The 102,424-nt window shown below is 65.9% G+C and carries 102 protein-coding genes and 3 pseudogenes; 59 read left to right on the top strand and 46 right to left on the bottom strand.

Features of this window, described 5'->3' with window-relative positions:
• Positions 1–215: 215 nt before the first annotated feature.
• Positions 216–362 (bottom strand): annotated as a pseudogene (locus tag FFT10_RS23780) (IS5/IS1182 family transposase); the annotation flags it as partial.
• Between the two features lie 1,112 nt (positions 363–1,474).
• On the opposite strand from FFT10_RS23780, the gene FFT10_RS23775 reads away from it, so the two are divergent.
• The 3 genes from FFT10_RS23775 (at position 1,475) to FFT10_RS28870 (ending at position 8,262) form a co-directional block, all read left to right on the top strand.
• The gene (locus tag FFT10_RS23775; protein ID WP_137735368.1) at positions 1,475–6,598 is read left to right on the top strand and encodes a site-specific integrase; all 5,124 of its coding nucleotides are present in this window, start codon (positions 1,475–1,477) and stop codon (positions 6,596–6,598) included.
• Positions 6,599–7,011: 413 nt separating this feature from the next.
• Positions 7,012–7,722 (top strand): hypothetical protein, encoded by a 711-nt coding sequence (locus FFT10_RS23770; RefSeq protein ID WP_137735367.1) that lies wholly within the window; start codon positions 7,012–7,014, stop codon positions 7,720–7,722.
• A 33-nt stretch (positions 7,723–7,755) separates the two neighbouring features.
• Positions 7,756–8,262, top strand: coding sequence for a helix-turn-helix domain-containing protein (locus FFT10_RS28870; protein ID WP_373282587.1), 507 nt, complete (start codon positions 7,756–7,758; stop codon positions 8,260–8,262).
• A 69-nt stretch (positions 8,263–8,331) separates the two neighbouring features.
• On the opposite strand, the gene FFT10_RS23760 is transcribed toward FFT10_RS28870, so the two are convergent.
• Positions 8,332–8,739, bottom strand: a complete 408-nt coding sequence (locus tag FFT10_RS23760; RefSeq protein ID WP_162520905.1) for a hypothetical protein — start codon at positions 8,737–8,739, stop codon at positions 8,332–8,334.
• Between the two features lie 331 nt (positions 8,740–9,070).
• On the opposite strand from FFT10_RS23760, the gene FFT10_RS23755 reads away from it, so the two are divergent.
• Complete coding sequence (locus tag FFT10_RS23755) at positions 9,071–10,081, top strand: tyrosine-type recombinase/integrase (protein ID WP_162520904.1); 1,011 nt, start codon at positions 9,071–9,073, stop codon at positions 10,079–10,081.
• Positions 10,082–10,102: 21 nt separating this feature from the next.
• Here FFT10_RS23755 and qatD read toward each other — a convergent pair whose 3' ends face one another.
• From qatD to FFT10_RS23695, 13 genes are all read right to left on the bottom strand, one after another.
• Positions 10,103–10,867 carry a Qat anti-phage system TatD family nuclease QatD gene (gene qatD, locus FFT10_RS23750; RefSeq protein WP_137735363.1) on the bottom strand — a complete coding sequence of 255 codons (765 nt, stop codon included), beginning with the start codon at positions 10,865–10,867 and terminating at the stop codon, positions 10,103–10,105.
• A complete protein-coding gene (qatC, locus tag FFT10_RS23745; RefSeq protein ID WP_137735362.1) occupies positions 10,864–12,237 on the bottom strand; it encodes a Qat anti-phage system QueC-like protein QatC in 1,374 nt (457 codons plus the stop codon). The genes qatD and qatC overlap by 4 nt, the downstream gene beginning before the upstream one ends.
• Positions 12,234–12,980: a Qat anti-phage system associated protein QatB gene (gene qatB, locus FFT10_RS23740; protein ID WP_137735361.1), complete on the bottom strand. Its 747-nt coding sequence runs from the start codon at positions 12,978–12,980 to the stop codon at positions 12,234–12,236. Before qatB ends, qatC begins: the two co-directional genes overlap by 4 nt.
• 142 nt (positions 12,981–13,122) lie before the next feature.
• Entirely contained in the window at positions 13,123–15,069 is a 1,947-nt protein-coding gene (gene qatA / locus FFT10_RS23735; protein ID WP_137735360.1) for a Qat anti-phage system ATPase QatA, read from the bottom strand.
• A 113-nt stretch (positions 15,070–15,182) separates the two neighbouring features.
• Positions 15,183–18,266: a type I restriction endonuclease subunit R gene (locus tag FFT10_RS23730; protein WP_137735359.1), complete on the bottom strand. Its 3,084-nt coding sequence runs from the start codon at positions 18,264–18,266 to the stop codon at positions 15,183–15,185.
• Complete coding sequence (locus FFT10_RS23725; protein WP_137735358.1) at positions 18,263–18,691, bottom strand: hypothetical protein; 429 nt, start codon at positions 18,689–18,691, stop codon at positions 18,263–18,265. Before FFT10_RS23725 ends, FFT10_RS23730 begins: the two co-directional genes overlap by 4 nt.
• Positions 18,681–19,217 carry a nucleotidyltransferase domain-containing protein gene (locus FFT10_RS23720; RefSeq protein WP_228027275.1) on the bottom strand — a complete coding sequence of 179 codons (537 nt, stop codon included), beginning with the start codon at positions 19,215–19,217 and terminating at the stop codon, positions 18,681–18,683. The genes FFT10_RS23725 and FFT10_RS23720 overlap by 11 nt, the downstream gene beginning before the upstream one ends.
• Before the next feature lie 97 nt (positions 19,218–19,314).
• On the bottom strand, positions 19,315–19,443 hold the full coding sequence (locus FFT10_RS28665) for a hypothetical protein (protein WP_265575366.1): 129 nt from the start codon (positions 19,441–19,443) through the stop codon (positions 19,315–19,317).
• Positions 19,440–20,861, bottom strand: coding sequence for a restriction endonuclease subunit S domain-containing protein (locus FFT10_RS23715; protein ID WP_137735356.1), 1,422 nt, complete (start codon positions 20,859–20,861; stop codon positions 19,440–19,442). Before FFT10_RS23715 ends, FFT10_RS28665 begins: the two co-directional genes overlap by 4 nt.
• A complete protein-coding gene (locus tag FFT10_RS23710; RefSeq protein WP_137735355.1) occupies positions 20,858–21,163 on the bottom strand; it encodes a hypothetical protein in 306 nt (101 codons plus the stop codon). The genes FFT10_RS23715 and FFT10_RS23710 overlap by 4 nt, the downstream gene beginning before the upstream one ends.
• Positions 21,163–22,326 (bottom strand): PDDEXK nuclease domain-containing protein, encoded by a 1,164-nt coding sequence (locus FFT10_RS23705; RefSeq protein WP_137735354.1) that lies wholly within the window; start codon positions 22,324–22,326, stop codon positions 21,163–21,165. Before FFT10_RS23705 ends, FFT10_RS23710 begins: the two co-directional genes overlap by 1 nt.
• Positions 22,323–24,629, bottom strand: a complete 2,307-nt coding sequence (locus FFT10_RS23700) for a type I restriction-modification system subunit M (protein WP_137735353.1) — start codon at positions 24,627–24,629, stop codon at positions 22,323–22,325. The genes FFT10_RS23705 and FFT10_RS23700 overlap by 4 nt, the downstream gene beginning before the upstream one ends.
• 416 nt (positions 24,630–25,045) lie before the next feature.
• Entirely contained in the window at positions 25,046–26,380 is a 1,335-nt protein-coding gene (locus FFT10_RS23695; RefSeq protein WP_162520903.1) for a replication initiation protein, read from the bottom strand.
• A gap of 565 nt (positions 26,381–26,945) precedes the next feature.
• Between FFT10_RS23695 and FFT10_RS23690 the strand changes: the two genes are divergently transcribed.
• Together FFT10_RS23690 and FFT10_RS23685 are read left to right on the top strand one after the other, a co-directional pair.
• Positions 26,946–28,148 (top strand): ParA family protein, encoded by a 1,203-nt coding sequence (locus FFT10_RS23690; protein WP_228027274.1) that lies wholly within the window; start codon positions 26,946–26,948, stop codon positions 28,146–28,148.
• Positions 28,145–29,128, top strand: a complete 984-nt coding sequence (locus FFT10_RS23685) for a ParB/RepB/Spo0J family partition protein (protein ID WP_137735351.1) — start codon at positions 28,145–28,147, stop codon at positions 29,126–29,128. Before FFT10_RS23690 ends, FFT10_RS23685 begins: the two co-directional genes overlap by 4 nt.
• A 1,000-nt stretch (positions 29,129–30,128) precedes the next feature.
• Here FFT10_RS23685 and FFT10_RS23680 read toward each other — a convergent pair.
• The gene (locus FFT10_RS23680; protein ID WP_162520902.1) at positions 30,129–31,940 is read right to left on the bottom strand and encodes a site-specific integrase; all 1,812 of its coding nucleotides are present in this window, start codon (positions 31,938–31,940) and stop codon (positions 30,129–30,131) included.
• 106 nt (positions 31,941–32,046) lie between these two features.
• Positions 32,047–32,385 carry a DUF7673 family protein gene (locus FFT10_RS23675; RefSeq protein WP_137735349.1) on the bottom strand — a complete coding sequence of 113 codons (339 nt, stop codon included), beginning with the start codon at positions 32,383–32,385 and terminating at the stop codon, positions 32,047–32,049.
• 411 nt (positions 32,386–32,796) lie between these two features.
• On the opposite strand from FFT10_RS23675, the gene FFT10_RS23670 reads away from it, so the two are divergent.
• The 4 genes from FFT10_RS23670 (at position 32,797) to FFT10_RS23655 (ending at position 34,911) form a co-directional block, all read left to right on the top strand.
• Positions 32,797–33,267, top strand: a complete 471-nt coding sequence (locus tag FFT10_RS23670) for a helix-turn-helix domain-containing protein (RefSeq protein ID WP_137735348.1) — start codon at positions 32,797–32,799, stop codon at positions 33,265–33,267.
• Between the two features lies 1 nt (position 33,268).
• A complete protein-coding gene (locus tag FFT10_RS23665) occupies positions 33,269–33,850 on the top strand; it encodes a PIN domain-containing protein (RefSeq protein WP_137735347.1) in 582 nt (193 codons plus the stop codon).
• A 174-nt stretch (positions 33,851–34,024) separates the two neighbouring features.
• Positions 34,025–34,264, top strand: coding sequence for a hypothetical protein (locus FFT10_RS23660; protein WP_137735346.1), 240 nt, complete (start codon positions 34,025–34,027; stop codon positions 34,262–34,264).
• The gene (locus FFT10_RS23655; RefSeq protein ID WP_137735345.1) at positions 34,261–34,911 is read left to right on the top strand and encodes a hypothetical protein; all 651 of its coding nucleotides are present in this window, start codon (positions 34,261–34,263) and stop codon (positions 34,909–34,911) included. Before FFT10_RS23660 ends, FFT10_RS23655 begins: the two co-directional genes overlap by 4 nt.
• 61 nt (positions 34,912–34,972) lie before the next feature.
• Here FFT10_RS23655 and FFT10_RS23650 read toward each other — a convergent pair whose 3' ends face one another.
• The 4 genes from FFT10_RS23650 to FFT10_RS23635 form a co-directional block, all read right to left on the bottom strand.
• Positions 34,973–35,581, bottom strand: coding sequence for a hypothetical protein (locus tag FFT10_RS23650; RefSeq protein WP_137735344.1), 609 nt, complete (start codon positions 35,579–35,581; stop codon positions 34,973–34,975).
• A gap of 45 nt (positions 35,582–35,626) precedes the next feature.
• Complete coding sequence (locus FFT10_RS23645; protein WP_137735343.1) at positions 35,627–35,848, bottom strand: MbcA/ParS/Xre antitoxin family protein; 222 nt, start codon at positions 35,846–35,848, stop codon at positions 35,627–35,629.
• A 98-nt stretch (positions 35,849–35,946) separates the two neighbouring features.
• Entirely contained in the window at positions 35,947–36,192 is a 246-nt protein-coding gene (locus FFT10_RS23640; protein ID WP_137735342.1) for a hypothetical protein, read from the bottom strand.
• Between the two features lie 471 nt (positions 36,193–36,663).
• Positions 36,664–37,287, bottom strand: coding sequence for a hypothetical protein (locus FFT10_RS23635; RefSeq protein WP_137735341.1), 624 nt, complete (start codon positions 37,285–37,287; stop codon positions 36,664–36,666).
• Positions 37,288–37,411: 124 nt separating this feature from the next.
• Here FFT10_RS23635 and FFT10_RS23630 point away from each other — a divergent pair, with 124 nt between their 5' ends.
• A complete protein-coding gene (locus FFT10_RS23630) occupies positions 37,412–37,708 on the top strand; it encodes a helix-turn-helix transcriptional regulator (protein WP_174246144.1) in 297 nt (98 codons plus the stop codon).
• Between the two features lie 48 nt (positions 37,709–37,756).
• On the opposite strand, the gene FFT10_RS23625 is transcribed toward FFT10_RS23630, so the two are convergent.
• Both FFT10_RS23625 and FFT10_RS23620 read right to left on the bottom strand, forming a co-directional pair.
• Positions 37,757–38,194 carry a hypothetical protein gene (locus FFT10_RS23625; protein ID WP_137735339.1) on the bottom strand — a complete coding sequence of 146 codons (438 nt, stop codon included), beginning with the start codon at positions 38,192–38,194 and terminating at the stop codon, positions 37,757–37,759.
• Positions 38,178–38,549: a hypothetical protein gene (locus FFT10_RS23620; RefSeq protein ID WP_137735338.1), complete on the bottom strand. Its 372-nt coding sequence runs from the start codon at positions 38,547–38,549 to the stop codon at positions 38,178–38,180. The genes FFT10_RS23625 and FFT10_RS23620 overlap by 17 nt, the downstream gene beginning before the upstream one ends.
• 395 nt (positions 38,550–38,944) lie before the next feature.
• Between FFT10_RS23620 and FFT10_RS23615 the strand changes: the two genes are divergently transcribed.
• The 3 genes from FFT10_RS23615 to FFT10_RS23605 all read left to right on the top strand — a co-directional run bounded on the left by FFT10_RS23615 (position 38,945) and on the right by FFT10_RS23605 (position 41,064).
• A complete protein-coding gene (locus tag FFT10_RS23615; RefSeq protein WP_137735337.1) occupies positions 38,945–39,427 on the top strand; it encodes a BPSL0761 family protein in 483 nt (160 codons plus the stop codon).
• 144 nt (positions 39,428–39,571) lie between these two features.
• The gene (locus FFT10_RS23610; protein ID WP_137735336.1) at positions 39,572–40,510 is read left to right on the top strand and encodes an IS481 family transposase; all 939 of its coding nucleotides are present in this window, start codon (positions 39,572–39,574) and stop codon (positions 40,508–40,510) included.
• Between the two features lie 275 nt (positions 40,511–40,785).
• Positions 40,786–41,064 carry a hypothetical protein gene (locus FFT10_RS23605; protein ID WP_137735335.1) on the top strand — a complete coding sequence of 93 codons (279 nt, stop codon included), beginning with the start codon at positions 40,786–40,788 and terminating at the stop codon, positions 41,062–41,064.
• A gap of 252 nt (positions 41,065–41,316) precedes the next feature.
• On the opposite strand, the gene FFT10_RS28420 is transcribed toward FFT10_RS23605, so the two are convergent.
• The 3 genes from FFT10_RS28420 to FFT10_RS23590 are packed head-to-tail and all read right to left on the bottom strand — an operon-like array spanning position 41,317 to position 42,194.
• Complete coding sequence (locus tag FFT10_RS28420) at positions 41,317–41,553, bottom strand: GDCCVxC domain-containing (seleno)protein (protein ID WP_137735334.1); 237 nt, start codon at positions 41,551–41,553, stop codon at positions 41,317–41,319.
• On the bottom strand, positions 41,550–41,834 hold the full coding sequence (gene merP / locus FFT10_RS23595) for a mercury resistance system periplasmic binding protein MerP (RefSeq protein WP_137735333.1): 285 nt from the start codon (positions 41,832–41,834) through the stop codon (positions 41,550–41,552). The genes FFT10_RS28420 and merP overlap by 4 nt, the downstream gene beginning before the upstream one ends.
• A 9-nt stretch (positions 41,835–41,843) precedes the next feature.
• Positions 41,844–42,194: a mercuric transporter MerT family protein gene (locus tag FFT10_RS23590; RefSeq protein ID WP_137735332.1), complete on the bottom strand. Its 351-nt coding sequence runs from the start codon at positions 42,192–42,194 to the stop codon at positions 41,844–41,846.
• Positions 42,195–42,261: 67 nt separating this feature from the next.
• On the opposite strand from FFT10_RS23590, the gene FFT10_RS23585 reads away from it, so the two are divergent.
• Entirely contained in the window at positions 42,262–42,672 is a 411-nt protein-coding gene (locus tag FFT10_RS23585; protein ID WP_228027278.1) for a MerR family transcriptional regulator, read from the top strand.
• 136 nt (positions 42,673–42,808) lie between these two features.
• On the opposite strand, the gene cadR is transcribed toward FFT10_RS23585, so the two are convergent.
• Entirely contained in the window at positions 42,809–43,279 is a 471-nt protein-coding gene (gene cadR, locus FFT10_RS23580) for a Cd(II)/Pb(II)-responsive transcriptional regulator (RefSeq protein WP_137735330.1), read from the bottom strand.
• A gap of 15 nt (positions 43,280–43,294) precedes the next feature.
• Positions 43,295–43,633 carry a YnfA family protein gene (locus FFT10_RS23575; protein WP_137735329.1) on the bottom strand — a complete coding sequence of 113 codons (339 nt, stop codon included), beginning with the start codon at positions 43,631–43,633 and terminating at the stop codon, positions 43,295–43,297.
• Between the two features lie 115 nt (positions 43,634–43,748).
• Between FFT10_RS23575 and FFT10_RS23570 the strand changes: the two genes are divergently transcribed.
• From FFT10_RS23570 to FFT10_RS23530, 9 genes are all read left to right on the top strand, one after another.
• Positions 43,749–44,381, top strand: a complete 633-nt coding sequence (locus tag FFT10_RS23570; RefSeq protein ID WP_137735328.1) for a cation efflux transmembrane domain-containing protein — start codon at positions 43,749–43,751, stop codon at positions 44,379–44,381.
• Positions 44,382–44,394: 13 nt separating this feature from the next.
• A complete protein-coding gene (locus FFT10_RS23565; protein ID WP_137735327.1) occupies positions 44,395–45,108 on the top strand; it encodes a transglutaminase-like domain-containing protein in 714 nt (237 codons plus the stop codon).
• Positions 45,109–45,172: 64 nt separating this feature from the next.
• Positions 45,173–45,571 (top strand): hypothetical protein, encoded by a 399-nt coding sequence (locus FFT10_RS23560; protein ID WP_137735326.1) that lies wholly within the window; start codon positions 45,173–45,175, stop codon positions 45,569–45,571.
• Positions 45,572–45,714: 143 nt separating this feature from the next.
• Complete coding sequence (locus FFT10_RS23555; protein WP_137735379.1) at positions 45,715–47,019, top strand: TolC family protein; 1,305 nt, start codon at positions 45,715–45,717, stop codon at positions 47,017–47,019.
• 29 nt (positions 47,020–47,048) lie between these two features.
• Positions 47,049–47,639 (top strand): hypothetical protein, encoded by a 591-nt coding sequence (locus FFT10_RS23550; protein ID WP_373282586.1) that lies wholly within the window; start codon positions 47,049–47,051, stop codon positions 47,637–47,639.
• Positions 47,636–48,748, top strand: a complete 1,113-nt coding sequence (locus FFT10_RS23545) for an efflux RND transporter periplasmic adaptor subunit (protein ID WP_137735325.1) — start codon at positions 47,636–47,638, stop codon at positions 48,746–48,748. The genes FFT10_RS23550 and FFT10_RS23545 overlap by 4 nt, the downstream gene beginning before the upstream one ends.
• A gap of 1 nt (position 48,749) precedes the next feature.
• A complete protein-coding gene (locus FFT10_RS23540) occupies positions 48,750–51,869 on the top strand; it encodes an efflux RND transporter permease subunit (RefSeq protein WP_137735324.1) in 3,120 nt (1,039 codons plus the stop codon).
• A gap of 52 nt (positions 51,870–51,921) precedes the next feature.
• Positions 51,922–52,311, top strand: coding sequence for a hypothetical protein (locus FFT10_RS23535; protein WP_137735323.1), 390 nt, complete (start codon positions 51,922–51,924; stop codon positions 52,309–52,311).
• A gap of 5 nt (positions 52,312–52,316) precedes the next feature.
• On the top strand, positions 52,317–52,853 hold the full coding sequence (locus tag FFT10_RS23530; protein WP_137735322.1) for a hypothetical protein: 537 nt from the start codon (positions 52,317–52,319) through the stop codon (positions 52,851–52,853).
• 23 nt (positions 52,854–52,876) lie between these two features.
• On the opposite strand, the gene FFT10_RS23525 is transcribed toward FFT10_RS23530, so the two are convergent.
• The 3 genes from FFT10_RS23525 to FFT10_RS23515 are packed head-to-tail and all read right to left on the bottom strand — an operon-like array spanning position 52,877 to position 56,423.
• Complete coding sequence (locus FFT10_RS23525) at positions 52,877–54,046, bottom strand: MFS transporter (RefSeq protein WP_137735321.1); 1,170 nt, start codon at positions 54,044–54,046, stop codon at positions 52,877–52,879.
• Positions 54,046–56,052 carry an arsenic resistance N-acetyltransferase ArsN2 gene (arsN2, locus tag FFT10_RS23520; RefSeq protein WP_137735320.1) on the bottom strand — a complete coding sequence of 669 codons (2,007 nt, stop codon included), beginning with the start codon at positions 56,050–56,052 and terminating at the stop codon, positions 54,046–54,048. Before arsN2 ends, FFT10_RS23525 begins: the two co-directional genes overlap by 1 nt.
• 29 nt (positions 56,053–56,081) lie before the next feature.
• Complete coding sequence (locus FFT10_RS23515) at positions 56,082–56,423, bottom strand: ArsR/SmtB family transcription factor (RefSeq protein ID WP_137735319.1); 342 nt, start codon at positions 56,421–56,423, stop codon at positions 56,082–56,084.
• Positions 56,424–56,513: 90 nt separating this feature from the next.
• On the opposite strand from FFT10_RS23515, the gene FFT10_RS23510 reads away from it, so the two are divergent.
• From FFT10_RS23510 to FFT10_RS23405, 22 genes are all read left to right on the top strand, one after another.
• The gene (locus FFT10_RS23510; protein ID WP_137735318.1) at positions 56,514–57,116 is read left to right on the top strand and encodes a sigma-70 family RNA polymerase sigma factor; all 603 of its coding nucleotides are present in this window, start codon (positions 56,514–56,516) and stop codon (positions 57,114–57,116) included.
• Complete coding sequence (locus FFT10_RS23505; protein WP_137735317.1) at positions 57,113–57,730, top strand: Crp/Fnr family transcriptional regulator; 618 nt, start codon at positions 57,113–57,115, stop codon at positions 57,728–57,730. The genes FFT10_RS23510 and FFT10_RS23505 overlap by 4 nt, the downstream gene beginning before the upstream one ends.
• A 159-nt stretch (positions 57,731–57,889) precedes the next feature.
• Positions 57,890–58,666: a sulfur oxidation c-type cytochrome SoxA gene (gene soxA / locus FFT10_RS23500; protein WP_137735316.1), complete on the top strand. Its 777-nt coding sequence runs from the start codon at positions 57,890–57,892 to the stop codon at positions 58,664–58,666.
• A gap of 149 nt (positions 58,667–58,815) precedes the next feature.
• Entirely contained in the window at positions 58,816–59,340 is a 525-nt protein-coding gene (soxX, locus tag FFT10_RS23495) for a sulfur oxidation c-type cytochrome SoxX (protein ID WP_162520901.1), read from the top strand.
• A gap of 11 nt (positions 59,341–59,351) precedes the next feature.
• Positions 59,352–59,810: a thiosulfate oxidation carrier protein SoxY gene (gene soxY / locus FFT10_RS23490; RefSeq protein ID WP_137735314.1), complete on the top strand. Its 459-nt coding sequence runs from the start codon at positions 59,352–59,354 to the stop codon at positions 59,808–59,810.
• Between the two features lies 1 nt (position 59,811).
• Entirely contained in the window at positions 59,812–60,123 is a 312-nt protein-coding gene (soxZ, locus tag FFT10_RS23485; RefSeq protein ID WP_174246143.1) for a thiosulfate oxidation carrier complex protein SoxZ, read from the top strand.
• A 44-nt stretch (positions 60,124–60,167) separates the two neighbouring features.
• A complete protein-coding gene (locus FFT10_RS23480) occupies positions 60,168–60,692 on the top strand; it encodes a TlpA family protein disulfide reductase (protein ID WP_228027273.1) in 525 nt (174 codons plus the stop codon).
• 53 nt (positions 60,693–60,745) lie between these two features.
• Positions 60,746–61,798 carry a permease gene (locus tag FFT10_RS23475; protein WP_137735313.1) on the top strand — a complete coding sequence of 351 codons (1,053 nt, stop codon included), beginning with the start codon at positions 60,746–60,748 and terminating at the stop codon, positions 61,796–61,798.
• 59 nt (positions 61,799–61,857) lie between these two features.
• Entirely contained in the window at positions 61,858–62,088 is a 231-nt protein-coding gene (locus tag FFT10_RS23470) for a YgaP family membrane protein (RefSeq protein ID WP_137735312.1), read from the top strand.
• Complete coding sequence (locus FFT10_RS23465; RefSeq protein WP_137735311.1) at positions 62,076–63,017, top strand: MBL fold metallo-hydrolase; 942 nt, start codon at positions 62,076–62,078, stop codon at positions 63,015–63,017. The genes FFT10_RS23470 and FFT10_RS23465 overlap by 13 nt, the downstream gene beginning before the upstream one ends.
• Before the next feature lie 34 nt (positions 63,018–63,051).
• Positions 63,052–63,285 carry a thioredoxin family protein gene (locus FFT10_RS23460; RefSeq protein WP_137735310.1) on the top strand — a complete coding sequence of 78 codons (234 nt, stop codon included), beginning with the start codon at positions 63,052–63,054 and terminating at the stop codon, positions 63,283–63,285.
• A 22-nt stretch (positions 63,286–63,307) separates the two neighbouring features.
• Positions 63,308–63,826 carry a rhodanese-like domain-containing protein gene (locus FFT10_RS23455; protein WP_137735309.1) on the top strand — a complete coding sequence of 173 codons (519 nt, stop codon included), beginning with the start codon at positions 63,308–63,310 and terminating at the stop codon, positions 63,824–63,826.
• A gap of 15 nt (positions 63,827–63,841) precedes the next feature.
• Positions 63,842–64,273 (top strand): thioredoxin family protein, encoded by a 432-nt coding sequence (locus FFT10_RS23450; RefSeq protein ID WP_137735308.1) that lies wholly within the window; start codon positions 63,842–63,844, stop codon positions 64,271–64,273.
• Positions 64,270–64,953, top strand: a complete 684-nt coding sequence (locus FFT10_RS23445) for a cytochrome c biogenesis CcdA family protein (RefSeq protein ID WP_137735307.1) — start codon at positions 64,270–64,272, stop codon at positions 64,951–64,953. Before FFT10_RS23450 ends, FFT10_RS23445 begins: the two co-directional genes overlap by 4 nt.
• Positions 64,954–64,992: 39 nt before the next feature.
• Entirely contained in the window at positions 64,993–65,424 is a 432-nt protein-coding gene (locus FFT10_RS23440; RefSeq protein ID WP_137735306.1) for an OsmC family protein, read from the top strand.
• On the top strand, positions 65,421–66,377 hold the full coding sequence (locus tag FFT10_RS23435) for a cation diffusion facilitator family transporter (protein ID WP_137735305.1): 957 nt from the start codon (positions 65,421–65,423) through the stop codon (positions 66,375–66,377). Before FFT10_RS23440 ends, FFT10_RS23435 begins: the two co-directional genes overlap by 4 nt.
• 74 nt (positions 66,378–66,451) lie before the next feature.
• Complete coding sequence (nifJ, locus tag FFT10_RS23430) at positions 66,452–70,024, top strand: pyruvate:ferredoxin (flavodoxin) oxidoreductase (RefSeq protein WP_174246142.1); 3,573 nt, start codon at positions 66,452–66,454, stop codon at positions 70,022–70,024.
• 16 nt (positions 70,025–70,040) lie between these two features.
• The gene (locus FFT10_RS23425) at positions 70,041–71,084 is read left to right on the top strand and encodes a dihydroorotate dehydrogenase-like protein (RefSeq protein WP_137735303.1); all 1,044 of its coding nucleotides are present in this window, start codon (positions 70,041–70,043) and stop codon (positions 71,082–71,084) included.
• Positions 71,081–71,743 carry a 4Fe-4S dicluster domain-containing protein gene (locus FFT10_RS23420; protein ID WP_137735302.1) on the top strand — a complete coding sequence of 221 codons (663 nt, stop codon included), beginning with the start codon at positions 71,081–71,083 and terminating at the stop codon, positions 71,741–71,743. The genes FFT10_RS23425 and FFT10_RS23420 overlap by 4 nt, the downstream gene beginning before the upstream one ends.
• A 15-nt stretch (positions 71,744–71,758) precedes the next feature.
• Positions 71,759–72,610, top strand: a complete 852-nt coding sequence (locus tag FFT10_RS23415) for a class II glutamine amidotransferase (protein WP_137735301.1) — start codon at positions 71,759–71,761, stop codon at positions 72,608–72,610.
• A complete protein-coding gene (locus FFT10_RS23410; protein ID WP_137735300.1) occupies positions 72,591–72,872 on the top strand; it encodes a hypothetical protein in 282 nt (93 codons plus the stop codon). The genes FFT10_RS23415 and FFT10_RS23410 overlap by 20 nt, the downstream gene beginning before the upstream one ends.
• Before the next feature lie 90 nt (positions 72,873–72,962).
• Complete coding sequence (locus FFT10_RS23405; RefSeq protein ID WP_137735299.1) at positions 72,963–74,147, top strand: thiolase family protein; 1,185 nt, start codon at positions 72,963–72,965, stop codon at positions 74,145–74,147.
• Positions 74,148–74,203: 56 nt separating this feature from the next.
• Here FFT10_RS23405 and FFT10_RS23400 read toward each other — a convergent pair whose 3' ends face one another.
• Complete coding sequence (locus FFT10_RS23400) at positions 74,204–74,905, bottom strand: nitroreductase family protein (protein WP_137735298.1); 702 nt, start codon at positions 74,903–74,905, stop codon at positions 74,204–74,206.
• A gap of 88 nt (positions 74,906–74,993) precedes the next feature.
• A pseudogene (locus FFT10_RS23395) lies at positions 74,994–76,481 on the bottom strand (arsenate reductase (azurin) large subunit); the annotation flags it as partial.
• A gap of 148 nt (positions 76,482–76,629) precedes the next feature.
• Here FFT10_RS23395 and FFT10_RS23390 point away from each other — a divergent pair.
• From FFT10_RS23390 to cueR (FFT10_RS23380), 3 genes are all read left to right on the top strand, one after another.
• Positions 76,630–79,569: a Tn3 family transposase gene (locus FFT10_RS23390; RefSeq protein WP_137735297.1), complete on the top strand. Its 2,940-nt coding sequence runs from the start codon at positions 76,630–76,632 to the stop codon at positions 79,567–79,569.
• Between the two features lie 382 nt (positions 79,570–79,951).
• Positions 79,952–82,468, top strand: coding sequence for a heavy metal translocating P-type ATPase (locus FFT10_RS23385; protein ID WP_373282585.1), 2,517 nt, complete (start codon positions 79,952–79,954; stop codon positions 82,466–82,468).
• Entirely contained in the window at positions 82,465–82,944 is a 480-nt protein-coding gene (cueR, locus tag FFT10_RS23380) for a Cu(I)-responsive transcriptional regulator (RefSeq protein WP_137735296.1), read from the top strand. Before FFT10_RS23385 ends, cueR (FFT10_RS23380) begins: the two co-directional genes overlap by 4 nt.
• Before the next feature lie 28 nt (positions 82,945–82,972).
• Here cueR (FFT10_RS23380) and FFT10_RS23375 read toward each other — a convergent pair whose 3' ends face one another.
• The 10 genes from FFT10_RS23375 to FFT10_RS23330 all read right to left on the bottom strand — a co-directional run bounded on the left by FFT10_RS23375 (position 82,973) and on the right by FFT10_RS23330 (position 91,004).
• On the bottom strand, positions 82,973–83,359 hold the full coding sequence (locus FFT10_RS23375) for a hypothetical protein (protein ID WP_137735295.1): 387 nt from the start codon (positions 83,357–83,359) through the stop codon (positions 82,973–82,975).
• Between the two features lie 85 nt (positions 83,360–83,444).
• Positions 83,445–83,807, bottom strand: coding sequence for a copper-binding protein (locus FFT10_RS23370; RefSeq protein ID WP_162854870.1), 363 nt, complete (start codon positions 83,805–83,807; stop codon positions 83,445–83,447).
• Positions 83,804–84,295, bottom strand: coding sequence for a DUF411 domain-containing protein (locus tag FFT10_RS23365; protein ID WP_137735294.1), 492 nt, complete (start codon positions 84,293–84,295; stop codon positions 83,804–83,806). Before FFT10_RS23365 ends, FFT10_RS23370 begins: the two co-directional genes overlap by 4 nt.
• Positions 84,292–84,837, bottom strand: a complete 546-nt coding sequence (locus tag FFT10_RS23360) for a cupredoxin domain-containing protein (protein ID WP_228027272.1) — start codon at positions 84,835–84,837, stop codon at positions 84,292–84,294. The genes FFT10_RS23365 and FFT10_RS23360 overlap by 4 nt, the downstream gene beginning before the upstream one ends.
• 71 nt (positions 84,838–84,908) lie before the next feature.
• Positions 84,909–86,333 (bottom strand): multicopper oxidase family protein, encoded by a 1,425-nt coding sequence (locus tag FFT10_RS23355; protein WP_137735293.1) that lies wholly within the window; start codon positions 86,331–86,333, stop codon positions 84,909–84,911.
• Between the two features lie 17 nt (positions 86,334–86,350).
• Positions 86,351–87,727, bottom strand: a complete 1,377-nt coding sequence (locus tag FFT10_RS23350) for a TolC family protein (RefSeq protein ID WP_228027271.1) — start codon at positions 87,725–87,727, stop codon at positions 86,351–86,353.
• Positions 87,728–87,783: 56 nt separating this feature from the next.
• Positions 87,784–88,218: a hypothetical protein gene (locus tag FFT10_RS23345; protein WP_137735292.1), complete on the bottom strand. Its 435-nt coding sequence runs from the start codon at positions 88,216–88,218 to the stop codon at positions 87,784–87,786.
• Between the two features lie 108 nt (positions 88,219–88,326).
• Positions 88,327–88,773, bottom strand: coding sequence for a hypothetical protein (locus tag FFT10_RS23340; RefSeq protein WP_137735291.1), 447 nt, complete (start codon positions 88,771–88,773; stop codon positions 88,327–88,329).
• A gap of 135 nt (positions 88,774–88,908) precedes the next feature.
• Positions 88,909–90,321, bottom strand: coding sequence for a heavy metal sensor histidine kinase (locus tag FFT10_RS23335; RefSeq protein ID WP_137735290.1), 1,413 nt, complete (start codon positions 90,319–90,321; stop codon positions 88,909–88,911).
• The gene (locus FFT10_RS23330) at positions 90,318–91,004 is read right to left on the bottom strand and encodes a heavy metal response regulator transcription factor (RefSeq protein WP_137735289.1); all 687 of its coding nucleotides are present in this window, start codon (positions 91,002–91,004) and stop codon (positions 90,318–90,320) included. The genes FFT10_RS23335 and FFT10_RS23330 overlap by 4 nt, the downstream gene beginning before the upstream one ends.
• 156 nt (positions 91,005–91,160) lie before the next feature.
• Between FFT10_RS23330 and FFT10_RS23325 the strand changes: the two genes are divergently transcribed.
• The gene (locus FFT10_RS23325; protein ID WP_228027270.1) at positions 91,161–91,496 is read left to right on the top strand and encodes a DUF4148 domain-containing protein; all 336 of its coding nucleotides are present in this window, start codon (positions 91,161–91,163) and stop codon (positions 91,494–91,496) included.
• 154 nt (positions 91,497–91,650) lie between these two features.
• Here the strand turns inward: FFT10_RS23325 and FFT10_RS27845 are convergent, their stop codons facing one another.
• Positions 91,651–91,968, bottom strand: coding sequence for a LysR family transcriptional regulator (locus FFT10_RS27845; protein ID WP_162520900.1), 318 nt, complete (start codon positions 91,966–91,968; stop codon positions 91,651–91,653).
• 770 nt (positions 91,969–92,738) lie between these two features.
• On the opposite strand from FFT10_RS27845, the gene cueR (FFT10_RS23315) reads away from it, so the two are divergent.
• From cueR (FFT10_RS23315) to FFT10_RS23295, 6 genes are all read left to right on the top strand, one after another.
• A complete protein-coding gene (gene cueR, locus FFT10_RS23315) occupies positions 92,739–93,299 on the top strand; it encodes a Cu(I)-responsive transcriptional regulator (protein ID WP_306446646.1) in 561 nt (186 codons plus the stop codon).
• 156 nt (positions 93,300–93,455) lie between these two features.
• Positions 93,456–93,713, top strand: a complete 258-nt coding sequence (locus FFT10_RS23310) for a heavy-metal-associated domain-containing protein (protein WP_137735287.1) — start codon at positions 93,456–93,458, stop codon at positions 93,711–93,713.
• A gap of 88 nt (positions 93,714–93,801) precedes the next feature.
• Complete coding sequence (locus FFT10_RS23305; RefSeq protein WP_137735286.1) at positions 93,802–94,203, top strand: hypothetical protein; 402 nt, start codon at positions 93,802–93,804, stop codon at positions 94,201–94,203.
• A gap of 16 nt (positions 94,204–94,219) precedes the next feature.
• Complete coding sequence (locus FFT10_RS23300; protein ID WP_137735285.1) at positions 94,220–94,456, top strand: DUF2933 domain-containing protein; 237 nt, start codon at positions 94,220–94,222, stop codon at positions 94,454–94,456.
• 52 nt (positions 94,457–94,508) lie between these two features.
• Complete coding sequence (locus tag FFT10_RS27715) at positions 94,509–94,667, top strand: hypothetical protein (RefSeq protein WP_154694100.1); 159 nt, start codon at positions 94,509–94,511, stop codon at positions 94,665–94,667.
• A 141-nt stretch (positions 94,668–94,808) separates the two neighbouring features.
• Entirely contained in the window at positions 94,809–97,124 is a 2,316-nt protein-coding gene (locus tag FFT10_RS23295; RefSeq protein WP_373282584.1) for a copper-transporting P-type ATPase, read from the top strand.
• Positions 97,125–97,432: 308 nt separating this feature from the next.
• On the opposite strand, the gene FFT10_RS23290 is transcribed toward FFT10_RS23295, so the two are convergent.
• Positions 97,433–98,032: an RES family NAD+ phosphorylase gene (locus tag FFT10_RS23290; RefSeq protein ID WP_162520899.1), complete on the bottom strand. Its 600-nt coding sequence runs from the start codon at positions 98,030–98,032 to the stop codon at positions 97,433–97,435.
• Positions 98,013–98,627 (bottom strand): hypothetical protein, encoded by a 615-nt coding sequence (locus FFT10_RS23285; protein WP_137735283.1) that lies wholly within the window; start codon positions 98,625–98,627, stop codon positions 98,013–98,015. The genes FFT10_RS23290 and FFT10_RS23285 overlap by 20 nt, the downstream gene beginning before the upstream one ends.
• A 210-nt stretch (positions 98,628–98,837) precedes the next feature.
• Here FFT10_RS23285 and FFT10_RS23280 point away from each other — a divergent pair, with 210 nt between their 5' ends.
• The 3 genes and pseudogenes from FFT10_RS23280 (at position 98,838) to FFT10_RS23270 (ending at position 102,411) form a co-directional block, all read left to right on the top strand.
• A complete protein-coding gene (locus tag FFT10_RS23280; RefSeq protein ID WP_137735282.1) occupies positions 98,838–100,523 on the top strand; it encodes a site-specific integrase in 1,686 nt (561 codons plus the stop codon).
• A 129-nt stretch (positions 100,524–100,652) separates the two neighbouring features.
• Positions 100,653–101,201: pseudogene (locus FFT10_RS23275) on the top strand (ATP-binding protein); the annotation flags it as partial.
• Positions 101,202–101,361: 160 nt separating this feature from the next.
• On the top strand, positions 101,362–102,411 hold the full coding sequence (locus FFT10_RS23270) for a porin (protein ID WP_137735280.1): 1,050 nt from the start codon (positions 101,362–101,364) through the stop codon (positions 102,409–102,411).
• Positions 102,412–102,424 lie beyond the last annotated feature (13 nt).

Raw genomic sequence — 102,424 nt, 5'->3', positions numbered from 1 at the left:
GCCTACATCGTGGTGGACAACAACCGAATCACCGGCTCGTACCCGGTGCCGTCGTTCATGGGAGGCCGCGGAGCGCAGACGGGCCTCGGTGTTGGCCTTCGCCATCGCTTCTGATCTGCAGGCGATCAGAGGGCTCCGGCGCTGCGTGCGGGCAAGTGGTCGAGCGCGACCAACAGCACCCCCCGCTGGTCCGAATTCGGTCGGCGGCAACAGACCCGGCCGCTGCGCGGGTAGGACGGCGCGATCGCCGCGTCCAACCGACCCCAGGGGACGATGCGCTCCATCTCGGCGAGGAACTGCTCACGCCCGGTGCTCTTCTTCTTCAAGGCGTACTCGGCGCTGGCGAAGCTGCGTTGGCTCATGCCCTGATACGGCCGCCTCAGCGTCCACCGCGCATCGCGGTCAGCCCGGATGAATCAGCGTTTCCATAGGTGCGCACTACGCATTGTCGAACCACACGGCGCTGTACGTCGACCTCGGCCGCCGGCGGTTCACGAGCGACGACCGGACCTCGACGGACGTTGGCATCGCGCACCGCTTCTGATGCTGGCGCAACCCAGGTCAGCGGTGAGGTGGCCCGCCTTTGCCCGGATCGCCAGCACTTGTTGGCCAGGGCTGCATTCGCGAATGGTCACCAGCCGGCTCAATTCTCAGCGCCAAATGACGTCCTGATAAGAACACTTTTTAGGACATCGGCAGGCGCCTGCCCGACCAACACGACCTCGGCGGTGGTGCATAAAACCAACAGCGGGGTTGACGCGCACTACGCCGAGCGAGTCATTTCCCAAGACCACGCTGCTAATATGGCGCCGTGAGTCACGCAGTCGACTCACGCGCACCGTTCCAAGCGATGCGCGTGTCCGGCTGATCGTGGGCCGTGATCCAAACGACATCGAGCGCGAGGATCACGTAGGGATCGAACGGTTTCAGCCGTTCCTCTCAATGCCGCAAATGGGTGTCTACCGCGTCAGGGTGGCAGGCGACTGGCGTCTCACGGCGCGCCAGAAGCTGTCGGGAAGTGTCTGCTTCTGCAGGTGCTCCTGAACTGTTTGCAAACCGGCCGAGGGCGCGTCCCTCGAACCGGCCAACCCAAGGAGGCAATCCGGCCGCAAGGCCCCCCGCCTCCGGTCCAGGGCGCGCTGACACCGCGTCTGAGAGACCAACCATCTGCCAGGTGGGCTTCGGCCCGCAAGGCAGGTGTCGTACGGGCTTTGATGGCGATGTTGGGTCGCCGCCTAGCCCGATTCGAAGCTGAAGCCTCCATGGGGCTACAGCGGTTTTGGTTCGGCCGGAGCGATCATGACCTTGCCTGCTGGCGCCAATGCGGCGCCCGGCTGCGACATCAGCAGCCTTTCCGCTTCCCCGCGCAGTTCACGCAGTGGGCACACCGCAGTTGCTGGTGTCCCTCGAAGATGCGTCCCTCGGTCGCGCCGAGAAGCGCTGCAGATGGTCGCTGCCATGCCGGGGGGTTTGCATGGCCAAGCGTGAGCACTTGTCGATGCGCAAGCCGGCCCCAGCCTGGCTCAATGACATCGTGCCCAACGCCGCTCATCGTCACTGGGGGCATCAACTGGCGGTAGCGCTCGACCTGGAAGTCGACGGACAAGGCGCCAGCACCGGGTTCGAGCTCACGGCGTTTGCGATGGGCCGGCATGGCGCGGCAATAGGAATCAAAGAGCTCATCGACGCTGCACTGGTGCCCGCCGCCATGGCGGCGGCAGCTCGCGCATCCATCACATACCCGCTGCTAGGCAAGCCGGGTGATCTGCCCCCCGACTCGACAACCCTCGTACTCGAGCGACTGGACAGTCGGCTGCGCCGCTGCGATGCCACGTTTCCTGGAGCAACCGCCGTCTTCAGCATCCTGCTGCGCAACGCCATCCGCGGCAAACACCACATCGGCCGTGCGACCGTGCAGCGAATGGCTTCCATGGCCGGGGCTTGCCTGGCAGATGGCAAGCCCGCTGATCGCGAGCGCTGGCGAGCTCTGGCCCGACTGCAGCCCCTGGACCTGAGGTCACTGGAGGAATTCATCAAACTCCACGGCGAGGGCGAGCCGGTGACCTTGGCGCGCACCCTGCACAAGGCACTGGCCAACAAGAAGCCATCTCCCCTGCCGTTGGAGACTGCAAACCAGCCGGGCTCAGGCAAGGACAACACACCTCCCCTGCCCTTCGCACCGGGCACGGCCCCAGGGCAGCCCACAAAGAAGACTGTCGTCCTCACGGGGCCCAGCTGGGCAGCACTGCACAGCGCCGCGTCCTATGCCGGCATGGCCGAGACCTTCAACCTCGAGCTGGATCACGCGCGCATCGACGTCAGCGAACAGGCCTTGATCGGTGCCGCTTGTCGCAAGGTCTTAAGAGGCGCCGACGACGCCGCGCTGATCGACTCCGCGCTGCTGCAGTCGGTCGCCGAAGTACTCAACTGCGACCATGACAACAGCCTCGAGCTGGCGCTCACGCCTGAGCTTGGCGAAGACACCTGGTATTGCGCGGACCTGCACTGCATCTTGCAAGACCGCCGTGCCCGTCGCGGCCTGTCCACCGATCCCAGCCGTCGCGAATGGGAGGCGGTGTATGTGTACCCGGAGGCGGTTGATCGCATCGAGCTGCTGCTCAAACGCAAGCCCGACGCCAAGCGCTTTTGGCACCTGATGCCTCATCGCAAGCAAGAAGAACTCGTGCAGGCCACGGCGGCCTGGGTCAAGTCACTCACCGATACGGCGCACCCTGCCACACCGGGACGGGCCGTGCACTCGGCATGCCTGGCCTACCGCAAGGCAGGCGCCACGGACACCGAGATTGCAGCCATCGCCAGAGCGCCCGCTGCGGCCTCAAGCTCCAGCGGCAACTACTACGCGCCGAATCCACAACGACACCATCAACTGGCCTGCGCTGCCTTCGAACTGCTGGGTCGCGAGCGGCCGCCATTGGTTGGGCCCAGCCCGCTGCTTGCTCCCCTCGACGTGCCCGACGACGAAGACCTTCGAATCGAGTGGCAGCAATTGCGCGACTGGGTTCGAACCCGGTTTGAGGCGCTCGACACGGCTGGCATTGCCGAGGTGGCCACCTTGGTCACTGAGGCCATGGCGGCCTGCCGCAAGGCCTACGAATTGCTCTCTGCGGCCCGCGACCAGGTGCGCCAGCACCCTCGCGTGGTCGACGTGAAGTCATCGGACGACTGGCACTTCGACAGCGACAAGGACACCGTCATCAACAGTGATCGGTTGCAGGCCATCACGTCTGAACTGGTGGAACTCATCCGCGTCGCGCTGCTGCTGCGCCAAAAGGCTCGCGACCGGCTGCGGACACTCGGCGTCACCGGCGACGCCATGCCCGCCGCCCTCGCGAAGATGACGCCTGACACACCGCTGTTTTGCCAGCTGAGAGCCCTTCCGACCAAGAGCGGCCTACGGCTTGTGGTCGGCGTGCTCAAGGAAGCGCACATGAAGGCGCTCTCACAGCGCTGGCACGGACCCCTCAACATGGGCCGCCGTTACTGGGTCGGGCAGGCCGCCGAGCACGGAAAGTGGCTCGACGAACAGGCGCTGACCGGACACGGCCGCGGCCTCAAACACCTGGGATCTCACTGCCTGAGCATGTCCGTCAAGCGACTGTTGGACAGCGCCAAACACCTGGTCACGGCCACGCTGCAGCGACTGGCGCTCCCTGCCTTTGGTGAGGGCATCGTGGGAACGCCGGAGCCCATCATCGTGCCTGTTGACCTGCGCAGCGTCGACCGGCGTCGTAACCGTGAGACGCGCCCCACCGACACGCCGCAACATTACGCGGAGTGGCGCACGCCGGGATTCATCGCCGCGGTCAAATCCCTTCGCCCCTATGTCGGGAAGAACAGCGGGTTGTCAGGTGCCGCGCGTGCGCTGCTGGGCCTCATCGTCGTGCAGGGCATTCACCACTCCGCTGACGTGCGAGAGGCCTGGCGCAGTCTGCGGGAGCAATGGCGCAAGAAAGGCTCGGTCTGGATCGACTGGATTCGGCACAGCGGTCAGCCGATCGAGATGCAGCTGCTCGCGCCCGTGCGCCTAGCCGCCGATGAGGTGAAAGATGCCAACGACTGGCCCTCGCTCGCCGAGGTCGAGACAGAGCTCTGCGCCTGGCTCGTCGCGCGGAATGCCGAGCATCCGCTGCGCCCTGTGAACTGGCCGAATAAGCCGAACGCGACGATCACGGCCCTTTGCTGGTTGATGGCACATTGGGTGCGGGTCCATGCCCCTGCTTTCCTGTCGCTGGCCTACGACCCTGACCTGATGACGGCCACACTGGACCGCCGTTCGCTCGACCTGCTTCAGCACCGCGAGGCCCCGGGCAAGGCGCTGAAGCTCAGGAGCTTTGGGTCTCGCCTGTCCAAGGCCCGTCCCGAGGCCATCGGCAAGGAGTCCTTGCTGTGGATTCAAACCGAGGTTGGCCTGGTGGCCAAGTCCGAGCGCCGGCTCGGCGAACGCCAAAAGCGCGCAAAGAAGGTTCAGCAAGCGTTGGCCGATACCGTGTCGGCCGCAGATCACGACACTCCGCCGGAGAGCGCCAACGAGACGGCCGAACAGCAAGCGCAGCGCTGGGCGTACCAAGCAGAGGAAATTGAGCGAGGCTTGCTCAAGACTGCCCCCCGATCGCTGATGTCGGCCAAAGCCCAGATGGTCCTGGTCTACCTCGACCTGGAGGCCATCCTGACGCGCGCGCGGCACAAGGACGCGAACGCGCCCGGCACCTGGTATGACTATGTGTCAGCGGCCAGAACCCAGCTGGAGGACAAGTGGCCTGTCAGCGCAGACCCGACGCAGATCCAGGGCAGGCGCTGGTGCAAGATCTCCCGCAAGATCCTGGCTCGCCTGCCCGCCGATACGGACATCACCCACCAGGCGCGCTGCAAGGCCTGGCGGCGCATGCTCACGGTGTTGTCCTCACATCCAGCCTATGCCGCGGCCGCCGCCGCACTGGATCAGTCGGGAACCCCTGCAGGGCCCGCAAAGTACATCGCTTCGGCCGCATCGGCACTCTGGCCGCGGCGCTTAGTGCCGGCGATTCAGGCCGGCGTCGATGAGTTGTTCGGCAACGAACCCCTGGCAGGGCCCCAGGCTCACGTGCTGCTGTCGCTGCTGCTGGATGCCGGACCTCGACGTTCACAGGCGTGCGGCATTCAGCTGGCTGACCTAGCGAAGGACGGAAGGTGGTTTGAACGGTTTCCGAGCGGGCACAACCGCAAGAAGACGGATCTGTCGATCGGCCGCTCGTTGCTGAAGCCCGCCACGGCGGCGGACATGCTGGCATTGCGCGCGCTGATGCAGAGCCTGCGCCCGACGCCAGATTACTTCTTCGTGCCCGATGCCCTCGACGACAGCCTGACCTATGCGCAAACGCTGCTCGACGCGATCCAGGACATTGCCCGCAACAAGATCGGCTCCGAATGGGTGGTCATCCACAGCGCTCGCGGCAGCGCGGCCATGGAACTGTTCGCGCCCGGCTGGGAAGGGCACATCGAGGCACTCGCGCAAGCACCGTTCCAGTTGGCCGATGCGTTGGCGATCGTGACTGCGCTGGAAGGCGATGGCCCCGATCACATGGCCAAGGTGCTCTGCTCCTTGGGTCACGCGTCCCACAAGACGTTTACGAGACGGTATGGCACCTGCTGGCCGCTGTGGTACGCGGCCAGCATGCGAGCGCTCCTGTCTGACATCGAGCTGGACCCACAGCTAATTCGCAAGATGCCACACCTTGCGGATGACACGCAGCGCAGCCACGCGCTTGGGCGTCGGCGGTGGGCCCGGTGCAACAGCCCTGAGGGCATACCCTCCGACGATTGGGACTGGCCACTCAGTCACCACTTTTCGAAGCGAACGCCAGGCCGCAAGCCCAAGCCTGCGCAGGCAGCGCCAAAACGCAGCTTGAATGCGCCCGGGGGCAACGGCGCGCAGCCAGCGTTGCGGCCCGCTGAACTGTCTTCGTTCAACTCGCTGCTCAACTACCTGGTCCATCGGCATCTGGGCCTGGGTAGGGTGGCGGCGGCGAAGGGCGCTGAGATCGGCCTTGATGTGGCAGCCTGGCTGGATGTGTGTGAAGGAGCCCCACCAGCGAAGCCGGCGGGCGAGGTCATCGATCAGCCGGGGGCCGAGAGCAGCAAAGATCGAATCGCCGAAGAGAAGGAGCCGAAGAATTCTTTGACCTTCGCCATGAACCAGCTCAACAGCTCCGATGGCCAAGCCCTGATCGCTGCACTCGCGACAGCGTCCCCCTGGTGGTGGTGGCCGCTAGCAGCACTGCTGGAAGACAGTGCCAAGGCACCGCCCGTGACAAAGGCGCTTGTTGTCCGACTGAGAGACCTGTTGCCCTCCAGCCTGGCCGTCGACGTGACGCTCTCGGCGGAGTACTTCGACGCCGCCCTGGCGGAAAGCATCAAAGACCTTGACCGCGTGCATATCAACGACTCCTCCAAGGTCCAGCGCTGGCGACCTCGAGTACGCGTGGCGCCTGAAGAGCTGAATGCAGCGGGCGATGTCGATGGCCAGGCTGCCGCAATGTTGACCCGGCTGGCGACTCTGACGCTCGCCATCTGTCCCTATCTGACCGAGTACCTGAAATGAACGAAGAACGTCTCCATCATGCCTTCCTCGAAGGGCGACTTGATCCTGTACAGCCAGCAAGTCCGGCGCATACGCTGCGATGGTCTGAGCTACCGCACTCGCCTGACGGGCGCTTCTTGATCGCTCATCTGCAACAGGCACTTCTTGCCCAACAGCAAAAGCATGAACTCAATGCGGCAACCGCCAGTTCCAATGTCCTGACAGGCAGGCTCGCTGCAGACAAAGGTCTTGAACTCACGAGTCTGGCAGTCGTCCCACGCGAAGTGAGTACGGGGCCGAATTCTCCGTCTACACCCCCACCTGCCGTCCCGAAATCAAATGCTCAACCCGAGTCGGCGGTCCCCCCTGTTCAGCCGTCCAGCGCACAGGCCCTTGCTCGATCCGACCCCGCCTCAAGCACCACAAGTGTGGCCATGCCCACCGAGCAACTGAAGTTTGCTTCAGACGTTTCACCCCTTCAGGCGCAGTTGGCCAAAGACAAGGACACGCAAAGCATCCGCAGGATTCTTCAGGCCCGGAAGCGGGGTGTCGTCCGCACGCACGAGGATCTGGACCTTCGGCTGGTCGGCGTCAATGACGAGATCCGGGTCCGTCGGATGGTCACCGAAATCGAGCCTCACACACCGCCCACAACGACGCGGAAGGGCGAAGTGCGCTGGGACGACGTCGTGGGCATCAGCAGCTACCTGCCGTTTGAGAGCCCCGTGATGGTCGTGGGCGAGTTGCGCGAAATGGCGACTACCTCAAACTCCCTGGCAGGCTCGACGATCAAGCTGCGCGTGCGCCGGGCGATGCTTCCCGCCAACCTGAAGGTCCGCAAGTATTTCAAGGCCAAGGGAGGACAGCCGCTGGAACTACACGTCGAAAGCCACGAGGTTGGCCTGCGCTTGGCCCAGTTCCTGGGCCGAGGCTCAGTGCGGGTGAAGGTCATCGTCAGCCGCGAGGTACAGGAGCATGGCCGCTGGAATCTGGTCGTCGTGGAGGTGTACCCCGAGGCACTGCGGGAGGCGGAGCGCCAAGCCCATGTGGACTGGGTCGTGCGCGAACTTGCCCGGGTGGCGCCGGCCGAGTCCGAGTGGTTTGATGCGGAGCCGGCAGCGCAGGACGCACCCAGGGAGGACTAGTTTTGAGGGGTTCGGGCTGCCAAGACAATTGAGTTGGAAGCGCGGACGGAGCGGGGGCTTCGAGACCTGTCGCGGCGCAAGCGTATTGACGTACGGCTACAGCAGCGTGCGCGCATCGTGTTGCTGTCAGCCAAGGGTATGCAGAACCAGGACATCGCCGCGGACGTCGGCCTGGACAGGCGGCAATTGGCGCTGTGGCGCTCCCGCTTCCTGGAGGGTGGCATCGAAGCGTTGAGCAAGGACGCGCCGCGCTCCGCGCGCCCGGGCAGCGTGATGGCGGAGATAGCGGCGCGCATCGTGCAGGCCACCCCTACTGGCCCGTCGTGGCTGAACATGGTTGAGCGCTTCTTCCACGACATCACCGACAAGCGCATCCGCCGCGGCAGCTCCACCAGCGTACTCGCACTCGAATTGGCCATCGACATGTACGTCACGCAGCACAACATCGAGCCCAAGCTATTCATCTGGACCGCCAGCGCTTCGGACATCCTGGCCAAGGTCGCGCTGGCAATGGCTGCGTTGGCAGCAGCCTCAGGATGAGTACCGAAAACGCCGCGCACCACACTTGCATCAGCGGTGCCCGCGTGCCAATTTTGCCGGGGTTCACCATCACCCGCCTGCCTCCTCGATGCGCACGCAGAATGCCGGCGTGTCTCCACCAGCCGCCATGCGGCTCAGGCTGAGCAGCACGACAGCGTTGCGGCTCATCAGCCAGCACGCCATCCGCCTTCGCAGTTCCGCGCCCGGTGTCGGATAGGGCCCGGGTCCACTGAAGACCATCCGACCATTGCTGGCCGGGTGGTAGTTCAGACCATGGCTCATTGCGAGGAACACCAGCGCCTTGCGCAGTTCCGCAATCGTGCTCTGTGGCGCTCCCTCGGCCACGAAGGCCTTGAGTTCCAGCGGCCCCAGAAAACGGTGCAATGGAAAGGCCTCCACTTCAACTGTCATTTGCTTCCTTTCACGATCGCCTTGCGACCTGTCGACTTCGTCAGATTGCGCCGCCAGTCCGTTCAACTAAGCCAGCCGCCGACCATTGCATCCATCCGTCTCCACGGCCGTATGGACCAATTGCAAGCTGCCCTCTCGCGGAGAGACGAAGACCTCCTGCTTGCTGTCAACGCGTCGTGTCAACAGGTGCGCAGGTAGGACCGTCAGCGCTGCTGAAAAAAAGCCCGAACTAACAGCAAACGCGATTGAGTCCGGGGAACGAAATCGCCTCCAAAAGATTCGCACTTGCCGTTAGTTCAGCCAGCCTGAGGTTCGCAGAGATGCCGTGCGCATGGCGCTGGCAAACGGCTTGGGATATCGATACAGTGAGTCGCGGAACGCTGGACGCAATTGCACGATGCCTACTCACACCCGCGATCTATTTGACGACGCCACACTGGCCAGCCCGCAGGCCTATCTCGATGCCTTCGAATCGTGGGTGGTCGCCCGTGAGCATTTCGGGGCGATCCGCGAACGCTCGTCAGTGGCCGTCTACCGCAGCATGTGGGGCGCACTCACCGCCTGGTGTGTCAGCAGAGGGCTTCACCTGGACGACCTGAAGCCCGGAGATTTCGAGGCCTATTTGCATTCCCGCGGTGGCGTGGATGAGCTGACGGCCCGCCACGCCTGGCGGCTGCTCATGCTGGCCGATGCTGTGCAGCACCATCGTGCCGCGGCGACAGGTGCGGTGCGAAACGCGGCTGCACATGAATTGCTGATGGCCACGCCCGACTGGCGGTACGCCAATGCCGCCGACAAGACGCCTTTGCCTGACCATCTTCATGCTGCCGAGGCTCGGCACCTGGTGCAGTGGCTTCTGGACCCGGCCAGTGCAACAGTCGCCGCCGGCGCGCCGGCGCACACTTGGCAAGCCCTGCGCAACCGGGCAGCGGTGGCCTTGCAACTTGGCGCCGGCTTGACGCCCGGCGACATTCGGGCGGCGACGGTGGACGGCGTGGTGTGCGAGGGCGCGCGCGTTGCGGGGCTGCCCTGGAAGATTCGACTGCCCAGGCGCGGCAGCACTCCGGCGCGCGAAGCCCCCGTCGCCCCTTGGGCAGGCCGATTACTCCGCACCTGGCTGGACACGCGCTGCGCGTTGCAGATCGGAGGAACCGCGCTCTTTCCAGCAGCGCGCGGCGGGCGCCCTTGGGGCAAGGTCGCGCAATACGCCGCCGCGAAGGCCGTGCTGGCGGCTGCGGGCGTGGCGGACACGGAGGGCGGCAGCTTCAAGCTGCGTCATACGTTCGCGCTACGCCAGCTGCGGCGCGGCACCGAGCCAGAACAAGTGGCTGAATGGCTGGGCTTGAGCGATGCTGCTGCGCTTGCTCGATATCGTAAGGTCTTGGTCGCGCCTGTCGATGTCGTTTGAAATCGTTGGGTGATTGCGTAGTCACTGACTCACCAGAGTCAATAGGTTCGCCAGGATCTGGGCTTCCATGTCGTGTGGACTCACACCTCTCACCGTCGCCAACTCGACGACGGTCTCAGCCACGGCCAGCGGCCTCACGGGAACGCCTTCCGACAAGACGAATGGGCCGTCGGTCTCGGTGAGTAACCGATCCGCGGGTAGCTGCTCCACCAGAGCGCGATGCTTTGGTGACTTAAGCATCTCGGAATTAACCGAAAAGTAGTAACCGCGATCAACGGCACGTCGAGCCTCAGAAGCAGAGCCGGTGAACCAGTGAAGCACGACATGCCCACGATCTGTTGGCAATGCTCTCTCCAGGTGCTGCAAGACCTTCGAAACCGCACGGACGCTGTGCACTGTCAGGATCTTGTTGCCCTGCTCCGCGCACATTCTCAGGATCCGCTCGAACACGTGCTCCTGAGCGTCAAAGCTCCGATAGAACCGAGGGCTGGCGTCGAGCCCTACTTCGCCCACGTACCTGGCATCTGGGAGCAGGCTCTCGAACAAGCCAATCTCTGCCGCTCGCTCGGCGACAAGCTGCGGATGAAGTCCCAACGCGACCCGCACGAGTACCGCATCGGTGGCTAACTCCCTGTTGCGCTTCCAGGCTTTAGGCGTCGTCGTCACAGCCAGAGTTGCAACGCGCTCGCGATCACACTCGGCGATGAGTTCTGCATGATCCGAGTAAAGGTCGAGGTGGCAGTGAAAATCAACCCATCTCGCCCTCTTGGACGGGGGTTCACTCATAAGGGTTCTGCCCGGACTCCGTCGAGAAGACGGGCCACCTCCTCAAGACCAGCCACGTACACGTCGGTGTAGGCCTGAAGTTCACCCATATGATCGCTCAGCGGCCCGGGCCGGTGGATGTCGAAGCGCGCGCTCTGCGGCTTGTGCCGCAGCCTGGAGATCGCCAGTTGGAACGACCGAATATGGCTACCCTCGGCCTTATCCGTGTCAATCACTTGAGCGCGGAGGTCGGGCAATTGATAGGGGGTCGCATCTTCGATTCCGCCCGCAAGCAGCGACGCTCGCCGAATGAGACATGGGACGCAGTAGCCGCAGTGCTTGGGTTGGCGCTGCGATTCGTCCTTCGCAAAGCGAGTCTTGCCGGGCGAGGAGCAGGACATCGTCTCCTTGGCATAGGATGCCAAGAACTCGTAGTCGACGCATGCGCGCGCCATCTGGCCTTTGGTTTGGAACGCATATCGATTCAGAAGACGCGCGCGAATACCAAGTGCCGTCAGCAGCTCATTCATGCGCGCCATGTAGAACGGGTGTGTCGTCCGGGTGCTCAGCGACCCGAGGCGCAGCGGATCCAACGGCACGTTGAGCGATATCCATCCATTCTCGGGCACGTGGATGGTGACGTCACCGCCCATAGCATCGGCGGCCAGCGCGGCAAGTGCGAAAAACATGAAGGAACGCCCACGTAGCGTGTCCTCTACAGGGGAATCATCGACGGTATCCGTTGGGAAACCGACGCGTGCCCGAATGTGATTGAACTCAGATGCTGCAAACCTCGCCTTCATTCTCTCGGCACACATTTTTTGGTGCTGGCTCGTGATGCCATCCCAGTAGTGGCTGATCAACAGCGGCGTCGCGCCGGCAGCGAAAAGGTCGATCGCTCCGATGAAGCTATCGAGGCCCCCTGAGAAGAGGCAAACGCAGTCGGGGTGCGCCGTCCGGAGATTCTCGGTGATCGGCGCCAGACGATCCCTGGATGGCGGACGAGCACGGAACTGCAAGGCCCACTTGTCACCGGTGAGAAAGTTCAACGCGGTCTGAAGCAGCGAGGAGACCTGCACCCACACCGCCGGCTCGGCGACAGGGACAGAGATCTCGATCTCGCGCGTCCACCCGTCTTGGGCCTCTGTCTCGCGGGAGATCCGCGTGTCCGCAGCAACCACTGTTGCAGCAACAAGGGCAAGGTCGATCGCGCACTCGCCCGGAACGAGGCCGAGCACGTCGAGTTGATCTAGCGCTTGGCCAAGGCCGAACTCGAGGCGGTCATAGTTGTCGATGAAGTTGATCTCGGTGACATGCGCGCCGACATGTCCGGGAACAACAGTTTCAGTGTCTGATACCCCGAGCCTAGCCACTATGGTGTGCGGACTCATTGCGCATCCTCTCCGGCATCCGCGATCAGCGAGAAGGCAGCCTCGTAGATCTCGTTCGATCTCTGCTCGACATCTCGATTGCTCAGTGCCTCAAGCCCGGTGAGGAGGCCGGTCAGATGGACTCGACAGCATCCTTCGATGAAGTCATGAAGTTGTTCGTGGGCACGCTCAACTGTCGGAATATCGGCAGAAAGCGTGATTCCGCGCGCTCCGATGTCGGCGATCACCCTGCCCTCGATCGACAACGCAATGAAATCAAGAAAGAACTCTCGCAGCTGTTCCGTCGAGAGCTGCGCGAACGCTGTCGGCGCCACTTGGTCCAGATTGCCGATAGCCTCAAGCATCGCCTGCCGAGAGATTGCCTCGTCGATGGCCCCGCCGGGTGGGCATAGAAACTCCAGCATCGCGAGGAACACCTCCGAGGCCGGCTGATTGGCCATGCCCTCGAGGTCAAGTTGCCGTAGCGTGTCGACCGGCCCGATTGCCTGGAAGTCCCTGACGACCCCCAAAAGCTTTGCGCCCGATGCACGAGACGACCCCATGCGTTGTGCTGCACGACGTGCGCCGCCAGCACCGCCGCTGGCTCCTCCGCTTCGGCCACTGCCACCGCCGACATAGGCCGCCATCGCCGCGCCGAGCGTGCTTGAACTGCCTGTCTTCGAGAAGCGCGTGAAGGCGGTGCGGGCGGCCGTGAATCCGCCCGCAGCGGCTGCCGAAGTGCCATCGTGCTGTGGCTGCGCCACGTCATCGCCTGCGCCGTCCCCATCACCGCCCGCTTGGGCTTGTCCGTCCGTATCCCCGTCTCCCTCGCCGCCAGTCGCGAGCCAACTGGGCACGAGCCCATTCGGGGGGCCGCCGTATCCTTTGGATGTACCCATGGCCCCATCACGCTTTCTTTGCGAGCAAACCCATGGCCTTGACGCCATGCTTCAGGGTCGAGTTGCCCTCCTGTTCACCCCAGGATGCAAGAATTGCTTTGGCCTCCGTGACAAGCGCGGGGGCCTTTACGGTCGCGACCATGCCCACTGGCCAGACGCCGACTTTGGAGATGTCCAGCGCCTTTGCAAAGTCCAACAATCGTCTTTCCATCTCAGCACTGCGCTCGGCTAGGACCAGCAGCCCTTGGATCCCCTTGGGTTCGGTCTTTAGGTCGTCCACCTGTAGCACCTGGTCGCTGACAGCGCCGAAGACCTCATCCAGTTCCTGTGCGGAGAGCTTGGCCACTTCGGCAACCGCGCCTCTCGCGACCAGTTTTCCACCCATGAGCCGTTCCACGACGCTCTCGAGGTGCGCCGAACCTGCAAATCCCCCGACAGCTCCGCGCTTGTCGCGCGTGACAAACACGTACGGCCGCAGGTCAACATCGGTGAGCGTCGGATCCATCGATGCCCAGCCCCGGATCCATTCGTTCTTGGACCAATCAGCCACTTCCTGCGTCAGCACCTCGACCTCTTCGTTCTTCGCCCCGACTTTCTTGGCACCGGTGCCGAGCTTTGCGTCGGCGGCACCGCTGTGATTGAGCGTTCGCTCGAGCTGTGCAAGGGCTGCAGGCTTGCCGGTTTCAACCGTCGCGAGCTGGGCGAGCTGCTTGTAGAAGTCCGGATAGAAGCGCTCCGCCAGCATGATCTTGCCGAGCACGGGGAGTTTGATTTCCGCGCCGAACCCGCGTTCGTTGGCGATGGCCTGCCGCAACATCATTGTGTTGAGGAACCGCTTGATCTGGCGAGGGTTCCCGTGCGTCCCCTCCGTCAATATCTTTGTCAGGACGGCGCCGATCGCATGCGCCTGGCGAACTTCCTCCGGAAGTGGTGAACCGACAGCTTCCTGCAGCTGTCGCATGTCCAGGCCACGGCTCTGCCAAGGGCGCTTCATGTCCTCACGCGCGGCGGTCAACAGCTTCTGGAAGCGCTCGTCGCCGGCCGGCAGTCCCAGCTCTACCAGCAGCAGTGTGATGTAGGCCCGGGTCTCTGCAAGGCCCAATGCTGGTACGCGGAATGGCACCTGGATAAGCTTTTCCAGGTAGTTCCTCGCGTAACTCAATGGTCCGGAGCTCGGCGGCAGATCGGGGAAGTGCTCCCTGACCGCGTACTCGATCATGACTTCGTCGGCACCGATGACGAAAGCAGTACGTTCGACCATCAGGAACAGCCGGATGGCCTCGAGCGTGGCGATCGCCGTCTTGGGAAGACACCGGTCGAGGTCGTCGATAATCACGACGAGGCGATCAAGGTCTGCGGCCTCGAGCAGTTCGTTGAATTCCTTCCTAAAGGCGTGGATGTGCTCGGGGAGACGCTCGGCATCCTTCGGAGCCTCTTTCAGAACCTCTTGCGCTTCGGCGGCCACCTTCTTCAGATCGTCGGCCGTCACATGATCCTGGGGCTTCTTAACGAAGTCCGTGACTGCGCCGACAACGTCGCGCAGTTGCTCGACCGTGGGAATCCCGGTTGCAGCCGCGAACACCATGCCACCGGCCTTTCGAGCCAGCTTTAACCAGTCGACTCTCCGCAGAACCTTTTTCGCTGCTTCGGCGACCTTTGTCGACATGGGGCGAGAGCGCCGGAGTTCATCGACGATCGTTTCGAGGACGACGGTCTTGGCGTCCTCGAAGCCCTCGAAAGTCCAACCGTTGAACCAGAGGCAGAGAACTCGATCCTTGCCTTGGAACGCGGCCTCTGTCATCTTGAGGACGCTGGACTTGCCGGCGCCCCAGTCGCCATGTACGCCGATGGTGACCGGGGCGCGCGGTGTTTCGTTGATGAAGCGGACCACGGTCCGCGCAATGGCCTCGTAGTGCAGTAGGTCGATGGCTGTTTCTTGGTCGTTCAGGAACATGAGTACTTTCGATTGCCTGCTGCCACTCGGACGGTGTTTCGATTTCTGAACTCCGAACCAGGAGCAGCCGTTAACTCGGTGAAAGGCGATGACACATCTGAAGCCTTTGCCCGTCAAGCCGGCGGCGAAGCACCCGGCATCGCGGGCCCCTGACGCGTCAACTCAAAAACCATATCCCCCACGAACCGCCGGAACGATTCGTTCTCGACGAACTGCTTGTAGACCTGCGTATCGTCCTTCAGCAGGATCTGCATCACCTTGCCCAGCGCCTGGTCGTGCGCCATGCGGGCCGTGTGCGGGGTGTTGTCCCTTGCGTTCTGGAACGCCTTGTCCGCGGCCACCTTGGGCGCGATGTCATCGCGGATGCGTTTGGCCACGCGGTCGGTGTCGGCGAACAGGGTGCCGAAGTTGTCGTTGAAGGTCTTCAGGATGTTGCTGAGCCGGTCCAGTTCGGGCTCGGGTTTGCGCCCGCCGCCTTCGGTGGGTGGTGGCGCAATCTCGGCGTTGGAGTCCGCCAGTGCGATCTTCATCTTCGCCTTCTTCTCGACTCGGTAGCTGTCCATGTCGATGGCATCCAGGATGCCCTGCGCCAGGTCCTCTTCCTTGGGTGCCGGCAGCTTGGGCAGCAGCAGGTTCAGCAAGATCGACAGCCGCTCCCAATCCGGTGCGGTGCCAGGCATCACCGAGGCCAGGAAGTCGTAGGTGCGGCAGAACACCTTGGCCTTGCCCTTGAAGTCGACCTGCTGGTCTTCGTCAAGCGTGCCGGTGTAGCGGGCCACGCAGGCGTCCAGGATGGGGTCGAGCTGATCGCGCTCGGCGCCGGCCAGGAACAGCGCCACGAACTGCTGCATCTGCTCGGGCGCGTAGACCTGCGCGGCGTCCAGCGCGCCCTTCAGGTCATGCAACTTGTTCGGGTCGGTCTCTTCGGCGAGCAGCGTTGTGCGGTAGTAGTCCTGGAACGCGTAGGTGATGGTCTCGTTGTTGTTCTGGAAGTCGAGCACGAAACAGTCGTGCTTCTGCGGGTGGGCGCGGTTCAGGCGCGACAGCGTCTGCACGGCCTTGATGCCCGACAGCGCCTTGTCTACGTACATGGTGTGCAGCAGCGGCTCGTCGTAGCCGGTCTGGAACTTGTCGGCGCAGATCAGAAAGCGGTACGGGTCATCCTGGATCTTGTCGGCGATGTCCTTGCTCGGGAAGCCGTTGAGCGAGGCCTCGCTGACCTTGGCGCCGCCGTATTCGTGCTCGCCCGAAAACGCCACGATGGCCTGGTACGGGCTCTTGCGCTCCACCAGGTAGGCCTTCATCGCGTGGAAGTACTGGATGGCGCGTTCAATGCCACTGGTCACCACCATCGCCCGCGCCTGCCCGCCGATCTTGCCGGCGGCCAGCACCTGTTCATGGAAGTGGTCCACCATGATCTCGGCCTTCAGGCGGATCGCGTGGTCGTTGCTTTCCACGTAGCGACGCAGCTTCTTCTTCGCCTTCTTGGTGTCGAACTCCGGGTCGTCCTCGATCTTCTTGACCAGCTTGTAGTAGCTGTCCACCGGCACATAGTTTTCCAGCACGTCCAGGATGAAGCGCTCCTGCACGGCCTGCTTCATGCTGTAGTTGTGGAAGGGCCGGTGCTTGACCTTGCCTTCGGCATCGGGCGGCAGCGGCTCGCCGAACATCTCCAGCGTCTTGTTCTTGGGTGTGGCGGTGAAGGCGAAGTAGCTGGCGTTGGTCAGCATCTTGCGTGCGGCCATGCGCGCTTCCAGCGCCGCGTTCACCACGTCTTCGGCGTCGCGCTCCTCGGCATCGTCGGCCGCGCCGGCATCAGCGCCCTCCCCCAAAGCCTTGCCCATCGCGGCCGAGGTCTTGCCACCCTGCCCCGAATGCGCCTCGTCGATGACGATGGCAAAGCGCTTGTCACCGACGGCGCCGATCTCGTCCAGCACCCACGGGAACTTCTGCACCGTGGTGACGATGATCTTCTTGCCCTGCTCGATGAAGCGCCGCAGGTCGCCCGAGTGTTCGGCGTGGCCCACCGTCGCGCCAACCTGCATGAACTGCCTGATAGTTTTCTGGATCTGGTCGTCCAGGATGCGCCGGTCAGTGATGACGATGACCGAATCGAAGACCGGTTGGCCGCCCTGCCCTTCGCCCTTCGCTGCATCGTGCTTGACGCCGATGAGCTGGTGCGCCAGCCAGGCGATGGAATTGGACTTGCCGCTGCCGGCCGAGTGCTGGATCAGGTAACGCCGGCCCACGCCGTGCACGCGCACATCGGCCAGCGCCTTGCGCACCACGTCCAGCTGGTGGTAGCGCGGGAAGGCCTGGGTGCGCTTCTTCTTGCCGGTCTTCGGGTGCTTGATTTCGACGACCTGGGCGTAGTTCTCCAGGATGTCGGTCAGGCCCACCGGCGTGAGCATCTCTTTCCAGAGGTAGGCGGTCTTCAAGCCTTGTGGGTTGGGCGGGTTGCCGGCGCCGTCCTCGTAACCTTGGTTGAAAGGCAGGAACCACGAGGCCTTGCCGGCCAACGCCGTGCACATGCGCACCTCGGCATCGTCCACGGCGAAGTGCACCACGCAGCGGCCGAACTCGAACAACCGCTCGCGCGGGTTGCGGTCGCGCCGGTACTGTTCCACCGCGTCTTCCACGGTCTGCTTGGTCAGGCTGTTCTTCAGCTCAAAGGTGGCGATGGGCAGGCCGTTGATGAACAGGCCCAGGTCCAGCGCGCGGCGGGTCTCGTCGATGCTGTAGGCCAGCTGGCGCGTGATGGTGAAACGGTTTTTCGCATGCAGCGCCGCAGCCTTGGCGTTGCCTTCTGACGGCTTGCCGTAGAACAGATCGAAGTGGCCAGCCGGGTGGTGGTCGATGCCCTTGCGCAGCACGTCGATGGCGCCCCGCTTTCCCAGTTCGGCCGACAGCCGGGTCAGGAACTTCAGGCGGTTGATGTCCTTGGCGTCATGGGCATCGGCCATGCCCAGCTTCTTGAAGGCCTCGGGCTGCGTGGCGCGCAGGAAGGCGAAGAGCTGGGCCACGTCCAGCGCGTGGGCGCGGTCGTAGTCCTTGGGGCTGCCGGCGAGGTAGCCGGTGCCGCCGTAGCGTGCGGGCGGCTCGGTCACCGCGCCGGGCGTGACGGCCAGGCCGTCGGTGCCGGTCATGTGCCGGACGATCAGCGATTCGAGGCCCTTCTCGCTGACGTCGGTGCTCATGCTTTGGCGTCTGGTTTCGGCAGCTTGTGGATGGCCGCCAACAGCAGCCCGGTGGCGGCCAGCAGATCCACCAGCAATTGGTCGTCGTGCTCCAGGTGCCCTTCATATTCGGCCAGGTTGCGCTGCTCGTGCGCCCTGGCCAAGACCCGCCACTGCGCCGCCGGCAGCCCCAGCGTGTGCGGCAGCGCCTGGAAAACAAGATACCGGTTGTCCGACCGGTAGCCCAGCCGCCGCAGGGCGTAGAGCGCGAGCGCGTGGGCGGCGTTGTAGGCCAGATCGAAGCGACTGTCGAACGCGAGGTCGGCGCGCTGCGCATCCGTCAGCCGGCGCTCACCAGACGCCAGCAGGCCCGCCAACTCCCGCGCATTGGGCGGCTCGGCCTTGATCTTGCCGATGCGCTGCAGATTCGCCAGCTCAGTCGACATCGTCGCCGCCGATCAGCATCAGTCGGGGCTGGCTTGCGATGCGGGCGGCAAAACTGTCCGCCTCGCCACGCTTGCGCTGCCATTCGGCCACCGACATCAGGTTGGGATGGATGGTGCGCCCCAGTGCGGCCTCGGCTGTTTGCAGGGCTTCGTACAGCGTCGGGTAGTCCAAGGCCTCGGCGACGACCATCAGGTCGATGTCGCTGACGGCATGCTCTTCGCCACGCGCCACCGAGCCGTAGACGAAGGCCAGGCTGATCTTGTCAACCAGCGGCGCCAGCGCTTGTTGCAGCGGGAATGCCAGGCCGACGCTCTTGCGGATCAGACCGGCCAGCTCGGCAAACACGGGCGACGCCGGATTGGCCTGGTAGTGTTTCTGGTTGCCCACGTGGGCCACCGTCACCAGCCCGGTCTGCGCCAGTTTGGTGAGCAAGCGGTGAACCGCCCCGGTGCCGGACTTGGCCAAGCGGATCAGCTCACCGCTCTGAAACCGCCGCTCCGGCTGGCCGAACAGCCAGCCCAGCACGCGCTGCTGCACAGGCGTGAACAGCGCGTCGGCCAGCGAAGCCGGCGTCAACGGTGTCGGGGTGGTGCCGCCTGTCGTTCCCATTTAGGGAATGATCCTACCCAAATCGGGAAGGCAAGACAAGCTTGGTTGTGGCGCTGAGATGCGCGACCGTCAGGCCGTCGGTGCCTGTCATGTTCCGGACGATCAGCGATTCGAGGCCCTTGTCGCTGATGTCGGTGGTCATGCTTCGGCTTCCTCATCAGCAAGTTCGCTGTCCTCCCTCTCGTCACCAGGATCTTCGGCGAAATCGGCAGACACTTCGTCGGGCATTCGCGCCGCAGCATCGCGAACATCGAGTTGACCGGTGACTACTTCAGCGATCAATCGAGTGCCGTATTCGCGGAGGAATTCGATCTCTCGTTCCAGGCGCGCAATGGCCGCTGTCAGTGGTTGGGTGTCGGCCGCTATTCGCTGGACAATTTGAAGCTGTTCTGGCAGCGGAGGAACAGCCAGCCAGAGATTCTTGAGAACGCCCTGGCCAATGTTCTGCATTGAGCTGCTCGCACCATTGGTGCTGCTCTCGATCTGCGCGCGGCACGGCCTGGACCGTAGCAGCAGAACGAGGTACTTTGAATCGAAGCAAGCTGCCAGGGCGCGAAAGCGAAACAGCTTGTCGCAAAGCAAGAGCTTCTTGCGCGGGCTCTCTGCCAACGCAGCTAAGCCCAACAGTTCGGTAGTGTTCGCGCGGCTTACAAGAATGTCGCCGTCCGCCACTTCCAAGCTGGGATCTGGTTGAAGTGTCGCCGGCAGCCTCTTGTTTTGTGCCCCTCGGAACATGTCCTTGTTGACGCAGCCGACCTTCAGGACACCCCATTCGTTATCGCCTGCAGGTTGTGCGTCGCACTGTGGCGACCAGCCCTGCTCGATGCGCGAAATGCAGTGCTTGAGCCGTGCAGTAGTCCAATGACTTGGTATGTTACCCAGCCAGGGTATGCCTGAAGGCTTGAATCTGCCAGTGGGATCAATGCCGCACGTGACAGCACGCTGGACGACTGCGCGCTTCTGCTCTATCAGCAGCGCAATGACTTTGCGTTTCGCTCGGATCGTTCTTTCCAACCTGCCATTCGCCCAATCCAGAAACCGCACGATTGCAGCTTGTTCTGCCGGCGGCGGACACGGTGACCGCATTTGCTTGAACTGATCCCAATAAAGCCGATTGCGGTCCTTCACGATGCCGCGCGACGCCGCATCGATTTCGGCCATGTAGTCGCCGGTCCGAAACAGCGCCGCGAAGTATTGCGGTTCGACATCTGGGTAGGGCCGCGCCACGACGTAGGCCGGGCTCACCAGGCCATCGACCGGACAGATGCCGAGTGCGCCTTGCCACATGCGCATCGTGTTGTAGGCCAGGTAGCCCTTCACTGCGCGCTTGTACTTGCCAAAGTCCGACATGACCTGCTTGCGCTTGGCCCCGCCGAAACTGCGCACCTGAACGCCCGTCTTGAGCGATACCTCCAGGATCGGCAGTTCGGCATAGCCGGTCTGGCTGCGCTGGCCGAAGAGGCTGCCGTTTCGCACGACGCGCCAATGTGCCGGCACCTGACCCAGCCAAGGTAGCCCCGAGTCTTTGTACTGCGCGTAGGGTTTGAGGTCGGCGATCACGCCATGTCCCCCTGCTCGTCGCTGTCCCACCGCTCCCGGTAGGCATTGATATAGAAGGCCGTAGCCGCTGGGTCAACCTGCCAGTAGTGGCGGCACAGCTGCCGGTACAGCAGCACCACGGGCTCATACCCACAGAAGTCCAGCAGGCCACCCAACGTGTGCTCGATGTGTTGGGGGTCGCGGCTGTTGCTGCGCACGATGTCGTCCACCACCGGCCGGTATTGCAGCGCCGCCCGTTGCTCAAGCTCACCCATGCTGTCCACCAGGTCGAGGATGGCCTGGGGCGGGCTACCATCGGGCATCACGCGCGGCCCTCCGCATCAGGCAGGCGCCGGGCCGCCTGTTCCCGCGCATGCTCCATCGCCTGGTGCAAACGCTCGCGCAGCATCGGCAGCGGTGGCAAGGCGGTGAGGTACTCGCTGACGCGGATGGACTTGGCGTCGAGTTGCAGCAGTTCCACCTGCTCGGCGTCGGCCGCCGCACACAGGATCAGGCCAATCGGCGCTTCTTCGCCCGGCGCACGTTCATGCTTGTCCAGCCAGCGCAGGTACAGCTCCATCTGGCCGACGTGGGCCGGCTGAAAAGACTCCAGCTTCAACTCAACGGCGATCAACCGGCGCAGGTGGCGGTGGAAGAACAGCAGGTCGAGGTGGAAGTCATCTTTGCCCACGCTCATGCGCTTCTGGCGGGCGACGAAGGCGAAGCCGGTGCCCAGTTCCAGCAGCACGCCTTCGATCTCGCGCAGCATGGCGCTTTCCAGATCGCGCTCGCTGTAGGCGCCCTTCAGGCCCAGCAGGTCCAGCAAGTAGGGGTCGCGGAACACGGTGTCGGGGCTCATCTGCCCGTCGCGCAGCTTGCCGATCTCAGCCGAGATCACGGCCTTCGGCCGCTTCGACAGCGCGGTGCGCTGGTACAGCATGCCGCCGATCTTCTGGCGCAGGGTGCGGACGTCCCAGCGCTCGATGCGGCACATCTCGGCATAGAAGTCGCGGGCCAACGGGTCCTTGATGGGCAGCAGTTCGACGAAGTGGCTCCAGCTCAAAGTTTGCGACAGCGTCGCAAGAATCTGCTCGTCTGTCATCCACTCGGCGAAGCGCGCCATCCGGGTCAGTGCGGTGTAGTTGAAGCCCGTGCCGAACTCGGAGGTCAATTCTTGCGACACCGTCGCAAGAATCTGCTTGCCGTAGGCGGCGCGCCCGGCCTGCAGGCTGTCCCGCAACAGGCGGTGGCCGATCTGCCAGCACAGCAGCGTGTAGGTGGCGTTGGCCGCGGTGGCCAGCCGCTGGCGCGCCGACTGCACCAGACCGCGCAAGTCCGACAGCAGCGCCGAGGTGTCGGCCTCGGTCTTCGGCCTGGCGGCGGCCTTGGTGACCAGGGCCGTGCCCGCCGAGGCCTTCGCCGCCGCCGAAGCCGGTGTCGCAGCCTTGGCCACGCCGCGGCTGGCGGGCACCGTCGCCTTCTTCATGCCTCGGCCTTCGCCACCAGCAAACCATCCAGCAGGCCTTCGGCCTCTTTCTCGATGGCCAGGATGTCGGCGCTGATCTCGGCCAGCGTGCGCAGCGGCTGCGGCTTGTAGAAGTGGCGCGTGAAGCTGATCTCGTAACCGATCTTGGTGGCGTCGTTGTTGACCCAGGCGTCGGGCGTGTAGGGCAGCACCTCGCGGCGGATGAAGGCCTCGATGCCGCCCTCTTCCAGCAACGGCACCTGCTCGGTGTCGCGCAGGTCGGCGTCGGGTTCGTATTCGACGACGCAAGGCTTGCCAGCGACCTCCGCGTCGTACAGACCGAGCATTGGGTCGGCCGTCAGCTTGCCGGGTTTGTGCACCTTGGCGATGACAGGGGGCGCGGTCTCGACACGCCAGCTCACGGCCTTGAGGATCAGCTTCAGCTCGGCGGCGGGCAGCTTGGTGCCGGCCTTCTTCAGCACGGCATCGACGCGGTCGCGAAAGAGGTTGTGGTCTTCGAACAGTCTGTCGCCCATTGATGCGCGCAGGGCGGTGGCCACTTCGACCAGGCGGCCGTCGCGCTTCCAGGTCGTGGGGTCGAGCAGCTTCTTGCGCTTCTTCTCCGGCAGGCCTTTCTTCGGCGCGCCGATTTCGTCATCGTCAGCGTCTTCGTCGTCACCGCCCCAGTCGGCCAGGCGCTGGTCCAGGGCGGTGGCGCTGGCACCGAAGTTGTTGAAGAGTTCGTCGCCGAATTCTTCATACAGCACGGCGCGCAGGTCTTCATCACCCGAGGCGAAGCGCAGCGTCTCGATGGCCTTCAGCGACAACTGGCTGTGCAGGCGCAGCGGCCGCTCGACCGTGACCTTCCAGTAGCCGAAGGCGGCATTGGGGAAGATCTTGGATTCGGGCGTCTCCTTGAAGTCGAGGAAGGTGTGCCCGATACGCTCGATGTCGTCGGGCCCGAGCTCGCAGTTCTTCTTGCCCAGGTTCTTGCGCAGCGGCTTGAACCACTGGCTGGCGTCGATGAGCTGCACCCTGCCCTGCCGGTGCGCGGGCTTGCGGTTGCTCAGCACCCACACGTAGGTGGCGATGCCGGTGTTGTAGAACAGGTTCAGCGGCAGCGCGACCAGGGCTTCGACCCAGTCGTTCTCGATCAGCCAGCGGCGGATGTTGCTTTCGCCCTGGCCGGCGTCGCCGGTGAACAGCGACGAACCGTTGTGCACCTCGGCGATGCGGCTGCCCAGCGCCGAGCTGTGGTTCATCTTCGACGCCATGTTGACGAGGAAGAGCATCTGGCCGTCACTGGAGCGGGTGACCAGCGACAGCTCTTCGCCTTCGTGCACGACCTTGAATCGCGGGTCACGCATGCCGTCCTTGCCGCCCATCGCCTCAAGGTCCTTCTTCCAACTCTTGCCGTAGGGCGGGTTGGCGACCATGAAGTCGAATTCCTGGCCCGGGAAGGCATCGTGCGCCAGCGTTGACCACTCGGCACCGCCGACGATGTGGTCGGCGTTCTCACCCTCCCCTTTGATCAACATGTCGGCCTTGCAGATCGCGTAGGTCTCGGGGTTGATCTCCTGGCCATACAGGCCGCACTTGATGTCCAGGCCGCGCCTGTTGCCGATGGCGGTGAGCGCTTCCTCGGCCACGGTCAGCATGCCGCCGGTGCCGCAGGCGTCGTCGTACAACAGGTAGGTGCCGGACTTGAGCTGGTTTTCGACGGGTAGGAACACCAGGTTGGCCATCAGCCGCACGGCGTCGCGCGGAGTCCAGTGTTCGCCGGCCTCTTCGTTGTTGTCTTCGTTGAACTTGCGCACCAGCTCTTCGAACACGGTGCCCATCGCGTGGTTGTCGATGCCGGCTGGCGAGAGGTCGATGTCGGGGTCGAGGAACTTGTTGATCAGCGTGCCCAGCGCATCCGCTTTGGACAGCGTTGGCAACTGGTTGCGGAACTTGAAGTTCTCCAGGATGTCCTGGACGTTGGGCGAGAAGCCATCGAGGTAGTCGACGAAGTCGGCCAGCAACTGCTGGGTGTTACCTCGCGATTTCAGATCACGCAGCGTGAAGCGCGAGGTGTTGTAGAAGGCCTGGCCTGCGGCGTTTGCCAGCGCGGCGCGCTGCTCAGTGATGTGCGCGTCGTCGAGCATCTGCTTGGTGTCGAGCACGGCCTGCTTGGTGGGCTCGAGGACGGCGTCCATGCGCCGCAGCACGCACATCGGCAGGATGACATCGGGGTACTTGCCGCGCCTGAAGAGGTCGCGCAGGACATCGTCGGCGATGCCCCAGATGAAGGAGACGATGCGGTTATGGGTTGCCTGGTCCACGGTGTTTGCTTTTCTCGAAATCGTTGGCCGGGAATCATCGAACTCGCAGGCCCAAGCCCTGCGAGACATTGTTGCTTACCCAGGCATTCGAGCCATCAACGCACACCGTTGTCTTGACTTGGCGGCGGCCTGTTGCGACCCCGCACTTTCTGCTTCGGGCGCGGATCCAGAAGCGTCCGGAGTGCGCGCGCCATTGGACTGATGGGTTCACGCGTATCGGGTGCGCTTGTTGGCGGTGGTGGGTTGTCGTTTTTCATGCTGAGCTGTGTTGAAAATCACAGCACCAGCATAGGGCGGATAGCCTTTCGAATTGATCCTGCAATAGCCCCTCAAACCCACGCTTTGCGGACACATTATTTCAAGCCTTTCTCATTCCGGCGGTGTACAGAAACTGCGTGCAGGCGCATCCGTGAATGCTATTTCTGCCGCGCCTCAGCCACCGAGAACATGACGAGGTCGATTTCGCTCGGGTCCTTCCAGCCGGCGCCATGTCGCGCGGTGGCGTAGACGTCGAGCACAACACGACTGATCAGCGGTGACTCCCAATCGTGTTCGGCCACCCGCCGACGCACCCCTGGAGTGGACAGGGCCGATTGCAGAATGGTTGGCGCCGCCTGGTCGATCCAACGGACCTTCTCGCCCTCGGGCAGCGCCGTGAACTCGGCACGGATCTGTTTCTGTCGATTTGCGCGCCAGGCATCGATGAGCGCCTGCTGCTCAACCCTGGGATCCACCTTTTGCAAAGGCCGCAACTCTTCCGCCGACAGCGGCTCAGGAACGCCGCCATCGGGAAAGCGATTGGTCAATACGGCCTTCAGATAGGCTCCGCGATTCAGGATCTTGGTCTCTGAGGTGTCATTGATTTGGGCTTCCATGGCGTCCAAGCCTTCCGTCACCTTCAACGCACCGTACTTGAGCGTCAACGCATCCAGATCACTTTCGCGCACGCCCATCTTTGCCGCCCGCAAGACCAAGGTGACATCGGCCGCATCGGGGACGCGTTCGATCTCCTTAGTCTTCCGGAAAACCCGGAACTGCAGGGTCCGCTGCTCGAGCTTGTTCCCATGCTCGATCGGCTCGATGAAGATCTCGGTGACTTCGTTGATCTGGGCAATCGCCGGCATCAGCAACTCGTTCTTGAACTTGCGGAACTCGCGCGGCTTGCTGCCCCCACCTTCGCGCAGGACGCGCGTCCAGAAATCGGGGTCGTGTTTGCTGGTCAAGCCACCCGGGCTGTCCTTGTAGCGAGCGCAAATTTCGTACAGGGCCACCCCGGTGTAGGTCGACAACCTGGCAATTGACTTCAGTTCGATCTGAGCCCAACGTTCGGGGCTGAGGAGCTGTTCTTTGATGGATGGCGGGTAGTACCAGGTGACCCAGGCCTCACCGCCTCTGATGTACAGACGAGCCTCTGCCAACAATGGAAACGTGCGGGCCTCATCTTTCACTGCAGGCGATGCCGCAGGCTCGAAACCTTCCAGGTGCAGTGTCCCTGAGTCGCTGGCTGCCAGCGGCCGCCACACGACAGTGGTCTGAACCATCTGTTCGATGTAGCGCTGTACGCGCTCAGACGCCTTGGTGCTGGATCCGTAGCCCCGCAGGATGTCGCTGACAGGACTGCTGTAGCCCCCATCTGGTGTCGCCGGGTGGCGCTGCGCAATCCACAGCATGACGTCATAGGCCTTGCGCCCGGTCGTTGTGAACGCAATCGTCAGCGGCTCAATGGCCAGCGCGAACACGGACTTGCTCAACGTCCAGTCTGATCTGGACACCTTAGGATGGGCGGCAGTCGGGACCACCTTTCTAACCGTTGACATCCTTCAAGTGTACGTCCAACAAGCTTGGACATGCTGAGCACCACCGATTTGCTACCTTGCGGCTCATGCCATGACCCGCCCTCAGACAGGACGAATCCGCGGACGCTGGGGCAAGCCACACTTGCCGGACGCCTTCGGCCGAAGCGTGAAAGGAGGCGTTGTGGATAACTTTAGCCACACATGCCGGACAACAACCACGCTTGACGGACGCGAATGCCACCTTTGACGGACGGCGGCGCCACACTTGACGGACGAGAAAGCCACATTTCCCGGACCAAAAGGCGTCTAAGTCGTTGATTTAATTGATGAAAGTTCGCCGCAAAGGTTCTAAAGCTCTCAAGGACATTGAAGATCAGGGCTTGAGTTATCCACAGCATGGGAAGACAGGGGCCCGTCCGGCAAGTGTGGCATTGCGATAACTTGACGCTGCCGTTTGTAGCTTCGGGTGCAAGACGGACTCATAACCTACAATGAGCCCTGAACCAGTGTTGGAGATCATGTGACGAACATCCTTGTTGAGGGTCGCGAGCAGGTTGAACTTGCAGATATCGGCCTGCAGGCCGAACGCGCGAAAAAGATACTTGCGAAGGTCCGCAAGGCCATGCTAGCGCCGAACGTGCAGAAGGAGGCACCTCACTTTTCCCCTGCACAGCTCGGCTCGCTGGTCAATCTGGACACGCGCCAGATCGACTACCGGGCCAAGAAGGGAGGCACGCTGCCGGCCGGCGGCTTGAACGCCGCAGGCACTCGCCGTGAGTTCAGCTTGCCCGACGTCCGCAAATGGTCACGCGAGTTGCGCGCCGGCCGCATGCGGCCCGCAGGCGCTGAGGCCATCACGATCGCTGTTGCAAATTTCAAAGGCGGTGTCACCAAGACGACGACCGCTGTGACGCTGGCGCAAGGGCTGAGCATCCGCGGCCACAAGGTACTTGTCATTGACTGCGATCCTCAAGGCAGTCTGACGACGCTTTTCGGCATACTGCCGGACGCGGAGGTTGAAGCTGAGCACACGATCCTGCCCTTGTGCCTCGGCGAGCAGGACAGCGTCGAATACGCCATCCGCCCAACCTACTGGGACGGCATCGACTTGATACCGGCAACCTCAGTGCTGTTCAGTGCTGAATTTGCATTGCCTGGTCGCCAGCGCGACGAGGGACAAGGGTTCCAGTTCTGGAACGTCTTGCACTACGGTATCGAGCAGGCCAGGCAGACGTATGACGTCATCGTCATCGATACCCCCCCTGCCCTTTCCTACGTCACGATCAACGCCATGATGGCGGCGGACGGGATCATCACGCCGTTGCCGCCGAACGCGCTGGACTTCGCTTCTAGCGTTCAGTTCTGGGACCTGTTCTTCGACCTGACCAAGGAGTTGGTTGCCCGAGGCAAGTCGAAGCGCTACGAGTTTGTCGATGTGCTTCTGTCAAAAGTCGACGCCGGCGATATTGCAACCAATGTGGTGCGCGAGTGGATCAGCGCGGCCTACGGTTCGAAAGTCTTGCCCATCGAAATCCCGAAGACTTCCACCGCTGCATCAGCAAGCGCGGAGTTTGGATCGGTCTACGACATGAAGCCAGGTTCTGCTGGAAGCCGGACGATCAAACGAGCTGTTGAAGCGTATGACCAGTTCGTTGAGATCGTCGAAGCACAGATGGTTGGTGCTTGGCTGCGGCAGGCGCAACAGTTGCGGGAGTCGACATGAGCAAGCTGACGGACAAGGCGAAGGGCATCTCTTTTGACGATGTGGACGAACCCACGCCTGAAGTGCCGGCTGATCGTCCTCGAACCGCAATTGGTGCGATCTCGGCGTCGATCGCGATGGGCCGTGGCGTTGAGGCTGAGAACCGCGAGCTTCGCGCCAAGCTTGAGCACTTCGAGGATGCGACCGTCGTAGAGTTGCTTGACCCCAAGCGCATCAAGCCGAGCCGCTTTGCGAATCGGCATGAGCTTTCATTTGCTGGTGCGGATTTCGAGGGGCTGAAAGCTGAGATCGCAGGGACTGGCCGGAACGTTCAGCCCATCAAGGTGAGGCGCATAGGACAGGGCGCTGATGGCAAGGACGAGTTCGAGATCGCATTCGGGCACAGGCGTCACCGCGCTTGCTTGGAGCTTGGCATTCCGGTGGCGGCGATCATCGACGAGCTGTCGGACGCTCAGCTGTTTTCCGAGATGGAGCGAGAAAACCGCGAGCGCCAAGATCTGTCGCCGTGGGAGCAGGGTGTCATGTACAAGCGCGCTATCGACGAAGGGCTGTTTCCTTCGCTGCGCAAGCTTGCATCTTCGATCGGCGCTCAGGTTGGCAATGTCAGCACGGCGGTTCAGCTGGCCTCTTTGCCAGCTGAAGTGGTCAACGCTTTTCCAAGCCCTCTGAGCCTGCAGTTTCGATGGGGGAGCGTTCTGAAGGCCGCCGTCGATAAGAACCCAGATGCCGTCGCGGTTCTGGCGGCCGAGCTGGCCGCCATGACTCCGAAGCTTCCTGCGAAGGAGGTGCTGGCTCGCCTGACAGGCGGCCCTGCGGCTTCTTCCCGGAGCGCGCCGACTGCATTTAAGGCGAATGGCAAAGTGGTTGGCAATTGGGACCAGGACCCCAAGGGCAATGTTGTGGTTCGGATCAAGGCGGGTGCGCTTCCAGCGGCAAAGGAGCGGCGGCTGCGGGAGTTTCTTGAGAAGTTGCTCGAGTGATTCGGTTCGTTCGCCCAAGCAGTGCGTAGGGAAGGGGCCGTAAGGCCCCTTGGTTTTTGTGAGTGTTCTACGGTAGAACGCCCCGACGCAGGGTTGGCGAGCAGTCCTTTCAGCTCCGCCGTTGCGGGATGTTCTACGGTAGAACGGCCTGATTTGTACGGTTGCCGCCGTCGTTCTGACCAGGTGCCCTAGAAGGGTTCGCCGATGTGGACCAGCCCATTTGGCTGGCCTAGGTGCCAACCGCTTTGAAAATCCCCTGAGGGTAGGCCCCCACGCATTTGGCCCGGACACGTCCCAGTAATCAGACTGCGGACAGCCAGCGTCAGCCCGTTTTCCCAGGACAGGATGGCGTTGGGCTGCGTGAGCCAATTCCTCGTCTCTGCCGGGAGCCTCCGGGTGCAATTGACTCACGCTCGCCCAAGAGCCTCTCGCATCACTCCGTGGCGCAGCGCCCACCTGATCAGTGCACGAGCCGCTGTAGTAGCGAGACCACTCAGCCCGAACTTGGCTTGCAGCGTGCCTCCCGGCGATAGCCGCAAAAGTGAAGACACGAAGTCGCGCGCACCCCCGAGACGTTCTGCTGTGCGCTACCCGCCATGCCTCAACGATCCGGGACACAGCGTCCAGAGCCACCCCAAGGTCCGGTCGCCATTGACCCCTAGGAGTCTGGGCGGCAGAAGGATTCGAAAATGAGCATCCGAATTTCGACCTCTCAGAATCGCGCAGGAGCGATTTTCTCGACGGCGCCAAGGGGTCAGGGACCCCTGAAATCACGACTTTCTGTGACCTTGGTCTTCTGCCGCCCAGACTCCTAGCACGGTGCCACGGTGCCAACCGCCTTGAAAAAGCCCTGAAGGCCTTCCCCCGCCCGTTCACCCGTCGATGGCGCTCAACAAGTCGATTTCTTGGGGGTGCTCAGCGAGCCTTACCTGTAGTGCATGGCGTTTCGTAGCGTGAGCAGACTCCTGACCTTTGCCGCCGGCCGCCGGAAGGTATTGCCTCACGCCTTGAGTCTCGGCGATCCAAACGCCGCCTGCACCGCCTTGTGCCGCCTACCCTTCTCTGCTCGCACATAGATCGATGTCGTAGCCAGGCTCTCGTGTCCGAGGTTGGCCTGTAGCACGTCCTGCGGCACGCCGCGCGCCGCCGAGTGCGAACCGTAGGTGTGTCGCAGCCAATGCGTCGATGCCTCCCGAATCCTCTCCGCCGCGCGCCGATCCACCGCCGCGATATCGGCTGCACAGCGCTCAAACGCACTCACGAGCACCTCGTACAGCCGCGCTGCCGACAAAGGCGCATTCAGGCTCAGCTTGGCAATGATCGGCGTGTCCGGCGGATTCGCCAGAAGCTCCGAATCCAGCCCCCTGTCCGCAAAATGCTCCTGCAGAGCTTCCACCGCAGGATCCGGCAACGGTACCTCTCGCCACTTGTTGCGCTTGCCCAGCACCATGATCGACCAGGCCCACTCGCCGTCGTCGAGTTGCTCATGCCGCAGCCACTCGACCTTGCTGGAGACCAGCTCCGACAAACGCATCCCGCTCATGTAAGCGTAGCTAAGGATGAATCGCAATCGCCGCAGTGCAGGGGAGGGCGGCTGCTCGGACAACCACCCCTGGACCAGGTCCCACTGCTTCTGCGACAACGCCCGCAGCCGCGGCATGGAAGGGGCGTCTGGCCTTTTCGGCACGTCGTCCCAAGGATTCGAGTCCAGGTAGTGCCGGCGCACCAGCCACTCGCACAGCGAGCGCACGATGGTCATGGTGGCAGCCTGAGAGGCGGGCGCCAGAGCCCCTTCAAATGGTCGCCAGGACTCCGACCAGCGCTGCGCGTTGCGCGGCCCGGTCCATTCGGGCCCGGGCGCGGCGAGGAAATCCCGGTAGGCCACGCAGTCGTCCCCGTCCAGCGACGACAGCGCCTTGCGCCGCTCCATCACCGACCAGAGCAAGAAGCGCTCGGCCTCCTTGCGGTACGCGCGCCAGGTGTGGGTGCCCTGAACGCGCAGCCGCAACCAAGCCTGAATCGCCTCGTAGTCGTTGCCGGCTGCGACCTTGCAACGCTCCAGCGGCGCGCGGTTGATCCCTTTGGAGCCGTCGCGCTCTGACGGCGGCGCAAACCGTTCCAGCGGCACGATGCCGATGCGGCGTACCGGGGTGAGCGCGGCCGTGTCGATCTGGCTCATCGGCACGAGCGCAGGGGAGGGCAGGGCGCCCAGCGCGGACTCGTGTTCCCGCACCCAACGCACGATGCGGGCTGCGCCCTCGGGGCCGACTTTGGGGATGCCGCGGTGCCAGTGGAAGCCCTTTGTCCTGATCCAGAAGGTCAGCTCGCTCAGGCGCTGGATGCCCACCCCGGCCAACCGCGCCGCCACCCGCTCGTCCAGCCACGCCGAAATCGGATCCTCTGGCCGAGGCTCGCGCGCGCCGACGCTCTCGAGCCACTGCACCGCCAGGACGAGCCGTTCGCGCAGGCGCTGCTTGCGGCGCGCCGGGCTGCGGCTGTCGCGCGCGCCAAACTCGGCTTGGTAGAGCTCGATGAGCTCCGCCTCAGTGTAGAAGTCCGGGGGTTGCCGGTTCCTGAACTCTTCCAGCGTCGGCTTCTTCGAACCTTGCTCGAGGATGGCTTCGGGGTCGCGACGGAGGAGGGCGGCCACCTCCGGGCGGCCGTGCGCGCGCGCCAGGCTTCGCAGCTCGTCCAGCAGCCGTTGCAGCTCGCCGCGCGCGCGCCGGGCGTCGGCCGCGCCGTCGACGAACATGTAGCGGTTCCACGAGGCCGCCATGTCCAGGCCCTCGGCCCAGCAGCGCACGAAGGCCATCTGGGGATGGCCCAGGCGGCGTGGGGCAGCCGATCGGGTCGGCAACCGAGTGCGCAGGGCAGGGGATTTCATGGGCGTGGGCCAGGGCCTACGAGTGGTCGGGCCATTAAATGTCCCAGCGCGTCAGGACGGCCCTGATACGTTGATCTCCGTCTGTCACCAGGGTGTGCAAGTCGACCTGCGCCCACCGCAGTGCATCCAGGCGAGTGAGCATGTCGTCGCCGATTGCAACGTCCACCAGGCGCAGGTTATAGAGGTCGTACGGGAAGTCCTGGCCCTTGTAAGTTGAGGCGATGAAGCGCGCCACGGTGTGGTGTTGTCCACTGTCGCCGGCCTCGGCCAGGCTCAGCAAACGAAGGAACGCCTTGCCGCCCTTGGCGGTCGATTCGCTCTTGCGTCGGCGCATACCTTCCAGTTCGCCACCGTGGTCCGGGATCAGGCTCATAAAAACTCCCTATGAATCAGCCACTTGGCCGATTGTGCCTTTTGCGGGTTGGTTTGGAAGGCCAAAATAACATGCCTTGATAATTGGGATTATCAAGGTAGTAACTGCCTTCTGGGGCCGGGGAGGGCGCTTGGTCGGACAGCCGGCGAAGGCGCAGTCGCTGGCAGCAGAGCGCTGACGGCCACTGACGAGGAGTTGGCTCGCGAGGGCATCTAAAGCTCCTGTGCAACGCGGTGCTTGCCTCGCGAGCCGCGACGCATGAACCACGGCACTGGGGAGCGAGCCGTGAGCGAACAGCTAAAGCATTTACCGCATTTATTGCGTTTACGGCGTACCATGCCGATACACCTACAGCGATGAACGGCCGCCGCGATCTTCGCGAGCGGCTGACGGATCATCCCGGAGAGCCCCATGCGCACCCTCGACAAAGCCCGCCAAGTCATTCCGCCCGCGCTGTCAGCCAATGACATCGAGATGGCCCGCGTGGCCCAGCGCTGCATCATGGAAGCGCTGGATCACTCGCGCGCTGCGGCGATCACGCTGACCACGGACAGCGGCGAACATCGCACCGTCGACGTCCCGCCGGCGGCGCTGAAGTTGATTGGGCAGTTGCTCGGAGCCATGAGCGAGGGGCGACCGATCGCCTTGGTGCCCTCCAGCCAAGAGTTCAGCACGGTCGAGGCCGCCCACTTCCTCAATGTGTCGCGACCCTTCGTGGTGAAGGAAATCGATGCAGGCCGGCTTCCGCACCGCCTGGTCGGCAGCCACCGGCGCGTGGCTTTCGAGGACCTGATCGCCTACGCCCGCAAGATGCGCGAGCAGCAGGAGTCCGCGCTCGAACGCCTGGCAGAGAACGCGCGCGAACTGGGGCTGGACTACTGAAATGGCGGGGCACGCGCGCTACACGGCGCTCCTCGATGCCTGTGTCCTGTATCCGATGGCCATGGCGGATGCGCTGATGAGCTTGGCCACGGCCGGGCTCTTCGCCGCCAAATGGACCACCCGCATCGAAGCCGAATGGATTCGCTCGCTGGAGGAGAACCGCCCCGACCTCCAGGGTCGGCTGGACTACCGCCGGGAACAGATGCGCGAGGCCGTCCCGGACTGGGAAGTCGACGAGCAGGCCTGGACGATCTGCGCACGAGGCCTTGAGTTGCCCGATCCCGACGACGTCCACGTCCTGGCATCGGCACTGGCCGGTCACGCAGACTGCATCGTCACTGCGAATCTGAAAGACTTCCCTGCAGAGGTCGTCGCGCAACTGGGCATCGAAGTGATTCACCCCGACCAGTTCATCGTGGCGCAGTGGGATTTGGACCAGCTGGTTGCGGTCGCCGCCTTCAAGCGAATGCGGGCGCGGTGGAAGCACCCACAAGCCAGTGCCGAGGACTTCGCTGCCGCGATGGAGCGCGGGGGGCTTCCGGCTACGGCACAGCGACTGCGCGAGGCCGCAGAACTCATCTAGACCGACCGGCACAGGAAGCGTGGCTCGCGCGCGCATCATGACGCCCACCGATTGCCGCGGCCAACTGTCCGGTCCATACCCGCACGGCGCCTGCTGTGACCACTTCCCGAACGCCGCCCACCCTTGCGAGGCACGCTCTGGCGTCTGCAGCCCCAGAAAGATAAACTGCACGGCATGGTCGCAACCAAGACTCTGAGCAAGAGGCCGAGCAAGCCCGCTTCTAAGAAAGCAGCCGCCAAGTTCGCTGCTGCGAAACCAGCCGTGCGCGCCGCTGCGCGCAAAGCCGTCGTGCTCGGCCAGCTCAAAGCCTCCAACGGCAAGGTCTACCAGGTGCTGGCCCCGGCCACTGGGCCCCGCCATCTGTCCACCGAGGACGTGCAGCGCGCCGTTGAATTGATGGTGTCCGCCCGGTGAGGCGGCCCCAGCGCTACGACGTCTCGGTCTTCCTGAACTGCCCTTTCGACGACGGCTACCGGCCGTTGTTGCACGCAGCCATTTTTGCGATCCAGGACTGCGGGTTCCTGGCGCGTACGGCGCTGGAAGACGTCGGCTCCGGCGAGACGCGCCTGGACAAGATCGCGCGCATCATCGGCGAGTCGCGGTTCTCGATCCACGACATCAGCCGCGTTGAAGTGGACGCCACGAATCCGCTCCCTCGGTTCAACATGCCCTTCGAGTGCGGGCTGAGTTTTGGAGCGGCCAGTTTTGGGCACCCGGCACGCGCGCGCGGTCGCGACCTGCTGATCCTGGCCGCAGAGCCGTTCCAGGACAAGCGCACGCTCAGCGACCTGGCGGGGCAGGATGCGAAGTACCACCATGCGCGGCCGGCTGACCTGATCAAGGCGGTCCGTTCGTTCCTGGCCGCGAAGGCCAAGATCGTGCTGCCCGCGGACACGAGCATCCGCGGCCACTCCGACATCTTCGATCGGTTTGAGCGCTTCAAGCTCGAGGTGGAGGCGCTGGCGACCAGCCGGCGCATCCGGCTCGACGAGATCAACAGCTTCGACTACTTGCCGGATTGGCTGGCGTTGGCGGTCGCCTGGCAGGCGGCCACGCGCTGAGATGCTGCTTGGGGCTGTGGGTTTGCATCAGGTACCGCGGCGCATTCTGCAAAAGCTGCCGTCAGTAGCCCAGGCCCAGATCCTGGGACAATTGGGCGAGTTGCTGAAGGGCCTGTCCGGACCGATCTCTTTCGGCGGGCTGAGCCGCGATGTCAGCGCCGCCGTTTGTTGATGACGGCCAGGTATCAGGAATCTTTTCAAGAATGTGGAACCGCAGGGACTCAGGAGCCAGCTTCATTCTGAGCAGGCTTCGCAGGCGTTCGATGGGCTCGCCACCAACATCCGACTCGGGCGGCCCGGCATCACTCGATTCTTGGTGGTCGCGGACGTAATGGCAATCGACGACGAGAAGTCGGCTCTGGTTGGTCACCTTGGCAAGACACAAAGGATTGACGCAGAGTTCGCCGAAGAAGTCCCGCAGCTGCATCTCGATGTCGGCGTGCTCGCGCAGTAATGCGCAGAGCTCCTCGTGACGCTGGCGTGCTCGAGTTTCGTAGGGGGCTCCGAGGTCTTTTCGGGACACGCAGATCAGCGACTTTGAAATTCGTGCCCCACGCAAGATGTCGCGAGCCTCGGCCGTCGACAGGTCCCGCTGGCGGAAGACCCCTGTGGGCAGGTTGCCCAGTTCGACGTCCCAGAACGACAGATAGGTGGTCCGCTGTATGTGCATGCTGGTCCGAATGTTCCGACGCTGAAGGCTGGAGGCGCGTCCGCGTCAGAGCGGCCCGCCTCCGGCATGGGCGTCGATCTCGTTGAGGATTTGGCGCACGCCCTCCTCGCTGTGAATCAACTCTGACGGGGTACGGCCGCCCAGCGCGAAGTTGCGGACATCCATGAAACTCGAGGCCGCGGCCGGTCCGAGCTCAAATCGTGCTGTTCGCAATATCAGTTGGCGGCGGTCCTCGTGGCTGGCCGGAATGAAGGGGGTCGGTTCCACAGAAGGACTATGCGCCAGTTTCTCAAGGCCTGCTTTTTGCCAGCGCGTACTCGGCGCAGCTTTGTCGAAGGACTGCGCTGGGATCGTTATTGCGCAAACTAGCGATCACGCGTGTCGATGTTGCGCGCATGAAAACGGCTCTGTTCACGGCCTTCCCGCCGCGCCAGCTTGCGCGTGAGTTTCGCAGCGAGCTTTGCAAGTGCCTCCTGCGGGATGGACGTATCCACGATAGCCTGCACGCCCGATGGCGTCGTGAAGCACACGACCTGTCGGCCACGGTCGTCTCGAATCAACTCACCTTGAAACTTGGGCAACTGTGGTGACCTTTGGTCTTCAGCCTTCATGTAGCGATCCCCCAGAGGTTCAGCTTTGCTCGCCAGCAATTGGCAGTTCAATCACCAAGCCCGGGCGCCGCGATCGCGGCGTTCCCTCGACATCTTCGACCGTTGTGACATGGCTGACCAGCCCCCTAAACCAGCTCTTTGGCCAGCCTCAGAGCTATCGCTGCAGGCCCGGCATCGGACCTCCAGCCCGGGCCAAGGGCCTCCAGAGGGCTTCGCCCATCGAGTTGCGCCCGGGGACGGGTGAACCAGCGTCTGATGCCGCCGTTGCTGTAGGCGCCCTGCAGATACGACACAACTTGGCTTATCCACGCGAGGCGATCAGCGGTCTGACCCTCCTCAGCCGCCTGTGAGATCGAAGCCACCGGCAGTCCAACCAATTGGCCAAGTAGTTCCTCGCCCAGGATTTCGAGCAGCGCTCTTGGCGCCAGCACAGCGGGTGGCCGCCTCGCTCCATCCATCACATCGTTCCGCTCACGGGTAGGCCTCCGTCATGGTGACCGTAGCGCCCGTGGCCTTCACGCTGTCCACAACATCCGCAATCGTGCGCGGAATGAACTGACTGGTGTCACCGACGACGGTGCGCGCCAAGGTCGCCCCCAACGTCGCCGCATTGAATGCGCCCGAGGCTTTGGTGAATGTCGTATAGATGTTCAGTGCCAGCCCACCCTGGTACGGCATCACGCAGGCAAAGAAGGTCGTACCCTCGCCGTACCGGGACATGGATCCGTCGTAAGCGCTCGCCGTCAGGATCGCGCCTTCGCACGTGGGCACCTGAACGGATTGCCCCGAAGCTGCCGCCAGCGCACCGAGTCCGCTGCCCTTGAAGGGCGAGACCAACTGGAAGCGGGGCGCCTTCTCCGGCAGTGGCGATGGCGGAATGCCGTTGAGGATCTGCACCTTGGTCATGTTCTTCTGCAGTGCGACCTTGACGGCCTGGGCGATCGGGCCCGGCCCGACCTCGGGTCCGGGCTTGATGTCGAAGATGGCATAGCCACTGGAGACCTCGCGCGTCGGCGTGGTCGACGCACAGCCAGCCAGGCCGAGTACGGCGATGCAGGCGATGGCACGGGTTGCGATGCGGAGGGCGCTTGTCATGGGTTCTTCTCAGGCGTTGGGGTCGGGATCGAGATCCGGGTTCGACCGCCATGGTGGGGCGGGCGGTCTGCAATGTACGAATTAGTGTGTGTATGAATAAGTGTACTGTCGCCAAAGTACTTGAGTGGCCACATCCCCTCAGCACGCCTTTGGCAATCGCATCCGTGAACTTCGTGCCGCCGCCGGCATGACGCAGGAGGACCTGGCCGAACGGTGTGGCCTGTTCCGCACCTACATGAGCCGGATCGAGACCGGTAAGGCCAACCCGACGCTGACCATGATTCACGCGCTGGCGGGCAGCCTGGGCGTGCCGATACCGGCGCTGTTCGGCGAGGCGGCTGCCGCGCCTGCAAGGCGCGCCCGCTCTGCGACGCCCGCCAGTGCCAAGGCCCGACCGTCGCGGGGACGGGTGTCCCGTTGAGCGCGTCGCTACCCCGAGGTTTACTGGATCGCACCCGCATGCCCGGCCTCAACGGGTTGGTGAACGCACGGCCACCGGCCGAATGAAACCGCCCAAGATCTGCAGGTACAGCTCAGCGCTGACCCGGCGCGCGCGGTACAGCAGCGACAGGGCCGCGATTGCCGTGTCGGCGGCACGGACCAGGACGTAGCCGTCGGCAAAGCTGGCGGGTTCGGCCGAATGTCGCATCAGCGGGCTGACTGAGGCCGTGCACACGGCCGCATCGTCAATGAGCCAGTCGAGCAACTCAACCTGATCGGTGGCGCTGAGGCTGTGGTCTGGCGACCAGATCACCGCGCGCAGTGGCGCGCCGTCACACTGCAGATCTCGTGCGTCCAAATAGTCCTCCATGCGGCGCATGAACGCAGCCTGCGCTGCCGGTGACATGCCGGTTCGCGGCTCGATCCAGACCGTGAAACCCAGCCTCGGCTCAAGCGTCTTGGCCATGGAGCCGCCCTGTGTGTTCGAACGGGGCGTGGTCACCGTTGGAGCGGCGGTCGATGTGAACGAACACCACTTCAGGTTGAGCCGTCAGCCAGCCGATGACCAAGCCTCGATCGAAGGAAGTGATCGCCGCGCCCACAGGGAAGATAGCGATGCGCTCGACTGCGATCGCCGCCGTCAGCCCGCAGCCGGACAGGAAGGTGCGCAGCCGCCGATGCCAGTGCGCGACACCGACGGCGTCGAAACGCGTGCTGAAGCCCACCCGTAACCACAGGATGTCAGCGCACACGTCCGTCGGCACCTGCCGCTGGCCGTGGTGCTGACCTCTGTGGCTAAAAGTCGAGTTGAATCCGTCCATGAAATCTCCGATCCTTGAAAGTGCAGCAGGCCATCGCCAGGATCGCGCGCCTTGCCCGCTCCGGTCCCGCCTGCAGCTGCAAAGGGAACGGCTTGCAAGCCAGGTGGCGCCCGCTCTCGGCCGGCCCCGATGTCAGGGCTTGTGTCGATTCGGCCTGAAGGGGCGTGCCAGCTAAGCGTTGTTGACCGCATTCAGGCCCTTGGCGCGGGCTTTTTCGTCAGCGGCGTCAAGATCGAACGGGCACACGTGGGGCCGGTGAGCCCTGGGCGAAGAATGGCTGCCGGCGAAGGCCGTTCAGACGTCGAAGACGATGAGCTTGAGGCCTTCTTCGGGAAACTGGGGCTGCCCGGCAGCGCTACGGTCGGCATACTGATCGGGAAGCCCCCGGAGTTGCCATGACGATGCCATCTGAACGCCGCCGTGCCCTGCGCTGGGCAAGAGCGACATTGGGAGACATTCAGAGCGACCCTGGCGCGCCCGCTGAGTTGAAGTCGGACGTTGCGGCCGTGCTGGCTGCGTTCCCCGATGATCGCGCAGTGGCCACCTGCTTTCTGGAGCAGGACGACGACAATCTTGCGAGACAGCTGGTAGCGATTGAGGCCGCGCAGGAAGTCCTCTGGCATGCAAGCCGTTGCCCCGAACTCAGCGAGCAGACCCGAATCGCCAGTGAGGCTACCGATCGGCACTTCCCCCAGCGCTGGGAGCTGAGCAACGCGAGCTGGACACGGTCGCCGCGTGATTGGGTTGAGCTTTACCTCCTGAGGGATATGGACGCCGAGACCATGCGGCAGGAATTGCTGAAACTTGGCATCACGAACATCGACGCGGCTTGTGCGCGGCTGTCGCGCGCACGGCCGCCGAGGCTGGAGGTGCTCTAACTACGTCAGCGGCAGTTCGATGCTGAAGGTTCGGACAAATTCGCTGTCGAGGACTAGGTGTGATGTCTCAATAGGTTGTTCACCCGGCCGGGTCTGGGAGACTGGAGTTGCAACGCTTCAGGACTCACAGAAGGGATCGACCGAGTGAACACCCATAAGAATGCCAGATTGACCTGGCAGGGCCGGCGCCTGCTGGTCGAACGGGTTGCCCAGATGGGGCTGGCGGCGGCGGCCAACGCCGCTGGGGTGAGCCTGCGCACAGCACGCAAGTGGCTCGCGAGGTACGAGGCCGCAGGCGAGGATGGCCTGGTCGATCGCAGTTCTCGCCCGCTGCGCACTCGCAACAGCATCGACGCCGAACTGGCAGAGCGCATCGAGGGCCTACGGCGCAGCCGCATGCCGGTGCGCCGGATCGCCGCGGTCGTCGGCCGCAGCGTGGCCACCATCAGCCGCTTCGTCGCCAGCTTGGGGCTGTCCAGCCTGAGTGCGCTGGAGCCGGCCAAGCCGGTCGTGCGCTACGAGCACGAAGCGCCCGGCGAGCTGCTTCACATCGACACCAAGAAGCTCGGGCGCATCGTGCGGCCCAGCCATCGCGTGACTGGCGATCGCCGCGATTCGGTCGAGGGCGCGGGATGGGAGTTCGCGCATGTGGCCATCGATGACCACTCGCGTGCGGGCTTCGTTCAGATGCACCCCGACGAGCGCAAGACCTCGGCGGTGGAGTTCCTCAAGGCCAGTGTGGCGCACTACGCCGCGCTGGGCGTGACGATCAAGCGGCTGATCACCGACAACGGCAGTGCGTACCGCTCTAAGCTGTTCGCCAAGACCTGCCAGGCCCTGGGCATCAAGCACTCGTTCACCAAGCCTTATTGCCCCCAGACCAACGGGAAGGCAGAGCGCTTCATCCAGACCTGCCTGCGCGAATGGGCCTACGGACGGGTATGGGCCAACAGCGCCGAGCGAACGGCATGGCTGCCAGCCTTCCTGGCCTACTACAACGCCCGGCGGCCACACTCAGCCCTCGGCTACCGCCCTCCAGCCTACCGCCTGTTCGGGAACAACCTGTTGAAACTCAACAACTAGGCCGCCGGACTCATGAACGCTCAGGACCTGACGTCGAAGCCTGGATTCGACCTCGTCCGGCGTTGAACCGGTTGCTGCGAAGTGCCTGAAGCCGATCACCCAGCCCACAAAGCCGCCGGAATCTGGGTCGGTCTCGATGGTGCAGTGGACAGTAGTCATGGCAGATTTGTACCACTGGCTTCGACAGGCGAGGATCTGCGTCGGCAACGCGGTCCTCCCTCGGATCGATTTGCACGGCGCACGCCGCGAATGGTGGTCAGCGAAAGAGCCGAAACATGAAACTGTGGACTGTGTGGCAAGACTATGGCGCTACCGGTGAGGGCAGGACACTTTTGGCGCGCGTCGCCTACGCGGAAAACGAGCAGGATGCTCGCGCGGGCTTTGCACGGGAATTCGATGAGCACTTCGTCAGTGGAGCCGAGGCACGAGAAGGCGTGCAGCAGAACGAGGTGACGCAGGCGCTGTTCGCCCCGGCGGCTCTCAAGCGAGCCAAGCAGATGGAAGGTCGCGCGACTCTCGTGCTTGCGGCCCGCTTTTACTTCAATTTCGCCTGACCACAGGGCCGCGCGGTAGCGCGGTGCACATGCCGGCGCGTAAATCGACGCCGACGAGATTGCTCAGCCGAGGCAACGCACGTCGTCGACCGAAGCACTTGCTCGACCAGCAACGCGCTTGGCAAGGCGCTGGGCGGGCAGCGACGGCAGCTGTGAAAGACCTGCTTCGGGACGCTGCCAGGTCGATCAAGATCGTCAAAATGGCCCCTCGGGCTGTCAAGCGGCCCGGAATGAGCGTCGATATTAGTTATGTCAACTCGGCTCTGTCGTCGGACAGCCGCAGCACGACGAACCATCTGCCTGGATGGGCGGGCACTTGTTCGTGCCGTACGAGCAGAACACGCAGCAGTCGCCCGGCTTGGGGCGTAATACCGTCTTGCAGTTCTCGCACTCGTAGAACCATTGGCAGGCGTCTGTCGGCATCGTTTCCTCCTTCGCATGCCCGCAGTGCGGGCAGGCAAGGACCGATTGAAGAACGATTTCGGTCACTTCACCGAACCCACCGACGAAGGGAAGCCCGCGTCAGCGGTCGCCCGGGTCAGTGCCTCGGGCGAGGTCTTCGCCGGGTCGAACGCGACGACCGCGCGCTTGGTCTTGAAGTCGACCTTGGCGGTCTCCACGCCAGGCACCTTCTCGAGCGCCTTCCGAACGGTGATCGGGCACACCGCGCAGTCCATCTTGGTCACGTCCAGCGTAGCCGTGCGGGAGCCGGCGGCCATGACGCCCGCGGAGGCAACAAGGCCAGCAATCAGGACAGGAATGAACTTCATGGGATGACCTCAGTAGAAGAGCGGCGCATACAGCGGAAACGCCATCAAGGCCACTGCCGCAGCGGCGACCACCCAGAAGATGACACGCTGCCGTCGGCGCACTGCGGGGATGACACACGCCTCGCCTGGCTTACAGGCCTCAGGACTGCGGTACAGCTTGAAAAACGCGTAACCGAAGAACGCCAGCGCAGCCGCGATGAAGTAAGGCTGGTAAACCTCCAGGGCCACCAGACGCGAACCCCACGCGCCACCGACGCCGAGCACCACCAGCAGCAAAGGGCCGGCGCAACAGGCCGAAGCGCCAATTGCAGCGGCGGCGCCGCCCAGCAGTGAGCCGGAAGTCGTCAAGGGCCGTGACATACCTGTTCCTGTAGGGATCGATTGCAGCTAGTCTAGGTACGTACCTGAGTACGGAGTCAAGCCCATGATGGAACAAATGACGATCGGCCAACTTGCCGCAGCGGCCGGGGTCAACGTTGAGACGGTTCGCTACTACCAGCGCCGCGACCTGCTGGCCGTCCCTGACCGCCCGGCCGGCGGCATCGGCAGGTATGCACCATCGGCGCTGACGCGACTGCGTTTCATTAAGCGGGCGCAGTCGCTGGGCTTCACCCTCGATGACGTGCACGCACTCTTGTCGCTCGACGATGGGCGAGGATGTTCGGCAGCACGACAGATTGGCGAGCACAAACTCGCGGACGTGCGGCAACGGCTGCAGGCCCTGCGGGTTCTGGAGGCTGCCTTGCAAGACCTGGTCAGCAGCTGCTCGACGACGAAACGCAAGGTGAACTGCCCATTGATCGAGGCTCTGATGCAGTTCGAGGAGCAAGTGCCCTGAGCGGCCTTGAGCGCCACCGCAGCCGGGCGTCCGCGACGCGTGCTGGCCGCAAGTGCTCTGCACGGCGAGCCCGCCGCACATGTGGAGCGAAAATGTGTTGTCGTGCTTGGCAGCCCAGCAGACCTGCTCGTCACTGCTAACGTCGACTGCCGCGAGTGTGCGAGCCACCCACGTGGTGACCAGGCACCTTGGCCGCTGCGGCAGCCGGCACTGACGAGGCCTGCACCAGCTCGTTCAGGATCCCGCAGCGTGCAGCCTCGCTGCTGCCCGCGCACTGCTCGCGCAGCGCCTTCAGTTGCTTCTCCAGCTGGCGCAACTCACGGATGCGGGTGGCAACATGGCCGATGTGTTCGTCGAGCAGCGCGTTGACCTCGCCGCACTCCGCCTGCGGCTGGTCCTTGAAGCGCAGCAGCACGCGAATCTCGTCCAGCGTCATGTCCAGTGACCGGCAATGGCGCACGAACGCCAGACGCTCGACGTGCTCGGGCCCGTAGATGCGGTAGTTGCCTTCGCTGCGCGGCGCCTGCGGCAGCAGGCCCTCGCGCTCGTAGTAGCGGATGGTCTCGACCTGGGTCTGCGCCGCCAGGGCCAGTTCGCCGATCTTCATGGTCGTGCCTCCTCTTCAGCTGGCAGCCCTGGGCTGCAGCGCAATGATCGCCATGCCGGCGAGGCAGATGGCGCCACCGACGAGATCCCATCGCGTCGGCATGACACCGTCGACGCGCCACAACCAGAGCAACGCAACAACGACATAGACACCACCGTAGGCCGCATAGGTGCGGCCCGCAGCGCTCGGATGCAAGGTCAACAGCCACGCGAATGCCGCCAGCGAAGCCGCCGCGGGCAACAGCCACCAGACCGGGCGGCCCTGGGTCAGCACCAGCCAGGGCAGGTAGCAGCCGACGATCTCGGCGATCGCGGTGATGAAGAACAGTCCTGTGAAGCGAAGGAAATCGAACATGGTTCAGGGCTCTCGACGTGCGCGGAGTGACACGCCAACGAATCGCAGCATAGCCGCTTGACTCTGGAGCCGCTACAGGGTTTCAAATACCTGCATCGACACGCGAAAGCCTCTTATGAGCGACTCCTGCTGCAGCCACGGCTGCACCGCCCCACCCGCCAGCCAGAGCCCGCGCTACCGCCGCGTGCTGTGGGTGGCGCTGATCATCAACGCGGTGATGTTCGGCATCGAACTCGCCGGTGGCCTGCGCGCCGGGTCGGTGTCGCTGCTGGCAGATGCGGTCGACTTCTTCGGCGACGCGGCCAATTACGGCATCTCGCTTCTCGTGCTCGGCATGGCCCTGACCTGGCGCGCACGGGCCGCTCTCTTCAAGGGCCTGACCATGGGCGCGTTCGGCGTGTTCGTGCTCGGCCGGGCCGCCTGGTCGGCCGCCGCGGGCACTGTGCCCGAGCCGGTGACGATGGGCGCGATCGGCGCCCTGGCGCTGCTGGCCAACGTGTCGGTGGCCGCGATGCTCTACGCCTGGCGCGAGGGCGACGCCAACATGCGCTCGGTGTGGCTGTGCAGCCGCAACGATGCGATCGGCAACGTGGCAGTGATGGCCGCTGCGCTGGGCGTTTTCGGCACCGGCAGCGGCTGGCCCGACCTGGCCGTCGCCGCGGTCATGGGCGTGCTCGCGCTGACCGCCGCGCGCTCCGTCATCCAGCAGGCCCGGGCTGAACTGCGCCCTGTGCCGGCGCAAGCTTGAAGGGAACGACGCCATGTCCGACGCCATGCACCCCTTGTTGGCAGCGACGCCGCTGCTAGATGTTCACCACCCGGACATCGAGTCCCTGGTCGCCCGTCGCGGCTGGCGAACCCTCAGCCCCTACGACCGCATCGGCGCTGTCTACGACTTCGTCCGCAACGAGATCGCCTTTGGCTACAACGAGGGCGACGAACTGCCGGCATCCACGGTGCTGGCCGACGGCATCGGCCAGTGCAACACCAAGAGCACGCTGCTGATGGCCTTGCTGCGCGCGGTGGGCATCCCCAGCCGCTTCCATGGCTTCACGATCGACAAGCCGCTGCAGAAGGGCGCGATCACCGGCCTGGCCTACGCACTGGCCCCCCAGCGCATCATCCACAGCTGGGTCGAAGTCAGTCTGGAAAGCCGCTGGATCGCACTCGAAGGCTTCATCCTCGATGCGCCCTACCTGGCCAGCCTGCAGCGCCGCTTCCCCCAGGCGCGCCGCTTCTGCGGCTACGGCGCCGCCACTCGCGACCTGTCGGCTCCCGGCGTCGAATGGCGTGGCCAGGACACCTACATCCAGAAGGAAGGCATCGCCGACGACTTCGGCCTCTTCGACAGCCCGGACGCCTTCTACGCGCGCCACGGTTCCAACCTGTCTGGCCTCAAGCGTTGGCTGTACGAACGCGTGATCCGCCACCGGATGAACCGCAACGTTGCACGCATTCGTGCCGCGAAGTGGTGAAACCCCACAGTCCGGTCGCCATGGTCGCGCCGAGGCCAACCCTGTAGCCGCTAGACTCTTGCCCGTGCGTCGAATCCTCGCCATCGTCCTGCTCGCCCTCTTGCCGCTCCAGTTCAGCTGGGCGGCCGTGGCGTCGTATTGCGGGCACGAGACCCAGGCCGGGGCCGAGCATTTCGGTCACCACGACCACCAGCACCATGCTGACGCCAGCAACGGGGCCGGGTTGGACGCCGATCCAACCACCACCTCGGATGTGAACCCGGATGCCGGTGATGGCAAAGCGCCCGGCGCCATGGACCTGGACTGCGGCCATTGCCACGGCACCTGCAGCATGATGCTGAATCTGCCGTCGGCGCTGCCTGGTGCACTCTCGACGGGGCATCGCAGCGCCTCCCTCGACGAAGCCAGTGGTGCGCACGCACCGACCCGACCCGAACGCCCTCAGTGGCTGCCCCTCGCCTGATCGGCGAGGCGGGTCTCTTCCTTCTCTGAAGCCCGTTCGCGCCTGAGTGCGCGCCGCAGCATGCGGCGCCTTCGGGCACGACGCGACCTCTTGGTCGCCGCTTGCCGATCTCCCGTGAGTTGTTTTCAACACTGGAGCATCGGATGACACCTAGAACTCGAACAACGGTCTGGCTGCTGCGCGCCAGCGCAGCAGCCACCATGGCCGCCTGCAGCTTGGCCGCGCAGGCACAGACAGCGACCGCGACCACTGCACCCCCTGTCACGGTCGGCGCAGCCGGCGCCACCAGCCCGCTGAGCCTGCGGCAAGCATTTGACGCCGCCTGGGCCCGCCAGCCCGAGGCCATGGCACTGCAGGCGCGCCGCGACGCCGCGCGTGCCCAACAAAGTGCCGCCAAGGCGTGGACGCCCGAGCCGGCGGCCCTGGAAGTCTCGAACAAGACCGACCGCCTGGGCAGCAACAACGGCGCGCGCGAAGTCGAGGTCGGCATCGCCGTGCCGCTGTGGTTGCCTGGAGAGCGCGGCAGCAGCGCGGCGCTGGCCGACGCCGAAGGTGCCGCCATCGAGAGCCGGGCAACCGCGGCCCAACTGCGCGTGGCAGCCACCGTTCGCGACGCCTGGTGGCAATGGCAGCGTGCGCGTATCGAGGTCGGAACCGCCCGCGATCAGCTGGACAACACCCGCCTCATCGCCGCCGACGTGGCTCGGCGTGCGAAGGCTGGCGATCTGGCACGCGCCGACCAGCACCAGGCTGATGGCGCCGTGGCCAGCGCGGAAGCCAGCGTGGCGCAGGCAGAGGCCGGCCTTGCGGCGGCCCGACAGCATTTGCGCGCACTTGCGGGCACCGCACCTGCCTTGTCCGAGGCAGGCGACACCCTGACTGAGCCGGATCCCGGCGCCGCAGCAGCTGACCTCGAAGCCCACGCCGCGCTGCAGGAACTCAAGGACCGGGCAGCTGTGGCCGAGCGAACCGTCGCACTGACTGCGAGCCAGTCGCGCGCCAACCCCGAGCTGATGCTGGCGACGACGCGTGACCGCGGTGCCCGCGGCGAGGCCTCCCAGCAAACCATCACGCTGGGCATCCGCATCCCTTTCGGCGCTGGCCCACGCTCTGATGCCCGACGCGCCAACGCGCGCGCCGAGGCCGCCGAGATCCAGGCGCAACTGGCCCTGGAACGCGAACGTCTCATCGCAGAACGGGAAGCGGCGCGCGTGCGGGTCGAGGCCTCGCGCACCCAGTTGGCCGCCGCCGAAAGGCGCGCGCAGCTGGCCCGCGAGTCGCGCGGCTTCTTCGACAAGTCGTTCCGACTCGGCGAAACCGATCTGCCGACACGCCTGCGCATCGAGGCCGAAGCCGCCGAGGCCGACCGACAGGCGGCCCGTACCCGCATCGAGCTCTCAGCAGCGATCTCTGCCTGGCGCCAGGCCCTCGGCCTGCTCCCCCAGTGACGCCGCAGCGAAGCCCCGGCAACACGTCCATGACGCTGCCCACCCAATTCTTCAGGAACCCCTCCATGAACTTCCCGTATCTCCCGGCCGCACTGCTCGCGGCGGCCCTCCTAGTCGCATCCCCTGCCTGGGCCGGCGAAGGCCATGACCACGGTGACGCTGCACCCGCGGCCGTCGGACAGGCGCTCCCGCGCTTCTCGGCTGTGTCCGAGATCTTTGAACTCGTCGGTGTGCTCAACGGCAAGCAGATCACGCTGTACCTCGACCGCTTTGCCGACAACAGCCCGGTGCGCGGCGCGCAGATCGAGCTCGAGATCGGCGGCGCGAAGTTCAAGGCCGAGAAGCAAGGCGAAGACGAGTACGAGGTCGTGCTGCCTACCGAGCCCAAGCCCGGCGTTCTGCCTGTCGCCGCAACCGTCATCGCCGGCAAAGAAACCGACTTGCTGGCCGGTGAACTCGACATCCACGAGGAGGCGCACACCGAGGAGGCTGTCGCATCCCACGCCTGGACGAAGTACGCAGGCTGGGGCGCCGGTGGCGTGGCGGTCTTGGCCCTGCTTCTTTGGGGTGGGCGTCGCGTCGTGGGTGCTCGCAACGTTCGCGCCGGAGGTGCAGCATGAAGCGCACCTTGATCACCACCAGCCTCGCGCTGTGGTTCGCCTTGGCAGTGCTGTCCCCCGTCCATGCCGGTGAGGGTCATGACCATGGCGGCGCGCCCGCAGCGCCCAGCGCCAACGGCCCGCAGCGCCAGCCGGACGGCAGCGTGTTCCTGCCCAAGCCCGCGCAGCGCCAGCTGGGCGTGCGCACCCTCGTCACCGAAGCTGCGGAACTGCCACGCACCGTGGAACTGGGCGCCAAGGTGCTGATGGACCCGAACGCCGGTGGCAAGGTGCAGCCGCTGAACGCCGGCCGCATCGAGCCGGGGCCGCGTGGCCTGCCCAACCCTGGGCAGGCGGTGCGCAAGGGTGAAGTGTTGGCCTACGTCGTGCCGTCGGCGGCGCCGATCGAACGCTCCAACCAGGCCGCGCAGCTCGCCGAGCTGCGCGCCGCCAAGGCGCTGGCCGACAAGCGCATCGCGCGTCTGCAGGAGCTGGCCGACACGGTGCCGCGCAAGGAGATCGAGGCGGCCGAGAGCGAAGCCGCCAGCCTGACGGCGCGCATCGCCGCCGTCGGGGGCGGCCTGTCCACCCGCGAGGCGCTGGTGGCACCGGTGTCCGGTGTGATCGCCTCCGCCAACGTGGTGGCCGGCCAAGTGGTCGATGCGCGCGAACTGATCTTCGAGATCGTCGACCCCTCACGCCTGCGCATCGAGGCACTCGCCTTCGATGCCGCCATCGCTTCGAACATCGGCGCGGCGACGATGGCTGTCGGCGACAAGCGGGTGCCGTTGACCTTCATCGGGGCGTCGCGCAGCCTGCGCGAACAGGCGCTGCCGCTCGCCTTTCGGGCTCAGGGTGATGCTCTGACCCTGCTGGCTGTCGGCCAGCCGGTGCGCGTGTTCGTGCAGACCAGGGACAAGGTCAAGGGCGTCTCCGTGCCGGTGGCCTCGCTGATGAAGAACCCGGCCAACCAGACGGTCGTCTGGGTCAAGGCAGCGCCGGAACGCTTCGAGCCGCGAACGGTCACGGTGGAGCCGCTGGACGGTGTGCACGTCGCGATCACCTCGGGCTTGCAGGCCGGCGATCGTGTGGCCACGCAAGGCGCCACCTTGATCAACCAGGTGCGCTGACATGTTCAAGTGGCTACTCGATAACAGCCTGACGAACCGGCTGCTGGTGATCATCGCCAGCGTCGTGCTGATGGCCTACGGCGCGTTCACGCTCTCCACCACCCCGGTGGACGTGTTCCCGGACCTCAACAAGCCCACCGTCACCATCATGACCGAGGCCGGCGGCATGGCCGCCGAGGAGGTGGAGCAGCTCATCACCTTCCCGCTGGAGACGACCATGAACGGTCTGCCTGGCGTGGAGTCGGTGCGCTCGACTTCGTCGGCAGGCCTGTCCTTCCTCTACGTCACCTTCGACTGGAGCACCGACATCTTCCGGGCACGGCAACTGGTTTCGGAACGACTGTCTTCGATGGAGGAAGGCATCGCCGAAGGCGTGGTGCCGCGCATGGGCCCGATCAGCTCAATCATGGGCGAGATCATGCAGATCGCCATCCCGGTCGATCCGAGCAAGATCAGCGCGATGGCCGTGCGCGAGTACGCGGACTGGGTGCTGCGCCCACGGCTGCTGTCGGTGCCGGGCGTGGCGCAGGTGATCCCGATCGGCGGCGAGGTCCGCCAGTTCCAGGTTCAGCCGAACACCACCCGCATGGCGGAGCTGGGCATCACGCACGACCAGCTCGAAGGCGCGCTGAAGGGCTACTCGTCCAACACCTCCGGAGGCTTTTTGGAGCTGAACGGGCGCGAGTACCTGATTCGCAACCTCGGTCGGACCTCCCGGCTCGATGACCTGAAGAACCTGGCGCTGACCTCCAAGGACGGACAACCGATCCTGATGCGCCAGATCGCCGAGGTGACTTTCGCCGCGGCGCTCAAGCGCGGCGACGCAGGATACGAAGGCAAGCCGGCGGTGATCCTGGGCATCCAGAAGCAGCCGACCGCCGACACCATCGCGCTCACCAAGTCCATCGAGGACGCGCTGGTCGGGCTGAAGGCGTCACTGCCGGCCGGCATGGAGGCACCGCGCGTGACCTTCCGCCAGGCCAGCTTCATCGAGGCCTCGATCACCACGCTGCAGGGCAAGCTGATCGGCGCTTCGATCTTCGTGGCGGTGATCCTGTTCTTCTTCCTCGGAACGCTGCGACCCACCATCATCGCGCTGACGGCCATCCCGGCGTCGATCTTCATCACCGCGCTGGTCTTCAAGTATTTCGGGCTGTCGATCAACACGATGACGCTCGGTGGGCTGGCCATCGCCATCGGTGGCCTGGTCGACGACGCGGTGGTCGGAGTCGAGAACGTGCTGCGGCGGCTGAAGGCCGACCGAGCCAACCATCCCCACAGTCGCCTGCACCCGATCGAGGTGGTCGCGCACGCCACGATGGAGGTGCGGTCAGCCATCCTGTACGCGACGGTCATCATCGTGCTCGTCTTCATCCCGCTGTTCGCGCTGCCGGGGCTGGAGGGCAAGCTGTTCGTGCCACTGGGCATCGCCTTCATTGTCTCGACGCTGGCCTCGTTGATCGTCTCTGTGACGGTGACGCCGGTGCTCAGCTTCTACCTGCTGCCGCGGATGAAGAATCTGGATCACGGCGACACCAAGGTGCTGGCCTGGCTGAAGGCGCGCTACCGCAGCAGCCTGCAGGGCGTGCTGGATCGGCCGAAGGCCGCCATGGCGGCGGCGGGTACCGCAGTGCTGGTGGCCGCGGTGGCGGTGCCGTTCTTCCCGACGACCTTTCTGCCGCCCTTTAACGAGGGCACGCTGCTGATCGGCCTGCGCCTGAATCCGGGCGTCACCTTGACGGAATCGTCAGCGCTGGCCCGTCAGGCCGAGGTGCTGGTCAAGCAGGTGCCCGAGGTCACGCACGTCGGGCGCCGCAGTGGCCGGGCCGAGCTGGACGAGCATGCGGAAGGCGTGCACGTCAGCGAACTCGACGTGGGCCTGAAGCCGACGGCCGAACTCACTCGGAGCATGGACGAGATCAAGGCCGACATCCGCTCGCGCCTGGTGAACCTGCCGGCCGCGCTGGAGATCGGCCAGCCCATCTCGCACCGTATCGACCACATGCTGTCGGGCGTGCGCTCGCAGATCGCCATCAAGATCTTCGGCGAGGACCTGGACGCCCTGCGCGGCCAAGCCGATGCGCTGCGCGCGAAGCTGGCTGCGATCCAAGGCATTGCCGACCTGCAGATCGAGAAGCAGGTGCTGGCACCACAGATCAAGGTGCGCATCGACTACGCCGCGGCGGCGCAGTACGGCGTGCCGGCACCCCAGGTGCTGAACGCGCTGCAGGCCCTGGTCGAGGGCGAGAAGGTCACGCAGATCGTCGAGGGCAGCCGCCGATTCGCACTGGTGGTCAAGCTGCCGGAATCGGCGCGGTCTGTGGAAGGCCTGGGTCAGATCCTGATCGAGACGCCGAACGGGCGCATCCCGCTGTCGAAGATCGCCACCATCGAGGACGGCGACGGCCCGAACCAGATCAGTCGCGACGACGGCAAGCGGCGCATCGTGCTGTCGGCCAACGCCTCCGGGCGCGCTCTGTCGGAGATCGTGGCCGACATCCGCAAGGTGGTGGCCGAGACGAAGCTGCCCGAGGGCTACTTCATCACCCTGGGTGGCCAGTTCCAGGCGCAGGAGGAGGCTTCGCGGCTCGTCGGCCTGCTGTCCATCGTGTCGCTCACGCTGATGTTCGTGGTGCTCTACAGCCGCTACAAGTCGGCCACGCTGTCGGCGCTGATCATGGTGAACATCCCGCTCGCCCTGGTGGGCGCGGTGATCGGCCTGTGGCTGTCGGGCCAGCCGCTGTCGGTAGCGGCCCTGGTCGGCTTCATCACACTGGCGGGCATCTCGGTGCGCAACGGCATCCTGAAGGTCAGCCACTACATCAACCTGATGCGCTTCGAGGGCGAGTCCTTCGACCAGAAGATGATCCTGCGCGGCTCGCTTGAGCGGCTGAGCCCGGTGCTGATGACGGCGCTCGTCACGGCCTTCGCGCTCGCCCCGCTGCTGTTCGAGGCAGAGCAGCCCGGGACCGAAGTGCTGCACCCGGTGGCCGTGGTGATTTTCTCAGGCCTCATCAGTTCGACCATGCTCGACACCTTCCTCACGCCCGCGATGTTCTGGCTCTTCGGTCGCAAGCCGGCCGAGGCGCTGATGCACGACAAGGACGCTGAAGCCCTTTGATGGCGCTTTGACCACTTCCCCTGTTCACACCCACCAACCCGAAAGGACTCTCATGAAGACGCAAGCCCTCCTCGCCTCCATCACCCTGGCCCTGGCCGGTTCTGCCTTTGCCGCCGGCGACAAACACGACCATGCGCATGAGCACAAGCCGATGCACGGCGGCGTCGTCGTCGAAGTCAAGGACATCGACTACGAACTGGTCGCCAAGCCCACGATGATCCAGTTGCACCTGCGCGACCACGGCAAGCCCGCGGACGTGTCCAAGGCCAGCGCCAAGCTGACGCTGCTCACGGGCACCGAGAAGCAGGAAGTCGAACTGAAGCCGGCGGGCGACAAGCTCGAAGCCTCGGGCGCTTTCAAGGTCGGACCCGGCACCAAGGTCGTGGCCCTGGTGACCATCGCTGGCAAGTCAGCTGGCTCCGTGCGCTTCACAGTTAAGTGAAAGCCATGACTGCCAGCCGATTGACCTGCGCCTCGGTGGTCCTGGTGGCCGGGCTGCTTGCGGGGTGCGCCACGCCGCCGGCGCCCGATCCCACCGCCGAGATCCCGTACTGCCACAAGACCAACAAGGGCCGGGTGATCGCCTGCACCACGGCCGCGGTACCGAGCCTGAACGCCGACGCACAGGCCAAGCAGTTTGCGCCCGACCCGAATGCGCTGACTGTTTATGTCGTGCGGCGCAACTGGGGCGACGGCCGCAACTTCGTCAAGGTCCAGGCGGACAGCGGAGCCGCCGTCGAGACCCTGCCGAACACGATGGTGCGCTACAGGCTCAAGCCCGGCTCGCACACGATCAACTTCGATTTCGAGGGGCAGCGTCCAGCGACGACGGTCGCGGGCAAGGCAGGCGAAGTGCGTTTCGTCCGGCTCGACGGCATGGTCTGGGCCTGGAAAAGCACGTTCACCTGGGCAACCGAGTCCGAGGACGCGATCCGCGAGCGAGCACTGAAGGCCAGGCTCATTGCCGACTTGGCGCTGCGCTGATCGCATGAGGACATTTGCCCTGTTCAGCTCCCCCGCAAAGCCAGCAGAGCCAGTAAGGCTGCGAGCCCGAGGCCGCCAGACACGGCCAGGGCGCCAGTTCCCCAAACGTCCAGCGCCATGCCGAACAGCCAGGGCGCCAGTGCCTGCGCGACGCGTGCCGGCACCATGAGCAAGCCCTGCCGGAGGCCGTATCCCTGCGGCCCGAAGATCACCAGCGGCAGCGTGCCCTTGGCAATGGTCAGGATGCCGTTGCCCGCCCCGTGCAGCACGCCGAAGAGCGGCGCAGCCACGGGCCCTGCGATCAGCAGCAGTGCGACACCCAGCGGGTGCGCTGCAGCCGCCAAGCGGGCGGACAGCAAAGGATGAACCCGGCGCAGCAAGCCGAACTCGAGAAGACGCGCGGCCACCTGCGACGGCCCGATCAGGCTGCCGACGAGGATGGCTGTCGCCACCGTCGCACCGGCGGCCAGCATCAGCTGCGGCAGGTGGGCCGCCATCGAGGTCGAGATGAACCACGTCGCCGCGAAGACGAACGACAGCACCACCGTCGGCATCTGGGACTCGGGCGCTGACGATGGCGAGAGATGCGTACCGACCTCCATCGGTGCGTCAGTGGCCGTTGGCGCAGCCTTTCTGGCGATCGGCAGCAACGCATTCAGCGGCAGCCCCAGCACGAGGTGCAGTGCGGCCCAGGTGAAGCACGCAGCGCGCCAGCCGTACTCGGCCTCAAGCACCGCAGACAGCGGCCAGCCGACCGTGCTGGCGAACCCGGCGATCAGGGTGATGGCCGTGATGCTGCTGCGTGCGTCCTTCCCGTACAGGCGCACGAGCGATGCGAACGCCGCCTCGTAGAGCCCACTGCCCATACCGATGCCCAGCACCACCCAGGCGGCGAAGAGGCCGACGACGTCCCGAGCCAGCCCCAGGCCGGCGAGGCCGAGTGCGAAGACGATGCTCGTCAGCATCAGCACGGGCCGCCCACCATGGCGGTCGATGGCCGCGCCCGCTCGCGGCCCCACGAACGCCGACACGATCAGCGCGCCGCTGAAGGCCGCAAACACTGTCGGCGTCGAGACGCCCAGCTCGCGCGCCATCGGCGCGGCCAGGATGGCCGGCAGGTAGTAGGTTGAGGCCCAAGCGAGAGTCTGGGCCGTGCCCAGCGCCGCAACCGTGCCGCTGCGGCGCTTCAGCATCAGCAGCAGGCCGCCTTGGCGCGAGCCGGCTCGCGTGCGGGCGGCAGGGTTGTGCCGCAGCCACAGCCTTCCGCACCCTCGGCCTTCTTCAGTTCATCGAGGGCGCAGCAGGCCGATGCGTTGGCCCGAGGGGCTCCGCCGCAGCAACCCACCGCCTGCACGGCGGCAGGCGTCGAGGCCGGGACAGCGGTGCCACAGGACGCCGGACCACAAGCGGCGGTTGGCTCGGCGGCAGAGGCCGCAGCACCAGCGGTCGCAGGGCCACAGCACGCCGCGCCGGCCAGGCCCTCCGTCGCGCTGCCGCCGACACTGCAGACGCCCGTTTCCGGCAGATCGAGCTCGACCCGGTCGGCAGCTTCCAGGTCGCCCGCCAATGCGGCCACCACCGAGCGCACCTGCTCGAAGCCCGTGGCCATCAGGAAGGTCGGCGCGCGGCCATAGCTCTTGACCCCGACGGTGTACAGCCCCGGCTCCGGATGGGCGAGTTCGCGGTGCCCATGCGGCCGCACCGTGCCGCAGCTGTGCAGGTTCGGATCGATCAGCGGACCGAGGGCCTCGTTGGACTCCAGCCAAGGGTCCAGCTTCACGCGCAGCTCGCTCGTGATCGAGAGGTCGGGGCGCTGGCCGGTAGCGCAGATGATCTGGTCGATGCCGTCGAGCCGCTGCTCATGTCCGTCGGCGTCGACACCCACAATGCCCAGCGCATCGCCCTGTCGTTCGATGCGCGTGATGCGCAGTCCGGCGTGGAAGGTCAGGCCGCCCGAGTCGCGCAAGTTGCGCAGCGAACTGCCGAGCGCCCCGCGGGCCGGCAGCGCATCGGCGTCTCCACCGCCGAAGACACGCGTGAGCACCGGTGACCGGACCGACCACAGCAGCCGCGTGCCCGGCGCTTGCCAGGCCAGCTCGGCAAGAGCCAGCAGCGCGTTGGCCGCCGAGTGGCCGGCGCCGACCACGAGAGTGCGCTGGCCGGCATAGCGGCTTCGGTGCGTACCGAGCACGTCGGGGATGCCGTAGAAGATGCGGTCCGCCACCTCAGGTTCACCGATCGCCGGCAAGCCGCTGGCGCCAACCGGGTTGGGCGTGTTCCAGGTGCCGGTGGAGTCGATCACCGCGCGCGCTTTGAGCTCGAAGGTCCGGCCCTCGCGGACGGCACGGATCACGAACGGCGCGTTCTCCCGGCCGGCACTCTTCACCTTGTCGAAGCCCTCCCGGGTGACGGCGATCACCTTCGTCGACAGTTGGAGCACCGATGCCACCTGCGGCAGACGCGCAAAGGGTTCCAGCACGCGCTGCACGACTTCGCCCGCCAGCGGCAGTTCGTCGGCTGAAGGCGACTGCCAGCCGGTCGGCTGCAGCAGTCTGGCCATCGCCGGGTCGATGTCGTAGCGCCAGGGTGAGAACAGCCGCACGTGGCCGTAGTCGAGCAGGTTGGCGCCGACCGTGGATGCGGCTTCGAGGATGACGAACGGGATGCCACGCTCGATCAGCTGCGCGGCCGCTGCAAGGCCGACCGGGCCGGCGCCGTGCACGGCGACCGGCAAGGCTTCGAGCCCGGACGGGCTATCGCTCTGAAGCGTCAGCACCATGAAGTCGGCGCTGGCGGGGCAGGCGCCCTGGAACTCGGCCGACGCCTTAAGCGCGGCAGGTACTGTCGCGCGGTCGGCGACCTTGAAGCCGAAGCCTTCGAACCAGCGCCGGGCGGTGGTCGTCAACAACGCGAGCGTCTTGAAGTTGCGACGCCGCGCTTCATCGAGCAGCAGCGACACCATCTGCTGGCCGATGCCCTGTCGGTGCAGGCCGGGCGCCACCGCGACCGAGCGCAGCAGGGCCACTTCGCCACGCGGCTCGACACCCGCACAGCCGACGACCTCCAGCCCAGACTGGGCGAGCACGAAGGTGGACAGGTGTTCCCGAGCGCCGTCCACCGGCAGACGGTTGGCGATCAGCAGGCTTTCAACGGCGGGCCAGTCGGCGGGATGGGCCTGGCGCAAACGGATGGCGGACATACGAGTCTCCTGGATGAGGGGTGCGGGCTTCAGCAGCCGCAGGCATCGGACGCGGCGACCGCTGCGTCGGCAGCCGCTGCCTTGGGCAGGCCCTGGCAGCAGTTGAGGGTGAGGTAGGTGAGCAGACCGTTCATCTGCTCGAAGGCGGCGCGGTAGATGACGAAGCGGCCCGCCTGCGCCTGGTTGACGAGGCCGGCCGTGGCCAACTCCTTCAGGTGGAAGGCCAGGTTGGTCGGCCCCACGCCGACCGCTTCGGCCAGCGCCTTCTGGGCAAGACCGTCGTGGCCGGCCACCACCAGGGCCCGGAAAGCCTCCAGGCGCACCGGGTGGGCCAGCGCTGCGAGCGCCTGAACGACACTGTGTTTATCCATGAATTCAACAATACTTGAATTTATGGAAGACTGCAAGCGGCTGGGTTTCTGGCCCCGCCTCACGGGCTATGCTTGTCCGGAAACGCCACGATGAGCTCCTTACCCACACCCCCCCGCTTCGACGGCAGTTTTGCCTGCGTGGCTGCCGCGTGGCAGGCGCACGAGAGCGAGTTGCGTGGCTTCCTGAAGCACCATTTGCCCGATGGGCATGCGGCCGAGGACTTGCTACAGGACGTGTTCGTGAAGGCGATGCGCCAGGGCCAAGGCTTCTGCAGCTTGGACAACCCGCGCGCCTGGCTGTTTCAGGTTGCGCGCAACGCCGTGATCGACCGCGCCCGGGTGGCCAAGCACCACGTCCCCTTGGACGACGCCGAAGCCGAACTGCAGGCGCCGACGGCAGAAACGCTCGAACCGGTCGACGCACTGGCAGGCTGTGTGGATCGTGTCCTCGGTGAGCTGGCGCCCGAGGACACCGCCATCCTGCAGGCGTGCGACATCCGGGGCCAGACGCAGCGTGAATTCGCCGAACAGCACGGCCTCAGCCTGCCCGCAGCCAAGTCGCGCCTGCTGCGCGCACGGCAGCGCATGCGCGACCGGCTCACCACCGCCTGCCGAGTCAACTTTGATCCCGACGACGGGCGGGTATGCGGCCATGACGGCCGGGCAGACGGCATGACACCATCGTGCCCATGAGCGATGCACTGCCCTCCTTCCTGCCGCCCGCGTTGATTCAGGAATCCACGCGGGTCGGGCTGACCCGCAACGAGCGCCTGTTCCACGTGGGCGAGAAGGTGGAGCACATTCACTTCGTGCTGGAAGGCGAACTGCTGGCAGTGCGCTATCTCAGCGATGGCTCCGAGGCCGTGATGCAACGGGCGCGCGACGGCGAATTCTTCGCCCAGTCGGCCATGCTGGTGCCCCACTACAGCTGCGATGCCCGTGCTGCGTCGCCCACCGAGGTGGTCCGCATCCCCGTGTGCGAACTGCGCGACGCACTGTCTTCCGACGGCAGCTTCGCGATGGCCTTCGCGGGGCAACTCGCTGCCGACCTGCGCCGGCAGTGCACGCGAGTTGAACGCCTGCGCATCAAGCGGGCACGGGATCGGGTTCGCCATTACCTGGTGTGCGAGGGCCCGCTGCGCAGCGGTGGCGTCAAGCTGCAGGACTGGGCACGCGAGCTGGGACTCGAACCCGAGACCCTGTACCGCACTCTTGCCGAGCTCGAAGCCAGCGGCGAGATCCGCCGTGAAGACGGCGGCGTGATCCCCGTTCAGGCGGCCACGCCTCGGGAGAGCTGTTCGGGTTGACCCCGCCCTCTGACCTGATTTCGATCATGTTCTGCGGGACACCTCGCTCTCAAGAATCGGGCACCCATCAAGGGTCTTAAGGCGAGGAGACAGCGGATGACAACAAGCGCAAGACAGCGCTGGCGGGAACTTGGCGCCTGCGCAGCGGCCACCCTGGCCATGGCCACCCATCCGGCGGTGGCCCAGGACACCGACCCGTCGGTGCAGGCCTACCGGCAGGCGCTGGCCGACAAGGACGGCAACCCTGGCCTGCTCATGATCGACCGAGGTGAGCGCCTGTTCAGGACCGCCGCCGGTCCCAAGGCGACCACGCTGGAGAAGTGCGACTTCGGCCTCGGGCCCGGTGTGCTCAAGGGCGCCTATGCGCAACTGCCGCGCTGGTTTGCCGACACCCAGCGCGTGCAGGATCTCGAGTCGCGGCTGGTGACCTGCATGGTCACGCTGCAGGGCCGCGACGCGAAGCAGGTCAAGACGCTGCCTTTCGCCAACGAGACCAAGAACCAGTCGAACACCGATTTCGAGGTCATCACCGCCTACGTGGCGGCGCAATCTGACGGCATGAAGCTCAGCCCGCCGACGAAGCATCCGAAGGAGCTCGAGTCGGTGAAGGTCGGCGAGGCGCTGTATTGGCGCCAGCATGGTCCGATGGACTTCTCATGCGCCACCTGCCATGCCGAGGACGGCAAGCGCATCCGGCTGCAGTCGCTGTTCAACGGCCTGAACAAGAAGCACACCGACAACGTGATGAGTTCCTGGCCCACCTATCGCGTGTCGCACAACGCCGTCCGCACCATGCAGCACCGCATGTGGGACTGCCACTGGCAGATGCGGCTGCCCGACATCGACCTGGGCTCGCCGGCCGCGGTGGCGCTGATCTCCTACCTGACCAAGCAGGCCGAGGGCAGCACCCTCGATCTGCCGGGCATGCGTCGCTGAACCGGGAGGGCCGAAACATGATGAACCGTTCCCCTACCCGAACCCCCATTGCGCTAACCGCCGGAGCCCTCTGCGCCGTCGCCATTCTGGCCGGCTGTGCAACGCCAGCCGACCCCGCAGCAGAGACCACCCGCCTGGTCGACCAGTACGTGGCGGAGAGTTTCCTGCCCGGACCAGGCCAGGACCTGAGTCGCCTGCAGCAGGACGACACCCAGAAGGACTGCACCACCACGCGCGGCAAACCTGGAGACGCCCTGGCCGAAGCCATCCGTGCCCGTGAAGCCAGGAACATGGCCTACCCCGAGGGTGGGCGCCTGTTGGGCGACTGGAAGGCTGGCCAGAAGATATTCAACGATGGTTTCGGCTACCGCATCGGCAGCTTCATTCCCAGCAACCCCAACGCCGTGCGCGGCGGCAATTGCTACGCCTGCCACCAGGGCGAGAAGAAGGAAGTGGCCTTCGGCAACCTGGGCACCTCGCTGCAGAGCTACGGCAAGGTCCGCGGGCAAAGCGAGCCCATCGTCAAGTACACCTACGAGAAGATCTACAACGCCAAGGTCTACAACGCCTGCTCCAACATGCCGCGCCTGGGCCACAAGGGCATCCTGTCGCCGAAACAGGTGGCCGACCTGACGGCCTACCTGCTCGACCCGGCTTCGCCGATCAACCAGTGAGGGCGCCCATCATGATCACCCGTCGCGAGACCCTGGGCCATGGTGCGCGCGTGGCCGCGCTGATGGCCGGCGCAGGCCTGCTGCCCGCTGCGGCGCTGGCCGCCTGGAGCAAGGACGCCTTCGACGCCAAGACGCTGGCCGAGGCGGTCAAGGCCCTGGGCGGGAGCGCGCCCACGCCGAGTGCCGATGTGACCATCACCGGACCCGATATCGCCGAGAACGGCGCCGTCGTACCGGTCGGCGCATCCACCTCGCTGGCCGGCGTCAAGCGGCTGGCGCTGCTGGTGGAGAAGAACCCGAACGCGCTGGCAGCGGTCTTCGACGTCACCGACGCCGTGGACGCCAACATCGCCACCCGGGTGAAGATGGGCCAGTCCTCGAACGTGATCGCGCTGGCGATGATGGCGGACGGCCGGGTGCTGTACGCCCAGAAGGAAATCAAGGTCACCCTCGGCGGGTGTGGAGGCTGACATGGCAGACCCGATGCGTATTCGTGCCCAGGCCGCCGGCGACAAGGCTACTGTCCGTGTGTTGATGAGCCACGAGATGGAGACCGGCCAACGCAAGGACTCTGCCGGAAAGGCCATCCCAGCCTGGTTCATCCAGGAAGTCAGCGCCACCCACAACGGCAAGCCTGTCCTGACCGCTCAATGGGGACCGTCGGTCGCCAAGAACCCCTTCCTGCAGTTCAGCGTGAAAGGTGCAAAGGCGGGCGACAAGATCAGCGTCAGTTGGACCGACAACCGTGGCGACAAGCGCAGCGACGAGGCCACTGTCAGCTGACGCCTTCCTCGACTGAGTCGCCCATCGATCGCCCAGGCCTTGCGATGCCCTCGCGCCGACCGCTGCTCCAGTTCGCCTTGATGGCAGCGGGTGGGGTCGCGGCCGGCGCCCAGGCACAAACCCCACCGGCCAGCGAACGGAATGCCGGCCCGCCGCCACCCGTCGGGTCGCGTCTGCCCCTGCCGGACCTGACGTTGCTGGACGGCAGCGGCTTGCGCACGGCCGACCTGGCCGGTCAGGTCGTGGTGCTGTACTGGTGGGCCAGCTGGTGCCCATTCTGTGCGGTGCAGTCGCCGCTGATCGACCAACTGCAACGCACCCACCGTCCCCGCGGCCTGCGGGTCATCGGCCTGTCGATCGACAAGAAACCGGAGGAAGCCGCAGCCCACCTGGCGCGCAAGGGCTACGGCTTCGCATCTGCCTGGGTCTCGCCCGACATCGCCCGCGTGCTGCCCAAACCCAAAGGCCTGCCGGTGACGGTGGTGCTGGGGCGCGACGGTCGGGTCGTGATGAGCGAAGCCGGTCAGCTGTTCCCGGAAGACATCGAGGGCATCGCGCGCTTCTTGTAACAGCCGCGAATCCTTTTGCGGGGCTCTTCGTCTTCAATGCAAGAGGCCCCAACATGACCAGTCTGTCCCTGTCCCAACGCACGCTGCAGATGCCGCGGCAGCACCCGCGCACTTTCCTGCTCTTGGCTGCGGCCGCCTGGTGGGCGCTGTACCAGTCACTGATCCCTGCGTCGGAAGCCCTGGTGGCAGCCTTGCCCGTGGATCGAGACAGCCACCTGGGTGGTGCGCTGCAGTTCTTCTTCTACGACACGCCCAAGGTGCTGCTGCTGCTCACCGCCGTGGTGTTCGTGATGGGGATGATCAACTCCTACTTCACGCCGGAGCGCACCCGCGCGCTGCTGGCCGGTCGCAGCGAAGGCGCGGCGAACGTCATGGCCGCCAGTCTGGGCATCGTGACACCGTTCTGCTCGTGCTCGGCCGTCCCGCTGTTCATCGGCTTCGTGCAGGCCGGCGTGCCGTTGGGCGTGACCTTCTCGTTCCTCATCTCGGCGCCGATGGTCAACGAGGTGGCCCTGGCACTGCTGTTCGGCCTGTTCGGCTGGAAGATCGCAGCGCTTTACCTCGGCCTCGGTCTCTCGGTGGCCATCGTGGCCGGCTGGGTCATCGGCCGCCTGAAGATGGAAGCCCACCTAGAGGACTGGGTGCGCGACATGCCCAAGGTGCAGGCCGTCGCCGGCAGTGACGGCATGACATTGGTAGAGCGCATCGAAGGCGGGTTCGCCAGCGTGCGCGAGATCGTGGGCAAGGTGTGGCCCTACATCCTTGCGGGCATCGCCATCGGTGCCGGCATCCACGGCTGGGTGCCGCAGGACTTCATGGCCTCGTTCATGGGCAAAGACGCCTGGTGGTCGGTGCCGCTGGCGGTGCTGATCGGCGTGCCGATGTACACCAACGCCGCCGGGATCATCCCCATCGTGCAGGCGCTGCTGGCCAAGGGCGCTGCGCTGGGCACCGTACTGGCTTTCATGATGAGCGTCATTGCGCTCTCGCTGCCCGAGATGATCATCCTGCGCAAGGTGCTCAAGGTGCGCTTGATCGCCACTTTTGCTGCGGTCGTCGCCACCGGCATCCTGATTGTGGGCTTCGTCTTCAACGCAGTGCTGTAAAGGCAACCGCTGCCGCCCCCGCAACTCCACCTCCATCCTCGAACTCCAGGAGACATCGAATGACCGTCAACCGTGCCGTCAGCGTTTTCGCCGGCTTCATGATCATGCTCAGTCTTGTGCTGGCCCACTTCAGCGGCCAGATCGACCTGACCAAGATCAGCTGGCTGTGGTTCACTGCCTTCGTCGGCGCCAACCTCTTCCAGATGGGTTTTACGGGGTTCTGCCCCGCGGCGAAGATCTTCAAGGCGCTGGGGCTGAAGGACAGCGGGGCCAGTGCATGCGCGGGTTGAGCCTTCGCCACGCCGCCGCATTGCTGCTCGGGAGCACACTGGCCTGGGCCGCCGCCGACGCGCAAGCCGTCGAGGTGGGTTTCCAGCGCATGGCCGACGGCGTCTATGCACACGTCGGCGACACCGGCGCCCGCACCGCCGAGAACGAAGGGCTGAACGCCAACATCGGCCTGGTGGTGACGCCGGCCGGCGCAGTCCTGATCGACAGCGGCGCCACCTTCCAGAGCGCGCGCCAGATCGCCGAGGCAGTGCGCAAGGTCACGGACCAGCCGATCAAGTGGGTGGTCAACACCGGTGGACAGGATCACCGCTGGCTGGGCAACGGCTACTTCCAGGCGCAAGGGGCCGAGCTGATCGCGCATGCTGCGGGCGAAGCCGACATGAAGAACCGCGGCAACGACCACCTGCAGGGATTGAAGGCCGTGCTGGGCGCCAAGGCCGACGGCACGGTGCCCACCCTGCCCTCGCGCTGGCTCAAGGCAAAAGACGAGCGGATCGAACTCGGCGGTATCACCTTCGAGTTCAAGCACCGCGGCGGCGCCCATACGCCGGGCGACACGATGGTGTGGCTGCCGCAGAAGAATGTGCTCTTCACCGGCGACGTGGTCTACGTCGATCGCATGCTGGGCGTCATTCCCGTCAGCAACACCAAGACCTGGCTGGCCACGTTCGCGGTCATCGAACAGCTCAAGCCCGCCGTGCTGGTGCCAGGTCACGGCCGCGTGACGAACCTCGCCACCGCGCAGGCCGACACCCAGTCTTACCTGCAGGCCCTGCGCGCGCACATGAAGAAGGCCGTGGACGACGGCACGGACGTCAGCGCGGCAGTGAAGTCCTTCGATGGCGCCCCTTTCATGCGCTTGCTGAACGCGGCCGAGTTGATGCCCGGCAACGCCAGCCGCACCTACCTCGAACTCGAACGCGAGTAGCAGCGTTCCCAACCCATTCCCTCAGGAGATCTCCATGGACATCAAGGTACTCGGCACCGGCTGTGCCAACTGCAAGAACACCATCGCACTGATCGAGCAGGTGGCCAAGGACAAGGGCGTGGCGGTGACGCTGGCCAAGGTCGAGGAACTGCGCGAGATCATGGGCTACGGCGTGATGAGCACCCCGGGCGTGGTGATCGACGGCAAGGTGGTGCACGCCGGTGGCGTGCCCAGCCGCGGCAAGGTCGAACAGTGGCTGGCCGCCTGAACAAACCTGAGGAGCACACCCCATGAATGCACGTGTCGATCTGCCTGCGGCCCGCGAGGTCTGCCCCACCACCACCCGCCGCCTGCTCGCCGAAGGGGCGCTGCTGGTCGACGTGCGCGAACGCGCCGAGGTGGCCCGCATGGCCTTCGATGTGCCGGCGCTTGTGCAGATGCCGCTGTCCGAGTTCGAGCGGCGCTTCGACGAACTGCCGCGCGACCGGCCGCTGGTGCTGGCCTGCGAGTCGGGCCCGCGCAGCCTGAAGTCGACCTACTTCCTGATGTACCAGGGCTTCACAGATGTCGCCAACATGGACGGCGGCCTGGCGAAGTGGGCTCGCAAGGGATTCCCGGTGACCGGCAATGCGGCGCCTGCCGGGGCCGCAGCGGCTGCCTGCTGCGGTCCATCGGCCACGAAAGCCACGTCATCGGGATGCTGCGACGGCACATCGACGCCTTCGGCCTCCGCCGGATGCTGCGAAGCTGCGCCGGCATCAAGCAACTGCTGCAGCCCGGCATCGCCCAAGGGCGGGTCCTGCTGCTGAGACTGCAATCGGACCATGAATCGGCGCCACCTTCTCACCCTGACCGGTACCGCGGGTGTCGCGGCTTCCGGCCTGGGACTGGCGCTGTACCTGCGTGGGATGCCGCCTGAAGCGGACACAGCCGCCACCGCTCCGCTCGCGGATCCCGTCGAGCAGGCTCTGCGCCAGGGTCGCCCGGCGATGATCCAGTTCGGCGCCAACGCCTGTGCCGCCTGCCGCGAGATGAAGCCCGTGCTCGCGGCCCTGCAGCGCGAGCACGGCACCCGCTTCACGGTGATGAACGTGGACCTGATCTCGCAGAAGCACCGAGGCTACCTGCAGCGCTTCCGCATCCAGCTCATGCCCACGCAGGTGTTCTTCGACGCCGCGGGCAACGAGATCCATCGCAACCTGGGCACGATGTCCAGCGCTGCCATCGTGGCTCGTCTGGAAGGGCGGCCGTCGTGAACGGGACCGAAGCGCTGCTGGCTGCCCTGGTCGGCGGTGTACTCACCTCGGCATCGCCCTGCGTCCTGGTGGCCGTGCCGGTGGCGGTCGGCTTTGTGGGCGGCCAGTCGGTCACGCCGCGGCGTGCGTGGGTGCTGGCGTTGGCCTTCGTGGCCGGCATGAACGCGGCGCTGCTGGTGCTGGGCCTGATGGCGGCGCGGCTCGGCATGCTGCTGGGCACCCTGCCTGGCCCTTGGTCGGTCGGCGTGGGCGTGTTCGTGGTTGCCGCTGCCGTCTGGCTCTGGCGCTCAGAGGCTGCTGCCTGCGGCCTGCAACTGCCATCGGCATTGCAGCAGCGGCTGGCGCGGTCTGGTCTGTGGGGCGCGCTGCTGCTGGGCGCGCTGATCGGCACCGTGATGAGCCCCTGCGCCACCCCGGCCCTGGCCGCCGCACTCGCACTGGCCGGCTCGGGCAGCGTGCTCGGGGAATCGATGTGGTGGGGCGCGGGCATGCTGCTCGCCTACGGCATCGGCCACAGCGTGCTGCTGCTGGCGGCCGGCGCCATGCCGGGTGCAGCCACGGCACTGATGCAGCGCTTTGCGTCGGCCCAGCGCTGGCTGCCGGGGCGGCGCAGCTTTGCGGTGCTGCTGGGTGCAGCCGGGGTCTGGTGGATCGCCCAAGGCCTCGGATTCGTGGTTTGATGGGCCGACGGGTCCCAAAGAGATTTGATGCGAGCGTCCATGCCTGAGTCCGCAAATCCGAAGATGCAGTTCGACGTCGTGTCTGTTCGTCAGAGCACACACGCCAGCGAATCGCGCTGCAAGGACGCCGTGATCACGTTGGACACCGACATGGCGGGCAACCGCGAGGCCTTCAACCCGGCCGAACTGCTGCTGGCGGCCCTGTCGGCCTGCATGATCAAAGGCATCGAGCGCGTGACGCCGATCCTGAAGTTCTCGCTGCGTGGCGTGGAAGTGCATGTGCATGGCGTGCGCCAAGACGTGCCGCCCCGCATGGAGTCCATCACCTACGAGATCGTCGTCGACACCGACGAGACAGACCGGCGGCTGGACCTGCTGCACGACAACGTGCGCAAGTACGGCACGGTGTTCAACACGGTCGCGCCGGGCACCGAACTCTCCGGCGTGCTGCGCCGAAAGGTTTCTCTGTGAGTGCGGGGCACGATCACAGCCACGCGCCGGCCAACTTCGACCGCGCCTTCGGCATCGGCATCGCGCTGAACATCGCCTTTGTCGCCATCGAGGCCTTCTACGGTTGGAAGATCAACTCGCTGGCGCTGCTGGCCGACGCCGGCCACAACCTCAGCGACGTGATCGGCCTGGTGCTGGCCTGGGGTGGCGCACTGGCCGGGCGCCTGCGCCCCGACGCCCGCCACACCTACGGCTGGAAGCGCGCCAGCATCCTCGCGGCCTTCATCAACGCCCTGCTGCTGCTCGTGGCCATGGGCTCGCTGGCCTGGGAAGCGGTGCACCGTCTGCAGACACCACAGGCCGTCGAGGGCGTCACCATCATGGTGGTGGCCGGCATCGGCATCCTGGTCAACACCGCCACGGCGCTGCTGTTCATGCGTGGGCGCGAGTCCGATCTCAACATCCGCGGTGCCTTCCTGCACATGGCCGCCGATGCGCTGGTCTCGGCGGGGGTGGTGGTGGCCGGAGGCCTGGCGCTGTGGTTCGGCTGGACCTGGCTGGACCCGGTGGTCAGCCTGCTGATCGCCGCCGTCATCGTGGTGGGGACCTGGAACCTGTTCAAGCAGTCGCTGCACCTGCTGTTCGACGGCGTGCCCGAAGGCGTGGACCTGCATGCGGTGCAGGCACTGCTGGAATCGCTGCCCGGCGTTCAGCGGGTGCACGACCTGCACGTTTGGGCGATGGGCACGTCCGAGATCGCGATGACGGCGCACCTGGTGATGCCGCAGGGCCACGCCGACGATGCGTTCCTGAAGCACGCCACCGACGAGTTGCATGAGCACTTCGAGATCGAGCACGTGACGATCCAGGTAGTCCGGGTGCCATTCACCCCGGCCTGTGCCACGCTGGCGCCCGCCGGTACGTTGACAACGCCGCCAACGGCAGCCGTCCCCGTGCACCCGCACGCGCATTGACGAACACCGCCAGCGCGGATCGAGACGACCCCATGGACTCAGATCGATCCCCAAAGTCAGCCGTGATCCGCACGATGGACGCGAACGAGGCCGTCGCCCACGTGGCCTACCGCGCGAGTGAGGTGATCGCGATCTACCCCATCACGCCGGCTTCGGCGATGGGCGAGTACGCCGACGCCTGGGCAGCCGACGGCCGCGCCAACCTGTTTGGTGCCGTGCCGCAGGTGGTGGAAATGCAGTCCGAAGGCGGTGCGGCCGGCGCGGTGCACGGCGCCCTGCAGGCCGGAGCGCTGGTGACGACCTTCACGGCATCGCAGGGCCTGCTGCTGATGCTGCCGGACCTGTTCAAGATCGCCGGGGAGCTTACGTCGTTCTGCATGCACGTGGCCGCTCGCAGTGTGGCCACCCATGCGCTGTCCATCTTCGGCGACCACTCCGACGTGATGGCGGCGCGCGGCACGGGCTTTGCGTTACTCGCGTCCAGCTCGGCGCAGGAGGCCCAGGACCTGGCCGCCGTCGGCCATGCGGTGACACTCGCGGCACGCGTGCCGGTGCTGCACTTCTTCGACGGCTTCCGCACCTCGCACGAGATCACCAAGGTCGCCACGCTGGACGACGACACCTTGCGGGCCCTGCTGCCGGCGACCGCCATGCAGGCGCACCGCGGCCGGTCCCTGGACCCGGAGCGCCCGGTGATCCGCGGCACCTCGCAGAACCCGGACACCTTCTTCCAGAGCCGCGAGGCCATCGAGCCCTTCTACGCGGCCTTCCCCGGCCTGCTGGACGACACGCTGGCCCGGTTCGCGGAACTGACCGGCCGCCGCTACCGGCTGTTCGACTACGCCGGCCACCCGCAGGCCGAGCGGATCATCGTGATGATGGGCTCGGGCGCGGAGTGCGCGCACGAGACGGCCGACTTCCTCGCGGCACGGGATGAGCGCGTCGGCGTGCTCAAGGTGCGCCTGTTCCGGCCGTTCTCGGTCGAACACCTGCTGCGGGCGCTGCCCACCAGCGTCCAGTCCATCGCGGTGCTCGATCGCACCAAAGAGCCCGGCTCCAGCGGAGAGCCGCTGCTGCAGGAGGCGTCCTGCGGGCTGCTGGCCGCCGTGGCCGAAGGCCGCCTGGCGCAGATGCCGCACGTCATCGGTGGGCGCTACGGCCTGGCCGGCAAGGAGTTCACGCCGGCGATGGTGAAGGCGGTCTTCGACGCCCTCGGCCAGACGAAGCCGCCGATCCGCTTCACGGTCGGCATCCGCGACGATGTGTCGCACAGCTCGCTGCCTTTCGACGCCGCCTTCGACCGTGAACTCGAAGCCCCCGACGAGACGCGGGCGGTGTTCTTCGGGCTCGGCTCCGACGGCACCGTCTCGGCCAACAAGGCCACGATCAAGATCATCGGCGAGCAGACCGGGCTCTATGCCCAGGGCCACTTCGAGTTCGACTCGCGCAAGGCGGGCTCGACCACGGTGTCGCACCTGCGCTTCGGGCCACGCCCGATCCGGTCGACCTACCGCATCAGCCAGGCGCAGTTCGTGGCCGTGCACGCGCCTGAGTTCCTGGATCGTCGCGATGTACTTGCCTGCGCTGCCCCGGGTGCGACGGTGCTGCTGAACACCGCAGTGCCGCCCGACCAGGTCTGGGCGAGCCTGCCTCTGGAAGCCCAGCAGCAGCTGATAGCCCGCCGCTGCCGGCTGTTCGCGATCGACGGCTATGCACAGTCCGAACGCGCCGGCCTGGGCCGCCGCATCAACACGGTCATGCAGCTGTGTTTCTTCTCGCTATCCCAGGTGATGCCGATGGAGGAGGCGATGCAGCACCTGCGGCAGTCGCTGGAAGACACCTGGGGCCGACGCGGCCCCGAAGTCGTCCGGCGCAACATGGCAGCGCTCGAAGGCACGCTGGCCGCCCTGGTCGAGGTACCGGTGCCGGCCCAGGCTTCGTCTTTGCGCACCCGCATCCCCGCCGTGCCGGCCGATGCGCCCGACTTCGCTCAGCGCGTGACGCGGCTGCTGATTGAAGGCCGGGGTGACGAACTGCCGGTCAGCGCCTTTCCGCCCGACGGCACCTGGCCCACCGGCACCAGCCGGCTGGAGAAGCGAGCCATCGCGCTCGACATCCCGATCTGGCAGCCCGACCTGTGCGTGCAGTGCAACCGCTGCGCGATGATCTGCCCGCATGCGGCGATCCGCACCAAGGTCTACGCGCCGACGGCGCTGGCCGAGGCGCCGCCCGGGTTCAAGTCGATTCCCGAGGGCTTCGAGCCGCAGCTGGAAGGCATGGCCTACACGGTGCAGGTCGCGCCCGAGGACTGCACCGGCTGCGGCCTGTGCATCGAGGTCTGCCCGGCCAAGGACCACCACGATCCGCGGCGCCGGGCCCTGGTCTCCGAGCCGCTGGAAAGCCATCGCGAACGACAACGCGAGGCCTTTGCCTTCTTCGAACACATCGCGTCCGCCCCGCTCGCGGGGCTGGCCCTGGACCACCGCACCGTCACCTTCCGCCAGCCGCTGTTCGAGTTCTCGGGCGCCTGTGCCGGCTGCGGCGAGACGCCCTACCTGCGCCTGCTGACCGAACTCTTCGGAGGGCGCCTGCTGATCGCCAACGCCACCGGCTGCTCGTCGATCTACGGCGGCAACCTGCCGACCACGCCATACACGACCAATGCGCAGGGGCGCGGCCCGGCCTGGTCGAACTCTCTGTTCGAAGACAACGCCGAGTTCGGTCTGGGCATGCGGCTCGCGCTGGATGCAGCCGCAGCGCGCGCGAAGGCGCTGCTGCAGGCCTGGAACGGCCGCCTTCCGGCCGAACTGATCGCCGGCCTGCTGTCCTCGGCAGGCCTCGCGACCGATGTCGAGGGCAATGGTGAGGTCTGGGCGGCAGCGCAGCGTGCCCGCGTCGCCGAACTGGAACAGCGCCTGGCGTCAGATGGCTCGCCCGAGGCCCTGGCGCTGCGCGATGCGGCCACCGCGCTGCTGCCGCGCAGCGTCTGGATCGTCGGCGGCGACGGCTGGGCTTACGACATCGGCTATGGCGGCCTGGACCACGTGCTCGCCTCGCACCGCAAGGTCAACGTGCTGGTGCTCGACACCGAGGTCTACTCCAACACCGGCGGCCAGCAGTCCAAGGCCACGCCGCTGGGTGCCTCGGCGAAGTTCGCCACCGCGGGCAAGTCCATCCGCAAGAAAGACCTGGGGCTGCTGGCCATGGGCTACGGCCATGTTTACGTGGCCCAGGTGGGCATGCAGTCGCATGCCGAGCAGACCGTGAAGGCGATGCTGGAAGCCGAGCGGCACCCCGGCCCTTCGCTGGTGATCGCGCACAGCCCCTGCATCGCCCACGGCTACGACCTGGTGAACTCGCCGCTTCAGCAGCGCAAGGCCATCGCCAGCGGCACCTGGCCGCTCTACCGCTTCGACCCACGGCGGGTGGATGCAGGCGAGTCGCCACTGCAGCTCGACTCGGGGCCGCCGACGATCGACGTGGCCGACTACATGGCCGGCGAGTCGCGCTTCAGGATGGTCGAGTTGCGCTCGCCCGAGCGCTTTCGGGCGTTGCAGGACGCGGCGCGCGACGCCGTGCGACAGCGCCAGGCGCTGTACGAGCAACTGGCCCGCATCCACCTGCCGCCGGAGCAGCACCATGGCTGATCACAGGCCCGACCCCATGTCGAACCTCATCTCCGACAACCGGCCCGACCTGCGCACCGAGTGGCTCGGCCTGACGCTGAAGAGCCCGCTGGTGGTTGCTGCCAGCCCGATCTCGCGCGACCCCGACATGGCCGCGGCATTCGAGGCGGCTGGCGCAGGCGCCATCGTCATGCATTCGCTGTTCGAGGAGCAACTGGTCGAGGAGCAGATGGCCGTGTACCGGCTGATCGACAGCCACACCGACATGAACGCGGAGGCCACCAGCTTCGCGCCGGCCGCTCCAGGCTTGTCGTTCGACGGTGACGACTACCTGCGCGAGCTGACCCAGCTGCGCCAGCGCCTGGACATCCCGGTCGTCGCATCCCTGAACGGCACGACACCCGGCGGCTGGGTGCTCTACGCGCAGCGCATCGCCGATGCCGGTGCCAGTGCGCTGGAGCTGAACCTGTACGACGTGGCGACGCTGGCCATCGAGTCGGGCGCCGAGGTGGAAGCGCGGCAGATCGAGCTGGTGGCATCGGTGGTAGCCAGCGTGTCGATTCCGGTCAACGTGAAGCTCACGCCCTTCTACGCATCGGTGCCCGCTTTCGTGCACCGGCTGGAACAGGTCGGCGTGCGCGGCGTGACAGTGTTCAACCGCTTCTACGAACCGACGATCGACCTCGACAGGCTGGAAGTGCGCCGCAGCCTCACGAGTTCGACAGAGGCCGAGCTGCCGCTGCGGCTGCATGCCCTGGCCGTGTTGTCGACCACCAGCGAACTTTCGCTGGCTTGCTCGGGTGGGGTGCACGGTGGCGAGGACGCGGCGCGCGCCGTGCTTTGCGGTGCCCACGTGGTCCAGTTGGCCTCTTCGCTGATGGCGAAGGGACCGGAGCACCTCCACCGCGTGCACACCGATCTGCGGGCCTGGCTGGCGCGCAAGGGGTACGCCACCAGCGCCGAAGCGCGCAGCCTGCTGAACCTCGACCGGGTGCCGGACCCCAGTGCCTGGACCCGCATGAACTACATCCGCACGCTCGAAGGCTGGCGTGACGGCCCTCCTGGAAGGAAACCCCGATGACCACTGCTGCCACCCCCGCCACGCCTGCCAAGCCCGAGAAGAAGACCTGGCACGGCATCCCGCGCGACGACATTCCCTGGATGCCCACGGTCGATGCGGACGCCTGCATCGGCTGCCAGCTCTGCTACGTCACCTGCGGCCGCGGCGTCTACGAGATGCACGAGCAGGTTGCCGTCGCTGTGGCACCCATGGAGTGCGCGGTGGGCTGCGCCACCTGCGGAAACGTCTGCCCGACCAGCGCCATCAGCTTCCCCAGCCTGGACTCGGTGTGGAAGATGGAGCGCGAGCGGCAGATCTTCCGCACCGTCAAGAAGGAAGCGCTGCGCAAGCACGAGCGCGAGGACGCGCTCAAGGCCCGCGCCACGGCCCAGGAAGCGGTGGCCCACCTGCCGACGCGGGCGAAGGTGGAGCTGGCCGGCGAGTTCGGCGACAAGCGCTTCCTGGTCCGGCTGGAGGAACTGATCGAAGGCAAGCCCTTCGACGTGGTGAACCTGCGGCTGGAAGTGCCCACGGTGAAGGGCGCGCGCCAGAAGGCGCCTTCGTTCATGAGCTTCGAGGTCACCTCCGAGGAGCAGGCCTCCATTGCGTCGTTCCTCGACGAAGTGAAGAAGCTGGTGCACGACGCGGGGCTGGTGCTGGTGTCGGCCACGCCGCTGTGACCTCGGAGGCGCTCGGTGTGTGAGCTGCTGGCGCTGTCGAGTTCCCGGCCGGCGCGGCTGACCTTCTCGCTGCACACCCTGGCCGCACGCGGTGGCCTGCTGGGTCGATCGCACGATGGCTGGGGTGTGGCTTTCTACGAGGGACGCGATGTCGCCCTGTTCCGCGAACCACGCCCAGCCGCCGACAGCGCCTTGGTGAACTTCCTCCAAACCCAGGGACCGGCGACCGGGCTGGCGATCTCGCACATCCGCCACGCCACACGCGGCGAGGTGTCCTTGGCCAACACCCAGCCCTTCGTCCGTCTGCTGGGCGGCCGCTCCCACGTCTTCGCCCACAACGGCGACCTCCCCGGTATCGATTGCGCGGTCCCGGTCGACCGCGCAGCCAGCCGGGCGGTCGGCCAGACCGACTCCGAGTTGGCCTTCTGTGCACTGCTGGCACGCCTGAGCACGCTGTGGCTCGAAGGTCGCGCGCCGCCCTTGGAGCGCCGGCTTTCGGTGCTGGCCGCGTTCGCCGCCGAACTTCGTGCGCTCGGCCCTGCCAACTTCCTGTATGCCGACGGCGATGCGCTGTTCGCCCATGGCGACCGGCGCCTGCAACACAACGGCCGCTCCGAGCCGCCAGGGCTCTGGATCCGGCAGCGGAACTGTCCGCCCGACGCCGCAGCGTCCGACCAGGACGCGGGCGTGGTGGTGCACACCGACGGCACCTCGGTCGTCTGGGTGGCCAGCGTGCCGCTGACGGACGACCCGTGGCAGCCGCTGGCCAGCGGCGAACTGGTGGCGATCCGGGACGGCCGGATCCTCACGGGAGATTCGACGACCTCCGCGCCCGCCGGAGCGGCCCGTGCCGACCATGCCGTCTGAATTCTTCAGGACCTCGACGACCTGGGTGGTGGACTTCCGCTACGAGGGCCGCCCGCGTCGCTGGTTCAAGGTCTTCGGTCCCGGGGTTGACGTGCGCGCGCTGATGTCCACGGAACTGCGCGAGCTCTATGGCGACAGGGCCCATCTGGTCGAGGTGCGCCGTGCGACCGACGAGCAGGAGGCGCAGTACCTGCGTGGCGAGGCCCCGGTCAACGCGATCTGTCCGACCGGACGGCGCCCATCAGACGACGGCGCGCCATGACAGGGAGTTGCTTGATGGCCATCAAGCAACAGGCCCGTCCTTAGGCATCTGATAGTGAGTTACGCGCTCAAACGCACAGGAGAAGACACCATGACCAGTCGACACATCGTTCTTTGCCACCCCGTCCGCACCGCCATCGGCACCTACGGCGGCAGCCTCAAGGACGTCGCGGCCTCCGACCTGGGCGCTGCAGCGATCCGCGAGACGCTGAAGCGTTCGGGCCTTGCCGCCGACAAGATCGAAACGCTGGTGATGGGCAACGTCATCCAGGCCGGCGGCAAGATGAACCCGGCCCGGCAGGCCGGCATCGGCGCCGGGCTGCCCGTCGACGTGCCGGCGCTGTCGGTGAACCGCGTGTGCGGCTCCGGTGCCCAGGCCGTCGTCAGCGCGGCGCTCGAGATCTGGTCCGGCATGATCGACTGCGCCATCGCCGGCGGCATGGAGAACATGGACCGAGCGCCCTACCTGCTGCCCCAGGGCCGCTGGGGCGCCCGCATGGGCGACGTGACGATGCTCGACAGCATGCTCTACGACGGGCTGAACGACGCCTTCAGCGGCAAGCATTCGGGCTGGCACACGGAAGACCTCGTGCTGAAAACCGGCATCAGTCGCGAGGATCAGGACCGCTGGGCGCTGCGCTCCCAGCAGCGCTTCGCGGCGGCCCAGGCCGCAGGCAAGTTCGACGCGCAGATCGTTGCCGTCGAGGTGCCGGGTCGCAAGGGCCCGACGCTGTTTGCAAAGGACGAGCACAACCGGCCGGAGACCACCGCCGAGTCGCTGGCCAAGCTCAAGCCTGCCTTCCGCAAGGAGGGCACCATCACGGCCGGCAATGCGCCGGGCCTGAACTCCGCCGGTGCGGCGATGGTCGTCACCCATGCAGCGTGGGCCGAGAAACAGGGCCTCGTGCCGATGGCGCGGCTGGTGAGCTACGGCGTCGGCGCGGTGGAGCCCGGCTTCTTCGGCCTGGGGCCGGTGCCGGCCGTGCGCCAGGCCCTGGCGCGCGCCGGCTGGTCGGTGGGCGATGTGGACCGGGTCGAGATCAACGAGGCCTTCGCGGCCATCGCGCTCGCCTGTCTGCGCGAGATCGGCTTTGCTGAGGACATCGTCAACGTCGATGGCGGCGCGATCGCCCACGGCCATCCGATCGGTGCGAGCGGTGCCGTGCTGGCCACCAAGCTGCTGCATGCCATCCAGCGCGGCGAAGCAAGGCGGGGCATCGTCACCCTGTGCATCGGCGGTGGTCAGGGCATCGCGCTGGCCATCGAACGGCTCTGAGCGAGCCGAAGGAGCCGGACGGAGCGGCCCAACCAGGCTGCGGTTGACGAGCCGGGTCAGCTGCAGCGCGATGGCAGCGCCGCGCCGAGTTCGCTGACGAATTCGGCGGGTACGGGCCGCAGGCGCGCAGCGCTCTTGCGCTTGCTCGCGGTGCCGATGTTCACGCAGCAGACCGCGAACTCCTCGTGGCCGAGACCGCACAGCGCGTGCATGCGCTTGGACTTCATCGCCTGCCCGCTCGTCAGGCCAGCGCCGAAGCCCATGGCATGCGCACCCAGCAACAGGTTCTGCACGGCAGCCCCCATGGAGATCATGCGCTCCAGCCGGGGGATGTCAGGCTCACGCGGACCCAGGCAGGCCACCGCCACCATCAGCAGGGGCGCCCTGTAGGCCTTCTCGCGCGCCGACTCGATCTGCTCCAGCGTCGCGCCCGCGTCGCGATCGATCAGCGCCAGGGCGAAGACCTCGGCCAGCGCGTGGCGCTGGCTTGCAGGTACGACGATGAAGCGCCACGGCATCAGCAGGCCGTGGTCGGGGGCAGCGGCCGCCAGCGACATCAGTGCCTCGAACTGCTGCGGCGACGGCCCCGGCTCGACCAGCCGCTTGGGTGACACGTTCTGGCGTGTCTCGATCAGGGCGCGTGCGAAGCCGAAGCCATCGAGATCGGCCGCCGCGGTGGGCTCGCTGGCGATGCCGCCGTGCCGCGTCTGGCTCTCGCCCGTGATGTCGTGGATCCCGGAAAAGGTCTGCGCCTGCATGGTGCGGATGTCCTCTTGAAAACGGGGGGCGCCCGCAGGCACCCCCCAACACGGCGCCGTGCGCCGCGAGGAGACAAGGCTTGGCTTGTCAGGCGAAGCGCCGTTCCTTGAAGCTGATGCTCTGCTTCCAGTCGTCGACGCTGCCCACCCGCTTGATGCTGCCCCAGGTGCCCTTGTAGTAGGGCACCACGTTGCGGTCGACCCAGGGGCTGGTCACGTCGCCCGCCACGCCCTTGATGTAGCCGAACAGCATGAATGTCTGGCCCGCCTTGATGGCCTTCATCGGGTAGGCCATCGCGTAGGTGCTGCCGAAGTCGTTGAAGACCTCAACCACGTCGCCGGCAGCCGCGCCCAGCGCGCGCGCATCCTCGGGGTTCATCTCCAGGTAGGCCATCGGGTAGCGGTCGCGCACGAAGCTGTTGTACTGGTCGTGGTACGCGGTCTGCCAGACTTCGTTCGCGCGGCCGTTGTTGATCCAGAAGCGGTGCTTGGCCTTCTGGTCGGCCACGATCTTGGGCAGGCCATTCCACGGTGCCGGCTTGAACTCGGCCTTGCCGTCCTTCGTGTCGAACTTGCCGTCGGCGTAGTGGATCTCGGTGCCGATCAGCTTGTCGCCTTCTACGCGCTTGATCGGCAGCTGCACGCCGTTGTTGCCGGCCTTGCGCAGCAGTTCGTAGGTGGCCAGGTAGCCGGTGTCGCCGCCCTGGCTGTCGATCGGCGGCGCGCCAGGACGGCCGGCGCGGCGGAAGCCATCGTTGAAGGCATCCTCTTCCGACTTCCAGTCGAAGCCGTCGAAGCGCCTGGCCATGTCGGCCTTGCCGTCCTTCAGGTACATCGCCTTCAGCGTGTTGGCGATGTCGGCGGCGATCAGGCAGTCGGGCTTGGCCGAGCCGGGCGGGTCCATGAACTTCTCGGACAGACGCAGGCGCCGCTCGCCGTTCATCGAGGTCAAGTTCATCTCGCCAGGGTGCGTGGCCGGCAGCAGCATGTGCGCTTCTTCGGCCAGCGTCGTCGGATACAGGTTGATGCCGACGATGTACATGCCACCCTTGTTCTTGCAGGCGTCGTAGATGATGTCCACCATCTGCTCGACGCTCGCGCCCTTGGCCCGCGTCATGGCTTCGTTGACGATCTGCGCCCGCCGCCCGAGCACGCGGCGGTGCTCCTCGGCGTTCAGCGTCGTCTGGAAGGGGTTGGTTCCCCAGATCGTGTACATCAGCCCGCGGCCCTGGATGACCTCCTGGTCGATGTAGATCTTCTTGTCGCCGGGGTAAGGCGGGCGGGTGTAGCCCTCTTGGTGGCCGCCCATGCGGCACACGCCGGTGCCGCGCCGGCCGACGTTCTGCGTCGCCAGCACCAGGCTCACCAACGCGCTCTGGATGACGTAGTTGTCGTTGCCCCAGATGATGCCCTTCTCGTAGGCATGGAAGGTGCGCGGGCGGTGCCCCGAGGCCTTGGTCTTGTAGGCCCAGTCGGCAGCCTGGCGCAGCTTGGCCACCGGGATACCGGTCGCCTTCGAGCCGTCCTCCAGCGACATGCGGTTGACCTTCATCGCGTCGTCGAAGCCCTTGGTGAACTTGGGGTTATCGTATCTTTCCAGCAAATTGACACGGTGGCCGCTGACCAGGCCGTCGCCAGCCCGATGCGGCGCCTGGGCATGTAGGGACTCGCGCCGCGCCCGACCCAGGTAGATTGGCGGTTTCGACTGCCAGAACGGTGTCACCATGTCCTTCGCCAAGCGCTTCATTGGCGCGGAGAACCTGCCCACCAGGCTGTCGGAATTCGACGTCCAGCAATCTTTCTGCATGAGCGCGGACGACATCGCTGCGGTCGCAGGGCGCTTTCGCCACGATCGCCGGGTCGCGGCAGCCATTCAGATGCTGTTCCTGCGGGCCAGCGGCCGCCCAATGGACCGGTTCGCGTCGGTGCCCAAGACCCTGCTGCGTGCCGTCTGTGAGGCGTTTCAAACCCCGGCCGTGAGCATCGCCAGCCTGCGGTCCCTCTACGCTCGCCGCCAGACGCTGTACGAACATCAAGCATGGGCTCGCACCTACCTCGGCCTGCTAGACCTGGATGCGGCTGGTGTCGACCAACTTCAAAAGGTTCTGGCAATCTCCGCGCTCGAGGCCGCGCATCCCGACGATCTCGCCGAAACCGCCCGCATGTGGCTGTACGAACGGCGCATCGTCATCCCTGGGCCGCGCCGCCTTGCAGACTTGGCGCGCGAGGCCTTCGACGCCACCGAGGCGGCCATGGCAGCCACGATCGAGGCCGGCGTCGGCAAGGCAGCCCTCCTCAAGGCCATCGACTGGTGCTACGCAACGCAGTCCGGGGGCGTAGGCACCCGGCTTGAATGGCTCAAGACGCCACCCAAGCGCCACTCGCCGAGCACGATGTCCGAGACGCTGGAGAAGATCCGGGCGTTGAAAGCACTGGGCGTGCACGTCTGGCCATTGGACGGCGTGGCGCTGAGCAAGCAGCAGGCCTACGCCGCCCACGTTCAGATGCGCCGCCCTTCGATGACCGCGCGCATCGAGCGGCAGCGCCAGACGGTCGAGATCACCTGCTTCCTGCACGTGACGTTGCTGGAACTGACCGACATGGCGCTGTTGCAGGCGTCACGGCGCAGCCAGGACCTGGTTCGGCGCGCAGCCGAGCGGGTCGAGAAAGGACGCTCGCGCAGCAACGGCGCGACGCTGCAGCAGGCCCTCAAAGCCAAGTCGGTGCTCCACGACGAGTCCAAACCCTGGCGCGATCGCGTGCTCGAAGCCCGCGCCTTGCTGGACGACATCGGCGAGGCTGGCACCAGCACTTTCGCGTCCCAGGTCCGTAGGGCGCTGGCCGAGGACAACCGGCGCGTTCATGCCCACCTGGCGGGCCTTCGCGACATCGAGTTTGCCGGCGCGTCGGGCGACCCCGGCCACGACCAATGGCAGGCCTGGCAGCGTCTGCAAGGCCTCGGCACCAAGGAGATCCCGCAGGACTTCGAGCTGCCGCCGGTGGGCGCCGCATGGAACACGATCGTCAGCGACCTGGATCCTCAGTCTCGGTACCGGGCATTCGAGGCCAGCACGATGATGGCGCTGCGCAAGAGCCTGCGGCGCGGCAGCGCGTGGGTGAACCACTCGATCAGTTTCCGCGCCCGCGAGTCGATGCTGCTGGCAGGTGCCGACTGGAGCCGCACGAAGGAACTGCACCACCAGATTCTCGGCCTGCCCGACCAGGTCATGGCGTTTTTGGAGCCAATCCTGGCGGGCGTGTCGGTCGGCCTGACGGCCTTGGCTGAGGCCGCCGGTCGCGGTCAGATCGAGATCGGCGCAGACAAGCTCCTGCATTTGCCGCCAATCCGACCGATGGACGAGGAAGTGGAGCCACGCAAGACCCGGGAGGCTGTCTTCAAGCACATCGGATCCGTCCAGTTGCCAGACCTGCTGCTGGAGGTCGACGCCGCCACCCACTTCAGCGAGGCGCTGCTGGCCCGCCGTCCGTCGTCGAGCAACGAGCTGCTGGCCATCTACGGCGCGCTCCTGGCCCATGGCACCGATCTCGACGCCAAGGGCGTGGGCTCGATGATCCCCGGCATCGACGCGGCGCACATCTCCACGGCAATGCGGGCCGTCGAACTGAGCGGCAGGCTGCGCCGGGCCAACGAACGGGTGTCGGAGTACCAGAACGCGCTGCCGATCGCGGCACTCTGGGGCGACGGCACCAAGGGCTCGGCCGACATGATGGCCATGGACGCCAGCCGCCACCTGTGGACAGCCCGGGTGGACCCGCGCCGGCGCACCTATGCTGCGGGGCTGTATACCCACGTTCGCGACCGCTGGGGCTTGTTCTACGACCAGCCCATCGTGCTGAACGAGCGGCAGGCAGGCGTGGCCGTCGAAGGCGTCGAGCAGCACAACCGTGCCGAAGACCGGATTCGCATTTCCCTGCTGGCCGTCGATACCCACGGCGTCACGAACGTGGCAATGACCATCGCCAAGCTCCTGGGTTTCGACCTGTGCCCGCGGCTGCGCGATCTGCGGGAGCGGAAGCTCTTCGTGCCCAGGGGCTGGCCGGTGCCGGAGAGCCTGGAGGGCGTCACCGTGCGCCGGGTGTCGGTGAAGGCGATCGAGCGCGGCTGGGACGACCTGGTGCGCCTGGCGGCGTCGATTCGGGCGGGCAAGGTGTCCGCGGCGCATGCCATCCACCGGCTGGGGTCAGCAGCGGTTGGCGACCCGCTGCACCGCGCTGCAGAACACCTTGGGCGCCTGCTGCGAACGCTGTTTCTGTGCGACTACCTGGCCATCCCGGACTATCGGCGCGAGATACACACCCTGCTCAACCGGGGCGAGTCGGTGCATCAGCTGCAGCGTGCCATTCATGGCGGCCAGGTGGCCCCTGAGCGTGGCCGCCGGCGGCAAGAGATGGCGGCAATTTCGGGAGCTCACGCACTGTTGACCAACATCGTGTTGGCGTGGAACACGAATCGCATGGACACAGTGGTGACGAAGCTCAACCGGGATGGCGTCGGCATCGAGGAGGACTGGCTGCGGCGAATTGGCCCGGCGCACTTCTCGCACATCAACTTCCGTGGGACGTTCCGGTTCAACGTCGAGCGCTACGCGGACGTGCTGGTAGAGGGCACCGCCGGGCTTGGCGCGGCCAGGCCTGGCCGGTGAGCCCGCGGTACCGTCCCGAAAGCCGGGATGTCGGCGATGGGACGGTCAGCTGACCTTCAGCGGCGACAGGTGACGGGCGGCCAACGACCCATTGACGACACTCAGACCAAAGATCTCTGCGGCGAAGACCGGTCATCAGCAACAGAGGTGAACTCCATCAACCGAGGCAAGGGGGGTTGCCGACACGGGAGCTTGTGCAGTCGCTGAACAAGCAGCAAATCCAGTCAGGCCCGCCAAAAGTTTCCGCGAACTCGTGGCTGCCGACAGGCCGACTGTTCACCCTCCCGGTGTGTGAGCATCAAGCGATCCGTCCTTGAGTCCACTATCGCTGGAGGCAGAATCGCCTGCGGCTGTTGACCTTGCCATTGTCAGAACCTTGACGATGCGCAACATCGAACAACTGCCCGAGGTTTTCATGATCACCGCCGCATGCTCCGAGATCAAGCTACAGGTCACCGGCATGACCTGTGGCTCCTGCGTCATGCGCGTCGAAAAGTCGCTCAAGACCGTGCCTGGTGTCCGGGAAGCCAGCGTCAACCTGGCGACCGAACACGCCTCGGTGCAGGCCGATGCCACCGTGACCGCCGACATGCTGGCCGCTGCCGTGCGCAAGGCCGGCTACGAGATCGCGACGACCGAGACCACGCTGCAGGTCGAGGGCATGACCTGCGCCTCCTGCGTCGCCCGTGTCGAGAAGGCCTTGCTCAAGGTGCAAGGAGTCCAGGGCGCCACGGTCAACCTCTCCACCGAGAAGGCCAGCATCCGGGCGCTGTCGACCGTGCCGGTCGCCACGCTGAAGTCGGCCATCGAGAAGGCCGGCTACACCGCGAAGGAGCTCCAGGAAACGAAGCCGGCACCGACCCCACGTCTGCCGGCCTGGTTGCCGGTCGCCGTGAGCGGCGCGTTGACACTCCCGCTGGTGCTACCGATGCTGCTGCAGCTCTTCGGCATCGACTGGATGCTGGGCGGCTGGCTCCAGCTGGCACTGGCCACGCCGGTGCAGTTTTGGCTCGGCTGGCGCTTCTACCGCGCCGGCTGGAAGGCCGTGCTCGCCAAGACCGGCAACATGGACCTGCTGGTGGCGCTGGGCACCTCGGCGGCCTACGGGTTGTCGGTCTACCTGCTGTTCAAGCACGCAGAGCACGGCATGCCGCACCTGTACTTCGAGGCCTCCGCGGCCGTCATCACGCTGGTGCTGCTGGGCAAGTGGCTGGAACAGCGCGCGAAGCGGCAGACGGCCGACGCCATCCGTGCGCTGAACGCGCTGCGCCCGACCACCGCACGCGTGCGCCGCGGCGACGCCGAGCTGGACGTTCCGGTGGACCAGGTCCTGGTGGGCGACCTCGTGATCGTGCGCCCCGGTGACCGCATCGCGGTCGACGGCGACATCGTCGAAGGCCGAAGCCACATCGACGAATCGCTGATCACCGGCGAGAGCCTGCCGGTGGCCAAGGGCGTGGGCGACAAGGTTACTGGCGGCGCCATCAACGCCGAAGGCGCGCTGACGGTGCGCACCACGGCCATCGGCGCCGAGACGACGCTGGCCCGCATCATCCGCATGGTCGAATCCGCCCAGGCCGGTAAAGCACCCATCCAGCGCATCGTCGACCGCGTGAGCGCAGTGTTCGTGCCGGTGGTGCTGGTCATCGCGCTGCTGACCTTCGTGGGCTGGTTCGGCTTCACCGGTGACTGGGAACAGGCGCTGATCAACGCTGTCGCGGTGTGGGTGATCGCCTGCCCGTGTGCACTGGGGCTGGCCACGCCGACGGCCATCATGGCCGGCACGGGTGTGGCCGCGCGCCACGGCATCCTCATCAAGGATGCCGAGGCACTGGAGGTCGCACATGCCGTCACCGTAGTCGCGTTCGACAAGACCGGCACGCTCACCGAGGGCAAGCCTTCGCTGGCCGCGGTGGTGGCGGCGGACGGCTCGACGCGGGAAGAGGTGCTGCGCCTAGCGGCAGCACTGCAGAAAACCAGCAGCCATCCGCTGGCCGTGGCCGTGATGGACCAGGTTCGCCACGAGCGCCTGCCGGTGCCCGAGGCGCACGATGCGCAGGCCCTGTCGGGGCGCGGCGTGCAGGGCATCGTGCGCGGCCAGACGCTGGCGCTGGGCAGCACGCGCCTGCTGCGCGAGTTGGGTCTCGAAGAAGGCCGACTGCACGCTGAAGCCCAGCGTCTCGAGCAGCAGGGTCGGACGGTGTCGTGGCTGGTTCAGGTGCAGTCGCAGTCCGATGCCGGCCAGCAGCGTCTGCTCGGCCTGCTGGCCTTCGGCGACACGATCAAGCCCGCCGCGGTGGAGGCCGTGTCCCGGCTGCATCAGCTCGGCATCCGCACCGTCATGCTGACCGGCGACAACCGCGGCGCGGCTGAAGCCGTGGCAAAGGAACTGGGCATCGCCGAAGTGCGTGCCGAGGTGCTGCCCGGCGACAAGGCGGCCATCGTCAAGGAACTGCGTGAGGCCGGCGACATCGTCGCCTTTGTCGGCGACGGCCTCAACGACGGCCCGGCCCTGGCCGCAGCTTCGGTGTCGTACGCGATGGCCGGTGGTGCCGACGTGGCCACCGAGACCGCCGGCATCACGCTGATGCGCGGTGATCCGCGCCTGGTGGCCGACTCGCTGGACATCTCACGGCGCACCTACTCGAAGATCAAGCAGGGCCTGTTCTGGGCCTTCGGCTACAACGTGCTGGGCATTCCGCTGGCGGCGTTGGGCCTGCTGAACCCGGTCATCGCCGGCGCCGCGATGGCCTTCAGCAGCGTCAGCGTGGTGCTGAACGCGCTGACGCTCCGCCGCTGGCAGGGCGTCGCCCACGCACGGGCGATTTCGCCGGCAGACCCGACAGGCTCGACAAATCGGCAGCGTGGCAGCGTGGCCGCCCTCGGAGAGCAGCGATGAGCATGAACATTGGCGAGGCCGCCAAGGCTTCGGGCGTGTCGGCCAAGATGATCCGGCACTACGAGAGCGTCGGGCTCTTCCCCGAAGCGGCACGCACCGATTCCGGCTACCGGCAGTACACCGCCAAGGAAGTCAGCACGCTGCGCTTCGTCCGCCAGTCGCGCGACCTGGGCTTCTCCATCGAACAGATTCGCGAGCTGCTCGGTCTTTGGCAGGACCGCAAGCGGCCGAGCCGGCAGGTACGCGCGCTTGCGCAGGCGCACATCGAGGAACTCGACGAGAAGCTCAAGGAGTTGCAGTCGATGAAGGCCACGCTCGAGCACCTCGTGCACTGCTGTCACGGTGACGATCGGCCGGACTGCCCGATCATCGACTCGCTCTCCCACGAGACGGCCGCGCCGGCAGCCGGGAGCCACCATGCGGTCGGCAGGACCGCCGGGCTGCAACCGGGGCGCGCGCGCCGCCGGGCCACCTGATCGACCCCACCGGCTGCTGCAAGTCGACTCAGCGCGCCAGGTCGACCGTCAAGCTCACCGGGGCGCTGCCCTTGTTCGTCCACATCCAGCAATAGTCCTGCGCCACGGTGACGTTCAGCGTGTCGCGGCCACTGCTGATCTGTGCCTGCTTGGCCGGGAACACGGCCTCCTTGCCGACGTGGTAGTGGATGTTGAAGTCCACCGGCGCGCCCGCAGCGAAGTTCCAGCGAATGCCCTCCCCCACGGCCAGCTTGCCGCAGACCTCGACGAACTTGCCCGCTGCGATCTGCGCCTTGTGCGCGAAACGGCCATCGGGCGACCAGGCGATGTCCACGATGTGACTCGCGGCCAGCGCGCCGCCGCAAAGCGTGGCTGCAGCACATGCCACGCAGGTTCGGATGTTCTTGATGTTCATGCTGTGAAGCGAGGGTCGGTCGGATCGTGCATCGGGTCTGAGCAAAGCCGAGGGCCCGGCCCATCGAGGGCCGAGCCTGCACGACCTACTGGGCCATCTGCATCTCGGTGACGGTGAACTTGCCAGCGTCGTTGATGGCTTTGAACTTGATCTTGTCGCCGGCCTTGAGCTTGTCAAGCATCGCCTTGTCCTTGACGACGAACACCATCGTCATCGCCGGCATGTCCAGGCTCTTGATGTCGGCATGCTTGAGGGTCAGCTTCCCGCCCTCCTTGTCGACCTTGCGCACCTCGCCATCGGTCATGTCGCCCGTGGCGGCCTGTGCAGTCGCATTGCCATGGGCACCGTGCGATCCGTGGTCCTTCGAGGCCCACGCCGGCATCGCGGCGGCGGCTGAGAGCACCAGAGCCAGACCGGCGGTGCGGAAGAAGTGCTGTGGGTGGTTCATGAACGTTCCTTTGACTTGAAGTAACTATTGAAGACCTGGGTGCTGCCATCGCGGGCGATGAGCAACACGTCGTAGGGGTCCTGCTGATTGTCGAAAGCAGGACCATCCATACCTGGGGAGCCGACCGGCATACCTGGCACGGCCAGGCCGATCGCCTCGGGGCGCTCTTTCAGGAGCCGTTGAATGTCGGCTGCGGGCACATGCCCCTCGATGGCGTAGCGGCCGACCCAAGCCGTGTGGCAGGAGCCGAGCTTGGTAGGGACCTTGAGCCGCGCACGGGCAGCGGTGTTGCCGACATCGTTGACCTTGACCCTGAAGCCGTTGGCCTCCAGGTGCGTGATCCAGTCCTTGCAGCAGCCGCAGGTCGGGCTCTTCCAGACCTCGACGAGCACCGCCTGGCCCTGTGCCCGCAGCACGGCAGGCACAGACGCCAAGCCGGCTGCGCCCAGCAGCGAAACCAGGGCACGGCGTCTGTTCAGGTGTCTCATGCCCTGCCCCCCGGCGCGACCATGATCGTGCCCACCATGCCGCCCTGGTAGTGGCCGGCGATCAGGCAGGCAAACTCAAACTGGCCGGCGCGGTTGAAGGTCCAGACGATCTCGCCGGTCTTGCCGGGTGGCACGTGCGCCATGTAGGGCTCGTCGTGCTCCATGTTCGGATGCTTGACCATCATCTCAGCATGCTTGGCGTTCTCAGCCTTCGTGCCGATGACGAACTCGTGCATCACCTTGCCGGTGTTGCGGACCACGAACTTCACGGTCTCGCCCTGACGCACCTCGATGCGCTCCGGCGTGAAGCGCATGTTGTCGGCCATGCCGACCTCGATTCTGCGCTTGGCGCTCTTGGCATCGCCGGCGATGCCCCAGTCCTTCTGTTCCTTGACGACCGGGCCCATCTTGGGGGCGTGCGGCTTGTCGGTGTGGGCCTGTGCGGGCGCAGTCAGCAAAGGCAGCGCGGCGGCCGCAGTGGCTGCCGCCATCCGCGTGATGGCTGCGCGGCGGGCGAGCGGGCGTGTGATGGGGTTGTTCATGAGCGCTTCCTTGAGGTGTTGCGATCAAAAGGGGCAGTGGGTCGTGTCCGTGCGGCGATCTCTGCGGGCGCTTAGTGGCCCGAGTGGCCACCGGCCGGCTTGCGCACCTTGACCTCGATGTCCTTGGCGGGCTTGGCCACCGGCGGCATCGAGCCAGGCCCCGGGCTGGCCTCGGCCTTGAAGCGCGCTGGGTCGGGCAGTGCGCCGGTGAACTCGTAGGCCACGGTGCCGGGCGGGTGCTGGTACCAGCCCGGGTCGGTGTAGTCGCCGCGCTTCTGGTCCTTGCGCACCTTCACCACGCTGAACATGCCGCCCATGCCGACCGCGCCGAAGGGGCCCTGGCCGGCCATCATCGCGGCGGTGTTGTCGGGCAGCGGCATCTCCATCTCCGTCATGTCCTTCATCCCGCGCTCGCCCATCACCATGTAGTCGGGGATCAGCTTCGTGATCTGCTTGGCGACACCACGGTGGTCCACACCGATCATGGTGGGCACGTCGTGGCCCATCGCGTTCATCGTGTGGTGGCTCTTGTGGCAGTGGAAGGCCCAGTCGCCCTCCTCGTCGGCGAGGAAATCCATCTGCCGCATCTGCCCCACCGCGATGTCGGCCGTCACCTCGTACTGGCGCGTGCTCTTGGGCGTCGGGCCGCCATCGGTGCCGGTGATCAGGAACTCGTGGCCGTGCAGGTGGATCGGGTGGTTGGTCATCGTCAGGTTGCCGACGCGGATGCGTACCTTGTCCATGTGCCGCACCACCAGCGGGTCGATGCCGGGGAAGATGCGGCTGTTCCAGCTCCACAGGTTGAAGTCGAGCATCGTCATGATCTTTGGCGTGGCAGCGCCAGGATCGATGTCGTAGGCGTTGAGCAGGAAGCAGAAGTCGCGGTCGACCTCGTCGATCAGCGGGTGCTTCGCCTTCGGGTGCGTGATCCAGAAACCCATCATCCCCATCGCCATCTGCACCATCTCGTCGGCATGCGGGTGGTACATGAAGGTGCCGGGCCGGCGTGCGACGAACTCGTAGACGTAGGTCTTGCCAGGCGGGATGCCGGGCTGGTTCAGGCCCGTGACCCCGTCCATGCCGTTGGGCAGGCGCTGGCCGTGCCAGTGGATGCTGGTCAGCTCGCCGAGCTTGTTGGTGACGAAGATGCGCACGCGGTCGCCTTCGACGACCTCGATCGTCGGCCCGGGGCTCTGGCCGTTGTAGCCCCACAGGTGGGCCTTGAAGCCGGGGCTCATTTCTCGCACCACGGGCTCGGCCACCAAGTGGAACTCCTTGACCCCGTTGTTCATGCGCCAGGGCAGCGTCCAGCCGTTGAGCGTGACGACGGGGTTGTAGGGCCGCCCGGTGTTGGGCACCAGCGGCGGCATGGTGTCGGGCTTGGTCTGGATGACGGGCTCGGGGAGCGCAGCCATCGCCACCTTGCTGACGGAGGCGGCGGCAGCGGCGGCGGTGATGGCCCCGGCACCGCCGAGCATCTTGCGTCTGGAAAGCATGTGAGATTCCTTCATGTTCAATGTCCTGGGCCGGCGGCTTCGGCCGCCATCGCGGGGCCGGCAGCGGCGCTGAGGCTGGGCTTGCCGATGAGGGCCATGTCGAGGTCGGCCTGCGCGATCCAGAAGTCGCGCAACGCCTCGATGGAGGCGTTGACGCTGGCGATCTGGGTGCGCGCGTCAGCCAGCAGCTCGAAAACGCCGATGAACATGCCGTTGTAGCGAAGCACGTTCTCCTCGGCGATGCGCTGGTTCAGCGGCACGAGTTCGTCACGGTGGTGCCGTGCGATGTCATAGGCCGAGCGGTAGCCGGTGTAGGCCTCGCGCACCTCGGAGCGCGCGTTGATCGCGGTCTCGGCAGCGCGGTGCAGCGTCTGCATGTAGATGGCCTCGGCACGGGCGACGCGCGCGCCGCCCCAGTCGAACAGCGGCAGCTCGAAGCCGATCTCCCAGCCTCGCTGGGTCGGCGCCTCGTTCGAGCTGTTGCGCGCCAGGCCCAGCTCCAGCACGTTGACGAAGCGCGTGGTCCGCGTCAGGCCGAGGTTGCTGGCTGTCATCTCGGCGGCCTGCCTGGCACCCTGCACGTCCAGCCGCTGGGCCAGCGCCACCTGCTCGACGTCGGGCAGTTCCAGTGGCGAGGGCGGCAAATCGGGCAGCCGCTCGGGCAGGGCGAACTGGGTCTGTGCGCCCCACAGGCCCAACAGCCGCACCAGACGCTCGCGCGTGGAACGCTGCGCCTGCTCGGCCCGTGCCAGCTGGAGGGCAGCGTTGGCGTAGAACGACTGCTCGCGCGCACGTTGCAGCTTGTTGAAGTTGCCGACCTGCTCCATGCGCCGGGCGAGCTCGGCGCTGGCATCGGCCGCCTGCTTCACTTGCCGCATGTAGCGCACGGTCTCTTCCGCCGCCAGGGCCGTGAAGTAGGCCTTGCGCGTGTCGGCGGCCAGCGACAGCACGTTCATCGACACGCGGGCCTGCACCTGCTCGAAGCGGCGAGCCTCCATGCGCCCGATCAAGGGCATCGCCACCAGGCGCGCCAGGTTGAAGTGCAGGCCGCGCTCGATCTCTCGTTCGTCGCCCTGGCTCATGCGACCGAAGCTGAAACCCGGGTTCGGCAGGCGTCCGGCCTGCACGACCTCGGCCTCGGTGATGCCGAGTTCCTGAAAGTCAGCCTGCAGACCGCGGTTGTTGAGCAGGGCAACCTGCACGGCGGCGTCCACGGTCAGTGGCTTGGACAACAGCTCGTCGACCCGCTTGCTGATGCTGTCCTGGTCGGCGTCCGAGCGTGCCCATTGCACGTCCTTGCCCAGGCGGTCCTTGGTGGTCTTCTCAACCGTTGCAAAGCCACCGTCGGGGGTGAAGCTGGCGCAGCCGCCGAGCACGGCGGCGCTGGCAAGCATGGCAAGCAGGCGCAGTCGAGGCGACCTGGATGTCGGAAAGTTCATGGTGCGGGCCTTCATGGCGTCTTATGTCCACCATGCCCAGCAGGCATGGGCATGGGCATGGGTTTGGCTGCTGGCGGCGTGTCCGTCGGCTTGACGGCCGGTGCGGAGACGGGTGCCGGAATGGGCGCCGGATCAGGCTGCTGTGCCTCGCGGGCGTAGACACGCCAGCCACCGATCCGCGTAACGGTGTCGTTCGCGTCGCGCCAGGAGACAGGCTTCTCTTCACCGAGAAGTCGGTACCGCGCGAACGATGATTCGTAGCGCAGCGTCGTCACGCTGGCCTTCGGATCGAGCGGGTCGGGCCTGGCGGCCTTGGCAGAGGGTTGCGCCTGGGCCGCTGTCAGCAAGGCAAACAACGCAGCTGCCAGCAGTACGGCGGGCACCGCGCGCAGCAGGCGCTGGCGCCTAACCACGACAGAAACAGAAATGGGAAGGGAGTGGACCATGGTGTCCTCGCGTCAAAGTCTGGGTACTCCGATGCCGCATGCGCAGCACGGAAGAGACAGGACCTGGCGAGGACCCGCGTGTCAGCGCACGCGGCGAGCCTCCGCCAGCTAGGCGAGAACGAATCGAGGGGGGCGGTCGGGGCCGTCAGCGGCGAACGCGTCGACGCTCGGCACCACGGTGGAGAACACCGCGGGCATGAAGACCGGTGCCGGCACAGCCAGCACCGTGTTCAGCATCGCGCTGACCGAGCAGCAAGAAGCGCAGGCGCTGCACTTGTGCTTGCTGGCATCCCCCACCTTGGCAGAAGCTGCCGCAACGGCTGGGGTGACCGACTCTTCGTCCGCCAGGGCCGCGGTTTGGTGATGCTCATGCCCCTGCGAGGCGACGCCGTCTTGATGTGCGTGACCAGCCGCTGGGGCGGGCTGCATCTGGGTGGCTGCCCCGCCGCCATGGTGATTGGGTCCGCAAAACGCCATGGTCGCGGCAGCAGCACCCTGCGCGGGTACTGCCAGCACCAACAACCAAATCAACAGCGCTCGGATCAACAAACCCATCCTTCTACTTTAGCGCAGTGCGCGCGCCCCGTGCCGACAACGGCTGTGTGGTCGCCGTGACGCAGGTAACGGCACACCAATGTACAAACCTGAGGGCGACAGAACCCCGACGTCAAAGTGACAGGTTTGTCATGTTCAAGCTCCCAGCGCGGTACCCGAATGCACTTCAGAGCCCGAGGTTGTTCGGAGATCAGCGGCCGGTGTTGAAGGGGCCGCGCAGAGGGTCAGCCCGATCGACGTGACACCCCCGTCGGAGCGCGCCAAGGTCCGGCCACCGTGCATGCGCGCGATGGCCGCCACGATGGCCAAGCCCAGGCCATGGTGGGAGCCAGCATCGCTGCGTGCGCTGTCGCCGCGGAAGAACCGGTCGAACAGGCGCGGCAACTGCTCAGCCGGGATGGTCGCACCTTGATTGATGACAGCGATGCGCAACTGCCTGCCGGGCTGTTCGGCGATTTCCACTTTCACGGTGGAGCCGCGGCTCGCGTAGCGCGTTGCGTTGCCCACCAGGTTCGACAAGGCGCGGCGGACCAGTGCAATATCGACCTCGCATGGAGCGTCGCCGATGATCTGCACATCAAGCCGTGCCTCTTCAAGCGCGGCCTCGTGATACTCGATGACAGCGGCGGCAACAGCGGCAAGGCTAGGTACGGCTTCACGTCGAGCTATGGCCCCACGATCGGCGTGAGACAGGAAGAGCATGTCGTGCACGATGCCTGACAGGCGCCTCAGCTCTTCCAGATTCGAGCCCAGAAACTCACGCAGATCATCGGCGCTTCGGGTTTTGCGCAACGCCAACTCGGTGGCGCTGATCAGGGTGGTCAACGGCGTGCACAGTTCATGCGCCACGTCGGCATTGAACCCCTCCAACTGCTCGTAGGCCTGGTTCAGCCGGTGCAAAAGCGCGTTGAACTGTTCTACCAACGGCTGCAACTCATCAGGCTGGGCCGTCCCGTCCAGGCGTTGGCGCAGGCTGTCGGCCGCCAACTGCCGGGTCTGCTCGACGAGGTCGCGGACGGGGGCCAGGCCACGCCTGACCAGCCGGAACCCGCCCAGCGAGACGAGCAGGGCACCGACCGCGGCAGCAGCAAACAGCGTGAACGCCAGCCGCTGCAAAAGGCGCTGATCGGATCGCGTGTCCAGTATCAAGGTCGCGGTGACTAACCGTGCTCCCTGAGGCGCACCACGCAGCGAGAATGGCAAGTCGAATTGAGAGCTGCGTTCGGCTGTCGGCTTGGCAGCCCCGCCCGAGCGGTACAGCGGCTCGTCGGCACCTGCCTGGAGTGTCAGCGAAAGATCCTCGTGCCCGAGCAGGAAGTCGTCGAGTCGGTGTTTGAGTACAGCCATGTCGCCATCGACCGCGGCCTCGTCAAGCACGTGCCGGATCAGTGCCTGCTTCTGAATCAACGATTCAGTCTGGCGCGCAGACAGGCTCATCGCGGCGACGACGTAGACGACGGCGCAGACTGCGCCCAGGCCTGCCAGCGTTTGCAGCGCAAGCCAGCATGACAACCTTCGTCCCAGCGAGCCGACCGGGCGGTGATTCACGGTTGGCGGTCCTCAAGCACGTAGCCCATGCCACGAACGGTGTGCAGCAGCACGTGCTCGAAGGGTGCATCGAGCTTGTTGCGCAGCCGGCGTATGGCGACCTCGACGACATTGGTCTCGCTGTCGTAGTTCATGTCCCAGACCTGGGCGGCCAGTTCCGTGCGCGACAGGACCTCACCTCGACGACGCAGCATCAGCGCAAGCAGGTTGAACTCCTTGGCCGTGAGGTCGAGCCGCTGGCCAGCCCGCGTGGCCTTCCGGCGGAGCAGGTCAACTTCCAGATCGCCCACCCGATACACGGTGGGTTCCGCAGACGCTTGGGCAGGCGCAGCACGGCGCAGCAAAACCTGAATGCGCGCGGTCAGTTCGGAGAACGCAAAGGGTTTGGTCAGGTAGTCGTCGGCGCCACCCTGCAGGCCCCGCACCCGATCATCGACGTGAACCCGCGCCGTCAGCATCAAGACCGGGGTCTGTTTCGATTTGCGCAAGGCTGCCAGCAGCGTGAGGCCGTCGATGCCGGGCAGCATGCTGTCGAGCACGAGCAGGTCGTATCCGCCTTCCATCGCCAAGTGCAAACCATCGATGCCGTCATGGGCCACATCAACGACGTAGCCTGACTCAGTCAGGCCCTTGCGCAGGTACTCGGCCAGTTTGACCTCGTCTTCAATCACGAGCAGTTTCATCTTCACATTTTGAGCTTTGGGGGCGTCGGCCGAGATGACGAATTTGTCATCTCGACGTTGGTGCCTCGTCGGTGCGGAATTTCTAAGGTTGCGTTGTGCCCATCGGCACAGCCCTGACGAACAGCCAGGGTCGACACCCCCGAAAGGAACCCTACCGTGAACACCCACAAGGCGCTTACTCTTCTTGCGATGGCGGTTGCACTGACCACGCCCACCTTCGTATCGGCCACTTCGTTGTGGCATGAACCGTCCCACGGTGACGGGGGCGCGATCTTCCATCCCGAGCACTTCAAGAGCACCAAGACCCGCGCGGACGTTCTTCGTGAACTGGAAGCGGCGCGCAAGGATGGATCGCTTTGGTACCTGGAGCGCAGCTTGCCGGTTCCGGTCAAGAACGCGACGCCTGGGCGGACCCGCGAGGAGGTCAGGAACGAGGTTCTCAACCTGACCGTGGAAGAGCGCCGGGAACTTCACATGATTGGCGGTCGTTGATTGGAGGTGGCCGACCGCATTCGTTCAGGCAGGTATACGGCGGGGCATGGTCGCTGGACCGGCATGGATACCTCAGGTTCCATATGAAGTTCAGCAACCCTGATTTCGCACTCTGGCAGCTTGGGTACGCGGACCAGGCCACCGAGCACGTCGTTCAAGGAGGAGGGGCGGCGACACGGGGGGGCGAGATGGTTATGCGCCCGGCAAGCTCGGCGGGTGCGCGGCGCATGGCCAACAGCGTCTGCTCCGTGTCCTGCAGCACGCGCCGGCAGTAGGTATAGAAGCGGTCGCAGGCCTCGGTGAGCTGCATGGCGTGCATAGTGCGCTCAAGCACCCTCCTGGCCGTCCACTCCTCCAGGTCCTGGATGGTGCGCGTGACCACCGAGCGGGCCACGTCGAGATCGCGCGCGGCGGTGGCGAAGCTGCCGGTTTCCACGACACGACAAAAACACTGCATGGCGTGATGGTCCATCGGGCCCCATCTTCCTCGGCTGCGGTGATTGGCATTGTCTTGGAGGGCCGTGTTGCCGTGGCGACAACACAGTGCTGCCGCCGCCGCGCTGTCTGGTGGCGAAGTCGCTGCCCATGATGTTTCGGCAAGGAGCCTGCCAATGGAAGTGATGACGACACCGCGCACTGGGCCTGGATGACGCATCCGTCGCGGCGCAGAGGTCGCAGCGGTGTTGCTGGCATCCGCCACCGCACTGCTGGCCGGCTGCCAGACCACGCCGGCAAGGGGGCGCGAACGTGTGGGCGATGTCGTCGCGGTGCCCCGCACGCGCGCGGAACTGACGCAAGACGCCAGCCACGCCAACCTGCACGCAGCCGTGAGAGCAGGCGTCGGCCCTGCCAATGCGAGAGCCCAGCGCCTGGTGCTGGCCAGCTGCGCCTTGCCCGACCCCAGTTCGTCCAATGGAGCGTGGCTTCACACCATCACCCCCCTTTTTTGGCTGCGGGCACGCGGCCGGCACCGGGCTTGCGGCTGGCCTTGCGGGCGCCGGGCGATCCCTTCGCCAGACCGCGGATGCTCGTGCGCCTGCGTTCAGGCGCGGACGAAGGCTCACTGCAGACAGGGCCCCTCGGCGAGGTGCTGGGCCGCGTTGACATCCCATCCGCCCCCGGCGCAGCGAGGCGGTCGGCCTGCCATCAGTGATCACTGCCAGGGGCCCAGGAAACGCTTGACCTTGCCCCCGTGGGAAGGTGAACACTGGTGCGACTGGCCCCACTCAACCCGGAGAACCCATGAACAGCAGCATGAACATCGGCGAGACGGCGAAGGCGGCGGGCGTCTCGGCGAAGATGATCCGTCACTACGAGCAGATCGGCCTCTTGCCTGAGGCGGAGCGCACCGACGCCGGCTACCGTCAGTACGGCGAGCGTGACGTGTCCGTGCTGCGCTTCATCCGGCAGTCCCGGAGCCTGGGCTTCTCGATCCCGCAGATCGCCGATCTGCTCGGCCTGTGGAGCAACCGGCGCCGCGCGAGCCGCGAGGTCAAGGAGGTGGCCAGACGGCACCTGGACGACCTGGCCGAGAAAATGCGCGAGATGGCGGCAATGAAGGCCGCGCTCGAGCGCTTGGTGATGTCCTGCCATGGCAGCGACGATCCGCACTGCGCGATCCTCGCGGAACTGGCGGCCGACAGTCCGGCCACGCCCGAACCCGGGCGCGTGGGCCAGCAGCCGCTGCGCAAGACGCCAGCACGACAGCCCCGTCAGGTGACCGAGGCAGGCGCCGCGTCGTCGCCACATGCCGATCTGATGGCCTGGACCCGTAACGTCCACAGCGCGCACGGCTCGCACTGAAGAGCGCTCGGTTTGCGAGGCGGCGGCAGCCCACCCGGCAGCAGGCTCAGGCCCTCGCACTGCCCGTCGCCATTCCCGGCGAATCCAGGATGACTTGACCTTTCCACAGTGACAAGGCCAATCATCAACACATCGTCAACCCAAGGAGTGATCGAAATGCAAGTCTTTCGCGTGAATGACATGACCTGCGGTCATTGCGTCAGCACCATCACAAAGGCCATCAAGGCCACTGACAAGGATGCGAAGGTCACCATCGATCTGGCGCAGCACCTCGTCATGGTGGAGCCGACCGAAGCGGACGCACAGGACCTCACCGACGCCATCGCCGAGGCCGGCTACACGCCGGTGTCGGTGCAGGCCACCACCGTGGTGGCAGAGCCTGTCAAGACGGGCGGCTGCTGCAGCCGCACCTGATCATGGGGCGCGAAGTCCCTTGAGGCACATCAAGCCGGGGCGACCGATGCGGCGCGCATACTGGCTGGCGCCTTCAACGGAGATCAGCATGAAGCTTGCCCTGGCAGTACTCGGCACCTCGTTCGTACTGGCCGGTTGTGCCGCTGGCCCCAAGGAACCTGACCACGCCGCCCATCACCCGCCGGGGGCTGCTGCGGCAGCTTCAGCCGCACCGACACCTGGCCAGATGGACTCGATGATGAAGTCGATGCAGGAGATGCACGACAGGATGATGGCCGCCAAGACCCCGGAGGAGCGCGCCAAGCTGATGCAGGAGCACATGAAGCTCATGCAGGACAACATGGCCATGATGGGCCGGATGCACGGCAGCAAGGGCGGCATGGGGATGGGTGGCGGCATGCGCATGAGCCCGGAGATGATGGGCAAGCGCATGGACATGATGGAAATGATGATGGACCGCGAGGCGACGAAGCCACCGGCCGCCAAGTAGGCGGGCGAGGGGCGTCATGCATCACGAGGAGCCCGTGGCACCGTCGCGCTGGCGCTCGCCGCTGGGCATCTTCATGCTCGCAGCCGGCGCGGTCGGCGTCTACTACCTGCTCACCGAGCATCTGACTCACGTGACGCAGGCCATCCCTTACCTGGTTCTGCTGGCGTGCCCGCTGATGCACTTCTTCCATGGGCACGGGCAAACTGGCCATCGGGACCGCGGGCAGCCCAAGGACCGCACACCGCCGCCATGACATGAATGGCGGGCCTCGCGGTCACGAGAGGGCCGCCGAATTGGCCACGTGAATGGGAGCCGTCGTGCTTGGCGCCGGCGCGGCACTGATGCTGCCGGAGTGGCTGCGCGCCCATGCCCTGCCGCTGCTGGCTGGCGGGGCACTCGTCCCCGCCCTCGGCATGACCCTGAAGGTCCGCCTCGATCGTTGGGACGGGCCACACCTCTGGTGAGAGCGGGCATTGTTCTGGCTATGCTGGGTCGGCTTGGCCGCTCTCGGCCTGTCGATTGCGGTCGTGTTGCCGCTCGAAAGCGCGCCCTTGACCTTCCCACCGGGACAAGGTCAAAACTGGCAGCGACAACAGGAGAGCGCCATGTCTGACCGCAGCAGCACGAACCACGATCACGCGCATCACGCCCATCACGCGCATGAGGCCGAGGGCACCCACGTGATGCCCGACGGCACGGTGATGAAGGGCGGACACCACGACCACGCGGGGCACGGCCACCACGACCACGGCCATCACGTCCACACACCGTCGCAGCCGAAGCCCGGCCCTGGAGGCGACCCGAGCCAGGTCGAGTACACCTGCCCGATGCACCCGCAGGTGCGCCAGATGCGACCGGGGAGCTGCCCCATCTGCGGTATGGCGCTCGAGCCCGTGCTGGCCACCGCCGAGCAAGGCGAGAGCCCCGAGCTGCGCGACATGACGAAGCGCTTCTGGATCGGCACCGCGCTGACGGTGCCGGTCTTTGCACTGGAGATGGGCGGCCACCTGACGAATCTGAGTCACGTACTCGGCCAGCAGATATCGAACTGGATACAGCTGCTGCTGGGCACGCCGGTGGTGCTTTGGGCGGGCTGGCCCTTCTTCGTGCGCGCCGTCGCGTCGGTGAAGAACCGCAGCCTGAACATGTTCTCGCTCATCGCGCTGGGCACGGGCGCGGCCTGGATCTACAGCATCGTCGGGACCGTAGCGCCACAGCTGTTCCCCGCGAACCTGCGCATGGCCGATGGCGCCGTCGCGATCTACTTCGAGGCGGCAGCGGTGATCACGGTGCTCGTCCTGCTCGGCCAGGTGCTGGAGCTGCGCGCCCGGGAGAAGACCTCGGGCGCCATCAAGGCTCTGCTGGGCTTGGCGCCGAAGACGGCTGTGAAGGTCAACGCCGACGTCAGCGACGAGACCGTCCAGGTCGATTCCATCCAGGTCGGCGACCTGCTGCGCGTGCGCCCCGGCGAAAAGGTGCCGGTCGACGGCGAACTCACCGAGGGCAAGGGCAACGTCGACGAGTCGATGGTGACCGGCGAGCCGATCCCGGTGGCAAAGGCGATGGGCTCCAAGGTCACGGCGGGCACGTTGAACCAGACTGGCGGTTTCGTGATGCGCGCCGAGAAGGTCGGTGCCGATACCCTGCTCTCGCAAATCGTGCACATGGTCGCGGCCTCCCAGCGCAGCCGGGCACCCATCCAGCGCATGGCCGACGAGGTGGCCGGCTGGTTCGTCCCCGTCGTGATCGGCGTGGCGGCGCTGACCTTCGTCGCCTGGCTGGTCTGGGGGCCGTCGCCAGCGTTCAGCTATGCGCTGATCACCGCGGTGGCCGTGCTGATCATCGCCTGTCCCTGTGCGCTGGGGCTGGCCACGCCGATGTCGATCATGGTGGGTGTCGGCCGCGGCGCGCAGCATGGCGTGCTCATCCGCGACGCCGAGGCGCTGGAGCGCATGGAGAAGGTCGACACGCTGGTCGTCGACAAGACCGGCACTCTGACCGAAGGCCGGCCCAAGGTGGTCCACATCGAACCCGCGCCGGGTTTCACTTCCGACGCCGTCCTTCAGAAGCTCGCGAGCGTTGAACGCGCCAGCGAGCATCCGCTGGCGATGGCCATCGTCATGGACGCTCAGGAACGCAAGCTGCCGCTGTCGCCCGTCACCGACTTCGACTCGCCCGTGGGCAAGGGCGTCATCGGCACTGTCGACGGTCAGGTCATCGTTTCGGGCAGCGCGAAGTTTCTGGCCGAGCACGGCATCGACACAGCGAACCAATTCGCCGCAGCGGAGGCGCAGCGCCAGAAAGCAGCGACGGTGATCTTCGTCGGCGTGGGCGGCGCGCTGGCGGGCTTCGTGGCAATCGCCGACCCGATCAAGGCGACGACTGCTCAGGCCCTGCGGGCGCTCAAGGCCGCGGGCGTGCGCATCGTCATGCTGACCGGCGACGGGAAGACCACAGCCGAGGCGGTCGGCCGCGAACTCGGCATCGACGAGGTGGTAGCCGAGGTCTTTCCCGAGGACAAGGCGTCGGTCGTGTTACGTCTGAAGTCCGAGGGGCGCGTGGTCGCGATGGCCGGCGACGGCGTCAACGACGCGCCGGCGTTGGCCGCGGCCGACGTCGGCATCGCGATGGGGACCGGCACCGACGTGGCGATGGAGAGTTCGGGCATCACCCTGCTCAAGGGTGACCTGATGGGCATCGTGCGGGCGCGCACGCTGTCGCACGCGACGATGAAGAACATTCGGCAGAACCTGTTCCTGAGCTTTGCCTACAACGTCGCGGGCATTCCCCTCGCGGCAGGGGTGCTCTACCCGTTCTTCGGATTGCTGCTGTCGCCTGTTGTGGCTGCTGTGGCTATGGCCCTGTCATCAGTGAGCGTGATCGGCAACGCCTTGCGCCTGCGCACCGCCAAGGTCGATTGAGAAGAGCGGCGGCTCCTCCGGGCTGGTTCCAACTCGATCAGGTGCTTCCCGCACCGGCATTCGCCTGCTGGTACGGCCACCGTGCGCGCGCCGGTCCCGCTTCGAGGCCCGCCGGGTATTGACCTTCGATGGCACCCGTAGCATTGCTCGGAGACTCGAAATGTGCTGACCGGTGAGGGCCCATTTGGCTGCCCAATAACGGTCATCGGGGTAAGACTGCTTATGGCCGACTGGAGCCGACCGGTTTTCGCCGACGAACGGCCGGTGTACTCCAGGTTGCCGACCTTCGGGTTCGGACTGGGGCGCCGTCAGACCGCGGTGACGTTGAACCGATCGCAGAGGTCATCCACCTGCTGCGGCTTGAGCTTGTCGGCGCGCAGCTTGCGCAGTCCTCTGCGCTCGAAAATGGCGTAGGCGAACCCCTTGTTCATCTGCCGCGACACGTACCGGATTCCATCCCAGCGTGGGCTCGCAGCGTGGATCGCCCGCGCCCAGGCCTGGCTCGCCGTGTAGTCGGCGGATGCACTGATGTCGTTGTTCAGTCCCAGGGCCTTGAGCGCTGCACCGGTCAGGTCAGCCAGTACCAGCGACTTGCGCCGATCACAGGTAAACCGCACGACCGAGCGCTCCGTCAGTTCTGCGGCCGGCACCTCGTAGCTGCCGTTGACGAACCGCCCGCACTCATGGATGACGCTCTCCGCGAAGGCAACCTCGATTGTGCTGGCGGTGTAGCAAGTGCCGAATGGGCTGGCACCGCTAGGATCTGCATCGTCAAAGCGGTAGATGCCGGCCGACCAGTACGGCTCGGTGGCCGGATGCCGGCTCAAGCGCACGAGCGACGCGACTTCGATCCTGGTCGGTCGAAGCAGATCCTCGAAGGAACCGGGATCAGGCGGCCGCAGCGACACGCGAAGCGCCTCGCTCGCGCACCCATACCGCGGCCAAGCGCTCCACCTTGGCCAGGGCAGTCCCCGCCTCCAACGCGGCGGCCACGCTCTTTCCTGCGAGGGCGCCGTGTTCGCGCAGCCAGAACATCAGCTTCTCGCTGGCGCCGAGGTCACCGAGCGCGCGGCAGATGGCTGCCACGGCCTCGCGATCCATCCCGAGGAACGCCTGCGGGTAGTAAAGCCGGTTGCCGACCTTCACTGCAAAGACTTCGCCACGGTCTGCGGCCGGCGCCAAGGCTTGGCGCGTCAGCCCCCAGGCCTGCGCGAGTTGCTCGCCGGGCACGACGAGGCCATCCTTGACCCACTGGACACGCGCTGCCTCGCCGCGCGCGGTCGCACCAGCCAGGCCGCCAGTGGCCTGAGAGTGCTGGTAGTCCGCGGCAGGGGACTGGGCGTGCGCCACTCGGGCTCGAACACCCCGCGTACTTGGCAGTTGCATACCTTGCTTGCTGACGGCCGAGCGCAAGCTGCCCAGGTCTTCGCTGAGACGCCCAACGGTGGCCTCAAGCTGCGCGATGCGGCGTAGCAGGACGGGTGTGCTGAGATTGGTGCTCATAGTCGGATTCTACGCAAATCCAGCTAACAGAGCAAATGCGGCAAATGGAGCTTGCCGGCGACGGCTGCGGTGACTCCCCCGCTCGTTCTAACCAGGGGCGGGCCAGGCCCGAACCCGACGGTGCAGGCTTAGATTGAGGGGGCTTTGTCACAGCTATGCCGATAACTAACCTTAGCGGCATAGCACTGCCACACGCGTAAACTGTCTCGCGTGGAAACCGGCTTGTCTGTAACCGCAAAGCTGCTGTCGCTGCCTGAAGCGGCGGAGCTGGCGGCACTTCGGGCCTGGCACGAGGGGCTGTCATCGAGGGATGCGGTGGCGCGGTACCTCGGTGAAGCGCGGTCAGCGGGACAGTCGTCGCGCGGCGTCATCGGGGCGATCCGCCGTGACATCGCGGCCTTCGCTAGGTCGCGCCATCGGGACGACCTGGCCAAGCTTTTCACCGGACCTGCCCGCAAAGGCCCCGCAGCCACACGCGCCGTGGCCACCGCCATTGAGCAACTCCGCAGCGCGCCAGTTCCCGTACCTCTGATCGGCGACGGGGTCGACCACTGGCTTGAGCCACGCGTAGCCGCTGCGTTGCGCAAGGCTGGCATCAAGACCTTAGCCGACCTAACGCGTCGAGTACCCCGCCGCAGACGTTGGTGGGTCGACATCGACGGCATCGGCAAGGCCGGTGCGCGCCGGATCGGGGCGTTCTTCGCCGCGCATGAAGACCTGACCGACCGTGCTCGCGCGCTGCTGGTCACCCAGGCGCCATCGGATGCAGTTCCCTGGGAGAAGCTCGTCGTGCCTCATGAGGTCGACGGCACCGTGGGCCTGCATCGTGCGCCGCGCTCGTCGTGCGCCCTGCGGGCCAACAACGACTACGAGGCGGTCCAGGCCTGGCTGTCGCTGCACGAAGCGCCCGCCACGCAGCGGGCCTACCGCAAGGAAGCTGAGCGGCTGATCCTGTGGGCGATCGTCGAGCGCGGCGTGGCCCTATCCTCGCTGGCCACCGAGGACGCCGTGACGTACCGGGCTTTCTTGCGGCAACCGACGCCGAGGCAGCGTTGGGTAGGGCCGGCGTCGCCTCGCCACTCCACCGAGTGGCGGCCGTTCGCTGGCGGCCTGTCCACGCGCTCCAGGGCCTATGCGCTGTCCGTGCTGAGCTCGATGTTCCGGTGGCTGATCGAGCAGCGGTACGTACTGGCCAATCCCTTCGCCGGCATCAAGGTCCGCGGCGCCAGGCAGACGACCCTGGACACGACGAGATCCTTTTCCGAGGGTGAGTGGAAGCTTGTAAGGACGGTCGCCGAGGGGCTGGAGTGGTCGTACGGTTGGCAGCCGAGCGCCGCTCAAAGGCTTCGCTTTCTGATCGACTTCAGCTACAGCACGGGGCTGCGTGCCGGCGAACTGGTGCACGCCAAGCTTGGATCTATCGAGGTCGACGCGCACGGCGATACCTGGCTGCACGTGGTCGGCAAAGGCAGCAAAGCCGGTAAGGTGGTACTGCCAGGGCTGGCGCGTGGTGTTCTGGACCGGCACCTGGCTCAGCGGGGCCTCCCCGTGACGCCAGCGAAGTGGAACCCCGCCACGCCGGTGCTTGGCAGCCTCGATGACGAGGCCGGGATCACGTCCAAGCGTCTGTGGGCGATCGTCAGAAGGTTCTTCGCCACGACAGCCGATGTCCTGGCCGACACGAATCCCGCGCTGGCCGAGAAGCTGCGGCGGGCCACGCCGCACTGGATGCGCCACACGCATGCAACGCATGCGCTTCAGCGAGGTGCCGAGCTGACGACGGTGCGAGACAACCTGCGACACGCGTCCTTGTCGACAACGTCCATGTACCTGCATTCGGACGATCTTCGCCGGGCGAGGCAGATCGGTGGGGCGTTCGAGGCGCCTGCGGCGTGAACGGCCCGGGCGGGTCGAAGCGTGTCAATTTGCATCGAAAGCACAAGAGCTCCGCGAGAGGCGGTTTTGCAAGTGCTTGTCGCTGTTGGAGTTTTTCAGGCCTACCGTGTCAATTTGCAGGAAAAATACGATTACCCCGAGGTGGCGCACAACGCGGTGTTCATCGGCGGGCCGGGCACGGGCAAGACCCACCTGAGCACGGCCATCGGTGTGGCCGGCATCACCCGGCGCGGCAAGCGCGTGCGCTTCTACTCCACCGTCGACCTGGTCAACGCGCTGGAGCGCGAGAAGGCCGAGGGCCGTGCAGGACGCATCGGCGCCACGCTGATGCACATGGACCTGGTGATCCTGGACGAACTCGGCTACCTGCCGTTCAGCCAGGCCGGCGGCGCCTTGCTCTTCCACCTACTCAGCAAGCTCTACGAGCGCACCAGCGTGATGATCACCACCAACCTGACCTTCGGCGAGTGGGCCGCCGTCTTCGGCGACGCGAAGATGACCACCGCGCTGCTCGACCGCCTTACCCACCACTGCCACATCATCGAGACGGGCAACGAGTCCTACCGCTTCCGGCACTCCTCGGCCACCGCCAAGACCCGGATCCGGGCGCGCGAGCAGGCCCGCCGCAGCCCCCCAACAGACCCCAACCAGGAGGGCTCCAACCCACTCAGCGAATAGACTTATCCACAGACGGCAGTCCCCGCGACTGCCACCCGCCTCTGGTCAAAGTTCAGTCGGCACGGGTGGTCAGAATTCGGTCGGCGGCAATAGTGTGGCCGTCTTACCCGGGTTCCGACCCTTCCTGGCCGACCTCCGGCCTCTCACTCTGGAGACTTCCATGCCCTCGATCCCCCAGCCCCTGACCATTCGCCAGTGGTCGGCGGGCGCCCTGTGCGTCATTGCTTGTGCGTCAGCACAGGCCCAGTCGACCGACAGCGTCCAGGTCTATGGACTGATCGACGCCATGGCTCGCCGCGCCACGAACGCGCCGACGAGCGGCGCAACCAACCTGGCCGACGGCGCGTACACCGGCAGCCGCTTCGGCGTGCGCGGCCGCGAAGACCTGGGCGGTGGGATGACCGCCTACTTCTCGCTGGAGCAGGGCATCGATCCGTCGACCGGGTCGTTGCAGCAATCCACTGCCAGCAACGGGTTGGGCCAATCGGCAGCTCCCAATGGACGTGCCTTCGGCCGGGAATCGCTGGTTGGCCTGAGCACACCTTGGGGAACCGTCAGCCTGGGTCGTCAGTACACAGAAGCGCACTTGATGTCGGGCCGCTTCCAACCGCAAGCCAACCCCAGCGAAGCAGCACTGTCTGTGCTGAGCGGACACCACGTGGCGCGCCAGGACAACATGCTGCGATACGCGCACAAGTGGGGAGCCTTCGGCATCTCGGCGAATGTGGTCGCCCGCGAGACCAACGGCAAGGCACATGGCCTGAGCCTCTCGTACAACGCCGCGCCGGTCGAACTGGTGGCCTACGCGCAAGACATGGACACGAATGCCGCCGGCGCCGACACGCGCAAGATCCGCGGTCTTGGCGGCAACGTGGCGGTGAACAAGGCGCTCAAGGTCTACCTGGGCATGATGACCCGCAGTCAAGACGTCAGCCTTCAGAAAAACCAGGTGCTGACCGGCGGCCTGAACTACAACGTGACTGACCTGCTGATCTGGACGATCGGCTACACCGACGACCATCAGAAGAACGTCAACGCAGGACACCGCAAGCTGGTCTTCACGGGCCTGGACTACTTCCTGTCGAAGCGGACGGACGCCTACATCGTGGTGGACAACAACCGAATCACCGGCTCGTACCCGGTGCCGTCGTTCATGGGAGGCCGCGGAGCGCAGACGGGCCTCGGTGTTGGCCTTCGCCATCGCTTCTGATCTGCAGGCGATC

Origin of the sequence: Pseudaquabacterium pictum (assembly GCF_005403045.1) — a bacterium.
GTDB classification, from domain to species: domain Bacteria; phylum Pseudomonadota; class Gammaproteobacteria; order Burkholderiales; family Burkholderiaceae_C; genus Pseudaquabacterium; species Pseudaquabacterium pictum.
The sequence above is the reverse complement of the archived record's forward strand: the minus strand, read 5'-3'. Positions and strand labels throughout refer to the sequence as shown.

Coding starts and splice junctions, on each gene's coding strand:
- FFT10_RS23775 (WP_137735368.1), top strand. CDS start 1,475: ATGGCCAAGCGTGAGCACTTGTCGATGCGCAAGCCGGCCCCAGCCTGG.
- FFT10_RS23770 (WP_137735367.1), top strand. CDS start 7,012: ATGCCCACCGAGCAACTGAAGTTTGCTTCAGACGTTTCACCCCTTCAG.
- FFT10_RS23755 (WP_162520904.1), top strand. CDS start 9,071: ATGCCTACTCACACCCGCGATCTATTTGACGACGCCACACTGGCCAGC.
- qatD (WP_137735363.1), bottom strand. CDS start 10,867: ATGAGTGAACCCCCGTCCAAGAGGGCGAGATGGGTTGATTTTCACTGC.
- qatC (WP_137735362.1), bottom strand. CDS start 12,237: ATGAGTCCGCACACCATAGTGGCTAGGCTCGGGGTATCAGACACTGAA.
- qatA (WP_137735360.1), bottom strand. CDS start 15,069: ATGTTCCTGAACGACCAAGAAACAGCCATCGACCTACTGCACTACGAG.
- FFT10_RS23730 (WP_137735359.1), bottom strand. CDS start 18,266: ATGAGCACCGACGTCAGCGAGAAGGGCCTCGAATCGCTGATCGTCCGG.
- FFT10_RS23725 (WP_137735358.1), bottom strand. CDS start 18,691: ATGTCGACTGAGCTGGCGAATCTGCAGCGCATCGGCAAGATCAAGGCC.
- FFT10_RS28665 (WP_265575366.1), bottom strand. CDS start 19,443: ATGACCACCGACATCAGCGACAAGGGCCTCGAATCGCTGATCGTCCGG.
- FFT10_RS23710 (WP_137735355.1), bottom strand. CDS start 21,163: ATGCCCGATGGTAGCCCGCCCCAGGCCATCCTCGACCTGGTGGACAGC.
- FFT10_RS23705 (WP_137735354.1), bottom strand. CDS start 22,326: ATGAAGAAGGCGACGGTGCCCGCCAGCCGCGGCGTGGCCAAGGCTGCG.
- FFT10_RS23685 (WP_137735351.1), top strand. CDS start 28,145: ATGAGCAAGCTGACGGACAAGGCGAAGGGCATCTCTTTTGACGATGTG.
- FFT10_RS23680 (WP_162520902.1), bottom strand. CDS start 31,940: ATGGCCTTCGTGCGCTGCTGGGCCGAGGGCCTGGACATGGCGGCCTCG.
- FFT10_RS23675 (WP_137735349.1), bottom strand. CDS start 32,385: ATGAGCCTGATCCCGGACCACGGTGGCGAACTGGAAGGTATGCGCCGA.
- FFT10_RS23670 (WP_137735348.1), top strand. CDS start 32,797: ATGCGCACCCTCGACAAAGCCCGCCAAGTCATTCCGCCCGCGCTGTCA.
- FFT10_RS23665 (WP_137735347.1), top strand. CDS start 33,269: ATGGCGGGGCACGCGCGCTACACGGCGCTCCTCGATGCCTGTGTCCTG.
- FFT10_RS23660 (WP_137735346.1), top strand. CDS start 34,025: ATGGTCGCAACCAAGACTCTGAGCAAGAGGCCGAGCAAGCCCGCTTCT.
- FFT10_RS23650 (WP_137735344.1), bottom strand. CDS start 35,581: ATGCACATACAGCGGACCACCTATCTGTCGTTCTGGGACGTCGAACTG.
- FFT10_RS23640 (WP_137735342.1), bottom strand. CDS start 36,192: ATGAAGGCTGAAGACCAAAGGTCACCACAGTTGCCCAAGTTTCAAGGT.
- FFT10_RS23635 (WP_137735341.1), bottom strand. CDS start 37,287: ATGACAAGCGCCCTCCGCATCGCAACCCGTGCCATCGCCTGCATCGCC.
- FFT10_RS23625 (WP_137735339.1), bottom strand. CDS start 38,194: ATGGCCAAGACGCTTGAGCCGAGGCTGGGTTTCACGGTCTGGATCGAG.
- FFT10_RS23620 (WP_137735338.1), bottom strand. CDS start 38,549: ATGGACGGATTCAACTCGACTTTTAGCCACAGAGGTCAGCACCACGGC.
- FFT10_RS23615 (WP_137735337.1), top strand. CDS start 38,945: ATGACGATGCCATCTGAACGCCGCCGTGCCCTGCGCTGGGCAAGAGCG.
- FFT10_RS23605 (WP_137735335.1), top strand. CDS start 40,786: ATGAAACTGTGGACTGTGTGGCAAGACTATGGCGCTACCGGTGAGGGC.
- merP (WP_137735333.1), bottom strand. CDS start 41,834: ATGAAGTTCATTCCTGTCCTGATTGCTGGCCTTGTTGCCTCCGCGGGC.
- FFT10_RS23590 (WP_137735332.1), bottom strand. CDS start 42,194: ATGTCACGGCCCTTGACGACTTCCGGCTCACTGCTGGGCGGCGCCGCC.
- FFT10_RS23585 (WP_228027278.1), top strand. CDS start 42,262: ATGGAACAAATGACGATCGGCCAACTTGCCGCAGCGGCCGGGGTCAAC.
- cadR (WP_137735330.1), bottom strand. CDS start 43,279: ATGAAGATCGGCGAACTGGCCCTGGCGGCGCAGACCCAGGTCGAGACC.
- FFT10_RS23575 (WP_137735329.1), bottom strand. CDS start 43,633: ATGTTCGATTTCCTTCGCTTCACAGGACTGTTCTTCATCACCGCGATC.
- FFT10_RS23570 (WP_137735328.1), top strand. CDS start 43,749: ATGAGCGACTCCTGCTGCAGCCACGGCTGCACCGCCCCACCCGCCAGC.
- FFT10_RS23565 (WP_137735327.1), top strand. CDS start 44,395: ATGTCCGACGCCATGCACCCCTTGTTGGCAGCGACGCCGCTGCTAGAT.
- FFT10_RS23555 (WP_137735379.1), top strand. CDS start 45,715: ATGACACCTAGAACTCGAACAACGGTCTGGCTGCTGCGCGCCAGCGCA.
- FFT10_RS23550 (WP_373282586.1), top strand. CDS start 47,049: ATGACGCTGCCCACCCAATTCTTCAGGAACCCCTCCATGAACTTCCCG.
- FFT10_RS23545 (WP_137735325.1), top strand. CDS start 47,636: ATGAAGCGCACCTTGATCACCACCAGCCTCGCGCTGTGGTTCGCCTTG.
- FFT10_RS23540 (WP_137735324.1), top strand. CDS start 48,750: ATGTTCAAGTGGCTACTCGATAACAGCCTGACGAACCGGCTGCTGGTG.
- FFT10_RS23535 (WP_137735323.1), top strand. CDS start 51,922: ATGAAGACGCAAGCCCTCCTCGCCTCCATCACCCTGGCCCTGGCCGGT.
- FFT10_RS23530 (WP_137735322.1), top strand. CDS start 52,317: ATGACTGCCAGCCGATTGACCTGCGCCTCGGTGGTCCTGGTGGCCGGG.
- FFT10_RS23525 (WP_137735321.1), bottom strand. CDS start 54,046: ATGCTGAAGCGCCGCAGCGGCACGGTTGCGGCGCTGGGCACGGCCCAG.
- arsN2 (WP_137735320.1), bottom strand. CDS start 56,052: ATGTCCGCCATCCGTTTGCGCCAGGCCCATCCCGCCGACTGGCCCGCC.
- FFT10_RS23515 (WP_137735319.1), bottom strand. CDS start 56,423: ATGGATAAACACAGTGTCGTTCAGGCGCTCGCAGCGCTGGCCCACCCG.
- FFT10_RS23510 (WP_137735318.1), top strand. CDS start 56,514: ATGAGCTCCTTACCCACACCCCCCCGCTTCGACGGCAGTTTTGCCTGC.
- FFT10_RS23505 (WP_137735317.1), top strand. CDS start 57,113: ATGAGCGATGCACTGCCCTCCTTCCTGCCGCCCGCGTTGATTCAGGAA.
- soxA (WP_137735316.1), top strand. CDS start 57,890: ATGGCCACCCATCCGGCGGTGGCCCAGGACACCGACCCGTCGGTGCAG.
- soxY (WP_137735314.1), top strand. CDS start 59,352: ATGATCACCCGTCGCGAGACCCTGGGCCATGGTGCGCGCGTGGCCGCG.
- soxZ (WP_174246143.1), top strand. CDS start 59,812: ATGGCAGACCCGATGCGTATTCGTGCCCAGGCCGCCGGCGACAAGGCT.
- FFT10_RS23480 (WP_228027273.1), top strand. CDS start 60,168: ATGCCCTCGCGCCGACCGCTGCTCCAGTTCGCCTTGATGGCAGCGGGT.
- FFT10_RS23475 (WP_137735313.1), top strand. CDS start 60,746: ATGACCAGTCTGTCCCTGTCCCAACGCACGCTGCAGATGCCGCGGCAG.
- FFT10_RS23470 (WP_137735312.1), top strand. CDS start 61,858: ATGACCGTCAACCGTGCCGTCAGCGTTTTCGCCGGCTTCATGATCATG.
- FFT10_RS23465 (WP_137735311.1), top strand. CDS start 62,076: ATGCGCGGGTTGAGCCTTCGCCACGCCGCCGCATTGCTGCTCGGGAGC.
- FFT10_RS23460 (WP_137735310.1), top strand. CDS start 63,052: ATGGACATCAAGGTACTCGGCACCGGCTGTGCCAACTGCAAGAACACC.
- FFT10_RS23455 (WP_137735309.1), top strand. CDS start 63,308: ATGAATGCACGTGTCGATCTGCCTGCGGCCCGCGAGGTCTGCCCCACC.
- FFT10_RS23450 (WP_137735308.1), top strand. CDS start 63,842: ATGAATCGGCGCCACCTTCTCACCCTGACCGGTACCGCGGGTGTCGCG.
- FFT10_RS23440 (WP_137735306.1), top strand. CDS start 64,993: ATGCCTGAGTCCGCAAATCCGAAGATGCAGTTCGACGTCGTGTCTGTT.
- nifJ (WP_174246142.1), top strand. CDS start 66,452: ATGGACGCGAACGAGGCCGTCGCCCACGTGGCCTACCGCGCGAGTGAG.
- FFT10_RS23425 (WP_137735303.1), top strand. CDS start 70,041: ATGTCGAACCTCATCTCCGACAACCGGCCCGACCTGCGCACCGAGTGG.
- FFT10_RS23420 (WP_137735302.1), top strand. CDS start 71,081: ATGACCACTGCTGCCACCCCCGCCACGCCTGCCAAGCCCGAGAAGAAG.
- FFT10_RS23405 (WP_137735299.1), top strand. CDS start 72,963: ATGACCAGTCGACACATCGTTCTTTGCCACCCCGTCCGCACCGCCATC.
- FFT10_RS23400 (WP_137735298.1), bottom strand. CDS start 74,905: ATGCAGGCGCAGACCTTTTCCGGGATCCACGACATCACGGGCGAGAGC.
- FFT10_RS23390 (WP_137735297.1), top strand. CDS start 76,630: ATGTCCTTCGCCAAGCGCTTCATTGGCGCGGAGAACCTGCCCACCAGG.
- FFT10_RS23385 (WP_373282585.1), top strand. CDS start 79,952: ATGCGCAACATCGAACAACTGCCCGAGGTTTTCATGATCACCGCCGCA.
- cueR (WP_137735296.1), top strand. CDS start 82,465: ATGAGCATGAACATTGGCGAGGCCGCCAAGGCTTCGGGCGTGTCGGCC.
- FFT10_RS23375 (WP_137735295.1), bottom strand. CDS start 83,359: ATGAACATCAAGAACATCCGAACCTGCGTGGCATGTGCTGCAGCCACG.
- FFT10_RS23370 (WP_162854870.1), bottom strand. CDS start 83,807: ATGAACCACCCACAGCACTTCTTCCGCACCGCCGGTCTGGCTCTGGTG.
- FFT10_RS23365 (WP_137735294.1), bottom strand. CDS start 84,295: ATGAGACACCTGAACAGACGCCGTGCCCTGGTTTCGCTGCTGGGCGCA.
- FFT10_RS23360 (WP_228027272.1), bottom strand. CDS start 84,837: ATGAACAACCCCATCACACGCCCGCTCGCCCGCCGCGCAGCCATCACG.
- FFT10_RS23355 (WP_137735293.1), bottom strand. CDS start 86,333: ATGCTTTCCAGACGCAAGATGCTCGGCGGTGCCGGGGCCATCACCGCC.
- FFT10_RS23350 (WP_228027271.1), bottom strand. CDS start 87,727: ATGCTTGCCAGCGCCGCCGTGCTCGGCGGCTGCGCCAGCTTCACCCCC.
- FFT10_RS23345 (WP_137735292.1), bottom strand. CDS start 88,218: ATGGTCCACTCCCTTCCCATTTCTGTTTCTGTCGTGGTTAGGCGCCAG.
- FFT10_RS23340 (WP_137735291.1), bottom strand. CDS start 88,773: ATGGGTTTGTTGATCCGAGCGCTGTTGATTTGGTTGTTGGTGCTGGCA.
- FFT10_RS23330 (WP_137735289.1), bottom strand. CDS start 91,004: ATGAAACTGCTCGTGATTGAAGACGAGGTCAAACTGGCCGAGTACCTG.
- FFT10_RS27845 (WP_162520900.1), bottom strand. CDS start 91,968: ATGGACCATCACGCCATGCAGTGTTTTTGTCGTGTCGTGGAAACCGGC.
- cueR (WP_306446646.1), top strand. CDS start 92,739: ATGAACAGCAGCATGAACATCGGCGAGACGGCGAAGGCGGCGGGCGTC.
- FFT10_RS23310 (WP_137735287.1), top strand. CDS start 93,456: ATGCAAGTCTTTCGCGTGAATGACATGACCTGCGGTCATTGCGTCAGC.
- FFT10_RS23305 (WP_137735286.1), top strand. CDS start 93,802: ATGAAGCTTGCCCTGGCAGTACTCGGCACCTCGTTCGTACTGGCCGGT.
- FFT10_RS23300 (WP_137735285.1), top strand. CDS start 94,220: ATGCATCACGAGGAGCCCGTGGCACCGTCGCGCTGGCGCTCGCCGCTG.
- FFT10_RS27715 (WP_154694100.1), top strand. CDS start 94,509: ATGGGAGCCGTCGTGCTTGGCGCCGGCGCGGCACTGATGCTGCCGGAG.
- FFT10_RS23295 (WP_373282584.1), top strand. CDS start 94,809: ATGTCTGACCGCAGCAGCACGAACCACGATCACGCGCATCACGCCCAT.
- FFT10_RS23285 (WP_137735283.1), bottom strand. CDS start 98,627: ATGAGCACCAATCTCAGCACACCCGTCCTGCTACGCCGCATCGCGCAG.
- FFT10_RS23270 (WP_137735280.1), top strand. CDS start 101,362: ATGCCCTCGATCCCCCAGCCCCTGACCATTCGCCAGTGGTCGGCGGGC.